Genomic DNA, 113,867 nt, shown 5'->3' with positions numbered 1-113,867 from the left:
GCGCCGACCATGCGCTGCTGCAACGCCATGGCCTGAACGACTTCGAGGCGCTGTGGGCGCTGCAACTGGATGCCGTCGACGAACCCAACACCGGGCGCGGCGGCTGGAGCAGCGTGTTCCGCCTGGAACTCGAGGGCAAGGGCTACTACCTCAAGCGCCAGAGCGACTACCTCACGCGTACCCTGCACCGGCCGTTCGGCGAGCCCACCTTCGCCCGCGAATTCCGCAATATCAGCCGCTACGAAAAGCTCAACATCCCAGCACTGCAGGCAGTGTTCTATGGCGAGCGCAAGCAGGGCGGCCAGCATCGGGCGATCCTGATGACCCGCGCGCTCGACGAGTGGAACGACCTGGAGAGTTTCCTCGGCCAATGGCCGCAACTGCCCGAGCCTCGACGCCAGGGTATTCTCGCGGCCTGTGGCGAGCTCGCGCGTACCCTGCACGGCGCCGGCCAGGTGCATGGTTGTTTCTATCCCAAGCATATTTTCCTGCGCGAACGCCGCGAAGGCTGGCAGGCCCAGCTGATCGACCTGGAAAAGACCCGGCCACTGCTGTTCGGTATGCGTGACCGCCTCAAGGACCTCGAGCCCTTGCTGCGTCGTGCCCGTGCCTGGAGCGAGGCGGACGTGCGCCGCCTGCTCGCCGCCTACCTGGCGCAGCCGGCCGACAGCGCGCTGGTCGGCACCTGGCTGCAACGCCTGACGCAACGCCGTCGTGAAAAAGAGGCCCGCTGATGCGCTTGTCTGAACTGAAGGATGCCGGGCGCAGCCCGAGCCTGCCCTTGAGCGTGACGCTCGAAGATGCTGCCGGCAGTGCCGAGCTGCAGTTGCTCAGCCTGCTGCGCGTACTGCCAGGGCAGCGCTATGTCGGTGCCGGTATCTGGCGCGGCACCCCGGTGCTGGCCAAATTGCTGGTCGGCAGCAGCGCCGCCCGCCATTTCCAGCGTGAGCTGGAGGGCGCGCGCTTGATGGCTGCGCAGGGGTTGACCACGCCCCGACTGCTGGCCGATGGCCTGAAGGATGGCGAGGGTGGCTGGCTGCTGTTCGAGTTCCTTGAAAACGCCGAAAACCTGGGCGACGCCTGGGCCAAGGTCGAGCATCTGCCGATGCTGGCGGACGAGCAGCATGGGGTGCTCGGCGAGGCGCTGACCGCAGTGGCGCAGATGCACGCCAAAGGGCTGTGGCAGGAAGACCTGCACTTGGACAACCTGCTGCGCCACGAGGGCCACCTCTACCTGATCGATGGTGCCGGCATCAAGGCTGAAACGCCGGGCCAGCAACTGTCGCGCCAGCGCGTGCTGGAAAACCTCGGGGTATTGTTCGCCCAGTTGCCCAAGCGCCTGGAACCCTTCATCGAAGAGGCGCTGGTGCATTACCTGCTGGCCAATGGCGAGCATGCGCTGCCGCTCGAAGCCCTGCAGAAGCAGGTCGACAAGGTGCGCAGTTGGCGCTTGAAAGACTACCTGGACAAGGCCGGGCGCGACTGCACGCTGTTCAGCGTCGAGCGCAGCCTCTCGGGCCTGCGTGCGATCCGGCGCGAGGAGGTGTCTGCCCTGGTGCCGGTACTGGAGCAGGCCGATACGCTGATCGAGCAGGGCCACCTGTACAAGACCGGTGGTGCCGCCAGCGTGGCACGTATCGAGGCCGGTGGCCGCACGCTGGTGCTCAAGCGCTACAACATCAAGAACACCGCCCACTGGTTCAAGCGTTTCTGGCGCCCGAGTCGTGCCTGGCATTCCTGGATCGAAGGCCATCGCCTCGAGTTTCTCGATATCGCCACGCCGCGCCCGCTAGCGGTGCTCGAGCAACGGGTGATGGGGTTGCGCAGCACCGCCTACCTGGTGACCGAATACGCCGACGGTCCTGATCTCACGGCATGTTTTTCGCCCTACGTCGAGAATGGCGAAGTGCCTGAAGAACAGGTTCAGGCGTTGGTCAAACTGATGCAGAGGCTGATTGCCGAACGCATCAGCCATGGTGACTTCAAGGGCCACAACCTGTTCTGGCAGAACGGCCAGTGGTCGCTGATCGACCTCGACGCCATGACCCAGCACGCCACTCAGCTCAGCTTCGCTCCTGCCTACGCACGTGACCGTGCGCGCTTGCTGCGCAACTGGCCAAGCAGCAGTGCCTTGCACCAGCGCCTCGATCAGTTGCTGCCTCGGCTCACCGAATAAGCCTGCGGCAGCGTCAGCCAGTCGCTGCTGCGACCGGCCTGGCGCACGCGAAGGCTCCATTGTCTGTCTTGCCAACGCAAGATGGCCGAGGCGGGGCTTTCGCGGTTTTGCCCGGCAAGCAGCAGCCGGTAGTGGTTCTTGAGCAGATGCGCGCGCAGCGGCAGGGCATGGCCACCGGCAAGCAGGTAAAGCCCTTGGTCGCTTTGGTACAACCCGTCGGCATCTTCGTGTTTTTCCCCCGCAGGCACTTCGGCGAGCCGACAGGTGTCGAACAGTGCCTTCAGGTCTGGCAGTCCGTCGTACCACAGCACGGGGGAGTCGACGACCCATTCGCCGTCCTCGCGACGCTTGACCGGGACCTTGGTGTAAGCGTCCGGCTTGCGCGGATCGACCACTCGCCAGCGGTAACCGTCGAACGCGACCTGGTAACTCTGGCCGGCGTTGTCCTTGATGAAGTAGAAGGTCAATCCTGGATAGGGTGAGGGCTGTTCATAGATGCCCTCCTTGTGAATGCCGTCGACTCGGTAGCGAAGCTTGCTGGTATTGACCGCGCTGACCATGGCCGGGGGGAGTGACAGTGGCGGCGTCGGTGGCATGGCTCGAATTGCCCGGCGAAGCACCGTTGAACCGGAGACGCTGTTGATGCCGTCGCTGGCATAGCTGAAGACATCGACCAGCGAGCGCAGCATGCCGATGCGGTCACCTTCGACGTACGCCTTGTGGGTATCGATTATCGAGATCGCGGCACGGGCGAACGACAGCACTGCCAGGGCACGAAGGGGCAGAACCAAGCTGAGCAGGTCGAGGATGACCCACAGCACATGCAGGCTGAAATCGCCCAGCAGCTCCAGTTTCGTATTGGTGGCCGCGTCCACCGCTGAGAGTGCGGCGTGGACCTCGGCCCGATAGCGTGCGTGCTGAAAGTCGCCGGTGATTTCCGGACGGCTTATCCGTGAGCCCAATCCTCCCTTGGACAGCCAGCGTTCGACATTGGCCGGGTTGGCCAACGGCATGCGGTCTTTGACATAGTCACGCAGAGCTGGTTTTTCGCGTAGCGTGCGCAGCATTTGCCGAGCGTTGCGATACTCACGCCAGGCGCGGCGATCCGGGGCATCCGGTGTATAGACCAGAAAGCGCTGCATGCCGGCGTTCTCCGGGGTGACGAGTATGACCCCTTGCACGGTGTGGCCGTCGATCAACAGTTGTCGCACGCTCAGGCGCGTAACCTTCAGTGCCTTGCGCTGCTCGCTGTCGGGATGGTCGAGCACGGTGCTGGTCCACAGATAGCCGCGTTCGAAGGGGTCTTCCAGGTAATGGCCGGCGTATCGCGCCTTGGCCGCCTCGGCGCGCATGCGCGCTCTGCTGATTGCAGCGTAACTGTCGCGTCGCCACTTGGCCGTCGGTGACTCCAGCAGGTGCGTGCGCAGGTAGCGGCTGTAGCTTTCGCCAACGTCCAAGGCACGAACCATCTGCTTGATCTGCGCCGGGGTGATCTCTGTCACAGGGCTGTCGTCCGCGCGGTGTACTCGTGCCGTCAGCCAATAGTCGACGTCAAGCCAGCCGACGTTGAGCATGGCCAACTGATCGAGGCTATAGCTCTGCGATACCAACTCGACGGTGTCGCCGACCTGCGGGCGGCTGGCGGCGGGGATGTAGCCGGTAGTGAGTCCGGGATGGAGGACAGGCCCTCTCTGGCGCGCCATTGTCACGCTGACATGGATCTCACGCGGGTCGGCATCGAATTGATACTGCTGGCGCATGGCTGTACGCAGTTGTTCGCAAGTCCAGGTGCGCAGACCCTCACGGTCGAGGAACTGATCGTGACTGAGAATGCCTGGCGCGGCAGCCTTGTCGATGGCAATCACCAGCTCCTGCATGGTTTGCATGATATGGGTCAGGCCTTGTGCCGACGCGTTCTTGAGCCAGGCGGGGCTGTTTCTCTCCAGCAGCAGGGCATAGCGTGTCTGCAGGGCCGCCCTGCTGTCGGCCAGGGGCAGCAGGTCGGCAGCTGTGTCCAGTTGGCTGGTCAGGGCAGGCCAATCGATTGGCGATGTCTGGGCTGCGTTTTCCCAGACCTGCGTCAGGCTTGCATGTTGGCTATCTATCAGGGCCTGTACCTGCAGCTGCAACGGATCATCGTTGAACCATTCGTAGCGCAGGCGCTCGGCGTTGCGCGCACGCTCTCGCTGTTCATCACCGGCCATCAACCGCAGTAGCGGCCTGCTCTGCTGCAGGTCGTCCAGGCGCTCGCACAGTTCGGTGTGCAGCTCTGCCAGGTCGTCGAACGGCTCGATGCCATGGGAAAGACTGCACAGCAAGGCGTAGTCGCTGGACTCAGCGGGGTCGGGCATGCTGCCCTCGGGGCCGCCTTCGACAATGACGAAGGCGCCGGGCAGGTACTCGCGCCAGTGAGGGGTGCCGATGTCCAGCAGTGGGCGGTAGATTTGTGGGCGCTCGGCAGGAGGCAGGTGCTGGCGTTGCCCGGGCAGCGGCATTTCTATGCTGGTTTTGAGCAGTTCGGCGTGGTTCGAACCGAGGGTGTGGTCATCGACACGCAGGGTGATCTGTGCGAGCAGTTGCGCGCGTAGCAAGCTGACCAGTCGTGCTTTACGACTTTCGCCGGTGACGCCGGTGTCGAGCCAATACTCGGCGAGGTCTGCGAAATACCGCTGGCGTGCCTTGAGCCAGGGCTGCGAGGTTTCAGGCCGGGGCGGCGACGCAAGCAGGTCGCTCAGCTGTTGATCGAAGGCTTGGAAATGTTGCAGGCTCATTAGCTGCGCTCCGTAGTGATGGAGCGGCCAGCTTGGCGTGCCAGGCCTCAGTGGGCGCGTTAGCCGATTACCTCATCGTCTCGACAGGCCGCGCACTCCAAGTAGCGCCGGTATCCCCAGCCCCGCCCAGGACAGCACATCCCAGGCACCATCACCGAGCAGAGCCGCGAACAGCCCTGCAGCGCTCAGGAGGGCGATGGCGGTCGGCCAGGCGAAGATCCGGCGAGTACTTTGCGAGCGGTGGCTCATGTCCGCACCTCGCGGGGCTTGCGCTGCTTGCCCCACCACAGGTACAGGCCACTGAGCAGGACGACGATGGTCAGCACATCCAGTACCGCCCAGAGGATCTGCATTGGCCGTCCGCCATAGTCGCCGAAGTGCAGCGGCTGCGACAGGCCCATGGCGTCCATGTACCAGGGGCGATCGCCAATGGCGGTGACTTGCAGGGTACGGGCATCGATCAGTACCGGCGTCAGCAAGTGGGACGTCAGGTGTGTCGCGCCTTTCATGAACACCGCGTAGTGGTGTTCGCTGGAAAAGCGTGTGCCGGGAAAGGCGATGAAGTCTGCACGCATGCCGGGTGCGGCCTGTTCGGCGATCTGCAGCAACTGCTTGGCAGGCGCGCGTTCGGTGAGTGGCGGGGCATCGCGATAGGGCGCAACCATCGCCGCCAGGCTGTCATTGCGCCAGGCGGCGATGACCAGGTCGGACAGTGCGCTGATCACCCCGGTGACACCGACCACCAGCGCCCAGGTCAGGGTGACAACGCCGATCAGGTTGTGCAGGTCGAGCCAGCGCAGGCGCCGCGATTTATCAGTGCGGACCGTGGCGAACTGCAGGCGGCGCATGAACGGAGCGTAGAGCACCGTGCCCGAGACGATGGCGACGACGAACAGCACGCCCATGGCGGCCAGCAGGAGCTTGCCGGGAAGGCCGGCGAACATGTCCACGTGCAGGCGCAGGATGGTCATCATCAAGCCGCCATTGGCGGCGGGCATGGCCACCGCCTCGCCGGTGCGGGCGTCGAGCATGAAGGTGTGCGAGGCGTTGGGTTCGGTGCCAGCGGTGGCTGCGGTGATCGCCACCACACCGTTGCGCTCGTCATCCTCGAAACCGAAATACTGCATGACCTCGCCGGGGCGGTGTTGCTCGGCCTTGATTACCAGTTGCTGCAGGTCCAGATGCGGCGTGTCGGCAGGCATCTCGCGCAGTTCCGGGGCGTCACCGAGCAGGTGTTCGAGTTCGTGGTGGAAGATCAGCGGCAGGCCGGTCAGGGCGAGCAGCAGCAGGAACAGCGTGCAGATCAGGCTGGTCCAGGTGTGGATCGCCGACCAGCGGCGGATGGTTTGGCTTTTCATCAGGGTTGCAGCCTTTGCAGCTTGTGCTGTTTTTCAGGACGCAATCGCGGGGCAAGCCCGCTCCCACAGGATCGTCGTGTACCTGTAGGAGCGGGCTTGCCCCGCGAGGCGTCACTCAGAACTTGTAGTTGGCGCTGACCACAACGCTACGCTGGTCGCCGTAGTAGCAGTAGTACGAATCGCAGGTCGAAATGTAGTCCTTGTTCAGCAGGTTGGTGGCATTGACCGCCACCGAGGCGCCCTTGAGGCTATTGTCCAGGCGGCCCAGGTCGTAGTGCACCGAAGCGTCGAATACGGTGTAGGCCTTGGCCTTGCCGAGGTAGGTATTGCCCTGGTCACCGTAGGTGTTGCCGGTGTAGCGCGCACCGCCGCCGATGCCGAAGCCGTCGAGTACACCGCTGTGCCAGGTGTAGTCGGCCCACAGCGAGGCTTGCTGGTTGGGCATCAGTTGCAGGCGGTTGCCTTTGTAGATGCCATCCTGTACCTCCGATTTGGCCAGGGTGTAGGCCGCGATCACCTTCAGGTTCTCGGTGACATCGGAGACGGCTTCCAGCTCCAGGCCACGCACTTTCACTTCGCCGGTCTGGCTGGTGACGGTCACGTTGCCGATGTTGTTGGTGACCGAAACGTTTTTCTGCGTCAGGTCGTACACCGCCGCAGTCAAAAGGGTATTGGAGCCCGGTGGCTGGTACTTTATCCCCAGCTCCCACTGCTTGCCTTCGGTCGGCTTGAGACCGTTGGTCGGGTCGATGTCGGCCTTGCTGCTTGGCTGGAACGACTCGGCATAGGACAGATACGGCACGAAGCCCGAATCGAAGACATAGCTGATCGCGGCGTTACCGCTGAATTTCTTGTCGCGCTGGGTGTTGGTGGCATCGCCCTTGTTGAAGAACTTGGTGCCGGTGTGCACCCAGTCCTCGCGTCCACCCAGGGTCAGGCGCCAGTTGTCGAGGGCCATCTGGTCCTGGACGTAGAGGCCTGTCTGGCGGGTCTTCTGGTCGTAGTCGTAGAACGCTGTAGAACGATCCGGGCGGGTGATGGGCAGGCCGTAGGCCGGATTGTTCACGTTGATCGGCGGCGCACTGCCGAAGATGGCCAGATAGTTGTTGTTCATGCGCTGGTGATCCAGGCCGATCAGCAGGGTGTGGCTGATAGCGCCGGTGCTGAAGTCGCCCTGGAAGTTGTTGTCGACAGCGAACTGGCTGATATCTTCGTCGACGTTGGTGGTACCGCGCCCGGTGTTGCCCTGATCGTCCACCACCATCCCGAACCCTGGGTTGTAGCTGTTGACGGTCACGGTCTGGAATGACAGTTCGGATTTGGTGTAGCGCAGGTTCTGGCGGAACTGCCAGACATCGTTGAAGCGATGCTCGAAGGCATAGCCGACGGCGTAGTAGGTGCGGTCGTAGAAGTCGTAGTTCGGATCTCCCAGGTTCTTGTGGTGCGAGATCTTGCCGAACGGCATGTCGATCTTGGTGCCCTGGATCGGGTAGAACTGGCTGGTGACTCCCGTATCGTCGCGGGTGAACTGGCTGAGGAAAGTCAGCGAGGTATCCTCGTCGATGTTCCAGGTCAGGCTTGGGGCGATGTTGTAGCGTTTGTCTTCGATGTGGTCGATCTGCGTGCCGCTGTCGCGGATCACACCGCTGACGCCATAGAGAAACCGGCCTTCATCGTCGATCTTGCCAGTGCTGGCAAAGTTGATCTGGCGATGGTTGTCGCTGCCGTATTGCACTTCGATCTCGTGAGCGGCTTCGGCTTGTGGGCGGCGGCTGACGATGTCCAGCAGGCCGCCGGGCGGGGTCTGGCCGTAGACCGATGACGCCGGGCCGCGCAGCAGGGCGAGGCGGTCGAGGTTCCAGGTTTCCGGTTTTGGGTTGGCGTACACGCCGCGTGGCAGTGGCAGACCGTCGAGGAACTGGGTCGGCTCGAAGCCCCGCACGCGCATCCAGTCGTAGCGAGTATCGCTGCCGAAGCTGGCGGAAACGATACCTGGCATGTACTTCACCGCGTCATCGAGGCTGTGCACGCCGCGGTCGCTCATCTGCTGGCGGGTGGCAACCGAGATCGAGCGCGGGGCCTCGACCAGTGCGGTGTCGGTCTTGGTGCCGGCAGCGGTGCGCTTGGCCAGGTAGCCATCGACCGGGCCCCAGGCGCTTTCGCTGTCGCTGGATGCGTTCACGCTGGTTTCCGGTAGCGCCAGGCTGCCTTCCGGCACGGCGACCAGGCTGTAGCTGCCTGCGCTGCCCTGCTGCAGTTGCAGGCCGGTGCCGCGCAGGGCGGCCTGCAGGGCGCCGATGCCATTGAAGGTGCCACGGACCGGTGCCGAGGTACGTCCGCTGGCCAGGCTCGGGTCCAGGGCCAGGGCGATGCCGGCCTCGCTGGCGATCCGGTTCAAGGTGCCGGCCAGCGGCGCGCTGGGCAGATCGTATGCCCGCACGCTGGACTGCTCGGCAGCCAGCAGCATGGGGCTGACCAGAGGGGTGGCAAGGCCGATGGCCAGGGCCATCAGGCTTGGACGCAGGTAAGACTCGACAGCACGGGACATGCAGTGGCTCCTAGACGGATAAGTACTAACTGCTTCCTTGCCGAGCGAGATTTGGAAAGTGACAGGGGGGTGGAGATTTTTTTGTCTGGGGTTATCACCGATGTGAAGAACGATAGGGTCGGTACTGATTCACCGCGGCCCGACGGTCACCCACCAGGGCGTCCGCCGTTCGATCTTCACCGGCAAGGCCGGCACCAGCGAAGCCAGCGCCAGGTCGGTATCCGTTAGCGGGAAGCTGCCGGTCACGCGCAGGTTGGCGACTTCATCCGACACCCCCAGGTGCCCGCTGCGATAACGACCGAGCTCGGTCACCAGGTCCGCCAGGCGCACGTTGTCCACCACCAGCATGCCCCGGGTCCAGGCGTCGGCACCGGCGCTGACCGGGCCGATCAGGCCGAGGCCGTTGCTGTGCATCAAGACTTGCTGGCCCTCGTTCAGCACTTCTTCGTTGCCCGTGTTGCTCGGTTGCGCAGCTACCTGGGCCTGCAGCACTTCAAGGCGTGTGCCGGCAGTTTCGCGTTTGACCAGGAAGCGCGTGCCCAGCGGACGCAGCCGCCCATCGTCGGTGCGCACCCACAACGGGCGAGGGTCGTCGTGGCCGGTTTCCACGGAGATCTCCCCCTGGTGCAGCACGATCACTCGTTGTTCGCCCTCGTAGTCGATATCGACTGCGGTGTGGGTGGCCAGGCTCAGCAGTGTGCCGTCCTCCAGGCGCAGGGTACGCAGCTCTCCGGTCCCGGTGCGTTGATCAGCCAGCCAGTAGCTGGGTGCCAGCGAAGGGGCGCCGATCCAGGCCAGCAGGCCACCGAGCAGGAGCATCCCGGCCAGCCCGCCACCGAGCTTGCCAACCCGCTGGCGCAGGCCGGCGCGAGACTGCAGCAGGGCGTGGCGGGCGGGACCTGCAGCCGCGCCCACACGTTGGTCGAGCATGCCAAGCTGGAACCAGGCGCGCGCATGTTCCTCGCTGGCGGCGTGCCAGCGCGTGAATTCGTTGCGCTCATCGGCGGTGCCGTCGCCGCCCTCCAGGCAAAGTTTCCACGCAATGGCGGCTTCCAGGACCTTGGCCGAGACCGGCGTATTGCTCACGTCGGCTCCCCGTACAACGCCACGTAGCACTGGCGCATGCCTTGGGCAATGTACTGGCGCACTCGCGACACCGACACACCCAGGCGTTGGGCGATCTCGGCATGGCCCATGCCGTCCAGACGGTTGTATAGAAACGCGGTACGTGCCTTGCTCGACAGTTTGCCCAGCTGGCGGTCGATGGCCTTGAGGTCTTCGAGGATCAGGTGCTGGGTTTCTGGCGAAGGCTGCTCTGCTTCAGGCAGCAGCGACAGCTCGGCAAGGTACGCCTGCTCCAGGGCGGCGCGGCGGAAATGGTCGAACAGCAGCCCCTTGGCCACCGCGACGAGAAACGCGCGGGGTTCGCGAGGCGCGATCAACTGTTCGCGGCCGAGCAGGCGCACGAAGGTGTCCTGGCTGAGGTCTTCGGCGCGCTGGCGGCAAGCCGTGCTGCGCTGCAGCCAGGCCAGCAGCCAGCTGCGGTGGTCGCGGTACAGGCTGCCGACCAGCTCGGCATGTGGGCTGTGCGCAGAGGACAAGGGCGTTCCCCGGGGAAGAATGCGTTATATAACGATAATGATTCGCGATTGTGGCAGAGGAGGGCGGGGGGATGCAATTGACGCTGGTCAGAATGCCTGTGGGCGCGGGTTTATCCGCGAAAAGGCCAGCGCCTGCCTACAGGCCATGGCTGTGCACGGCGCGCCGCCGCCACTGCCTCAGCCGCTGTTCCAGTTGCAGCGGGCTGTCCAGTTGCTGGCGTCGTGCCTGGCTGAACAGGATCAAGGCCAGCTCTGCGGTGACCTGGGCGTCGGCACTGGCATGATGGCGCGCCTGTACCTCAAGGCCGAAGCGTGCCACCCAGTCGTCCAGGCCTGCCTCACGTAGCACGGTGTCGGGGTTGAGCATCGGTGCCAGTTCCGCCACATCGATGAAGACATGTTGCAGGCGATAGCCGAGGGTTTCCTTCAAGGCGCGCCCGAGCATGCCCTGGTCGAACGGCGCGTGAAAGGCCAGTACCGGGCTGTCGCCGATGAACTCCAGCAAGTCCACCAGCGCTTCGGCCGGGTCGCTGCCTGCCGCCAGTGCGCTGGGCCCCAGGCCGTGAATAAGCACGCTGGCGTTGGTCTTCTGTTCGGGACGGTGCAAGGTGCGTTCGAACTGGCGGCCCAGGTCGATACCGCCGTCCTCGATGGCCACGGCACCGATCGACAGCACCTGGTCACGGTTGAGGTTCAGACCACTGGTTTCGAGGTCCAGTACAACCCAGCGCTGCTCGCGCAGAGGCTGCACGCCGTACGCTGCTGGCCCTGGCAGCGCGGCCAGGCGCTGGCGCAGTTCTTCGTCGAGCGCCGGTGCGCTGGAGCGTAGCCAGGCGAACAGCTTCATAGCTGGTACCGCTGCGCCAGGCTGCTTTGCAGGCGCTGGGCCTGGCGCAGCGATTCACGCAGGATGCGGCGGTCCAGATGGTTGAGGCTGTCCGGGTCGACGCGGTTGGAGTAGGCCAGGTTATCGCGACTCTGGCGCTGGTGCTGTTGCATGCGGGTCTGCTGGATGAAGTGATAGGCCTCTTCGAAGGCGGCGCCATCGAGGGCATCGATGACGCCCTTGGCCACCAGCTGGCGCAAGCGTTCCAGTGTGTTGTTGGCACCGATGCCGTTGGCCAGGGCGAGCAGGCGGGCGCCATCGACGAAGGGTGTCAGGCCCTGGACCTTGAGGTCGAGGGTGGCGGCCTTGTCGTTGCCCTGACGGGTCAGCACGAACTCGCGCAGACGCCCGACCGGCGGGCGCTGGCGCAGGGCGTTGTCAGCCATCATGCGCTGGAAGATACGGTTGTCGGCAACCTGGGCGAGGATGCCCTGGCGAAGCACTTCGCAGCCTTGCTCATCGCCCCAGACCACGCGCAGGTCGAAGTAGATGCTCGAACCCAGCAGGTTTTCCGGGCTGGCTTCGCGGATGAAACCGGCAAAGCGCCGCGCCCATTCGGCACGCGACAGGCATAGCTCGGGGTTGCCGGCCATGACATTGCCCTTGCACAGGGTGAAGCCACACTGGGCGAGGTTGTGGTTGATGTACTGCGCCAGTGGCAGCAGGCGCGCGCGAATGGCGTCGGCTTCGGCGCTGTCGCGGGCCTCGAAGAGAATGCCATTGTCCTGGTCGGTGTGCAGCGTCTGCTCGCGGCGTCCCTCGCTGCCGAAGCACAGCCAGCTGAAGGCCACGCCGGGGTCGCCGCGTTCGGCCAGCGCCAGCTCGATCACCCGGCAGACGGTATGGTCGTTGAGCAGGGTAATGATCTGGGTGATCTGCGTCGAGGAAGCACCATGGGCGAGCATGCGCTCGACCAGTTGGCCGATCTCGCCGCGCAATGCCACCAGTACTTCCAGGCGCGGCGCGTGACGGATGGTGCGCGCCAGATGCACCAGGTCGACCCGCTGCAGGGAGAACAGGTCGCGCTCGGACACCACCCCGCACAGGCGACCGTTGTCCACCAGGCAGACATGCGCGATATGCCGTTCGGTCATCGCCATGGCGGCATCGAAGGCGCTGGCCTGGGGGCTGAGGTAGAACGGTGCGACGGTCATGTGCCGGTCGATCGGTGCGCTGAGCTCGGCGCTGGCGTCGGCGACCACCTGACGCAGGTCGCGCAGGGTGAAGATACCGATGGGGAAGCGCTGCTCATCGACGATGGCAATGCTCCCCACCTGTTGTTCGTGCATCGACCGTACGGCGTCGCGCAGCGGCGTGTCGGGCGTGCACACCACCGGATGACGCATGGCCAGCTCGCCCAGCGGTGTATTGAGCGAATACTGCGTGCCCAGGGTTTCCACGGCGCGCTGGCGCACCTGCTGGTTGACCTGGTCGAGCAGGCTGCTGACGCCGCGCAGGGCGAAGTCGCGAAATACGCCGGACAACGAGAACACGCGGATGAACGCCGCCTTGTTCAGTTGCAGGCAGAAGGTGTCTTCGCCGGCCAGGTGTTCGGTGCGCGTGGCCCGTTCGCCAAGCAGTGCGGCCAGGGGGAAGCATTCGCCGCTGGCGATCTCGAAGGTGGTTTCCACACCGGGGCCGGTGACATGTTGGCGTTCGCCCACCACCCGGCCCTGCTTGACGATGTAGAAGTGTTCCACGGGCCCGTCGGCGGGCTTGATGATGCTTTCGCCGCTGGCATAGAAGCGCAGTTGGCACTGCTCCACCAGATAGGCGAGGTGCCCCTGTTCCATCTGATTGAACGGCGGGAAGCGCTGCAGAAACTGCAGCGTGCCCTGGATGTTCTGCAGCACCGCTGTCCTGCCGGCCTGGGTGTAGGCGTCCTTTTTGCTCATGAAGCTGACCGTATCGCTACGCCGAACTATATATATCTATCTATAGGTATCGGCTTTGTTGTTTTCGGCCTCCATGGTCGGCTGGCTGCCCGTGGATGCCCATTGGACGTAAGTCTATCGGTGAGAGTCGCTGTCAAGGATCCGACGAAAGGTGGGTAGGCTACGCCGGTTTTCGCGGTCCTAAACCTAGCACGAGATTTTTTTGACGAGATGACCATGGCTGAGCATGACGAAATACTGAGTGACGCCGAGCGCGAGGCGTTGGCCGTGGTGAGCGCGCCAGTGGCGCCCAGGCCGGTGGTGCTGGTGGTGGACGACAACCCGGTGAACAGCGAGGCCCTGAGCCTGTACCTGAAAAGCCGTGGCATCGACTGCATGATGGCCGATGGTGCGCAGGAGGCGATGTTCAAGTTGCACTACGAACCGCGCATCGCGCTGATGATCACCGATCTGCGCATGGAGCCCAAGGATGGCCTGGAGCTGATTCGGCAGATTCGCGAGTCGGAGCGGGCGGCGTTGTCGATCATCGTGGTGTCGGGCGACACCGATGTGAAGGAGGCGGTGGACGTGATGCACCTGGGGGTGGTGGATTTTCTGCTTAAACCGGTGGATCTGGGGAAATTGCTGGAGTTGGTGAAGCGCGAGTTACGCATCGAATAACCGTGTAACGGCATTCGCGGGTAAACCCGCTCCCACAGGGCCTGCACTGCCTTGAAGGCAGCAGTGGATCTGTGGGAGCGGGTTTACCCGCGAATAGGTCTTACAGCCCGTTACGCGCCTTGAACTCGCGACGGCGGCGATGCAGTACCGGCTCGGTATAGCCGTTCGGCTGCTTCGCACCCTCGACGACCAGCTCGACCGCGGCCTGGAACGCGATGTTGTCATCGAAGTTCGGCGCCATCGGGCGGTACTGGGCGTCGCCGGCGTTCTGCTTGTCGACTACCGCTGCCATGCGCTTGAGGCTTTCCAGCACCTGCTCCTGGGTGACGATGCCATGACGCAGCCAGTTGGCCAGCAACTGGGCGGAAATGCGCAGGGTGGCGCGGTCTTCCATCAGCCCGACGTTATTGATGTCCGGCACCTTCGAGCAGCCCACGCCGTGGTCGATCCAGCGTACGACGTAGCCGAGGATGCCCTGGGCGTTGTTGTCCAGCTCGTTGCGGATCTCGTCGGCAGACCAGTTGGTGTTGGCCGCCAGCGGAATGGTCAGGATGTCGTCCACCGAGGCCGGGGTACGCGAGGCCAGCTCGCGCTGGCGCGCCTGGACGTCGACCTTGTGGTAGTGCAGCGCGTGCAGGGTCGCGGCGGTCGGCGAAGGGACCCAGGCGGTATTGGCGCCGGACAGCGGGTGGGCGATCTTCTGTTCGAGCATCGCCGCCATCAGGTCAGGCATGGCCCACATGCCCTTGCCGATCTGGGCACGGCCTTGCAGGCCAGTCGCCAGGCCGATATCGACGTTGTTGTTTTCGTACGCGCCGATCCACTTCTCGCTCTTCATGGCGCCCTTGCGCACCATGGCGCCGGCTTCCATCGAGGTGTGGATCTCATCGCCAGTGCGGTCGAGGAAACCGGTGTTGATGAACACCACGCGCTCGGCTGCCGACTTGATGCAGGCCTTGAGGTTGACCGTGGTGCGGCGCTCCTCGTCCATGATGCCCACTTTGACGGTGTTGCGCGGCATGCCCAGCAGGTCTTCGACGCGGCTGAAGATCTCGGCGGCGAACGCCACTTCCTCAGGGCCGTGCATCTTCGGCTTGACGATGTACACGCTGCCGCTACGGGTGTTCTTGCGGCTGGTGTTGCCGTTGAGGTTGTGCAGGGCGATAAGGTTGGTGAACAGGGCGTCCTGGATACCTTCGGGAATTTCGTTGCCCTGGGCATCGAGGATCGCCGGGTTGGTCATCAGGTGACCGACGTTACGCACGAACAGCAACGAACGACCGTGCAGGGTTACGCTGCCGCCATTGGGCGCTGCGTACTCGCGGTCGGGGTTCATGGTGCGGGTGAAGGTCTTGCCACCCTTGGTCACGCTTTCGGCCAGGTCGCCCTTCATCAGGCCCAGCCAGTTGCGGTAGACGACGACCTTGTCGTCGGCATCGACGGCGGCGACAGAGTCTTCGCAGTCCATGATGGTGGTCAGTGCCGATTCCATCAGGATGTCTTTCACGCCGGCGGCGTCGGTGCTGCCGACCGGGGTGCTGGCGTCGACCTGGATCTCGAAGTGCAGGCCGTTGTGCTTGAGCAGCACGGCTGTCGGCGCTGCGGCGTCGCCATGGAAACCGATCAGCTGGGCGTCGTCGCGCAGGCCGCTGTTGCTGCCGCCCTTGAGGGCGACGATCAGCTTGCCGGCGTCGATGCGATAGCCGGTGGAATCGACGTGGGAGCCGGCAGCGAGGGGCGCGGCCTCATCGAGGAAGGCGCGGGCGAAGGCGATGACTTTGTCGCCGCGTACCTTGTTGTAGCCCTGGCCTTTTTCGGCGCCGCCTTCTTCGCTGATAGCGTCGGTGCCATACAGTGCGTCATACAGCGAACCCCAGCGGGCGTTGGCGGCGTTCAGGGCGAAGCGCGCGTTCATCACCGGCACCACCAGCTGCGGGCCGGCCATGTGGGCGATTTCTTCGTCGACGTTTTGCGTGGTGGCCTGGAAATCGTCGGCTTGTGGCAGCAGGTAGCCGATTTCCTGGAGGAATGCTTTGTAGGTCGCGGCGTCGTGGGCCTGACCCTGGCGTGCCTGGTGCCAGGCATCGATCTTGGCTTGCAGCTCGTCACGCTTGGCGAGCAGGGCTTTGTTCTTTGGAGCGAGGTCGTTGATGATCTTCTCTGCACCGGCCCAGAACTGCTCGGCGACGATGCCGGTCCCCGCAATGGCTTCGTCGTTGACGAAGTCGTACAGGACCTTGGCGACCTGAAGGCCACCGACTTGAACGTATCCAGTCATTGCTTGCCTCACTCTGCTCAGCTATTTCGCTCTTCTGTATTAAGCCTGTAGCGCTTCTCTAAACACGCGGCCAGTACATGCCCTCGTCATGCAGCCCGAGCGCGGCTGGGTGCAGCCTGCCAGACAGGCTGGCGGGCGATTCGCGTATTTTCACAGGCGCCTTGGCAGACATCCAAACGACGTTTTGTAGTCCGCGCTGGCGCATACTACATGATGCAGTAGGCGGGTGAACATCAGACTAAAAGCGTCGTTGTGCGACCCATTGGTCGCATGGGGTCACGCTGGGAGACAGTATGTTCGCAAAAAACCTGTAGATTGTTCCAGATAAATCTCTAAACGGTACACGATTTGTTGCTTGGTCTGCCCTGCGGCAGGTTGCCGCGCCTTGCCTATACTGATTCGATGCCCTTGTACGAGCAGGTAGAGGAGTGGCCCGTGGATCATCTTGTACTCACCGTGATCGCCCCTGACAAGGCCGGACAGGTCGAACGCATCGCCCAGTGCATCTCCGATCACAGCGGTAACTGGCTGGAAAGCCGCATGTCGCGCATGGCCGGGCAGTTCGCCGGGATCCTGCGGGTGGCGGTGCCGGCGGAAAACTATGACGAGCTGGTCGAGTCACTGCAGAAGCTGGGCGACCATGGCATCCGCGTGCTGATTGCCGAGAGCGGCATCGAACCGTCCTGCACCTGGAAACCGATCGCGATGGAGCTGGTGGGCAATGACCGCCCCGGGATCGTTCGTGATATCACGCGGCTGCTGGCAGAGCAGGGCGTCAATCTCGAGCGCTTGAGTACCGAAGTGCGCCCGGCACCGATGAGCAGCGAGCCACTGTTCCACGCCGATGCCTTGCTGGCATTGCCGCTGACCTTGTCGCTGGATGACCTGCAGCAGAAGCTCGAAAGCCTCGCCGATGACCTGATGGTGGAGTTGAAGCTCAGGCCGGAGGAATAGCGGGTTATCCCGATTTAACGGGGAAGCCCCTGTGGATAACCTGAGGGTACTCCAGGCCAGCCCCGATAGATCGCGGGCTGCAGCGGATTGTGCAAAAAATGTCCATATTTCAGGGGCTTGTGCACAAAGCGCGGGGATCAGGGTGTGGATAACCTCTGGAGACCTTGCTGCAGGCCATGTGATCCGTGGCCTGCATGGATTTGATCGTTTTTTGATCAGGCGCGTTTGCGCAGGCTCAGCCAGGCGTCGACGCTGTAGATCGCCAGGCCCGCCCAGATGAACATGAAGGCGATCAGGGTACTCGAGGACAGGTGCTCGTCGAACAGCAGCACCGCCTGCAGCAGCACCAGGGTCGGCGCCAGGTATTGCAGGAAGCCCAGGGTGGTGTAGGGCAGGTGGCGCGCGGCGGCGTTGAAGCACACCAGCGGCACCAGCGTGACCGGTCCCGCAGCCATCAACCACAACGCTTCGCTGCTGCTGAAGAATGCTAGGTTGGCGCTGTCGGCTTGCGGGTGCAGCAGCAGCCAGCCCAGTGCCAACGGCACCAGCATCCAGGTCTCCACCACCAATCCCGGCAGCGCCGCCACCGGCGCCTGCTTGCGGATCAGGCCATAGAAACCGAACGACAGCGCCAGCCCCAGCGACACCCAGGGCAGACCACCGACCTGCCACACCTGTTGCGCCACCCCCGCTGCGGCCAACCCGACCGCCAGCCATTGCAGGCGGCGCAGGCGTTCGCCCAGCAGAAGCATGCCCAGCAGCACGTTGACCAGTGGGTTGATGTAGTAGCCCAGGCTGGCCTCGAGCATGCGCCCGTTGTTCACGGCCCACACGTAGGTCAGCCAGTTGCCTGCGATCAGTGCGCCGCTCAGGGCAAGGATCGCCAGGCGCCGCGGGTTGTCGCGCAGCTCGCGCCACCAGCCTGGGTGTTTCCATACCAGCAGCAGGAGCGAACCGAACAGTGCCGACCACAGTACCCGGTGGACGATGATCTCCACCGCCGGGACGCTCTGGATGGCTTTGAAGTAGAGGGGGAACAGCCCCCAGATGATGTAGGCGCTGAGGCCCAGGATGTACCCGCGCTGCGGGTTTGCGGCGTGCATGCAGATTCCTTGCTTTGGCAGCTGATATCGCGGCGCCTATTGTAGACAGCGGCGCCTTGCAACTAGAACAATTTGAGTGGCGCTTCATCCAGCGCCGCCATCTGCTCGCGCAGGGCCAGGATCTGGTCGCCCCAGTAGCGCGGCTGGCCGAACCAGGGGAAGCTGCGCGGGAACGCGGGGTCGTCCCAGCGCCTTGCCAGCCAGGCGCTGTGATGCAACTGGCGCAGGGCGCGCAGCGGCTCGATCAGCGCCAGTTGGCGCGGGTCGAAATCGTGGAACTCGTTGTATCCGTCGATCAGTTCGGCCAACTGCGTCAGGCGCTCTTCGCGGCTGCCGGCCAGCATCATCCACAGGTCCTGCACTGCCGGCCCCATGCGGCAGTCGTCGAGATCGACGACGTGGTAGACGTCGTCGCGGTGCATCAGGTTGCCAGCGTGACAGTCGCCATGCAGGCGGATCGCCTCGAAGGGCGTGCGTTGGTAGATATCCTCGACCCGCTTGAGCAGGTCGCGGGCCACGGATTCGAACGCCGGCAGCAACTCGCGCGGGACGAAATCGCCGTCGAGCAGGGTCTTGAGCGAGGCATGGCCAAAGTTGTCCACAGCCAGCGTTTCGCGATGCTCAAAGGGGCGCGTGGCGCCGACGGCATGCAGGCGTCCGAGCAATTGCCCGAGGCGATACAACTGATCGAGGTTGCCAGGTTCGGGCGCATGGCCGCCGCGGCGGGGGAACAAGGTGAAGCGAAAGCCCTGGTGCTCGAACAGGCTGCGACCTTCATGCTGAAGCGGGGCGACGACCGGCACCTCGTGCTCGGCGAGTTCGAAGCTGAAGCTGTGTTCCTCGAGGATGGCTGCATCGCTCCAGCGCCCGGGGCGGTAGAACTTGGCGATCAGCGGTTGTTCACCTTCGATGCCCACCTGATAGACGCGGTTCTCATAACTGTTGAGCGCCAGCACCCGGGCATCGCTGAGAAAGCCCAGGCTTTCGACGGCGTCCAGGACCAGGTCGGGGGTGAGGGTATCGAAGGGGTGGGACATGGGAGCTCCGGCAGGGGAATGCATGCGCGGCATGGTAACGCATTCCATGGCGGCTTCAGGTGCCAACGCTCCCAGCATTCGTGTGGGAGCGGGCTCGTCCCGCGATCGGGCGCGAAGCGGCCGTAAACCAGCCGCTACAATGCTTCAGGCCCATCACGTCGCCTGCCAGGTAGCCGCTTCGGGTGATCGCGGTGCGAGCCCGCTCCAACGCATTGCGCGCTACACCGGCACCCCCAGCAGCACGAACGAAGGATGAAACTGCGCTCGCACCTTGCTGCCTGCCGCGACTGCCTGGTGCTGCAGCCATTGCGGTTCGGCAAAGGCGCACAGCGTCTGTCCGTTCTCCAGCGCCAGCCGCATTTCACTGCTGCCGCCTTCATTGGCCAGTACTTCTTCCACCTGGGCGTGCAGGCAATTGCTCTCGGCGTCCGGCTGATCACCGTCAGCCAGCACTTTCACCCATCCGGCCTTGAGCAGGGCCACCACCGTGCTTCCCAGGGCCAGCTCCAGCCGTTCGGTACTGTCCGGTGTGATCAGCGCATCGATTTCCAGCCCGCTGCCCAGTGCCAGGCTGACCCTGTCGTAACGCCCCTCGCGGCGCAGCCCGCTGATCTGCCCGCGCAACTGATTGCGAGCGCTGGTGCGCAGCATCAGGCGGCCGAGCAGGTCGAGGTCGCTGTGTTCTTCGGTGGATTCGAGGATTTCGCTCTGCAACGCCTGGATGCGCTGATACAGGCGCAAGACCCTTGCGCCCTCCGTCGACAGCTTGGCACCGCCACCGCCACGCCCGCCGGCACTGCGCTCGACCAACGGCTGCGCTGCGAGGTTGTTGAGCTCGTCGATGGCATCCCAGGCGCTCTTGTAGCTGATCCCGGCCGCCTTGGCGGCGCGGGTGATCGAGCCTTGTTCAGCGATGTGCTGCAGCAGGGCGATGCGCTGCGGACGACGGAAGATGTGCTGGGCAAGCAGGGCGGGCAAGGACATTGGGCAGGTTACCGGCGGTGTGATGCGGCGAAAGTGCCTTCGAGACCGAGTCTAGTCAACCCTGCCCAGGCCTGGGCGTGCGTGCCAGGCAGTACACATCGACCCGGCGCGCCCCGGCCTTGCGCAGCAGGCTCGCCAGCGCGCGGGCAGTGGCACCGGTGGTCAGCACGTCGTCGACCAGGGCCACATGGCGCCCGTCGAGCGTGGCGTGCGGTGCGACGGTGAAGGCCTGGCGCAAGTTGCGCCAGCGCGCTTTGGCGTCGAGAGTCTGCTGCGCCGCGGTGTCACGTGGGCGCAGCAGCACGCGCTCGTCGCAGGGGATGTGCAACTGGCTCGATAGCCAGCGTGCGAGCATGGCGGCCTGGTTGAAGCCGCGTTGGCGCAGTCGACGTGCAGCCAGTGGCACGGGCAACAGTTGGTCGGGTTTTGTCAGGCCTTCGTCATAGCGGTGCTGCAGGGCTTGTGCCAGCAGATCTGCCAGCAACCGCCCCAGCGGCCACTGGCTGCGGTGCTTGAAGCGGCTGATCACAGCGTCCAGCGGATACCCGTAATGCCACGGCGCAATGACCCGTTCGAACGGCGGTGGCCTGCGGCTGCACTGCCCACAGGTCAACGCCCGCATCGCCAGGGGCAGCGCACAGCGCGTGCACTGGTCGTCGAGCCACGGCAACTCATGCTCGCAGGCCGGACACAAGGGATATGCCTGTTGCGCAGGCTCATCGCAAAGCAAACAGACCTGTTCAATATTTAGCCAGTTGTAAACCAGTGTTTTTATGTTTGGTTGACAGTGCATGGGCCTTCCCTGACTATGCGAGCTATCCGTGAAGCGCTGCGGGCTTTCCTGTCCCGGCGCCTGTCAGAGCCTAGATAAGGAAACGCCGATGAGCGCCAGCACAAATGCAACAACACGTCACGACTGGTCCCTGGCCGAGGTCAGGGCGCTGTTCGAGCAGCCATTCAACGACCTGTTGTTCCAGGCGCAGACCGTGCATCGCGCGCACTTCGACCCGAACCGCGTGCAGGTCTCGACGCTGCTGTCGATCAAGACCGGTGCCTGCCCCGAAGATTGCAAATATTGTCCGCAGTCCGGCCACTACAACACCGGGCTGGAAAAACAGAAGTTGATGGAAGTGCAGAAGGTGCTGGAAGAGGCTGCCCGGGCCAAGGCCATCGGCTCGACTCGCTTCTGCATGGGCGCCGCGTGGAAGCATCCCTCCGCCAAGGATATGCCCTACGTGCTGGAGATGGTCAAAGGGGTCAAGGCCATGGGCCTGGAAACCTGCATGACCCTCGGCAAGCTCGATCAGGACCAGACCCAGGCACTCGCCCAGGCGGGTCTGGACTACTACAACCACAACCTCGATACCTCGCCGGACTTCTACACCAGCATCATCACCACCCGCACCTACAGCGAGCGCCTGCAGACCCTTGCCTACGTACGTGATGCCGGGATGAAGATCTGCTCCGGCGGCATTCTCGGCATGGGCGAGTCGCTGGACGACCGCGCAGGCCTGCTGATCCAGCTCGCCAACCTGCCCGAGCACCCGGAGTCGGTGCCGATCAACATGCTGGTGAAGGTTGCCGGTACGCCGCTGGCCAACGCAGAAGACGTCGATCCGTTCGATTTCATCCGCATGCTCGCGGTCGCGCGGATCCTCATGCCCAAGTCGCACGTGCGCCTGTCTGCTGGTCGTGAACAGATGAACGAGCAGATGCAGGCCCTGGCCTTCATGGCTGGCGCCAACTCGATCTTCTACGGCGAGAAACTGCTGACCACCGCCAACCCGCAGGCAGACAAGGACATGCAGCTGTTCGCGCGTCTGGGCATCAAGCCCGAAGAGCGTGAGGAGCACGCCGACGAAGTGCACCAGGCGGCCATCGAGCAGGCGCTGGTCGAGCAGCGCAGCAGCGAGATGTTCTACGACGCCGCTTCGGTCTGATCATGGCCTTCGATCTGGCGGCGCGCCTGGCCGAACGGCGCGCCGCGGACCTGTATCGGCGCCGCCCCCTGTTGCAGAGCCCGCAAGGCCCGGAGGTGGTGGTCGATGGGCAGCGTCTGCTGGCGTTCTGCAGCAACGATTATCTCGGGCTGGCCAATCACCCGGAAGTGACCGCCGCCTGGCGTGCCGGTGCCGAGCGCTGGGGTGTCGGTGGCGGTGCCTCGCACCTGGTGGTCGGCCACAGTACTGCGCACCACGATGTCGAAGAGGCCATCGCCGAGTTGACCGGACGCCCGCGTGCGCTGCTGTTCACCACCGGCTACATGGCCAACCTCGGCGCCATCACCGCGCTGGTGGGGCAGGGCGATACGGTGCTGCAGGATCGTCTCAACCATGCCTCGTTGCTCGACGGCGGGCTGCTCAGCGGCGCCCGCTTCAGCCGCTACCTGCACAACGATCCGGCGAGCCTGGCGAGTCGCCTGGATAAAGCGGTCGGTGACACGCTGGTGGTCACCGATGGCGTGTTCAGCATGGACGGTGATCTTGCCGACCTGCCCGCCCTGGCGACGGTGGCGCGTCCACACGGCGCCTGGCTGATGGTCGACGATGCCCATGGTTTCGGCACGCTGGGCACCAATGGTGGCGGTATCGTCGAGCACTTCGGGTTGGGCATCGATCAGGTGCCGGTGCTGATCGGCACGCTCGGCAAGGCCTGCGGTACTGCCGGCGCGTTCGTCGCGGGCAGCGATGACCTGATCGAGGCGCTGGTGCAGTTCGCCCGTCCTTATATCTACACCACCAGTCAGCCGCCGGCACTGGCCTGTGCAACGCTGAAAAGCCTGCAACTGCTGCGTGACGAACGCTGGCGGCGCGAGCACCTTGGCGCGTTGATCCGCCAGTTCCGCCAGGGCGCGCAGCAGATCGGCCTGGCGTTGATGGACAGCCCGACCGCGATCCAGCCGATCCTTGTCGGCGATGCGGCGCGGGCGTTGATGCTGTCGAAGATGCTGCGCGAGCGCGGTCTGCTGGTCACCGCGATCCGCCCACCAACCGTACCGGTCGGCAGTGCGCGCCTGCGCGTAACCTTGAGCGCCGCGCACAGTGAAGCGCAGGTCCAGCTATTGTTGAATGCATTGGCCGAGTGTCATGCACAGCTGGAGTCCGCCGATGCGTAACCGACTGATCCTCTTGCCCGGCTGGGGGCTGGGCACCGCTTCACTGGAACCCCTGGCTGCCAGCCTGCGGTCGCAGGATCCACGCCTGCAGGTCGATCTGGCAGCGTTGCCGGAGCTGCCTGATGCTGACGTCCAGGCCTGGGTCGATCACCTCGACCGCAAGCTGCCGACGGATGTCTGGCTGGGTGGCTGGTCGTTGGGCGGCATGCTTGCCAGCGCCTTGGCGCACAAGCGTGGCGACCATTGCTGTGGCCTGCTGACGCTGGCCAGCAATCCGAGTTTCGTGGCCCGCCACGACTGGGCCCACGGCATGGCCGAAGACACTTTCGGCACCTTCCTCGATGGTTGTCGCAGCCACACGCAGGTCACCCTCAAGCGATTTCGCACGCTGTGCAGCGAGGGTGCGCAGCAACCCCGCACCTTGCTGCGCCAGCTCGGCGTGGGCGTGCCGGACACCGATCCCTTGTACCTGGCCACCGGCCTGCAAGTGTTGGCCAAGCTGGATACCCGCCAGGCGCTCGAGCAGTACGGCGGCCCACAGTTGCACCTGTTCGCAGGTAGCGATGCACTGGTGCCGGCGGATGCGGCCAAGGCGCTCAGCGAGCTGCTGCCGGATGTTGAAGTCGGCCTGGTCGAAGAGAGTTCCCACGCGTTCCTGCTGGAGTACCCACAGGAGCTGGCGGCGGGTATCAAGAGTTTCTTGCATGAGAGTGGTGATGACTGATCTTTCCCGCCCGATCCTGCCCGGCGCCCTGCCGGACAAGCGCCAGGTGGCGGCCTCGTTCTCCCGCGCGGCGGCCAGCTATGACAGCGTCGCTGCCCTGCAGCGCGCGGTGGGTGACGCTTTGCTCGCGCGCTTGCCGGCGTCGATGGCGCCGATCCGCTGGCTCGACCTGGGCAGCGGCACAGGCCATTTCAGTCGCGCCCTGGCTGCGCGCTTCGAGGCTGCCCATGGCGTGGCAGTGGATATCGCCGAAGGCATGTTGAGCCATGCCCGCGAGCAGGGTGGGGCTCATCATCATGTGGCTGGTGATGCCGAGCGCCTGCCGCTGCGCGATGGTGCCTTCGACCTGATGTTCTCCAGCCTGGCAGTGCAGTGGTGCGACCAGTTCTCCAGCGTGCTGGCCGAAGCCCGGCGCGTGTTGCGACCGGGCGGAGTGCTGGCGTTCAGCAGCCTGTGTGTCGGCACGCTGGAGGAGTTGCGTGCCAGCTGGCAGGCAGTGGATGGGCTGGTGCATGTCAATCGTTTCCGGCACTTCGAGGATTACCAGCGCCTCTGCGCCGACAGTGGCCTGACCCTGCTCGGGCTGGAGCGCCTGCCCCACGTACTGCACTACCCGGATGTGCGCAGCCTGACCCACGAACTCAAGGCGCTGGGTGCGCATAACCTGAATCCCGGGCGCCCGTCGGGCCTGACCGGGCGTGCACGCATGCAGGGGCTGCTGCAGGCCTATGAGCAGTTCCGTGACGACCAAGGTCTGCCTGCCACCTATCAGGTGGTCTATGGGGTGTTGCGCAAAGGCGAAGAGGAGTGACATGAGCCAGGCCTATTTCATCGCCGGTACCGACACCGATGTCGGCAAGACCACCATCGCCACCGGGCTGTTGCGTGCAGCACATAACCTTGGGCGTAGCACGCTGGCTGCCAAGCCTGTGGCGTCCGGATGCACGGTCAGCCCCAAGGGGCTGCGCAACAGTGATGCGCTGGCGCTGATCGACGAAAGCTCGATCAAGCTGCCCTATGAGCAGGTCAATCCCTTCGCCTTCGAACCGGCCATCGCCCCGCATGTGGCCGCGCGCGAAGCCGGCGTGGCATTGAGCGTGCCGACACTGCGCGACGCCATGCAGCAGATACTGGCGCACGGCGCCGACTTCACCCTGATCGAGGGGGCGGGTGGCTGGCGGGTGCCGTTGTCCGATCATGCCAACCTGTCCGACCTGGCGGTTGCCTTGAAACTGCCGGTAATCCTGGTGGTGGGGGTGCGCCTGGGTTGCATCAACCATGCGCTGCTCAGTGCCGAGGCCATCGCCCGCGATGGGCTGCAACTGGCGGGCTGGGTGGCCAATATCGTCGATCCACGCACTGCGCGGCTTGAAGAAAACCTGGCAAGCCTCGCCGAGCGCCTGCCGGCGCCATGCCTGGGGCGGGTGCCCTGGCTGAAGCCTGCCGGAGCCGAGGCGGTGGCCGAACATCTGCATCTGGATCTGCTTGACTGACCGCTCGGTGAACATCCGGTTACGAAAAATGCCCTGATTCTATTAGCTGGCACTGGGCTATTAAGGATTTAAACGGGTAATTTTCCTTGCGGACTGTTTTAATTGAGTCCTCTTCCCTCACCCAGTCTTGTGGAGTCCTGATATGGAAATCACCGGCAGCTCTGCTTTCTACGCAGGCCTCGGCGCCATCCAGAACGGGCAGAACCGCGTCGACCAGGCCGCCAGCCAGATCGCCAGCAATGGCGTCGAGCGTGCAGGCGCCAGCCAGTCCACCAGCTATCAGGCAGAGCGCCTGCGGGGTGTAGACCGCAGCCAACAGCAAGACTTGGCCACCAGTACCGTGCAGCTCGCCTTGGGCAAGCACGAAGTCGAACTGGGCGTGAAAGTCGCCAAGGCCTCCGACGAAATGCTCGGTCGGTTCATCGATACCTACGCCTGACTGCATAACCGTCGGCCAAGTACCTGTGGGAGCGGGTTTACCCGCGAATCAACCAAGCCACGCAAGTGTGCCTGGTTTGTTCGCGGGTAAACCCGCTCCCACAGTCGCATTGGGCCGATGAATCAAGCGCTGGCAGAAACGCCATCGTTCGCGACCGAATTGGCACTATCGTCCCTTCTTGACATTGCCCTGAGCTAAACGTAAGTTTCAAACAACTGTTTGACCGAAAGCCGCCAAGAGCTGGTCGGTACCCGCGGTCTCCCCAACGAACTCAGCCCAGAGGTTCATCGCCATGCCTGAATACAAAGCCCCCTTGCGTGATATTCGCTTCGTCCGTGACGAACTGCTCGGCTATGAAGCGCACTATCAGAGCCTGCCGGGTTGCCAGGATGCTACACCGGACATGGTCGATGCGATCCTCGAGGAAGGTGCCAAGTTCTGTGAGCAGGTGCTGGCCCCGCTGAACCGTGTCGGCGACCTGGAAGGCTGCACCTGGAGCGAGTCGGGCGTGAAGACCCCGACCGGCTTCAAGGAAGCCTACAAGCAGTTCGTCGAAGGCGGCTGGCCGAGCCTGGCCCATGACGTAGAGCACGGCGGCCAAGGCCTGCCAGAGTCGCTGGGCCTGACCCTGAGCGAGATGGTCGGCGAGTCGAACTGGTCCTGGGGCATGTACCCAGGCCTGTCCCACGGCGCGATGAACACCATCTCCGAGCACGGGACCCCCGAGCAACAGGAAACTTACCTGACCAAGCTGGTGTCCGGCGAATGGACCGGCACCATGTGCCTGACCGAGCCGCACTGCGGCACCGACCTGGGCATGCTGCGCACCAAGGCCGAGCCGCAGGCCGACGGCAGCTACAAGGTGTCGGGCACCAAGATCTTCATCTCGGCCGGTGAACACGACATGGCCGATAACATCGTCCACATCGTGCTGGCGCGCCTGCCCGATGCCCCGGCCGGCACCAAGGGCATCTCGCTGTTCATCGTGCCCAAGTTCCTGCCGAATGCCGAAGGCGGTGTAGGCGAGCGCAACGGCGTGAGCTGCGGTTCCCTCGAGCACAAGATGGGCATCCACGGTAACGCCACCTGCGTGATGAACTTCGACGCGGCCACCGGCTACCTGATCGGCCCGGCCAACAAGGGCCTGAACTGCATGTTCACCTTCATGAACACCGCGCGCCTGGGGACAGCACTGCAAGGCCTGGCTCACGCCGAAGTGGCTTTCCAGGGTGGCCTGAAATATGCCCGCGATCGTCTGCAGATGCGCTCCCTGACCGGCCCGAAAGCACCGGACAAGGCCGCTGACCCGATCATCGTCCACCCGGACGTTCGCCGCATGCTGCTGACCATGAAAGCCTTCGCCGAAGGCAATCGCGCAATGGTCTACTTCACTGCCAAGCAGGTGGACATCGTCAAGTACAGCCAGGACGAGGAGGAGCGCAAGAAGGCCGATGCACTGCTGGCTTTCCTGACCCCGATCGCCAAGGCATTCATGACCGAAGTCGGTTTCGAGGCCGCCAACCATGGCGTGCAGATCTACGGTGGCCACGGTTTCATTGCCGAGTGGGGCATGGAGCAGAACGTGCGCGACAGCCGCATCTCGATGCTGTACGAAGGCACCACCGGCATCCAGGCTCTCGACCTGTTGGGCCGCAAGGTGCTGATGACCCAGGGCGAGGCGCTCAAGGGCTTCACCAAGATCGTCCACAAGTTCTGCCAAGGTCAGGAAGGCAACGAAGCCACCAAGGAATTCGTCGAGCCGCTGGCTGCGCTGAACAAGGAGTGGGGCGAGCTGACCATGAAGATCGGCATGGCCGCCATGAAAGACCGTGAGGAAGTCGGTGCCGCGTCCGTGGACTACCTGATGTACTCCGGCTACGCGTGCCTGGCCTACTTCTGGGCCGACATCGCCCGCCTGGCTGCCGAGAAGCTGGCGGCCGGCACCGCTGAAGAGGCGTTCTACACTGCCAAGCTGCAGACCGCGCGCTTCTACTTCCAGCGCATCCTGCCGCGTACTCGCACGCACGTGGCGGCCATCCTGTCGGGTGCCAACAACCTGATGGCGATGAAAGAAGAAGACTTCGGTCTGTCGATCTGACCCCCGACGCTGTACGGAAAAACGCCTGCCATTATCGGCAGGCGTTTTTTTTGCCTGCTCTCGTTGCATCCGGTAACGAGAAAACCTCAAGACTCGCCCCCCGCCTGCCGTTAAACCCTTCGTTGTATTCATCTATTCATGTGCGCTGCCGATGAAGTAAGGGCACAATGCCATTATTGATCTGCCGGGTCGGAGATTACCCTTGTTTCGTCTATCCGCTGTTCGCGCCAGCCACTTTCTGCCTTCGATCCTGCTGCTGGTGTCGGGGCTTGCGGCGGCGTATGTCAGGGACCTGAGCGTGTTCTTCACGTCCCTGTTCAACGTATTACCTACCCTGGTGCTGCTGCTCGGCGGTGCCTACTGTGCGGTGTACCGCCGCCAGCGTGAACTGTTCCTGATGGTCACGGTGTACATCGCCTACTTCCTGCTCGATACCCAGACCGATTACTACCGCGATCATGGCAAGGTCCGCGAAGACGCTGCAGTGGTGTTCCACCTCGTGTGCCTGCTGCTGCCAGCACTGTTCGGCCTGTTCGGCGCCTGGCAGGAACGCACCCACCTGGCCCAGGACATGCTTGCCCGCTTCGCCGTGCTGTTCGCGGTTGGCAGCGTGACCCTGGCGCTGGAGCAGAGTTACCCACAGACGTTGCTGACGTGGCTGGCAGAGATCCGCTGGCCGTCGCTGCATGGGCAGTGGATGAGCCTGATCCAGTTGGCCTACCCGTTGTTCCTGGGCGTATTCATCCTGCTGGTGGTGCAGTACCTGCGCGAGCCCCGGCCGTTGCACGCCGCGCAGATCACCGGCCTGGTGGGGATCTTCTGGATGCTGCCGCAGACGTTCATCCTGCCCTTCACCCTGAACATCATGTGCAGCCAGGTGATGCTGATGATCGCCGCAGCCGTCTCCCACGAGGCGTACCAGATGGCGTTTCGCGACGAACTGACCGGCCTTCCTGGCCGCCGCGCGCTGAACGAACGCATGCAGCGCCTGGGCCGCAGTTATGTGATCGCCATGACCGACGTGGATCACTTCAAGAAATTCAACGATACCCATGGCCACGATGTCGGCGACCAAGTGTTGCGCCTGGTCGCCAGCCGCCTGTCGAAGGTGACCGGGGGCGGGCGCGCCTATCGCTATGGCGGTGAGGAGTTCGCCCTGGTATTCGCCGGGCAGACCGCCGAAGAATGCCTGCCGCACCTGGAAGCCGTGCGCGAGATGATCGCTAACTATGCCATCCAGCTGCGCGATCAGAACAGCCGCCCACAGGATGATTCCACCGGGCGCCAGCGCCGTGCAGGTTCGGCGGGCAACACGGTGTCGGTGACTATCAGCATCGGCGTCGCCGAGCGCCTACCGGAGCACCGAAACCCGGAAGAAGTGCTCAAATCCGCTGACCAGGCGCTCTACAGCGCCAAGGCTGCGGGTCGTAACTGCGTCATGCAGCAGGGGCAAACTGCACGGCGCGGGGCAGTTCGCATGGCGTGACTATAGTTGACTATATGGTCGCGTGATGACCCTATGTCTCGTAAAAGTTGTTCGGTTACACTGCTTCCAACCCAGTGTGCGGCCCATGGCGGCCGCCCCCGACTCTGCTAGCGAGAGGTTGTCATGGCCGACTATAAAGCGCCCCTGCGCGATATGCGCTTCGTACTCAATGAAGTCTTCAAGGTTGCCGATCTCTGGTCCCAGTTGCCGGGGCTGGCTGAGGTTGTCGACGCCGAAACTGCCCTGGCCGTGCTGGAAGAGGCAGGCAAGGTCACCAGCAAGAGCATTGCGCCCCTGAGCCGCGCCGCTGATGAAGAAGGCTGCCATTGGGACAATGGCGCGGTCCGCACCCCGGCCGGGTTCATCGAGGCTTACCAGACCTACGCCGAAGGTGGCTGGGTCGGTGTCGGCGGGGATCCGCTGTTTGGTGGCATGGGCATGCCCAAGGCCATCTCGGCCCAGGTCGAGGAAATGGTCAACGCTTCGAGCCTGTCGTTCGGGCTGTATCCGATGCTCACCGCAGGTGCCTGCCTGTCGATCAACGCCCACGCCAGCGAAGCGTTGAAGGAAAAGTATCTGCCGAACATGTACGCCGGCGTCTGGGCCGGCTCCATGTGCCTGACCGAGCCCCATGCCGGCACCGACCTGGGCATCATCCGCACCAAGGCCGAGCCGCAGGCCGACGGCAGCTACAAGGTCAGCGGCACCAAGATCTTCATCACCGGTGGCGAGCACGACCTGACCGAAAACATCATCCACCTGGTGCTGGCCAAGCTGCCGGACGCGCCGGCTGGTCCGAAAGGCATCTCGCTGTTCCTGGTGCCCAAGTTCCTGGTCAACGACGATGGCAGCCTGGGTGCGCGCAACCCGGCCACCTGTGGCTCGATCGAACACAAGATGGGCATCCAGGCTTCGGCCACCTGCGTGATGAACTTCGACGAGGCAATCGGCTATATCGTCGGGGAGCCGAACAAAGGCCTGGCGGCGATGTTCACCATGATGAACTACGAGCGCCTGGGTGTCGGTATCCAGGGCCTGGCGTCGGCCGAGCGCTCCTACCAGAATGCCGTCGAATACGCCCGCGACCGCTTGCAGAGCCGCGCACCGACGGGCCCGCAAGCCAAGGACAAGGTCGCCGACCCGATCATCGTCCACCCCGACGTGCGCCGCATGCTGCTCACCATGAAAGCGCTGATCGAAGGCGGTCGGGCGTTTTCCACCTATGTCGCCATGCAGCTGGACAGCGCCAAGTTCAGCGAAGACGCCGCTACCCGTAAACGCAGCGAGGAACTGGTGGCCTTGCTGACGCCGGTGGCCAAGGCGTTCCTCACCGACCTCGGCCTGGAGTGCACCGTACATGGCCAGCAGGTGTTCGGTGGACACGGCTACATTCGCGAATGGGGCCAGGAGCAGTTGGTGCGCGATGTGCGCATCACGCAGATCTACGAGGGCACCAATGGCATCCAGGCCCTGGACCTGATGGGGCGCAAGGTGGTGGCCAGCGGCGGCGCGTACTACCGTCTGTTCGCTGACGAGATCCGTCAGTTCCTCGGCGCTGCCGACGACGAGTTCACGCGGCCGCTGGGCGCTGCGCTGGATCAGCTCGACGGCTTGACCGAGTGGGTGCTGGAGCAGGCGAAAGGCAACCCCAACGAAATTGGTGCCGCCTCGGTCGAGTACCTGCATGCGTTCGGTTACGTGGCCTATGGCTACATGTGGGCACTGATGGCTCGTGCTGCGCAGGTTGGCGAGGGCGACGAGGCCTTCTATGGTGCGAAGCTTGGGACGGCGCGCTTCTACTTCGCCCGCCTGCTGCCAAGGCTGGATTCGTTGGTGGCATCGGTGAAGGCGGGCAGCGAGTCGTTGTACCTGCTGGATGCCGCGCAATTCTGATCGAGGGGCCGGGGTTTTCGAGTGCAAACAGGACGTTCTGAAAACCTCGGCCTTGTAAGCTTTTTCCTACATTACGTGGTGACTTTTCTCCTCTTTCCTAAGATTGGATCCACGGTTAATCTTTCTTACATGGACGGAGCGCAGGAAGCGCAAAGGACAGAACAGGGACACGTAGGATTTCCCGCCAGGATGGTGGGACGATAAGGATGTCAGGGAAACAGTCTGGAGAACCCCGCCTCGGCGGGGTTTTCTTTGTCTGGCGTTTTTATGCGCCGCGCCCATCCAGTGTCTGCACGCCAGCCTGGCGGGCATCGCTCTCCTCCTCAAGCAGGGTGCGCAGCAACTCCACCGATGCCTGCTGGCGCTGGGCATCGCGAAACACCAGGCCCACCTTGAGCGGGACCCGCGGCTCGCTCAGGGGTTTCCACAGCAGTGCCTGATCGTCTTCGGCCGCTTCCTTGGCCCGCCCCGGAAGGATGGTCGCCAGGGCGGTATTGGCCAGGCTGTCGAGAATCCCCCCCATGTTGTTCATCTCTGCCTGCACCTGCGGCCTGCGCCCGAGGTTGGCCAGTTGGGCCTTCCAGATCTGCCGGATCTGAAATTCCTCCCCCAGCATCAGCAGCGGCAGTTCGGCGGCTTGTCTGATCGAGACCTTCTTGAAGTCTTTCAACTGATGCGTATTGGGGATGACAAGCTGCAGTTCATCTTCGTACAACAACAGCCCGTGCAGCCCTGGCTGACGTGGCGGCAGGTAGCTGATGCCGATATCCAGGCTGCCATTGAGTAGCCGCCGCTCGATTTCCAGCCCTGACAGTTCGTAGATCTGCACGACCAGGTGTGGCTGGGCCTTGCGCAGTTTCTCCAGCAGCCGCGGCACCAGGCTCGGGCGTACGGTCTGCAGCACACCGATGGCCAAGGTACGCAAGGACTGGCCCTTGAACCCCTGCATGGCTTCCTGGGCGCGCTGCAGCCCGTCGAGCAGGGGCAATGCATGGTTGTAGAGGGTGTGCGCGGCTAGGGTTGGCAGCAGGCGTTTGTTGCTGCGCTCGAACAGGTTCAGGTCAAGGCTGTGCTCAAGCTGGCGGATCTGTTGCGACAGTGCCGGTTGCGACAGTGACAGACGCTCTGCAGCCCGCCCCACATGGCCTTCTTCATAGACCGCGACGAAATAACGCAGTTGGCGAAAATCCATAAGAAATACTTATCGAAAAAGCTGAAAAAACGAAATGGCCGCGAAGCGCCGGTACGCCTAGTCTATCGCCGTATTCCGGAGGGCTGAAGCGATCCGCCCGGTTCATTGTTGCCCCGGATGAGAAACACTTTTGATAGGCAAGGCAAAATATCCGACCTCAGGCGAAGACCGGGGCGCCTTGCCGTCCCCGTGATTGCCCTGGAGTCATCATGAACCTGTTCAAGCTGCGTCGTTCGGCTGCGGCCGTTGCCGGGCCCGTGCAGAGCCCGACGCATGAGGCGCAGCCCTCGCAGATGTCCCGCGAGTGGCTGATGCCTGGCCGCGAGCGCGCACCTCAGGTGTTCGTGCGGGGCCAGGGTTCGTGGTTGTGGGATGACCAGGGGCATGCGTACCTGGACTTCACCCAGGGCTGCGCGGTCAACAGCCTCGGGCACAGCCCTGAAGTGCTGGCCAGGGCCCTCGGCAGCCAGGCCCAGGCCCTGATCAATCCGGGCGCGGGCTTTCACAGCTCGGCGCTGCTGGCGTTGGCCGAGCGCCTGTGCCAAAGCACCGGCAGCGACCAGGCGTACCTGCTCAACAGTGGCGCAGAGGCTTGCGAGGGCGCAATCAAGCTTGCGCGCAAATGGGGTCAGCTGCATCGCGGTGGCGCCTATCACATCATCACGGCCAGCCAGGCCTGCCATGGCCGCAGCCTTGGCGCGCTGTCGGCGTCCGACCCGCTGCCGTGCAACCGCTGCGAACCGGGGTTGCCCGGCTTCAGCAAGGTGCCGTTCAACGACCTGGCCGCGCTGCATGCCGAGGTCGACTCGCGCACCGTGGCGATCATGCTCGAGCCGATCCAGGGCGAGGCTGGTGTGATTCCGGCAACACGTGAATACCTGCAGGGTGTCGAAAAGCTCTGTCGCGAGCTGGGCATCCTGTTGATTCTCGACGAAGTGCAGACCGGTATCGGCCGTTGTGGCGCGCTGCTGGCCGAACAGACCTACGGCGTGCGTGCTGACATCCTCACCTTGGGCAAGGGCCTGGGCGGTGGGGTGCCGCTGGCGGCCCTGCTGGCCCGCGGTACGGCCTGCTGCGCCGCGCCGGGCGAGCTGGAGGGCAGCCACCACGGCAACGCCCTGATGAGCGCGGCGGGCCTGGCGGTGCTGGATACCGTGCTGGCGCCGGGTTTTCTCGAGAAGGTGCAGGACAGCGGCCGGCACCTGCGCGAGGGTCTTAGCCGTCTGGCGGGGCGCTACGGGCAGGGCGAGGTGCGGGGCCAGGGTTTGTTATGGGCGTTGCAGTTGCGTGAAGCGCTGGCCCAGGAACTGGTCGAGGCAGCTCTGCACGAAGGCCTGCTGCTCAATGCCCCGCAAGCGGATGTGGTGCGCTTCTCGCCGGCGCTGACCGTTAGCCGGGGCAATATCGACGAAATGCTGCAGCGGTTATCCCGTGCCTTCGCCCGCTTGCATTCCCACCAACAGGTTCGCCGCGAAGCGACGGCCTGACCACCGAATTTCAACGAACCGTCTCGCGTTCCTGCGCATCGCCCTTGGCCAGCTGTATTTGGCCCGGGGCGTTTTTTTTCAGGCGTGATATCAGTGTGGAACCTCCAGCGAAGCGCACTAGTCTGTGTTGAGAACCATCCCAGGAGAGCTTCACATGGACTTCATTCGTATCATCATCGCTATTCTTCTGCCGCCTTTGGGCGTGTTCCTGCAAGTTGGCTTCGGCGGCGCGTTCTGGCTCAACATCCTGCTGACCCTGCTGGGCTACATTCCAGGGATCGTGCATGCGGTGTACATCATCGCCAAGCGCTAACGCATGACGGGGCCGGGCGCGGCCCCCTCAACCCGCCAGCACCCGGCAATAAAACCGCCATTCCTCTTCCAGCGCATGGGCAAGGTTCTGTGCCTTGCGAAAACCATGACGCTCCTCAGGGTAGAAGTGCCCAACCGCTTCGATGCCATTGGCTTTCAGCGCCTCCAGCATGCTGCGGGTCTGTTCCGGCACTACCACCGCATCCAGCTCACCCTGGAAGAAGATCACCGGCGCCTTGATCCGCTCAGCATGCAGTAGCGGTGTGCGTTCCCGGTAGCGCTCGGCATCTTGCTGCGGGTCGCCGATCAGCCAGTCCAGGTAATCGCCTTCGAACTTGTGAGTCGCCTTGCCCAGCGCGATGGGGTCGCTGACGCCATAGAGGCTGGCGCCCGCGCGGAATACGTCGTGGAAGGCCAGGGCGCACAGGGTGGTGTAGCCGCCGGCACTGCCGCCGCGAATGAACGCCTTGTCCGGGTCTATCAAGCCTTGCCCGGCGAGGAAGGCAACGGCGGCGCAGGCGTCCTGCACGTCGATTTCGCCCCAGCGCAGGTGCAATGCCTGGCGATAGGCGCGGCCATAGCCGCTGCTGCCGCGATAGTTGAGGTCGGCGACGGCGAAACCACGCTGGGTCCAGTACTGGATGCGTGCGTCGAGTACCGGGTAGCAGGCCGAGGTCGGGCCTCCGTGGATGAACACCACCAGCGGGGGTTTGTGCTGGCTGTCCATGGCTGGGTAGAAGAATCCATGGGCCAGGGCGTCGCCACTCGGGTAGCGGATGGGCTGTGGATAACTGATGCGCTCGGCTGGCAGTACCTCGCCGCCACCTGCCAGGATCCGACTGCGCTGGCCGTCGCGTGCGATGGCGAGGATTGCCGGTGGGCGCGTGGGTGAGGCGGCGATGGCATAGAGGTGCTGTGCGTCCATCGCCAGGCTGCGAAACCGCGTGTAGTCCTCGGCGAACACTTGCAGGTCTTGGTCTTCGCTGCGAATCGCCAGCTTGCCGAAGCCGTTGTCGAACCAGGTCGCGAGATAGCCTTGCGGGCCCAGGGGCAGCCAGGTGCAGGCGCCCAGTTGCCACGGCGCAGCAGCGTGGTCGGCAGCTTCGGCAGGGATAGCCTGCCAGCCGCCGTCGAACTCGCCCCAGGGCTGCCAGAAGCCGTTGCGGTCGGATAGGCAATACAGCCTGCCGTCAGTGTCGAAGCGAGGCTGTTGCAGGGATTCGTCCTCGCCGGCCACGCAGTGCGTCGGCCCCCAGTGTCCGTCGGCTTGCCGCGCGCGGCTCATCAGGCGGGTGAGGGTCCAGGGCTGCGCCGGGCGATCCCATTCGATCCACGCCAGGCGCTGACCGTCGGGGCTCAGAACAGGGGAGGCGTAGAAGTCGGCACCTTCGACCAGTACCTGGCGCGTGCCTGCTGCCAGCGTCACCAGGCGGTGCTCGACGCATTCGCCATGCCGCTCCTCGACCGCCAGCACCTGGCCGTCATGCCATTGGAGGTCGCCATAGCGGCATTCTGAGGCTGCTGTCAGTGCTTGGGGGTGCGAGCCGTCCAGCGCCTGGCTGTAGACCTGCTGGTCCTTCTCGTTGACGAAGACCACCGCTTCTGGGGCCAGGCAGAAACTGCCGCCGCCGTATTCATAGACCCGGCTGCGCGCGCTGAAACCGTCCGGTGTCAGGCAGTGGGCCTGCTGCTGGCGCCAGTGCCAGATGCGGCAGGCGCCATCGGCGGGGCGGAATTCGTTCCAGAACAGCCCCTGCTCGCCGACCTTGAGTTCGGCGAAGTCGGTGCCGGCGGCCACCGCCTGGGTGGCGCTGAACTCAGCCGCGGGCGATGACACGGGAGTTGCGCTCATTGCGGAAGGTCATCTGTTCGATGTTCATCTGAGCGGTCTGCGCCTCCTCGCGGGCCTTGAGAATGATGCCGTGATCCGGCGACTTGGCGCACACCGGGTCGGCCTTGCTGGCATCGCCAGTGAGCATGAAGGCCTGGCAGCGGCAACCGCCAAAGTCCTTTTCCTTTTCGTCGCACGAACGGCAGGGTTCGGGCATCCAGTCGTAACCGCGAAAGCGGTTGAAGCCGAACGAGTCGTACCAGATATGCCGCAGGTCGTGGTCGCGCACGTTGGGAAACTGCACCGGCAACTGACGCGCGCCATGACAGGGCAGGGCGGTGCCGTCGGGGGTGATGGTCAGGAACAGGCTGCCCCAGCCGTTCATGCAGGCCTTGGGGCGTTCTTCATAGTAGTCGGGGGTGACGAAGATCAGTTTGCACGGATTGCCTTCGGCTTTCAGCCGATCACGGTACTGGTTGGTGATGCGCTCGGCGCGTTCGAGCTGCTCTTTGGTCGGCAGCAAGCCCAGGCGATTGAGGTGCGCCCAGCCGTAGAACTGACAGGTGGCAAGTTCGACGAAGTCGGCTTCGAGGGCGATGCACAGCTCGATGATGCGGTCGATCCGGTCGATGTTGTGCCGGTGGGTGACGAAGTTCAGCACCATCGGATAACCGTGGGCTTTCACCGCACGCGCCATTTCCAGCTTCTGCGCGAAGGCTTTCTTCGAGCCGGCCAGCAGGTTGTTCACCTGTTCGTCGCTGGCCTGGAAGCTGATCTGGATATGGTCCAGACCGGCCTGCTTGAACGCGGCGATCTTCTGCTCGGTGAGGCCGATGCCGGAGGTGATCAGGTTGGTGTAGTAGCCCAGGCGCCGGGCCTCGCCGATCAGCTCGGCGAGGTCCTGGCGCACCAGCGGCTCGCCGCCGGAAAAACCGATCTGCGCCGCGCCCATTTCACGGGCCTGAGCCATCACCTCGAACCACTGTTCGGTGCTCAGCTCCTTGCCCTGGGCGGCGAAGTCCAACGGGTTGGAGCAGTACGGGCACTGCAGCGGGCAGCGGTAGGTCAGCTCGGCCAGCAGCCACAACGGCAGGCCGACCGGCACCTCAGGCGAGGGTGATCCAGTGTTCGGCACGGGCCACCTCCATGAACTGCTCGATGTCCTCGGCCACTTCCGGGATACCGGGGAATTGCTGTTCGAGCTCAGCGATGATCGCCGCGACATCGCGCTGGCCATCGACCAGCCCACCTATCAGGCCAGCACTGTCGTTGAGCTTGATCATGCCTTCGGGGTACAGCAGCACGTGGCCCTTTTGCGCGGGTTCGTACTGGAAGCGGTAGCCGGTGCGCCAGTTCGGCACCAGTGTGCGGTCGAGACTCATAGTGCGATCCCCTTGTGCCAGACCCGTTCGCTTGTGACGCTGTGATAGGGCGGGCGGTTCAGTTCATAGGCCATGCTCATGGCGTCGAGCATGCTCCAGAGGATATCCAGCTTGAACTGCAGGATTTCCAGCATACGCTCCTGCCCTTCGCGCGTGGTGTAGTGCTGCAGGGTGATCGCCAGGCCGTGCTCTACATCGCGTCGGGCCTGGCCCAGGCGGGTGCGGAAGTACTCGTAGCCGGCCGGATCGATCCAGGGATAGTGCTGCGGCCAGCTGTCCAGGCGCGACTGGTGGATCTGCGGGGCGAACAGCTCGGTCAGCGAGCTGCTGGCCGCTTCTTGCCAGGAGGCGCGGCGGGCGAAGTTGACATAGGCGTCGACGGCGAAGCGCACGCCGGGCAGCACCAGCTCCTGCGAACGCAGTTGCTCCGGGTCCAGGCCCACCGCCTGGCCGAGGCGCAGCCAGGCCTCGATGCCGCCGTCCTCGCCGGGGGCGCCGTCGTGGTCGAGCAGGCGCTGGATCCACTCGCGGCGTACTTCGCGGTCCGGGCAATTGGCCAGGATCGCGGCATCCTTCATGGGGATGTTCACCTGGTAGTAGAAGCGGTTGGCCACCCAGCCCTGGATCTGCTCGCGCGTGGCGCGGCCCTGGTACATCGCCACGTGGTAGGGGTGATGGATGTGGTAGTAGGCGCCCTTGGCGCGCAGGGCCTGCTCGAACTCGGCAGGGGACATCGGCAGTGCGTCGCTCATCAGGCCTCCTTACAACTCGATGCTCATGCCATCGTAGGCGACTTCCACGCCCCGGCGCTGGACTTCGGCGCGCTCCGGGGAGTCTTCGTCGAGGATCGGGTTGGTGTTGTTGATGTGGATAAGCACCTTGCGCTGGCGTGGGAAGGCATCGAGCACCTCCAGCATGCCACCGGGGCCGTGCTGGGCCAGGTGGCCCATTTCGCGGCCGGTGCGGGTGCCGACGCCGCGGCGCTGCATTTCATCGTCTTCCCACAGGGTGCCGTCGACCAGCAGGCAGTCGGCGCCGTGCATCATCTGCAGCAGCTTGTCGTCGACCTGACCCAGCCCCGGCGCGTAGAACAGCTTGCCACCAGTGCGCAGGTCCTCTACCAGCAGGCCAAGGTTGTCGCCTGGGTGCGGGTCGAAACGGTGCGGCGAATAGGGTGGCGCCGCGCTGCGCAATGGGAAGGGCGTGAATTGCAGATCAGGGCAGGCGGGGATGACGAAGCTGCCTTGCAGCTCGACGCGATTCCACTGCAGGCCACCGTTCCAGTGGCTGAGCATGGTGAACAGCGGGAAGCCAGTGCTCAGGTCCTGGTGGACCATGTCGGTGCACCAGACCTGGTGCGGGCAGCCTTCGCGCAGGCTGAGCAGGCCGGTGGTGTGGTCGATCTGGCTGTCGAGCAGGACGATCGCGTCGATACCGGTGTCGCGCAGGGCTCGTGCCGGCTGCATCGGTGCAAAGGCCTGGAGCTGGGCGCGGATGTCGGGCGAAGCGTTGCACAGGATCCAGTGCTCACCGTCGTCGGACAGGGCAATGGACGACTGGGTGCGTGCCGTTGCGCGCAGGCTGCCATCGCGAAAGCCCTTGCAGTTGACGCAGTTGCAGTTCCACTGGGGGAAACCGCCACCGGCGGCGGAACCGAGAATCTGGATGTACATGGCTACTGTCTTGCCCCTGGTCCATGAAACGAAAACGCCCCGGCGGGCCGAGGCGTTGCACTGCAGCGCTGCTTAGCGGCTGGCGAAGTACATGGTGACTTCGAAGCCGATGCGCAGGTCGGTGTAAGCGGGTTTGGTCCAGGTGGTCATGGTCGAACTCCTTCCGGATGGTGTGGGTGGATGTCAGCTATCTACTTTGGTGCCGCCTGAGTCAGGAGGTTCCATTGGCTGAGATTGCGCTATCTTACAAGAAAAATTTGTACCGAAAGGTTAATTCTTCGAAAAGCGCCCTTGCAGTACAGGTAACAATCCTCGCCTCAGACAGAGGGAATTTGCTCAAAGCGCGCATCCGGTGCTTCGCTGGTGGCCAGGCATAGCCAGCCGTGCTCGGCGTCCAGAAGGCGTTTCACCAGATCGTCCAGTATTGGCTGGTCTGTCCTGAGAATAGACCTGCGCAGATGGGAAAGGTCTGTCGGCTCTGTAGCCAGATATGTCTGCCAGGCCCATTCGGCGACTTCCGCATTGGCCATCGCCGGCTCCTCGAACTGCGCGGCCAGGGCCCGTACGGCGGCGGGGTCGAACGTGACGCCGTCGGCCAACAGGCTGAGCAGGTGTTCGAGAATCTGGCCGGGCGTTGCCTGTGGCGATTGCACACCGAACAGCAGGCCGCCTTGGCCTTCTATCTGACGAAAGGCGCTGAACACGGCATAGCCCAGTTGCAGTTCGACCCGCAGGCGCTGGTAAACCGGCCCTTGCAGCGCTTGCGCCAGTACCCGACCTGCGCCTTCATCGTGTGCGGGAACCGGGCAGAACAGCAGCAGCGCATGCTCGCTGCCGCCCGTGGGGTGATGCAGCCAGCGTCGGGCCGGCAACGACCGGGAGGCCGGCGGTGGCGCCTCCGGCAACCCCGGTGCATGTGCCAATACCGCGCCGAGGGCCGCTTGCGCTGCGCCATCGAAGCCGATGGCGAGGCCGTGTCGAGGCGCGCTGGCCCAGATCTGCCCAAGCATTGTCAGGTCCAGCAGGCAGGCTGGCTGTGGCTGTATGGTTGCCTCGCGCAGGTGATCTGGCAGTGCCTTGAGCAGTGCCCTGATCGGGATGTGCGCTGGCTCGGCGGGCGCAGGTGTGTTCAGCAAGTGGGGTGCAGGGTGGCGCAGGTGTTCCAAGGCCAGGTCGAGGGTGCGGATTACCGCGCCAGACGTGCCCGCACAGCGCAGTTGCCAGTGTTCGCCAATGAGAGAGAAGTCCAGCTGCAGCGAGGCGCGGCGGGCGCGTTCGAGCAGTGGTTGCAGCGCTTGTGACAGCACTGCGTGAAAGCGCTGGCGCAGGGGCGAGGCGATACGCCAGCGTAGATACAGCGTCGCGAATCCTCGCTCGACCGGCAGGATGTCGCTGACGGTCAGATCATCCGGCAGCGCTGCGCATCCAACCGGGAGGTCGGCGATCAGCAGGGGCTCATCGTGCGGTTGCTGCCATTGGCCCTGCTCACCGCTCGGCAGATCATCGAGCAGTGCCTTGAAGGCTTTCAGTGCCTGGGCATCCAGCGCTTCGAACGGCCGCTGGGCACTGTCCCGACGGGCGAGTTCAAGTGCGCTGGCTGCTTGCTTGCGACTGTGTTGAAGGCGCTCGAACTCGTTGTTGAGCGCTGCGGCGTCCAGGCGCCGCAACGCGCCGAACCAGCCGTGCAGCAGTGCGCGAACCTCGGCTGGCGGGGCGTCCGGCTGCAGTTGCAGGCGGATGTGCCAGAGCAACTGGCCGGCAAAGGCATACAGCGAATCGCTGTGAACCTCCTGGAGCCAGCCGCGTTGGCGCAGGGCATCGAGCCAGCCGCCCGGACGGCTGTCGCTCAGGCAGGCTTGCAGCAGGTCCAGGGCCTGCTCGGCACCTGGCGGAAGGTGCTCGTGGGCGAACAGCAAATCAAGGCCGCCTCTGGAGGCTTCGAGCTCGATCAAGGGGGTATCGAGCAAGGGGGCGGGAGGTGTTTGTGCTTGCATTTCGCCCGCCCTGAACAGGCTGCCGAACTGCCGGCCCAGTGCTTCGAGCTGCATCAGCGATTGCGGCCCGCACAGGCTCAGATGGATCTGCCCTCCGCGATAGAAGCGAGCATGGAAGTCGCCCAGCGCGCGCTGGAAAGCCGGGTCCTGCAACGCCAGGCTGTACCGGTTGCCTGCGTGGAACCCGCTCAAGGGATGATGTGGCGATACGCATTGCAACAGCCTGAACTGGCGTTGCGCCTCGGCATTGCGCGACCAGGCGATGAACTCCGCATGGATCACTTCACGCTCGCGGTGCTGGCGTGCCAGGCTCAGGTCCGGTTCGGCGAGCATCTGGCACAGGCGCTCCAGCGCTGAGCCCAGGGCCGTGGGAGGCACTTCGAAGAAGAAATCGGTGGTGCGTTCGCGGGTACTGGCATTGACCTGGCCGCCGAATGCCTGCACATGCCGCATCAGGCCGTCTTCCAGCGGGAAGCGCGCGGTGCCGAGGAACAGCAGGTGCTCGAGAAAGTGCGCTATGCCCGGCCACCTCGCCGGAGCGTCATGACTGCCGGCATGGACCCTCAAGGCGGCGGCGGCGCGCTTGAGGCGCGGGGCGTGGCGCAGGGTCAGGCGCAGGCCGTTGGGCAGGGTGAGTGTGTTGATAGCGTCGGTCATGGAGCGATGCTAGCGCATTTACGGCGGCCGGGCCGGTGCCATCTGCCACGGTGCCGATTTCGTCGGTGAACCCGCGCCTTTGCCGTCGGCTTCAATCCTGACCGCGGTGAAGATCCCGCCGCAGGTCCGCAAGATACGGAAACGCCTCACGCCCCTTCACGACCCGCTCGTGCTCAAGGTCGGCCAGCAATTGGCATTCCTCGCGTCCGGCCATGGCCAGCAGGCTGCCGTCCGGGCCGATGATGCTGCTCTGCCCGCAATACTGGATCTCACCCTCAGCCCCGCAGTAGTTGGCGTATACCAGATAGCACTGGTTCTCCTGCGCCCGCGAGCGCACCGTCACCTGGCAGACGAAGTCGTAGGGCGTCATGTTCGCGGTCGGCACCAGGATCAGCTCGGCACCCTCAAGCGCCAGGCGCCGGGCGTTCTCGGGGAATTCGATGTCGTAGCAGATCAGCAGCCCCAGCTTCCAGCCATCGAGCTCGACCACCGGAAAGTGGTTGGCGCCCGGGCTGAACATCGAGCGGTCCAGCTCGCCGTACAGGTGGGTCTTGCGGTAGTTGCACAGGCTGCGGCCGTGGGCATCGATCAGTTGCACACTGTTGTGAATCGAGCCGTCCTCGGCCCGCTCCGGGTAGCCATAGACGATGGCGATGCGCTGCGCCTGGGCAATCTCCACCACCGCCATGGCCGACGGTCCGTCTTCAGGTTCGGCCAGGCGCTGCACCGCTTCGGCGCCGATGTTGTAGCCGCTGAGGTACATCTCCGGGCACACCAGCAGTTGCGCGCCCCGCGCTGCCGCCAGTTGTGCCTGGTGCTGCAGGCGTTCTAGATTGCCGGGCACGTCCAGTGGCCTGGGCGCTCCCTGGAACAGGGCGATGCGCATGAGCGCCTCCTCGTCTCAGTCAGGCAGGGCGATCGGGCCGATCTCGTGGAACACGTCGCCCGGCCCGGGATTGTCCGCATGGGTCTTGCCGCCGAAGTGGTTCATGATACCCCACACCGCATTCAGCGACGTCTGCACCGCGCCTTCGACCCAGGCCGGGGTCCAGGACACGTCGTCGCCAGCGATGAAGATGCCGCGCTGCTCGGGGGGCAGGTCCTGTTGCATGAAGTGCGCGTACATGCGCTGGTTGTAGCGGTAGTGACCTGGCAGCGCGCCTTTGAAGGCGCCGAGGAAGTAGGGGTCGGCCTCCCAGGAGATGGTGATCGGGTCGCCGATGATGTGCCCGGCGATGTCGGTTTTCGGGTAGATCTTCTTCAGCGCATCCAGGGCAAGCTGCACGCGTTTCTCGGTCGGATGCGGCAGCATCTTCAGCGCATCGCTCATCCATGCGTACGACAGGCAGATCACTCCCGGCTTGTCGTCGCCGTTGTCGAACAGGTAGGTGCCGCGGGTCAGGCGATCGGTGAGCGTCATGCTCAGCAGGTCGCGGCCGGTCTGCGGATCCTTGTCCTTCCAGAACGGGCGATCGACCATGATGAAGGTCTTCGACGACTGCATGTAGCGGGTGCGGTCCAGGGCCATCCACATCTTCTGCGAGAACAGCGACTCTTCGCAGTCGATCTGGGTGGTCAGCAGCCAGCTCTGGCAGGTGGTGAGCACGGCGGCGTAGTGGCGGGTGTCGCCATAGTTGTCGGTAACCGCCAGGCGGCCATCGCTGGCGCGGGCGATGCGCTTGACCCCGGCCCGCGGCGCGCCGCCGTGCAGCGAGCGAAGACTGGTGCCGGCCGGCCAGTGCGCAGCGCTGTCCGGCACATGCCGCCAGATGCCCTGCGGCACTTGCTCCACACCTCCGACCACCAGGTGCTGGTGATCGTCGCAGTTGGTCATGACCACGCGGAAAATTTCCAGCATCGAGTTGGGGAAGTCCGAATCCCAGCCGCCGGTGCCGAAACCGACCTGGCCGAACACTTCCCGGTGTTGGAAGCTCAGCTTGGCGAAGGCTTTGGAGGTGGCGACGAAATCGTAGAAGGTGCGGTCGTCCCACAGCGGCACCAGGGTATCCCACAGGGCCTTCAGGCGCGGTACGTCGCGCTCGCGGATGGCCTGCTGAATCTCGCCGAAGCGTGCGCCGTCCTCCAGCGCATCGGCCCAGGCTTCGGCGACCTCGTGGAACAGGGCCGGCAGGTCGGCGGCTTTCTCGGCGTAGTAGGTCTGGCCTTCGAGGTCGATCACCGTGCTGCCCGACGCCGGGGTCAGCGGGTTGGGGAAGGGTTTCGTTTCCAGGCCGAGCTTGTCGACATAGTGGTAGAACGCGGTGGACGATACCGGGAAGCGCATGCCGCCCAGCTCGGCGACGATACCGTCGGTGCCGTTGAAGGCCTGCGAGCGCAGGCGCCCGCCGAGCTTCGAGGCTTCGTAGACGACCGGCTTGAGGCCCAGCTTCATCAGCTCGTAGGCCGCCACAAGCCCGGCGATGCCGGCACCGACGATCGCCACTTCTTCGCCATGCCTTTCAGCGGGAATGCTGCCAAGGCCTGCGGGATGCTCGAGCCAGTCATCGAAGGCGAAGGGAAAATCAGGGCCGAAGATGGTGACCGGCGGCTTGCCGTCGACGGGGTGGCGGTTTTTCTTGTTCATCTGATGACCTTGCCAGAGCGGCTGCGCTGAGGGCGGAGCCTGAGTATAGGAAATGCGTGGCGGTCATTTTATGAAGCGTGGCGTTCGTAATTAAGAGCAATAGTGGCGTCGATATGCAGGCTGATATGTCGATATGACGATCAGGGTTCGCATTATGACAAACGCCTATCCAGGCTGCCCGCGATCCACCTTGCTGCTCAGGATGATCGAGGTGGTGGTCTTTTCCACCCCTTCCAGGCTGCCAATCTGGTCGAGCAACTGGTCCAGCTGTTCCGGTGAGTCACTGAGCAGCCAGGCAACGTAGTCGAACTCGCCACTCACCGCGCACAGCTGCTGTACCTGCCCCATCGCCGACAGGCGGCGCACCACTTCGCGCCCTGATCGTGGTTGCACCGTGATGCCGACATAGGCCTGCAGACCACCCCCGACCAGGCGCTGGCCCAGGCGCACGCCGTAGCCGGTGATCACCTTGTGCTTTTCCAGGCGCGCCAGGCGCGACGTGACGGTGGTGCGGGCGATGCCCAGCTGGCGTGCGAGGGTAGCGACGCTTTCGCGGGCGTTGATCTGCAGCAGGGCAATGAGCTGACGATCGATTTCGTCGAGGGCGATGGCGCGGGAGTCCGGCATGACAAATCTCTGCAATGGGTGCGCTAGCCTAGCCAGACCTGGGCTCGGGCGGCAAGATGAGCCGTTCGCACGATGATGGCAAAATGATTAAATCGATTTCACTTCTGTCCTTGAGCGGGTGCGTATTATGATGCGGCACTTGGTATTTGATAATCATTCTCGCTAAAGAATTGACGCCAGAAATCCCCTCTGCCTAGCTGTAGGTGCCACGTGTCCAGCCTGTTCAAGTTCGACGTCGATGCGGCGTTCTGTGTTTCCTTGCGCGATCGGCAGGACAGCCGCGAGCGCTTCATGCGGGAAGTGGGCAGCAGGATTGGCAATCCACTGGTCTTCCACCTCAGGGACAAGGACATCAACCCGATTCGGGGCCACTACGAGTCCCATCGCGCCTTGGCGCTGATGGCCCTGGAGCACGGCTGGCAGCGCATCCTGATTTTCGAGGACGATGCCAAGCCCTACGACTGGCGTGCCACGTCGATCAACTGGATCAACCGCTTCATCGCCACCCGGCCGTTCGAGAGCCTGCACCTGGGCTATACGATGGGCCGCACCTGGCTGACCTGGTTTCCATTCATCGCCCGTGGGCGGGTCAGTGCACCGCATGCGTACATTCTTTCCCAGGAAGGCTGTCGAGTGCTGGTTGCCGCGCCCTACGACGGTAGAACGCTGGACAGCCTGTTCAAGCGACGGATCAAGCAGCACTGCGCCTACCCGATGCTGTTCCGCCGCATCAGCACTGCCGCCTCCCAGGATGCGCGTGTCGCCCGGCATGAGGATGCGCAGTGGCAGCAGAACTGGGGGCGCCACCTGCGCTCGCCGCTGAAGTATTTCTGGAAAACCTTGTTACGCTGGGGCTTTTGATAACGCAGGGGAAACCGGCATTGACCTTCGAACATCTGCTGGAGTGCTGGCGACTGGAAGTCTCCAACAAAAAGAAGCCGGGACGGTTGGTCAGTTTGCTAAGTAACGTCCTGCGTCGGTCGCGCAGGGATAACAAGCTGCGCTTCCTGTTTTCCTACCGTCTGGCTCAGTATCTGGATGGCAGAGGGGGGCTGGCCCGCCGGTATGCCCGTGGCATGCAGCAGCGACTCAATCTGAAGTATGCGGTGGACATCGACATAGGCGCGCAGATCGCGCCCGGATTGCGCATCGCCCATCTGCCAGGCGTTGTCATTACTCGGCATGTACGGATCGGGCGCAATTTCTTCATTCGCCAGAACTGCACGATCGGTATCAAGACCTTGGGGCTGGAGCACTACGCGCTGGAGATCGGCGACAACGTCAGCCTGGGCGCCAACAGTTGCATCATCGCCGACCGCCTGCGCATCGGCGACAACGTGGTGATCGGTGCGATGTCACTGGTCACCCGCGACATTCCCGCCGACACGACGTTCTACAACCCGCGGCAGGCGACGCTGCTGCAGCGCTGACGGTTGCCGTGAGGTTCAGCCGACCGACGCTGCAGGCGAACGATTGCTGCGACTGCCCGACAAAAGCACCATGACTGCCGCCAGCAGCAACACACAGGCATAGGCATTGGTGGTAACGACCAGCCCGACATGCTGGGTGGCGATGCCGGCGGCAACTGCCGGCAGGCTGAAGGCCAGGTAACTCAGCACATAGAACCCGGCCATCAGCCCGCCGCGTTCGTGAGCGTGGGCCAGCGGCACGACCGAGCGCAAGGCGCCGAGAAATCCGCCACCAAAGCCCAGGCCGGCGACTGCGGTACCGAGGAAGAACAGCCAGGCCAGACCGCAGTCCACGCCGATCAGGGTCAGCAGCAGGCCGGTGACCAGTGCCAGGCTGCCGCGGCGCAGGATCACCTGGGCCTCGCTGTTGCGCAGGACGAAGATGCCCAGCGCGCCGCAACTGGTGAGGAGAAAGACCAAGGTGCCGCCGACCAGCGGTGCCTGCAGCCCTGTGACCTGGCGCGCGAGCGTCGGCCCCAGCGACAGGTAGAAGCCCCCCAATGCCCAGAGACTCGCATTCAGCGGTGCGATCCGCCAGAAGGCCCGCCGGGCCTGCGGCGGAATCCGCACCCGTGGCCGCAGCGAGGCCCATGCACCGGGCTGACGGCTGATGCTTTCCGGCAGGCGCGCCAGCACCAACGCGAACAACGCAAAGATCCCCAACAGAACCAGGAACACCCGGTGCAGTGGTTCGCCGGAAAACTGCATCAACGCACTACTGCCCAAAGCGCCAAGGGCCAGGCCCAGCATCGGTGTCACGCTGTTGAGCAGCGGCCCGCGCTCACGGTCGAAATCCAGCAACGCGGCGCCCAGCACACTGGTGGCAAGCCCTGTGGCGCAGCCCTGCAGCAAGCGGGCGACGATCAACGCCTCGACCGATTCTGCACGCAGGAATACCGCCATGGCCAACACCTCCAGTGCCAAGGCGGCTGCTATCACCGGGCGTCGGCCGATGTGATCGGACAGCGAGCCGCACACCAGCAACGTCAGCAGCAAACCGCCCGCGTAGATGCTGAAGACCACACTCAGCAAGGCCGGCGAGAAGCCCCAGGTTTCGCGGTAGAGGGCGTAGAGAGGTGTCGGCGCGCTGGCCGCAGCCGAGAAGGCGATCAGTATCGCCCCCAATAACCACAGGGAGGCAGCGCGAGACAGACCGTTGCGGCGTTCGCGCATGCTTTTGGGTAAGGTATCGCTCATGGTTGCTCTCGCAAAGGCTAAGAGTTAGCTTTTGCAGACGATGAACCTGTTTCGAGATAAAAGCAAACTCTTTGCGTTAAGGTGCATATGGCGATCAATCAGGGCGTGCGTCCAGGCGGGCGTAGTGCGAGGGTCCAGGCCTCGGTCCACAATGCGGTCAATCAGCTGCTGGAGGAGCGCGAGCGTGGCGAACTGACCGTGCCGCTGATCGCTGCCCGCGCCGGAGTAACGCCTTCGACCATCTATCGACGCTGGGGCGACCTCAACGAACTGCTGGGTGACGTTGCGCTGCAGCGCATCCGTCCGGACAGCGGCCCGACCGACACCGGCAGCCTGGCTGGAGATTTGCTCGCCTGGGGCATCCAGTACATGGAAGAGACGTCATCGGTACCCGGCCGCGCCGCGGTGCTCGACTTGCTGGCGGCTGGTGGCGGCTGCTCCGGACGCTGCCTGGAGATTGCCACGGCACAGTTTGGCGCGATTCTCGAACGCGCAGTGGCACGCGGTGAGCCGGTTCCGAGCAATGATCGCGTGGTCGATAGACTGATGGCCCCGCTGGTGTACCGGATTTTGTTTTCCGGTGAGCCGCTGGAAGCGGCGTATGTAGAGGCGTTGGTGGAGGTGACGCTGGAGGGGATTAACGGCTGAGAGTTTAATCGCCGGACATGGCCGCCAAATGCAAAAAAGCCGCGCATTTGCGCGGCTTTGTCGTATCTGGTGGGCCCACACGGACTCGAACCGTGGACCAAAGATGATGAGTTGCCTGGAGACGCTGCAAACCCAGTGAAACCGTGCGTAGCTTGGCGCAGGCATAGTTAGCTGGAAGTAGCGTGTTTACTGGTGTTTAGCGTAATTTGGCGAAATGGGTGGAAGCTGGGCGCTGTACCGCCAGTGTATTGTTTTTTGTACCGCGGAGCGGTCAGGTTTTTCGGCCATGACGTTGTTCTCCTGGTAAAAATGTGATCAAGGTTGTTGCAAGGTGGCGATTACACACCTACGATATTTGCCTTCTCTCACCCGACAGCAAAGGAGGTACATCATGCAACAGTTGATCACCCTTTGCAGGTCGCGCCTGGCTTGATCGCATTCGCCGCTACTCGTTAGCGGTACCGCAACGCCCGGCCTCTGGCCTGCCAATCCGAACATCTTTTTGTTTCAACCCATCAGGATTGGACTATGGGCACTTGTATCCGCAATTTGTCCGACGGCGCTGTATTGGTCGCTGCGGACGACACCTGGATCGAAGGAAAAGCGATCCAACAACTCGAAACCACCGCTCGTCTAGGGGGCATGCACCGGGTGGCCGGTATGCCGGACCTGCATCCGGGGCGTGGCTATCCGGTCGGCGCGGCATTCTTTTCCGTGGGGCGTTTGTACCCGGCGCTGGTCGGCAATGACATCGGCTGTGGCATGGCGCTGTGGCGGACGGACATCCCGACCGCCAAGCTGCATCTGGACAAGGTGGAGAAACGCCTTGGCAACCTCGACCTGCCGCTCGACGAGACGTGGCAGGAGGCCGTCGCCAGCTTCGGTTTGCCTGCCACAGGGCACGAGCGTTCTCTAGGTACCATCGGTGGTGGTAACCACTTCGCTGAGCTGCAGCAACTCGATGAAAACTACGACGATGCGGCCCTGGCAGCCTTGGGCTTCGAGCGCAAACACCTGCTGTTGCTGGTGCACAGCGGCTCGCGTGGATTGGGCGAGGCGATCTTGCGTGAGCAGGTCGACCTGTTCGGTCATCACGGACTGGAGGCGGGCAGCGAGGCTAGCACTCATTACTTGGGCCGGCACGACGGCGCGCTGCGTTTTGCCGAAGCCAACCGTCAATTGATTGCCCGGCGCATGCTAGACCGCTTGCGTGCCGATGGCGATGTACTGCTCGACATCAACCACAACCTGGTGTCCCAAGCGCAGATCGACGGGCTCGATGGTTGGCTGCATCGCAAAGGCGCCACGCCGTCGAATCAGGGGGCGGTGGTGATCCCTGGTTCGCGCGGCGACTACAGCTACTTGGTACAGCCGATCGCCGACGAGCGCAGCCTGTTGTCCCTGGCCCATGGCGCCGGACGCAAATGGATGCGCAGCGAGTGCAAGGACCGCCTCGCCTCGCGCTACAGCGTCGAGCAACTGAGTCGTACGGCACTAGGCAGCCGCGTGATCTGCGCCGACCGGGCGCTGATCTACGAGGAAGCGCCGGAGGCCTACAAGGCTATCGACTCGGTGGTGGGTGCCTTGCGTGAAGCGGGGCTGGTTCGCGTGCTGGCACGACTGAAACCGGTGCTCACCTACAAGACGCGCGGAGGGTGCTGCTGATGATCCTACTGCAACTCTCGGCGGCTCAGGGGCCGGAAGAATGTGCCCTGGCAGTGGCGAAGGCATTGCTCAGGCTGCAGGCCGAAGCGGATGCCCACGCCGTGGCGGTACGGATACTCGAAGAAGAGCCGGGGCCGCGGCGCGGTACCTTGCGCTCGGTGTTGCTGGCACTGGATGGCGAGCAGGCCGAGCGCCTGGCGGATCACTGGACGGGCTCGCTGCAATGGGCGTGCAGCAGTCCGTACCGGCCGGGGCATGCGCGCAAGAACTGGTTCTTTGGTGGCGCACGGTTTGCGCCACCGGCACCGGAATTGACGAGCGAGATCCACTTCGAGACCTTGCGTTCGTCCGGGCCGGGTGGTCAGCATGTCAATACCACTGACTCGGCAGTGCGCGCCACGCATCTGGCCAGCGGCGTCAGCGTCAAGGTGCAGAGCGAGCGTAGCCAGCACGCCAACAAGCGCTTGGCGCTGCTGCTCATTGGTCAACGCCTGGCGCAACAGGCAGAGCAGGTCCACAGCGAACTGCGCGCGGAGCGGCGGTTGTTCCATCACCGCATCGTGCGTGGCAATCCACGTCGGGTGTTTCGTGGCGAGCGCTTCGAGCCGGCTGACGAGTAGATTGTGTGCGAATAGTCGTCGAGCAAAAATCAGGCCTGGCGGCGTAGGCGATGCCGGCCCCACAAAAACGGATGAGGAAAGGACTCGGCTCGCACTCGGGTTTACGAGTTGCAAATGAGCATTCCGTATCTGAGGTGATCCCGCCAAAAACGCAAAAGCCGCGCATTGCGCGGCTTTGTCGTATTTGGTGGGCCCACACGGACTCGAACCGTGGACCAAAGGATTATGAGCCCGACAAAAAATGGCTGTGGTCGTTGTGAAAACCCAGCAATACACTGATTTTATTGAATATGTACGTACATGCGGGTCGGGTTTCGGTTGGCGGTGTGGACGTAATGTGGACGCTTGCAGCTGTACCTGAGTGCACACCTGTTCAAATCGTTGCACAGCGTGCAATGCCCATTCCTTCCCAGCGGCCTGCGCCGTGCTTGCTGTAGCCCTCAGTTGCACCCCCCTGATCCTTTTCACTTTTCTACGAGGCAAAGCGCGTCGGCGGGAGGGGATAAGTGATTTCCCATCTCGATTTTTTTCGCAGCTCCCTGTTTTCCCAAATCGCTTGGCACTGTGTTGGCAGGCTTTTCGCTAGTATTGAAGAAAGCTTATGCTTTGTAAGGCCCCATCGCCTGAAGGCAGATGAACTAAAATCTCCTATGAAAAGGTATGGGAACAACGGAGTGTTACAGTGGAGGAAAATAGGATGTTAAATGTGGGTTTGAGTGTTGAGTGTCTAATATATGGATATTGAAAGCTTTTCGCAGTGTATTGACTATATGCAGGTGAATCAGGTCAAGATGACTGTAGATAAATTTATTCCTGTTGCGTCTGCTCTCAGTGGGGCGCTGATGGGGTTTTACTTGAATTACTTAAGCTCTTCGCGTAAGGAGGGGCGTGCAAGTAAAAATAAACTTATGTGTTGTGGTGAGAATGTCCGTCAGATACAAGGTTCAGTGGTTCAGTTGCTCTTGGAACTTTGTAAGTTGATGGAGTGCGTCGCTTTCAAGAAAAAACCTGCACGTCACAATCTTCCAGGAAGTATCAGTTCTCTCTATTTAAATGAATACTTTTCCGATGTTGCGCATAAGTTTAGTAAGGAGCAAAGGGAGTGGGTGCAGCAGCTACTTACAGAGGTCGAGATTATAAATAAAGCTCTACCCGAGCTTTGGGAGAAAGATGTTTCTTCATTTTATGGTCACTCTTTGGCGCTTCTAAATTTATCAAGTCGAGCTATGACGGCATGGAACAAGTGTGAAAATATAGTTAGAGGTGTGTACTTCGATACCACCAACAAGGATCTTTTGGAGTTAATAGGTGCCACTAATGATCAAGTGTATTGCTATTTTGCATTGGTTGAGAACGCCGAGGTAACGGATGAAAAGCTAGGGCTTAACAAGGTTTAGTGGCGTGCGCTGTTCTTATGGTTGATTTTTGAAAGGGTATAAGGTTATGAGCGGTGAGTGTAAGTTTTATTTGAGACAAAACTTCCTGGGCCCTATGAAATCTCTTGAGGTGAGTGAGGCTGAATATAAATTGCTGGTCAGGTCTAGGAATGTCCTCAGTGCAGCGCTTTCGATTGAGGAAAAGTATGATATGGTTTTAGGTAATTTTATAGACTTTGAGCGTGAAGCTGTGTTGTTAACACTGGATAGTCTGACAGATTTGTCGTTCAACTATAGTAGAGCTTATACAGTTTTGTCGGCCCTAAATAGAAAGGTGGCAAATTTTATATTTTTTGGGAAAAATTACACAGAGTTAATTCCTAGTATGGCTTCTAAGTGTGTTGATGATAAAGCTTACATAATAAAAAGAGTCGAAGATTTGAGGAGTAAGATCTACGATGAAAATTTGGAATATCGGTTTGCTGAGGCTCTTCGAGGCCACATAACTCACTGTGCTGATGCCGTGCACTCGGTGACCAATCCCACTAGATGGACTATGAATGCAGATAAACAAGCAGATAAGCTGGTATTCAATATTGGAGTGCATTCTATAAAAGACAGGCTTCGAGAAAATTCAAGGTTCAAGAAGTCAGTATTAAATGAGATGGGGGATAAAATAGATCTGAAGCAGGTTGCAAGAAAGTACATGGGATGTATTAGCGAGTTGCAAGAGCAGGTCCGTTCTTTTGTTGAGGGCTCGGTGCGTGAGGCTCGGGAAGTTATTCAAAATTACACTGATAGGTATGCAGCGATTAATGATGGTGAAAGTTTTGGGTTGGCTGCATTTTCTCAGAATTCTGCAATCAGCAGACCGCTATCGCTTTCTCTTGAGTGGGATGATGTCAGGATAGAGTTGGAAGAGAGAAATCAGCCTATTCAGAATATAGATAGGAGGTACTTAAGTAGTGATGTGGTTCCAAAATAGATTCTGCTGTCGTTCATTCATCTGTTAGTTGACGCTTTAATTGATTTTTTGAGTGGCGCTCTATTTGGGGCGCTATCAGAGTTTGATGGAATCAATTTTTAACATTAAAACTAATGAGTCGGACGCGGCTTTCATAAAAGTTTCAGCATTACTAGGCGGTGGTGTTAGTCCATGAACGTGCCCTGCCAACTGAGTGTTCATCTCCTGGACCAGGTCCAATAGATCGCACAGAACCTGCAGCACGTTCACCCCTTCAGACCCCAGCCAAGTCTTCGGCGCCTGCAGACGCTGACTGCTTGCCGTAATGCTCTTGCGCATCCCCTCGATCCGCTCCTGCAGGTCACCCCCGATCTCCGCGTTGAGCTTCTGCCCCACTACCAGGTTCAGGTCGCGCCCAGTCGCCTGGTGCAGGTCATCCACCGCGGTCAGGCTCGCGGATCCGCCCGACAGCAGTTTGAGTGCGTCCAGGGCCTCGATCTTCTTCATCCCGCCCACCGTCTCGGTTGAGTGGTCGTCCACGTTCCTGGTGTGGCTCTGGAACTGCTCGCGGTTGGCCAGCGATGCCACTTCGCGCACGATCGCCTTGTCCTGGATCTTTCCGTCCGTCTGGCGCAGCCAGTTGCCGTCCGCGTCCACGCGCTGCTGGCAGGCCTCGCTATGCTGCCAGACCTGGTCCCCTTTCGGTACCCGGGGCAGGCCCAGCCCGTGCGGCAGGATCTGCTAGATGAACGGCTTGTGCGGGAGGCCGTAGGCGTACGACCACGGTCGTGCCTTCCTCGGGGAAGCCGAACATACCCGCCTCCTGGCCGCCCATCGGCGCCGGCAGCGGCAGGCTGGTGAACATCGGCAGCGCTGGGTCCGGCTCACCGTCCGGTAGCAGTACCTGGACGTCGACGCCGAAGCGCGGGCGGAAGTCGTCACACAGCCCGGGCGCCGCCGGCGTATCCGGTACCGCAACCACGCGACCGAAGCGTGGCAGGTGGTAGCCCCCGGTGATTTCGGGGAATTGGCGCTCTACAGCGCGGCGGATTGCGTCTTCCATCGGATGGCCATCTGGTTGCCGGCGAGCGCGACATGGGTCACGCGCTCGCCCTGGTTGATCGTTGCGCCAGGACGCAGCCCGGGCAGGGCTGCAATCATGGCGCTCTGGTTGCCCTGGTGAACGTGCTGAGGGAAAGCACACCAGAAGTACACCAGGGCGCGGTTTTAGCAAGAAGACCGATACGGCAAAGCCGATAAGCGCCAATATGCTGAACCATGAGTTGGCTTACCTTCGAGCGGTATTCAATGAGCTGGAAAGGCTAGGAGAATGGTCTGGCGAGAATCCTTTAACGAAGGTGCGCAAACTGAAATTTGATGAGGCGGAAATGGCTTACCTTGATCGCGATCAAATTTCCACGCTTCTAGAAGCCCTGTCTGACAAGGGGCAGGATGTTCGTTTGATCGCCGAGGTATGTTTATTCACACGGGCGAGCTGGGGCGAGGCTGAAGGTCTGACATTGCGTCAGGTGAGAAACTGCTTGATTCACTACAGTAAAACGAAGTCGAGCAAGAATCGCACCGTTTCAATTTCTGAGAATCTTCAAAGGCGCTTAAGTGATGCCCTGCCATTCACTTCCAGCTACCCGAAATTTCGTGACGTGGTATTGGCAATCAACTTGGAGCTTCCTGAGGGGTGGACTGGCCCCTACAAAACCGAACACCGCCACCCCGTTAACTTGATGCCGTCTTCATGCGCCTGAACTCTCTCGGAGAGCGGTTTTTCAGCGCGCTGTGTGGATGCTGCTCGTTGTAATGTTCGAAAGCGATTGCCAGGTTGCGTAACGCCGTTTCGCGGTTCGGGCGAGGCATGTGGGCCACGTAGTCGCGCTTGATGGTCTTCACGAAGCTCTCGGCCATCCCGTTACTCTGCGGGCTGCGAACCGGCGTCGTGACAGGCTGCAAGTCGATTTGCTGTGCAAAGAGCCGAGTCTGCTCTGCGATATAGGCCGAGCCATTATCGCTCAGCCACTGCACAGGCGTGCCGGGGAGCTGATCACCAGACCGCTTCTCTACGCTTTCCAGCATCAGGTCACGAACATCGTCGCCACTGTAGCCGGTCGGACTGGCCACCCAGCCAATCGCCTCTCGGTCGCAGCAGTCCAGTGCGAAACTCACACTCAGCTTGGCGCTGTCGTCGCAGCGAAATTCAAACCCATCGGAACACCATCGAGTATTACTGGTAGCAACAGCGACGCGACCTTCATGCTTGCGAGCAACACCAGGCTGTTTTACACGACGTGCCAGCAAAGGTCGGTGGTCACGCATCACACGGTAGACCCGCTTCACATTGATCGCAGGCAGTACCAATTGCTCGCGGGAGCAGCGCAGCAAGCCCCACATTCGGCGATAGCCATACGTGGACAGATCCCCAAGATACTCCCGAATTTCAGCAACTACAGCCGTGTCATCCGAATGCCTGGCACGTCGTGCCTTTGGCTGCGCGCCTTGTTTGAGCCGAACCGTTACTGGGAGCGCGACACACCGAGACTTTCGCTGACCAGCTTCACTGGTCGTCCCCCGGCAACAAGGGTGAGTGCGCAATCCATTTTCGCGAACGAGCGATCTCGACGGCCTCTTTGAACACTTCAGCTTCCATGGTCTTTTTGCCAAGCATTCGCTGGAGTACGCGGATTTGCTTCAATGCATCGTTCAGCTCAGAAGCCGGAACAACGGCTTCGCCGGCACTGACTGCCGACAGGCTGCCTTCTTGGTAAAGCTTGCGTCACAGGAAAAGCTGGTTGGCATTTATGCCGTTGCGCCTGGCGACCACCGAAACGCTTTGCCCGGGTTCCAGGCTTTCGCGCACCATGGCCAGCTTCTGCTCGGGGCTCCAGCGCCGCCGGCGCTCCTGGCCAAGCAGTTCGCCGCCACCCTTATCGTTGCTGTTAGTCATAAACATATCCGTTTGCCTACCCCTTATCCTAAGGGGGAAACGGTGTCCTGTCTTTCAAGGGCTCGTTCAAGGGGCAACTGACTCACGTCTTACGGCACACATTTGCCAGTCATTACATGATGAATGGCGGCGATATCCTGACACCCAGCGTGTTTTGGGTCATGCTACGTTGGCTATGACTCAGAAGTATGCCCACTTTAGCCCTGGGCATTTAGCAGAAGTAGTAAATTTGAACCCTATCGCAACCAATGCAAGGAGCATCACGAAGTGACACAGTTTCTCGAGATTGAAGACGCAAAAGGTCGCCACATCATTGTCAACAAAGACTTCATCATTGGCTTGTCGCCATTGACAGGGGAGCTCAATTTCCAGAAGGGTGCAGTCCTCATGGTTCACCGGGGGACTAAGGAGGGGAACTTCGCGAAGGTCGCCTTGAAGCCTCAGGCTTATAAAAAGGTCCGGGAGTTCATCATCCCAACGGCTAAGTAGTCGGGCTTAAAGAGCTCGGGGTGTGGACGTTTTGTGGACGTTTTGTGGACGTTTGCTGCACCTCAGAGAGCCAAGCTCTTCATCTGTAAAACGCGAAAGCCGCGCATCGCGCGGCTTTCTGTTTGGTGGGCCCACACGGACTCGAACCGTGGACCAAAGGATTATGAGTCCTCTGCTCTAACCAACTGAGCTATAGGCCCCAGAGGTCGGCCGGATTATAACGAGGGTTTGCTAAGGGTGCCATCTGAAAGATCCGATAGTGCTATACGAAGAAAGGTGGCGGCGAACTCGTCAGCGGGCAGGGGCAGGCTGACGATGTAGCCCTGGATCTGTTCGCACCCCTCAGCGGCCAGGAAGCGTTGCTGGGCCTGGTTCTCCACGCCTTCGGCGATGATGGTCAACTGCATGCTGCGGCCCAGGGCAATGATGGCGCGGGCGATGGCGGCGTCGTGTGGATCGTCGGGCAGGCCGCGGATGAACGACTGGTCGATCTTGAGGATGTCCAGCGGCAGGCGCTTCAGGTAGCTCAGCGAGGAGTAGCCGGTGCCGAAATCGTCGATCGCCAGTTGCACACCCAGGTGCTTGAGCTGATGCAATATGGCCAGGGCTTCCTCGGCCTGGCTCATGATGAAGTTCTCGGTGATTTCCAGCTGCAGGTCGCCGGCCTTGAGGTGGAAGGTCTTGAGCAGGTGTTCGATACGTCGGGTCAGGCTGGGCTGGCGTAATTGAGCGCCCGCGAGGTTGATCGACAGTGGGCCGAATGCTTGATAGGTGCGCTTCCAGGTGTGCATCTGCCGGCAGGCCTGCTCCAGCACCCAGTCGCCGAGCTGGAGGATGCTGCCGTTCTCTTCGGCCAGGTGAATGAACTGCTCCGGTGGTACTTCCCCGAAGGTCGGGTGGTTCCAGCGGATCAGCGCCTCGGCACCGACCAACCCCTGGGTCTTGAGGCTGAACTTGGGTTGGTAGTACAGGCTCAGTTCGTTGCGTTCGATGGCGCGGCGCAGCTCATGCTCGAGGAAAATACGTTCGCTGGCTTGGGCAGTGAGGTCGAGAGTGTAGCTTTCGACGCGGTTGCGGCCCTTGGCCTTGGAGCGGTACATCGCGGCGTCGGCGTTGCGGATCAATGTGGCGACGTCGGTGCCGTCCTGCGGGTACAGGCTGATACCGATGCTGGCACTGGTGAAGAACTCGTGCTCGCCGGCCTGAACCGGGGCGTGGAAACAGGCCAGCAGCTTGTTGGCGATGGCGCTGGCGTCGCTTGGGCGATGCAGGCCAGGCAAGAGGATGATGAATTCGTCGCCGCCCAGGCGGGCGACGGTGTCGACATCGCGTACCTGCTCTTTCAGGCGTTGGGCGATGCCTTTCAGCAACAGGTCGCCGACCGGGTGGCCGAGGCTGTCGTTGATGTGCTTGAAGCGGTCGAGGTCGAGGAACAGCACGGCGCCCTGGCGGCTGGAGGCCTGGGCGCAGGTGAGGGCAGCCTGCAGGCGGCTCTCGAACAGGGTGCGGTTGGGCAGGCCGGTGAGCGGGTCGTGGTGGGCCTGGTAGTCGAGCTTGGCCTGGGCGTGCTTGAGGCTGGAGATGTCGGCGAACACGGCGACGAAATGGGTGGTCTCGTGTTCGCTGTTGCGTACGGCGCTGATGGTCAGCCAACTGGGGTAGAACTCGCCGTTCTTGCGTCGGTTGCAGATCTCGCCCTGCCAATGCCCTTCGGCGGTGAGCTGATGCCACATGGCGACGTAGAAGGCGCTGTCGTGTTGGCCGGAGGCGAGCAGACGCGGGGTCTGGCCGAGGGCTTCGAGCTCGCTGTAGCCGGTGATCTCGCTGAAGGCGCGATTGACCGCACTGATGCGCTGCTCGGTGTCGGTGATCAGAACGCCCTCGGCGGTGTTCTCGAAGACCGTGGCGGCCAGTTGCAGTTTTTCCTGCATCAGGTGGCGCTCGGTGATGTCGCGGGTGATGGTCAGCATGCAGTCGATGCCGCCGATTGGCAGCGGCCGGGCGGACATTTCGCACAGGCGGATCTGGCCGTCGCTACGGCGGATATGGCAACTGAAATCGCGCGCGAAACCATCGCGCTTGAGCAGTTCGATCAGCCGATCACGTTCGTTGAGGTCGACCCAGATGCCCAGATCAAGGCTGTTGTGGCCAAGGCTTGGGTTGATGTCGTAGCCGGTCAGGCGGCAGAAACCTTCGTTGGCTTCCAGCAGCAGGCCATCGCTCTGGCGCGACAGCAGCAAGCCGTCGGGCGATGCGTGGAAGGCCTTGGCGAACTTCTCTTCGGAAGTCTGCAACTGTTGCTGGGTTTCCTTGAGCTGGCTGATGTCGCGCACGGCAACCACCAGCGCCGGTGTGCCATCCAGGTCGAAGCTTTCAGCGGAGGTGAGGCCTGTGAACAACTCGCCGTTGCTGCGCCGGAAGCTCATTTCCAGGTTGCGGATGCCGCCACGCTGCACGCGTTCGAGGATCGTCGGGCCGGTGCCCGCGACACCCCACAGGCCCAGTTCGGTGGCGGTGCGGCCGATGACCTGGGCCGGGCTCAGGCCGATCTGTTCCTCGAACGCTTCGTTGACCTCCAGCAGGCAGCCATCGCTGTGGCGGGCGATGAGCAGGATGTCGGGGCATTGCTGGAACACTGAGGCGAACTTCTGTTCGGAAAGGCGCAGGGCATCCTCGGTGCGTTTGGTTTCGCTGATGTCGATCATCAGGCCGCGCATCAGAGGCTTGTGGCCGTGCTCGATCATGCTGACGATATTGCGCACCCAGAGGATGTGCCCGTCGGCACGTATTACGCGATAGTCGAGGCTGTGGTCGCGCCCGGCAGCGGTTTCGGCGTCGCAGTAGGCCTGGGCCCAGAGGGCGTCCTCGGGGTGCAGGATACCGCGCCAGAAACCAGGTCTGAGCCATTCCCTCAGCGGATAGCCAAGCAGGCCCTCGGCGTGCGGGGAGACGTAGCTGTAGGTGAAATCGTTGGCGTCGGCTTCCCAGGCGATGGCCGAAAGGCTTTCGATCAGGCTGCGGTAGTGGTATTCGCTGCTGCGCAGCTCTTGCTCCAGGGCGATCCGCCGCGAAATCTCCGAGCTGAGACGCCGGTTGATGCGCAGCATGGCGGCGAGGATCAGCAACACCACGGCCAGTGTCGGCAGGCCATAGACCAGCAGATCGCGCCATAGGCTCCGTTGATCGACGACGTTGCCGACCCAGCGCTGCTGAATGTCGCTGATTTCGGCGCTGCTCAGGTCGGCCATGACTTTGTCGAGAATACCGATGAGGATTTTCTGTTCCCGTGGTGCGGCCATGGCCAGCTGATAGCGGTAGGGCGTCTCGCCACTGACGTACAGGCCATCGAGCTTGAGCTGGCGCAGGCTCCAGATGCTCGAAGCAAGGTCGCCAACCACCGCATCCACTTCGTCAGTAGCCAACGCCTGCAGGGCTGAACTCACATTGGGCAAGGCCACCAGATTGAGGTCCGGGTGGTGGGTGCGCAGCAACTCATGGGGAGCGTAGTTTTCCACGACCGCGATTTTCAGGCCGTACAGGTCTTTGAGGGTGCGTGGCTGAGGGCCGCCCTCGTGGGCGAGGATGACGATGGGGAAATCGAGGTAGGGGCGGGTGAAGGCCAGGTAGGACTGGCGTTCGGGTGTCGACATGATACCCGGGAGCAGGTCGATGCGGTTCTGTCGCGCCTGCTCGAGTACCTGCGACCAATTGCTCGGCTCGATTGGCTGCAGCGAAACGCCCAGGCGTTGCTGGATCAGGGCAATGTAGTCGGCGGCCAATCCCTGGTAGCGACCTTCCTGGTCGCGGAACTCGAATGGCGGCCATGAAGCATCCACGCCCAGACGCAGCTGCGGATGGGCGCTGAGCCAGGCTTTTTCTTCGTCCGTCAGGGTCAGGGCGCCGGCCGTTGTGTTCCAGATCATCAGGAGCAGCAACAGAAGTGCCGGCATCAGGGGCATGGCGACCTCTCTATCAGGGGGCTGATTCGAGTGTAGACGGACGCGGGTGAAGAGTGCCGGTGAATGCGGCAGATTGCCTGCAGCTTTTTGTCGCCCATGAAAAACCCCGGCCTGGGCCGGGGTTCGTCATCACTCGTCGAGGAAGGAGCGCAGATGCTCGCTTCGCGTCGGGTGGCGCAGCTTGCGCAACGCCTTGGCTTCGATCTGACGGATCCGCTCGCGGGTCACGTCGAACTGCTTGCCGACTTCTTCAAGTGTGTGGTCGGTGTTCATGTCGATACCGAAACGCATGCGCAGCACCTTGGCTTCGCGTGCGGTCAGGCCCGAGAGCACGTCACGGGTGGCTTCCTTGAGGCTTTCGACCGTGGCCACGTCGATCGGGGACTGCATGGTGGAGTCCTCGATGAAGTCGCCCAGATGCGAATCTTCGTCGTCGCCGATCGGGGTTTCCATGGAGATCGGCTCTTTGGCGATCTTCAATACCTTGCGGATCTTGTCCTCAGGCATTTCCATGCGCTCACCCAGCTCTTCCGGGGTCGGTTCGCGGCCCATTTCCTGCAGCATCTGCCGGGAAATACGGTTGAGCTTGTTGATCGTCTCGATCATGTGCACCGGAATCCGGATGGTGCGCGCCTGGTCGGCGATCGAACGGGTGATCGCCTGGCGAATCCACCAGGTGGCGTAGGTCGAGAACTTGTAGCCACGACGGTATTCGAACTTGTCCACCGCCTTCATCAGGCCGATGTTGCCTTCCTGGATCAGGTCGAGGAACTGCAGGCCGCGGTTGGTGTACTTCTTGGCGATGGAGATCACCAAACGCAAGTTCGCCTCGACCATTTCCTTCTTGGCGCGACGGGCTTTCGCCTCGCCGATCGACATGCGACGGTTGATCTCTTTGATTTCTGCGACGGTCAGGCCGGTCTCGGTCTCAAGGTCGATCAGCTTCTGCTGGCAGGCGACGATCGCGGCGTCCTTCTCACCCAGGGCAGCGGCCCACTTGGTGCTGCGCTTGGCGAGGTCACCGCTCCAGGTCTGGTCGGTCTCGTTGCTCGGGAACAGGCGCAGGAAGTCGGCACGCGGCATGCGGGCATCACGTACGCACAGTTGCATGATCGCACGCTCCTGCTGACGCAGGCGGTCAAGGGCACCGCGCACACGCTCGACGAGTACGTCGAACTGCTTGGGCACCAGCTTGATCGGCATGAACAGATCGGCCAGGGCCTGGAGCGCCGCAACGCTTTCCTTGCCACTGCGACCATGTTTCTTCAGGACCTTGTTGGTGGCCTGGAGCTGGTCGGAGACGGCACCGAAACGCTGACGCGCAACTTCTGGATCGGGGCCGCTTTCGCCCTCTTCCTCGCTGTCGTCGCTGTTTTCGTCACCTTCTTCTTCGTCTTCCGACTCTTCCTTCGCCGCTGCAGTCTTGGCGCCTGGGATCGGTACTTCTTCGGTAGGCGCGGCGATGTTGTCGTCAGGGTCGATATAACCGCTGAGGACATCCGACAGGCGGCCGCCTTCGGTCGTTACACGGTCGTACTCGCCGAGAATGTGATCGACGGTGCCCGGGAAGTGAGCGATGGCGCCCATGACTTCGCGGATACCTTCCTCGATGCGCTTGGCGATTTCGATCTCGCCTTCGCGGGTCAGGAGCTCGACGGTACCCATTTCACGCATGTACATGCGTACCGGGTCGGTCGTGCGGCCGATATCGGTTTCAACGGCCGCCAACGCTGCGGCGGCTTCTTCGGCTGCGGCTTCGTCGGTGTCGGCTTCCGCCAACAACAGGGCATCCGCATCCGGAGCACTCTCGAATACGTTGATCCCCATGTCGTTGATCATGCGGATGATGTCTTCCACCTGTTCCGGATCTGAAATATCCTCAGGCAGGTGGTCGTTGACCTCCGCGTAAGTCAGGTAGCCCTGCTCACGACCGCGGGTGATCAACTCTTTGATACGAGATTGCTGTTGCGCTTTTCCGGACATAACACCCTATCCACTGAAGGTCTTGGCGGGCAAAAAACAAGCCGAGGATTATACCCGAGCATGGACCTCACGCGCCAGATGAGGTCGGGGTTTGTGCGGGAACATTCCTGCTGAGCAGGGCAAGCAACTGGGATTTTTCCTCGGTGCTCAACTCACTTTGACGTGCTTTCCTGAGCAGATGTTCCAAGCTTCGCTCGCGCTGGCGGGCTGACAAGCTAGTTATAGTGTCGAAAAACTGTTGTTCAAGGTTATCGGCATCGATCAGCCATTCCTTCTCTGCCAGCGCCCGCAACAGACGCCCCTGTTCGGTGCCGTGCCAGCGTGCGATCAGCTGCATGGAGCTTAGCCCAGGATTCTTCTGCACGGCTTCGATCAGGGCCACCAGCAACTGGCTGTAAAGATGTTCTTCGTCGGCGAAATGGCTCGCGTCCTCGACCTTTCCGGCCAGCAGCGGATGGTGCAGCAATGTGCGCAAGGCCGCGAGCGCCGGGGGTTCGACCGGTGCCGGCGTGCGTGGAGGCGCTTCGTCGCGCTGCCAGCCCTTGCCGCCCTTGCGGTTCTTGTCCCAGGGCTTGCCATTGCCATCCCAGGGCTTCTTGCCCCCCCCTTTGTTGGGTGTCCAGGGGCGTTGCTCCTGCTGGACGGGAGCGTAGTCGTGGTGCTGTTCGCTGAAGTCCGGCGTGTAGCTGGCCATGGCATCGTAGTCATAGCCTGGATCGTAGTCCGGTACGCTGGGCGCGGGCGCTTTCTGTGCCAACTGCTCCATTTGTTGGACATCAAGACCAGTAATTTCCTTCAAGCGATTGCGCATTAACTGACGCAGATTGGCGCCCGGAATCTTTTCGATCAACGGTGCAGCCAAGGTCGCCATGTGGGCCTTGCCTTCCAGCGAGCGTGGGTCGGCTTCGCTGCCCAGTTGCTCGAAGAAATAGTCGGCGAGCGGTTGGGCGTGCTGATGGATGCGGGCCTGGAAGGCGTCGGTGCCTTCGGCGCGGACCAGCGTATCCGGATCTTCCCCTTCGGGCAGGAACAGGAAGCGCGCACGCCTGCCATCCTGCAGGTTCGGCAGCGTGGCCTCCAGTGCACGCCAGGCCGCCTTGCGCCCGGCCTGGTCGCCGTCGAAGCAGAACAGCACATGGGGCACCACGCGGAACAGGCGCTTGAGGTGCTCTTCGCTGGTCGCGGTGCCTAGAGTAGCCACAGCATTGCGCAGGCCTTGCTGGGCGAGGGCGATCACATCCATGTAGCCCTCGACCACGATGATTTCGTCGAGGTTGCGGTTGTGCTTGCGTGCCTCGAACAGCCCGTACAGCTCCTGGCCCTTGTGGAATACCGGGGTTTCCGGGGAGTTCAGGTACTTGGGCTTGTCATCGCCCAGCACGCGCCCGCCGAAGGCGATCACCCGGCCACGGCTGTCGCGGATCGGGAACATGACCCGGTCGCGGAAGCGATCGTAGCGCTTGCCGGTCTCGGCATTCTCGATCAGCAGGCCGGCGTCGATCATCACCTTCTGTTGCAGGGTGTCGGCGCCCAGGTGCTTGAACAGGTTGTCCCAGCCCGGCGGGGCGAAACCCAGGCCGAAATCACGGGCAATTTCGCCGGACAGGCCGCGGCCCTTCAGGTATTCGACCGCTGCCTTGCGTGTCGGATGGTTGCGCAGCGCCTGGCGATAGAACTCGGCAGCTGCTTCGAGCAGCGGGTACAGCGGAGAGTCGGTGGGCTGGCGCGGCTTTTGTCCGCGTCGTCCCTCTTCGCGCGGCACTTCCATGCCTGCGGCGCGGGCCAGTTCCTCGACTGCCTGGGGGAAATCCAGGTTGTCGTGGTCCATGATGAAGCCCAGGGCGTTGCCCCCGGCGCCACAGCCGAAGCAGTAGTAGAACTGCTTGTCGGGGCTGACAGTGAAGGACGGCGTCTTTTCCTTGTGGAACGGGCAGCAGGCCGAATGGTTCTTGCCGGTCTTCTTCAGCTGGATGCGCGAACTCACCACGTCGACAATGTCGGTGCGGTTGAGGAGGTCGTCGATGAAACTCTGGGGAATCAGCCCGGCCATGGCAGTCTCGTTATCTGGCTACTGGCAAGTCTAATCGCTGGAGAGAGCAACAAGGGAGATGCGTGTCGGCCTATCACCTGCCGCATCGGGCATTCTGGTGAGGCGTATGAATTCTGCCCATGGGCGAGTGCCGGGGCCTCCAAGGCACATGGCCAAGGGTGTGAAGCGACAACTGCCATTAGCCCGGCACGAGGCCGGGCTGGGCAGAAGCTTTGCGTAGAACGTCTGTATTAGTACAGACGAACGGCGCGGCGCTGTTCGCGCTGAACTTTCTTGGCGTGACGCTTAACAGCGGCAGCAGCTTTGCGCTTACGCTCAGCGGTCGGCTTCTCGTAAAACTCGCGGCTACGAACTTCAGCCAGTACACCGGCTTTTTCGCAGGAGCGCTTGAAACGACGCAGAGCTACGTCGAAGGGTTCGTTCTCTTTAACTTTGACGGCTGGCATCCAGGGCTACCTTAATTCATTACCGGGGTAGACGTGCTCCTGGCAAAACAAAGGTGTGCTGGAGAACGTCGGTTTTCAAGGGTTGCGGATGTTAACCCTTAGCGGGGAGGAATGCAAAGCCTCTGATCGAAAACCGCTGGTCGGCACTCTGTACGGGGACTAGAATGCGCGGCTTCGAATTCAGCCTCCACAAGGCACGGACCCATGCTAGTACTGGGATTGGAAACATCCTGCGACGAAACTGGCGTCGCATTATACGACAGTGAGCGCGGCCTGCTGGCCGATGCGCTGTTCAGCCAGATCGACCTGCACCGCGTCTACGGCGGCGTTGTGCCCGAGCTCGCCTCGCGCGATCACGTCAAGCGCATGCTGCCGTTGATCCGCGAAGTGCTGGATGAAGCTGGCTGCGTCGCTGCCGACATCGATGCCATCGCCTACACCGCCGGCCCTGGTCTGGTCGGTGCACTGCTGGTTGGCGCTTCCTGTGCACAGGCGCTGGCGTTCGCCTGGGATATTCCGGCGATCGGCGTTCACCACATGGAGGGCCACCTGCTGGCGCCGATGCTCGAGGAGCAGCCGCCGCAGTTCCCGTTCGTCGCCTTGCTGGTATCCGGTGGTCACACTCAACTGGTGCAGGTCGATGGCATCGGCCAGTACGCGCTTCTGGGCGAGAGCCTGGATGACGCGGCGGGCGAGGCCTTCGACAAGACGGCCAAGCTGATTGGTCTGAATTATCCCGGCGGACCCGAGATCGCGCGTCTGGCCGAACAGGGTACGCCCGGGCGCTTCGTGTTCCCGCGGCCGATGACCGACCGTCCGGGGCTCGAGTTCAGCTTCAGCGGTCTCAAGACCTTCGCCCTGAATACCTGGCAGCAGTGCCGCAATGCGGGTGACGACAGCGAGCAAACCCGTTGCGACCTGTCGCTGGCATTCCAGCAGGCGGTGGTGGAGACTCTGACCATCAAGTGCAAGCGTGCCCTCAAGCAGACCGGTCTCAAGCGCCTGGTCATCGCCGGAGGTGTGAGCGCCAACAAGGCGCTGCGGGCATCGCTCGAGGACATGCTCGCGAGCATCAAGGGCAATGTGTACTACGCACGTCCGAAGTTCTGCACCGACAACGGCGCGATGATCGCCTACGCCGGCTGCCAGCGCCTGTTGGCCGGACAGCAGCAGGATCTGGCGATCAGCGTGCAGGCGCGTTGGCCGATGGAGCAATTGCCGCCGCTGTGAGGCTGCGTTTTCCCCGCGAGTGATTCAGAAATGTCGTTCGCGGCCGGCAAACAGGTCGCGCAGATTGCTGCGGTGTCGCCAGACTATAAGTACTGTCAGCACCGTCATTGGCAGTAGCGCGGCCGGCTCGCGCCAGGCCAGCAGCGGCAGGGTCAGAGGCGTGGCTATCAAGGCCGCCAGCGAGCTGGTACGGGTGAGGTAGAAGGTCAGCAACCAGGCGCCGATTGCCAGCAGCGCGGCGGGAAAGTACAGCCCCATGAGCATGCCCGCCGCAGTGGCTACGCCCTTGCCGCCCTGGAAACGGAAGTACAGCGGAAACAGGTGGCCGATCACCGCGCACAGACCTATCCAGGCCTGGGCCTGCAGGCTCAGGCCTGCAAGTCCGGCCAGCAGCACTGGCAGCAAACCCTTGCACAGGTCGCCGAGCAGGGTGAGGATGGCCAGCTTGCGGCCTGCCAGGCGCAGCATGTTGGTCGCGCCGGCGTTGCCCGAACCACTGGAGCGAGGGTCGGGGTTGCCACTGAGGCGGCTCAGGACAATGGCGAAGGACAGCGAGCCGAGCAGGTAGGCGAGCAGCGCCAATAACCAAAACATGCTAACTATTCCGGGCGGGGACGCCCTGATTCTAACGGCGCCAGTCGCCCTTGTCGTCTGTGGAGAGAAGTGCTTGGACAGAGTGTTCATCGAGGGACTGGAAGTCGATACCGTCATCGGTGCCTATGACTGGGAGCGGGATATTCGCCAGTGCCTGCGCCTGGACCTGAGTTTCGCCTGGGACAACCGCCCGGCGGCGGCCGGTGACGACCTCAACCTGGCGTTGGACTACGCCAGTGTCTCGGCCCGTATCCAGGCCTTTGCCGAGCAGTCGCGCTTCGAGCTGGTGGAAACCTTCGCCGAGCGTCTGGCGGCGACCTTGATGGAAGAGTTCGGCATCGTGTGGATGCGGTTGAAGCTGACCAAGCCCGGTGCCGTTCCTGCGGCCCGGGGTGGCGTGGGCGTGGAGATCGAGCGCGGATGTCTCTGAGCACGGTTTACCTGGGGCTGGGCAGCAACATCGACCGCGAGCGCCACCTGTGCGCCGGGCTTGATGCGCTGGCCGGCATCCTTCAGGACATGCGCTGTTCGGCGGTGTTCGAGAGCCAGGCGGTAGGGATCAAGAGCGGGCCTTTCTTCAACCTGGTGGTGAGCGGGCAGACCGCGCTGCCGCTACTGGAGCTGGATCGCCGGCTCAAGTTCATCGAGGCGGAAAACGGCCGCTATGCCCCGGATCGCAAGGGTTTGCCGCTGGATATCGATGTGCTGATGTTCGATGAGCTGCACGGTACTTTCGACGGGCTTGTACTGCCGCGCGCCGAAATCCTGAAAAACGCGTTCGTGCTCTGGCCGCTGTCGTTGCTCGCGCCCGATCTGGTGCATCCTGGAGCAGGTAAATCCATGGCCGAGTTGTGGCAGCAGGCGAATATCCAGCAGGAGCTGGCGCCAGTGCCGTTCGAGTGGCGTGGGTTGCAACTGACGCAGCCATTTTAGCCACGACTGCGTTGTCCAGAATCTGAAGGCCGTTTCCATGTCGCGGCCTTTTCTCACCTGGCGGTGGCGGTTTGCCGCTGCGACTTGCGCCGCGATCGCCGGCAAAGCCGGTGCCATCCACCGCTGCTCCACAAGGATCAGGCTCGCTGCGCAAGGTCAGCCTTTGTAGCGTGTCAACACCTGCAAGCGCTCTGCCTTCAGTGCCTCTCCCAATGCCTGTCCGCTCAAACCCTGTGCAACCAGCGGTTTCACATCGACGTCTCGTGCCGCCGACGCCGCGCCGCGCAGGTAGGCGGCCTGTGGATAACGCTCTGCTTGCCGCGCAAGTGCCTCCATCTCGCAGGCGGCGATGAAGTCTTCGAAACGCTGCGGCCTGCGATACACGTCGAACTTCTGCAGAAGCTCCAGCAATGCCGCCGCTTCCAGCTCCATTGCGCGATGCGCCAGAGGCAGGCACTCACCAACCAGCAGTGCCAGTTCCTGGCATTCACGCGGCGCCTTGAAGCGCTGGTTTACAGCTTTCAGTTGTGAGGTGTCCCGAACGCCTTGCAGAAGGCAGGCCCAACGCACGTGCAGTGGCTGCCGATGCTCTGCCGCCTGTTGCAGCGGGGCGAGTGCCTGCGGGCTGGGGTCGAGCTCCGGCATCAGTTGTTGCAGCGCGTCGCAGTCGCGCAGCACTTCGATGAACACCTGTGGCTGCGCTTCCATCAGCGCACGCTCGATCTCTTTCCAGCTCCGTTCGGCAGTCAGTGCCTGCAGTTCGCCGCTGGTGCTGATCTGGCGCATGAGTTCAAGGGTTTCATCGGCGACGTGAAAGCCCAGCGGCGCATAGCGCGCGGCAAAGCGGGCAACCCGCAGCACACGCAAAGGATCTTCGGCGAATGCCGGAGAAACATGGCGAAGAATGCGTTTATCCAGATCGACTTTGCCACGGTAGGGATCATGCAGATTGCCTTGGTCATCCTCGGCCATCGCATTGATGGTCAGATCGCGGCGTATCAGATCTTCCTCGAGAGTGACTTCGGGGCTGGCGTGAAAGGTGAATCCGCCATAGCCGCGACCGCTCTTGCGCTCGGTGCGCGCCAGGGCGTATTCCTCGCCGGTTTTCGGGTGGATGAAGACGGGGAAATCCGCGCCTACCGGGCGAAAGCCCAGGGCCTGCATTTCTTCGACCGTGGCGCCGACTACCAACCAGTCGATATCGCTGACCGGGCGCCCGAGCAGGCGGTCGCGAACCGCGCCGCCAACTTTATAGATGTGCATGTACAACCTCCGTGACTGCCGACAGCATACCTTGTCGGCAGTCACGAGGTCTCAGAGGTGGTGGATGACGGCGAGATCCATGCGGCCGTAGTCGCCTGGTTCTCCATGCTCGCCACGGGGCGGCATATGGTGGGTTTTCACCACCTGGTCGCCCTGCACGGTCTCCAGGTGGATGTCGAAGCCCCACAGGCGGTGCAGGTGCTTGAGCACTTCCTCGGTGGAGTCGCCCAGCGGTTTGCGGTTGTGCTGCTGGTGGCGCAGGGTGAGCGAACGGTCGCCACGGCGGTCGATGCTCCAGATCTGTACGTTGGGCTCGCGGTTGCCCAGGTTGTACTGCGCCGCCAGTTGTTCGCGGATGACGCGATAACCCGCCTCGTCGTGGATGGCCGGTACCAGCAGGTCGTCGCGTTGGTCGTCGTCGAGGATGCTGAACAGTTTGAGGTCGCGGATCACCTTGGGGGAAAGGTACTGAAGGATGAAGCTCTCGTCCTTGAAGCTGCTCATGGCGAACTTGATGGTCGACAGCCAGTCGCTGCCGGCGATTTCCGGGAACCAGCGGCGATCCTCTTCCGTTGGGTGCTCGCACATCCGGCGGATGTCCGTGTACATGGCAAAGCCCAGGGCATAGGGGTTGATGCCGCTGTAGTAGGGGCTGTCGAAGCCGGGCTGGAACACCACGCTGGTGTGCGATTGCAGGAACTCCATCATGAAGCCGTCGGTGACCAGGCCTTCGTCGTACAGGTCGTTCATCAGGGTGTAGTGCCAGAAGGTTGCCCAGCCTTCGTTCATCACCTGGGTCTGGCGTTGCGGATAGAAGTACTGCGCGATCTTGCGCACTATCCTTACCACCTCACGCTGCCAGGGTTCGAGCAGCGGCGCGTGTTTTTCGATGAAGTACAGGATGTTTTCCTGGGGTTCGGCAGGGAAGCGCGCGTCGTCCTTGTCGCTGCCCTTGTCGGCGCCCTTCGGGATGGTGCGCCACAGGTCGTTGATCTGCCGCTGCAGGTGTTCCTCGCGCTCCTTCTGGCGCCGGCGCTCTTCCTCGGCGGAGATGGGGTAGGGCCGCTTGTAGCGGTCGACGCCGTAGTTCATCAGGGCATGGCAGGAGTCGATGAGGTCCTCCACCGCGTCGATGCCATGGCGTTCCTCGCACTGGGCGATGTACTGCTTGGCGAATACCAGGTAATCGATGATCGAGCTGGCGTCGGTCCAGGTGCGGAATAGGTAGTTGCCCTTGAAGAAGCTGTTGTGCCCGTAGCAGGCGTGGGCGATCACCAGCGCCTGCATGCAGATGGTGTTTTCTTCCATCAGGTAGGCGATGCAGGGGTCGGAGTTGATGACGATCTCGTAGGCCAGGCCCATCTGCCCGCGGCTGTAGGACTTCTCGGTGCTGAGGAATTGTTTGCCGTAGGACCAATGGTGATAGCCCAGCGGCATGCCCACCGAGGCGTAGGCATCCATCATCTGCTCGGCAGTGATCACCTCGATCTGGTTGGGGTAGGTATCCAGCGCATAGCGCGCGGCCAGGCGGCTGATTTCCCGGTCGTAGGTCTGGATCAGCTCGAAGGTCCATTCCGAGCCGGTGGAAATGGGTTGGCGTCTCTGTGCTCTGGCGGTCATGTGGCTAACCTGCGCTGGAAGAGTTCACGGAAGACCGGGTAGATGTCACCGGCCGAGACCAACTGTTGCTGGGCGAAGGTGTCGGGAAACGCCTCGCCGATACGTTCGTACTCGTACCACAGTGCCTGATGCTCGCGGGGGGTGATCTCGACATAAGTGTAGTACTGCACGTGCGGCATGATCTGCTTGGTCAGGATATCGCGGCAGATTGGGGAGTCGTCGTTCCAGTTGTCGCCATCCGACGCCTGTGCGGCATAGATGTTCCAGTCGCTGGCCGGATAACGCTCGGCCATGATCTCCTGCATCATTTTCAGGGCGCTGGAGACGATGGTGCCGCCGGTCTCGCGCGAGTAGAAGAACTCTTCTTCATCCACTTCGCGGGCGCTGGTGTGATGGCGGATGAACACCACCTCGATGCGTTCGTAGTTCCGCTTGAGGAACAGGTACAGCAGGATGAAGAAGCGCTTGGCGATATCCTTGGTGGCCTGGGTCATGGAGCCGGAGACGTCCATCAGGCAGAACATCACCGCCTTGGAACTGGGGTTGGGCTGCTTGACCAGCAGGTTGTATTTCAGGTCGAAGGTGTCGAGGAATGGCAGGCGGTTGATGCGTGCCTTGAGACGCACGATCTCGGCTTCGACTTCCTGGATGTCGGTGAAGTTATCGGGTTCCTCGACTTTCAGCCGCTCCAGTTCCTTTTGCGCAGCGCGCAGCAGGCCGCGGCTGCTGCCGGTCAGGGCGATGCGCCGGGCATGGGCCGAGCGCAGTGTACGCACGATGTTGATGCGCGACGGATTGCCCTCGTTGGCGATACCTGCGCGTACGGTCTTGAAGGTGTCGGCACCGGTCAGGTGACGCTTGACCAGGTTGGGCAGCTCCAGGTCCTCGAACATGAACTCGAGGAATTCTTCCTGAGTGATCTGGAAGACGAATTCGTCCATGCCCTCGCCGGAATTACCGGCCTTGCCGCGTCCGCCACCGCCACCACCGCCTTGCGGACGGGCGATATGTTCGCCTGCGGTGAATTCCTTGTTGCCCGGATGAACGATGGTCTGCTTGCCGCCACGGCCGTGGTGCAGCACCGGTTCGTCGATATCGCGCCCGGGAATGCTGATCTGCTCACCATGCTCCATGTCCATGATGGAGCGGCGGCTCACCGCCTCTTCGACGGCCTTCTTGATGTGCTCACGGTACCGGCGCAGAAAGCGCTGGCGGTTGACCGTGCTCTTGTTCTTGCCGTTCAGGCGTCGGTCGATTACGTAGCTCATGGGGCCTCCGCTAAGAGCAGCTGCAAGCGTCAAGCTGCGAGACACAGCAGCCACCAGCACTGCAAGCCAAGGCGCAGACCTGACGGTCGCGCCGTACAGCTTGCAGCCTGTGGCTGACAGCTTGTCGCTTTATTGCGATTTCCTGACCCGCAGGTACCATTCCGACAGCAGGCGGACCTGTTTGTCGGTGTAGCCACGTTCCACCATCCGCGTGACGAAGTCGTTGTGTTTCTGTTGGTCTTCCTTGCTTGCCTTGGCGTTGAAACTGATGACTGGCAGCAGGTCTTCGGTGTTGGAGAACATTTTCTTCTCGATCACCACCCGCAGCTTCTCGTAGCTCAGCCAGCTTGGGTTCTTGCCGTTGTTGTTGGCGCGGGCACGCAGCACGAAGTTGACGATTTCGTTGCGGAAGTCCTTCGGATTGCTGATGCCGGCCGGTTTTTCGATTTTCTCCAGTTCTTCGTTGAGGGCGATCCGGTTGAGAATTTCGCCGGTTTCCGGGTCGCGGTATTCCTGGTCCTGAATCCAGAAGTCTGCGTACAGCACATAACGGTCGAAGATGTTCTGGCCGTATTCGCTGTAGGACTCCAGGTAGGCGGTCTGGATTTCCTTGCCGATGAACTCGATATAGCGCGGTGCCAGGTATTCCTTGAGGTAGCGCAGGTAGCGTTCGCGCACCTCGGCCGGGAATTGCTCCTGTTCGATCTGCTGCTCGAGCACATAAAGCAGGTGCACCGGGTTGGCCGCGACTTCGTGCGGGTCGAAGTTGAACACTTTGGAGAGGATCTTGAAGGCGAAGCGGGTCGACAGGCCGTTCATGCCTTCGTCGACGCCAGCGGCATCACGATACTCCTGGATCGACTTGGCCTTTGGATCGGTATCCTTGAGGTTTTCGCCGTCATATACCCGCATTTTCGAGTAGATGTTCGAGTTTTCCGGCTCTTTCAGCCGTGAGAGCACGGTGAACTGGGCGAGCATCTTGAGGGTGTCGGGCGCGCAGTGGGCCTTTGACAGCGAGCTGTTGACCAACAGCTTGTCGTAGATCTTGATTTCGTCGCTGACCCGCAAGCAGTAGGGCACCTTGACGATATAGATCCGGTCGATGAACGCCTCGTTGTTCTTGTTGTTGCGGAAGGTGTGCCACTCAGACTCGTTGGAGTGGGCCAGCAGGATGCCCGAATAGGGAATCGCCCCCAGGCCCTCGGTGCTGTTGTAGTTGCCTTCCTGGGTGGCGGTGAGCAAGGGGTGCAGGACCTTGATCGGCGCCTTGAACATCTCCACGAACTCCATCAGGCCCTGGTTGGCCCGGCACAGAGCGCCCGAGTAGCTGTAGGCGTCGGCGTCGTTCTGCGGGAATTCCTCGAGCTTGCGGATATCCACCTTGCCGACCAGTGCAGAAATGTCCTGGTTGTTCTCGTCGCCGGGTTCGGTCTTGGCGATAGCGATCTGGTTGAGGATCGATGGGTACAGCTTGACCACCCGGAACTTGCTGATATCGCCGCCATATTCCTGAAGACGCTTGGTCGCCCAGGGCGACATGATGGTGTTCAGGTAACGCCGCGAGATACCGTACTCCTCTTCGAGGATGGCGCCGTCCTCGGTGGCGTTGAACAGGCCCAGTGGCGACTCGAATACGGGCGAATCCTTGATGGCGTAGAACGGCACTTTCTCCATCAGCTGCTTGAGTTTCTCGGCCAGGGACGATTTGCCGCCCCCTACCGGGCCCAGTAGATAGAGGATTTGCTTCTTCTCTTCCAGACCTTGGGCGGCGTGGCGGAAGTATGAAACGATCTGGTCGATGCACTCTTCCATGCCGTGGAAGTCGGCAAAGGCCGGATACCGGCGGATCACCTTGTTGGAGAAGATCCGCGACAGTCTGGAGTTGCTCGAGGTGTCGATCAGTTCCGGCTCACCGATGGCCAGCAACAGCCGTTCAGCGGCCGATGCGTAGGCACTGCGATCCTCTTTGCACAGCTCGAGGTACTCCTGCAGCGAGAGTTCTTCCTGGCGCGTTGACTCGAAACGTTGTTGGAAGTGGCTAAAAATGCTCATGACGTCACCTCGCTCGATACGTGGAGACGACGCCGGATCAGTCAGCTGATGCTGGCATGCAAGCGGCTTTCACCGATTGCTGTTTACCCCCCAGAACACCTTGGAACGCTACCGATGACCCGCACGCCGGTGTACCGGCTCTCCCCTTTTTTGGATGGCCTGCGCTTAAGGATAGTTGGTAATACGCAAGGTCAAGGGCGAGGGGCCGAGAAGTTGCTTCCGACCGTTCGTCAGGTAAGGCGCAAGCCCGCAGGTGACGCGGGCTTGAGGGGAAATGAAAAAAATTATTCGGCGTCGCCCTGGGCGGTTTCGGCCGGATAGGTAGCGCGCCACAGCTCGAAGCCGCCGTCGACGCTGTAGACCTCGGAGAAGCCCTGGCCCACCAGGTAGGCGGCGGCACTCTGGCTGGAGTTACCGTGATAGCAGACCACCAGCGTCGGCGCGTCGAGGTCGGCGTTGCGGATGAAGTCGGCCACCGAATGGTTATCCAGATGGCGGGCGCCGGTGATATGGCCGGCAGCGAAGGCCTGGGGATCGCGAATGTCGACCACCACCGCACCTTGTGCACGCAAGGCCAGGGCCTGTTCCGGAGGGATGCGCTTGAATTCGCTCATGGGTACGTTTTCCTTCAGGTTCGGTCGTTGATTCTAGTGGGTTCCGGTGCCGTACGTACGGTGCCTTCGTCGGTGCAGTCGCAGCGGTGGTATTGACCGCTGTCCAGGTTGTACAGGGTCATGGCGCCGCCCCATACGCAACCGGTATCCAGGGCGATGACGCCCGGCTCTTCGACGTTGCCTTCGAGGGCGGCCCAATGGCCGAAAATGATCTTCACGTGGCGCGAGCGACGGTCCTTGTGGGCGTACCAGGGCTTGTAGCCCTTGGGGGCGCTGTCCAGGCCTTCCTTGCTCTTGAGGTCGAGCTTGCCGTCGGTGGTGCAGAAACGCATGCGGGTGAAATAGTTGGTGATGACACGCAGGCGCTCGACGCCGCTGAGGTTCTTGCTCCACTTGTTCGGTTCATTGCCATACATGCCGTCGAGGTAGAGCTTGAGGCGGTTGTCGTCGCGCAGCACCTCCTCCACCTCTGCTGCCAGCTCCAGGGCCTTGCCCAGTGTCCACTGGGGCGGGATGCCAGCGTGAGCCATGGCGATACCCCGGGCCTCGTCATAGTGCAGCAGCTTCTGGCGGCGCAGCCAGTCGAGCAACTGATCGGCGTCTGGTGCCTCGATGATCTCGCGCAGGGTGTCACTTTTCTTCAGGCGCTCGATGTTATGCCAGGCTGCGAGCAGGTGCAGGTCATGGTTGCCGAGCACGCAGACCAGCGACTCGCGCATCGCATACAGGTAGCGCAGGGTTTCGAGCGATTCCGGGCCACGGTTGACCAGGTCGCCCACCAGCCACAGGCGATCGACCTTGGGATCGAAGTTGACGCGTTCGAGCAAGCACTTGAGCGGTTGCAGGCAGCCTTGCAGGTCGCCGACGGCGTAGGTGGCCATCAGTGCAGAGCTCCAGGCACAGCCAGGCGGAACGGCGCGATCTCGGCGTCGAAGCGCGTACCGTCTTCGGCGAACATCTGATAGCTGCCTTGCATGGTACCGACGCGAGTGCTGATGACTGCGCCACTGCTGTAGGTATAGCTCTGCCCGGGGTCGATGGTCGGTTGTTGGCCAATGACGCCATCGCCGCGCACTTCTTCGACGGCGCCGTCACCGTTTGTGATCAGCCAGTGGCGCGCCCTCAGCTTGGCCTTGAGCGTGCCGTTGTTCGACACCGTGATGGTGTAGGCGAAGGCGAAACGGTTGTTCTCGGGGTCGGATTGCTCTTTGAGGAAGCGGGTCACGACGCTGACGTCGATCTGGTAGCGGGGGTCGGACATGCAAGGGCCTTGGGCGAACGGGAGCATTAACGCGATTGTCGCAGTCTAGGCCATTGAGAGGGGGAAGGGCCAGCGGTGGGCGCTGTCATCGGTGTGGGGTACTTCGCGGGTAAACCCGCCCCCATGAGAGGTGCGGGTTGCCCGCGAAGGGGCAGGAAGGGCCGAGTCAGCCTTGCTGCAGTGCCAGTTGATCAGCCAGGCGCACGAAGGCCGCCAGGTCCAGCTGTTCAGGGCGCAGGCTGCCATCGACGCCAGCCGCCTCGATGGCCTGGCTGTCGAGCAGCCCCTTGAGTGTGTTGCGCAGTGTCTTGCGGCGCTGGTTGAACGCTTCGCGCACCACGCGCTCAAGCAGTGCCGGGTCTTTGGCCGGGTGCGGCAGCACTTCGTGCGGCACCAGGCGGACGATGGCCGAATCCACTTTCGGTGGCGGATTGAACGCACCAGGGCCGACGTTGAACAGGTGTTCCACGCGGCAGTGGTATTGCACCATGATCGACAGGCGCCCCCAGTCCCCGCCGCCTGGGCCTGCGGCCATGCGCTCGACCACTTCTTTCTGCAGCATGAAATGCATGTCGCGGATCAGTCCGGCGTGAGCCAGCAGGTGGAAGATCAGTGGCGTGGAGATGTTGTAGGGCAGGTTGCCGACGACTTTCAGGCTGCGCGGCGGCACGCCCAGGGTGTTGAAATCGAACTTCAGCGCATCGCCTTGATGCAGGCGGAAATTGTCGCGGTCGGCGAACTTGTGCTGGAGGATGGGCACCAGGTCCTTGTCCAGCTCGACCACGTCGAGTTGTGCGCCGCTGCCCAGCAGGCCCTCGGTCAGGGCGCCTTGGCCCGGGCCGATTTCCAGCAGGTGCTCGCCGGCCTTGGCGTTGATCGCCCGCAGGATGCGGTCGATGATGCCGGCGTCGTGCAGGAAGTTCTGGCCGAAGCGCTTGCGCGCCCGGTGTTGGTAGTGCTCGTTCATGGTCGGTTCTCGGCCATCTGGTAGGCGGTTTCCAGGGCGACGCGCAGGCTGCCGGTGTCGACCTTGCCGCTACCGGCCAGGTCCAGGGCAGTGCCATGATCGACCGAGGTACGGATGATCGGCAGGCCCAGCGTCACGTTGACTGCGGCGCCGAAGCCCTTGTACTTGAGTACGGGCAGGCCTTGGTCGTGGTACATCGCCAGCACTGCGTCGCAGTGCTCCAGATATTTGGGGGTAAACAGGGTATCGGCCGGCAATGGACCGCGCAGGTCCATGCCCTCGGCGCGCAGGCGCTCGAGCGCGGGCTCGATGATGTCGATTTCTTCGCGGCCAAGGTGGCCGCCTTCGCCGGCATGCGGGTTGAGGCCGCAGACCAGGATGCGTGGTTGGGTGATGCCGAACTTGTCGCGCAGGTCGGCATGCAGGATGCGGGTGACGCGCTCCAGGCGTTCGGCGGTGATGGCGTCGGCGATATCGCGCAGCGGCAGGTGCGTGGTGACCAGCGCCACACGCAGCCCGTGGGTGGCGAGCATCATCACCACCTGGGCCGTCTGGGTGAGGTCGGCGAGGAACTCGGTATGCCCGGAGAAGGCGATACCGCTCTCGTTGATCACGCCCTTGTGCACCGGGGCGGTGATCATCCCCGCGAAGTCACCGTCCAGGCAGCCTTGGCCCGCGCGGGTCAGGGTCTGCAGGACGAAAGCCGCGTTGCGTGAGTCCAGTTGGCCGGCAGTCACAGGCGTTGCCAGCGGCGTGTCCCACACGTAGAGGCTGCCTGCGGGGGCCGGTTGGTCTGGCCAGGCATCCGGCGACACCGACAGCAGCGCAACCGCCAGCCCCAGCTGCGCGGCCCGCTCGGCGAGCAGGTCACGGCTGGTGATGGCGATCAGGGGGTGCGGCTGAGGTTCTGCGGCGAGCAGCAGGCACAGGTCCGGACCTATGCCGGCCGGCTCGCCGGGGGTGACGGCGAAGCGCAGGGGCTTCACTGGGTCGCCTGGTCGGCGCCAGGCAGCTTGATCTCAACGTAGGCTTCGTCGCGGATCTGGCGCAGCCAGGTCTGCAGCTCTTCGTCGTATTTACGGTTGCGCAGTACGTTCAGCGCCTGCTGCTCGCGGGCCTGTTCGGTGCTGTCGGTAGCGCGACGACCGAGTACTTCCAGCACATGCCAGCCGTACTGGGTGCGGAACGGCTTGGTTACGACGCCTTGCTCGGCGTTGGCCATCTGCTCGCGGAATTCCGGTACCAGGCTGTTCGGGTCGACCCAGTTCAGGTCGCCGCCGTTGAGTGCGGAACCTGGATCTTCCGAGAAGCTTTTCGCCAGTTGGGCGAAGTCTTCGCCATTCTTGATGCGATCGTACAGGCGTTCAGCCAGTTGCTCGGTCGCCGCATCGCTGCGGATCTCGCTGGGCTTGATCAGGATGTGACGCACGTGGACTTCGTCGCGCAGTACGCTTTCGCTGCCGCCGCGCTTCTCCTCGAGCTTGAGGATGATGAAGCCGTTGGGGATGCGAATCGGCTGGGTGATGTCACCGATGGCCATGCTGCTGAGCATCTTGGCGAAGTCAGGTGGCAGTTGGCCGGCCTTGCGCCAGCCCATTTCGCCGCCTTCCAGGGCGTTTTCGCTGGCCGAGCGGGCGATGGCCAGTTGACCGAAGTCGGCGCCCTGGCGCAGTTGCTGGTAGACCTCGCCAGCCTGGCGTGCCGCGGCCTGGATAGCGTCCGAATTGGCGCTCTCCGGGGTCGGGATCAGGATGTTGGCCAGGCGGTATTCTTCCGACATCTGCATCTTGCCCAGGTCGGAGTTGAGGAAGTTCTTCACTTCCTGCTCGGACACCTGGATGCGCTCGGCCACGCGACGCTGGCGAACGCGGCTGATGATCATCTCGCGCTTGACCTGATCACGGGCGTCCTCGAACGACAGACCATCGTGAGCGAGGGCAGCACGGAACTGATCCAGCGACATGCCGTTGCGCTGCGCGATGGTGCCGATGGCCTGGTTGAGTTCTTCGTCGGTGATACGAATGCCCGAGCGCTCGCCGATCTGCAGTTGCAGGTTCTCGACGATCAGGCGTTCCAGCACCTGCTGTTCCAGGGCGCCGGCAGGCGGCACACCACCGCCGCGCTTGGCGATGGTCTGCTGCACTTCGTGTACGCGCTGGTCCAGCTGGCTTTGCATGACCACGTCGTTATCGACGATGGCCACCACGCGGTCCAGGGGTTGCGGCGCGGCATGCACCGCACCGCTCAGCATTACGGCGCCCAGCATCAGCGGGCGCAGACGATCAATAAGCTTGCTCTTCACGGGTACGGTAACCTTGAATGCCTTGGTCCAGGAACGATTCGACCTTGTTGCCCACGACGCCGCCGAGGCCTTTGAGGACGATCTGCAGGAATACGCCGTGGTCGCCTTTCTCGTTTGCCGGCAGGGCCTGGCTGAAGTCGTCGGTGTCGAGCCAGTAACGATTGATCAGGCGCAGCTTCCAGCAGCAGCTGTCGTACTCGAAACCGCCCATCGCTTCGAGGGTGCGGTTGCGGTTGTAGTCGTGCTGCCAGCGGGCAATGACGCTCCATTGCGGCACGATCGGCCAGATGACCGAGAAGTCGTGCTGCTGGATCTTGTAGTAATCCTTGATGTAGTTCGGATCGCCCGGCGTGCCGTAGTCACCGCCGCCGACCTTCCAGGTGCCGGTAAGCGAGTCGTACGAAATGGTGTCGTTGCGGTAGCGATAACCGAGGTTGACCACCTTGTTCGGGTTGTCTTCAGGCTGGTAGTGGAACATCGCGCTGCCCGAACGGGTGCTGCGGCTGTCCGGATCCCAGTTGAAGTCCGAATCGAAGCGCCAGTCGCGGTTGAAGGCGTAGCGGTACACCAACGCATACGGCGAGACGTTGGAGCTGGCATCGTCGCGAGTGCGGTAGTTGATGCCTGGCAGTTGCACCTTGCGGTCTTCGAAGTAGTAGGCCTGGCCAATGCTGAAGCTTTGGCGCTCGAAGCCGTTTTCCTCGATCCAGCGAGTGGTCACGCCCAGCGAAAGCTTGTTCTCGTCGCCGATGCGGTCGACACCGCTGAAGCGGTTGTCGCGGAACAGCGAGTCGTAGCTGAACAGGGTTTCAGCTGTGTCGAACAGCGGGATGTCCTTCTGATCTTCGTTCGGGACGTAGAGGTAGAACAGCCGTGGTTCGAGCGTCTGACGGTAGTTCTTGCCGAACATCGAAGTGTTGCGGTCGAAGTACAGGCCACTGTCGACGCTGAAGATCGGGATGCTGCGGTTGATCGAGCTATGGTAGCTACCGAAGGCCGGGTCGGCTGAGTCCGTAGCAGCGTCGGCCTTGCCTCTGCCGTCGAGGTCGAGGTCGTAGCTGGTGTAGGCGTACTTGAGCTTGGGGGTGACATAGCCATAGGTCGCCTGCATCGGGAGGCTCATAGCCGGCGAAATATTGAGGCGATTACCGTTAGCCCGCGCGATCCCGCGAACGTTGTAGTCTAGACGCCGACCGTCGGGGCCTGCGGTCAGGTCCAGTTGACCGTCCTTGTTGAATACCCGGTCATTCTTCAGGTCACGCTCGAAGCGGACAGCTTCGGTCTCGTAATCGAAGTTCAGGCCGGCCGGGTGATAAGGCAGCATGCCGTTCAGGGTGATCTGCGGCAGACGGTCGTACGGCGTAATCTGCGAGATGGTCGCCAATTCGTAGGCATGCAGGTTCAACCGGGCGGTATAGCTGTCACCCCGGTAGCTGATCGCGCCTTGCTGGTTGATGAAGTCGCGCTTCTGCACGCCGATCTGGTCGGTCTCGAGGTCCTGGAAGTAGAACGGGTCGCTGATGTCGGTGTAGTCCACCTCGGTCATGATCCGGTCGTCCAGGCCGCCCTTGTGCTGCCAGTTGACCATCCAGCGTTCTTTCTTGTAGTCCGTCTGCAGCTTGCGGTCATCGTCCTCGTCGTTGAGGTACGCGCCGCCGAACTGACCTTCGCTCGACTTGGTCAGGTAGCGGAATTCGCCTTCCATCAACAAGCCGCGCTTGGCCATGTAGCGCGGATACAGGGTGGCGTCGTAGTTCGGCGCCAGGTTGAAGTAGTACGGCGTGACCAGCATGAAGCCGGTGTCGCTGCTGGTGCTGAATGACGGCGGCAGGAAGCCGGACTGGCGACGGTCGTCGATCGGGAAGTAGATGTACGGTGTGTAGAACACCGGAATATCCTTGACCCGAAGGGTGACGTTGGTGCCGGTACCGAAGCCGGTGGCCGGGTTCAGGGTGATGTTGTTGCCTTTGAGCTGCCATGCGTTGCTGCCCGGCTCACAGGTGGTATAGGTACCGTCCTTGAGGCGGATGATGGCGTTTTCGGCACGCTTGGCGTACAGGGCCGAGCCGCGGATGTGCGACTTGTGCATCACGTATTCGGCGTTGTCGACCTTGGCTTCGCCAGTATCGAGCTGGACTTCGGCCTGGTCGCCCACCACCAGCGTACCGTTGTCGCGAATCTTGACGTTGCCCTTGAGCTCGCCGCGGTTCTCGGTCTGGTAGAGGTTGGCTTCGTCGGCTTCGGCCTGCATGCTGCCCTGGCGCATGACCACGTCACCGGCCAGGGTAGCGATCTGCTGCTCCTGCTGGTACTTGGAGACCTTGGCGTTGAGGTAGGTCGGCGACTCGTCCTTGGGCGTGGAGTCGTTCATGCCCGGACGGGTCGGCTCGATGTACGCGCCGCCGCAATACGGGCCGGTCTCGGCCAGTTGCGCAGCGGTGAGCTTCTCGCGGGGTACCCAGTCCAGATGGCTGTAGTCTTCGCTGCGCGATTTCAGCGCGCGGCCCTTGCTCTCGGTGACCAGCACCGGCTTGGGCTCGGCACTGCCAGCCGCCTCGGCGGTCTGGGCCTCGGTGCCGCCACTGAGCGCGGCGCCATCGTGCACAGGGCGCGGCGGCAGAGTGCTGGCAGCGGTCTTGGGCTTGCAGTCCCAACCACCGGCGGCGGACACTTGGCAGTCGAACTGCTCGGCAGCCACCACGTACGATGTGGCCAGAGGTTGCAGGGCCAGCAGACCGCCAGTCACCAGCAATGGAAACTTTCTACGAAACGCGGGGGATTTCAATGCCATCTTATTAGTCCGGGCTTCCTGCGTGCCATCTGCCCGCGTGTGGGGCCGCACGCCTCTCGATGGTCTGAAAAAGATGCTGGATAATAAAGCATGACCCGCTTGACGGCTAGGGGCCGTCGGAGACCCTTGTAATGCCTGATCATGATGTACGCCTGCAACAGCTGACTGTGTGGCTCGAACAACAGCTTCAGAATCTTTTCCGCGAAAACGCCTGGGGCGACGTGCCTGCGGGCAACCTGACCGCCGCCAGCAGCGACGCGAGCTTTCGCCGCTACTTCCGCTGGGAGGGCGGCGGACACAGTTTCGTGATCATGGATGCGCCACCGCCGCAGGAAAATTGCGCACCTTTCGTCGCCATCGACCACTTGCTGGCCAGCGCGGGTATCAACGTGCCGGTGATCCATGCCCAGGACCTGGAGCGCGGCTTCCTGCTGTTGAGCGACCTGGGGCGCAAGACATATCTGGAAATCATCGGCGACGACAATGCCGATGCGCTGTTTGCCGATGCCATCGACGCGCTGCTGGCCCAGCAACAACTGCCGATGCAAGCGCCGCTGCCGAGCTACGACACCGCCTTGCTGCGCCGTGAGCTTGAGCTGTTTCCCGAGTGGTATGTCGGGCGTGAACTGAAACTGAGCTTCACCGACGCGCAGCAAGCCAGCTGGCAGCGCATCAGCCAGCAACTGATCGACAGCGCCCTGGCCCAGCCCAAGGTCCTGGTGCACCGCGACTACATGCCGCGCAACCTCATGCACAGCGCCCCCAACCCGGGCGTGCTGGACTTCCAGGACGCCGTCTATGGCCCGGTGACCTACGACATCACTTGCCTGTTCAAGGATGCCTTCCTCAGTTGGCCGCAAGCACGTGTCGATGGCTGGTTGCGTAGCTACTGGGACAAGGCGCAGGCCGCAGGGATTCCGGTACAGCCTGAGTTCGAGGAGTTCCAGCGTGCCAGCGACCTGATGGGCGTACAGCGCCATCTCAAGGTGATCGGCATCTTCGCCCGCATCTGTCACCGCGATGGCAAACCGCGCTACCTCACCGACGTGCCGCGTTTCTTTGCCTATATAGATGAAGTGATCGCCCGTCGCCCTGAGCTGGCCGAGCTCGGTCAACTGATCGGCGAACTCAAGACCGGGGCACACCCATGAAAGCGATGATCCTGGCGGCAGGCAAGGGCGAGCGCATGCGCCCGCTGACCTTGCACACCCCCAAGCCCCTGGTGCCTGCGGCGGGCAAGCCGCTGATCGAGTACCACCTCGAAGCCTTGGCCAGGGCGGGGGTGAGCGATGTGGTGATCAACCATGCCTGGCTCGGGCAGCAGATCGAGGATCACCTGGGCGATGGCAGCCGCTTCGGTCTGAGCATCAGCTATTCGCCCGAGGGCGAACCGCTGGAGACCGGCGGCGGTATCTTCAAGGCGCTGCCGCTGCTGGGGGATGCACCGTTCCTGCTGGTCAACGGTGACGTCTGGACCGATTACGACTTCAAGCGCCTGTGCCAACCGCTTCAGGGCCTTGCGCACCTGGTGCTGGTGGACAATCCAGGGCATCACGGGCGTGGCGACTTCCGTCTCGACGGCACGCACGTCGTCGATGGCGACGACGCTCCCGGCACCCTGACGTTCAGTGGCCTGTCGGTGCTCGACCCGAAGCTGTTCGAAGGCTGCCAGCCCGGCGCCTTCAAGCTCGCGCCGCTGCTGCGCCAGGCAATGGCGGCCGGGCAGGTGACAGGTGAGCATTATCCTGGGCAGTGGATTGACGTCGGCACTCTCGAGCGCCTGGCCGAGGTCGAGCGCCTGATCGGCGAGCGTGCCTGACATGTGGTGGCCGAGCACAGTGATTGGTGCCGGAGCCGGTTTTGCCGTGGCCAGCATTCCTGGCGCCTTGCTGGGCGCCTTGCTGGGACAGGCCATGGACCGGCGTCTGCGCTTGCAGGGATGGGATGATGTGCGCGAGCGCCTGGGTGGGCGTCCGGCCTTGCGCGACGAAGAGTTGCTGTTCGTGCTGTTGGGGCGTCTGGCCAAGAGTGATGGGCGAGTCGCAGAGGGGCATATCTATCAGGCACGTCAGGAAATGACCCGCCTGGACCTTGCAGAGCCCGCCCGCTTGCGGGCGATCGCTGCGTTCAACCGCGGCAAGTCGGGCAAGGACCGCCTGGGGCAGTACCTGCGCCGTATCGGCCAGCAGCCCCACGGCGCCGAAGGTACGCTGCGGGCGTGCTGGCGCATGGTCTGGGCCGATGGCAAGGCGGGGCGGCACGAGCGTGAGCTGTTGCTGGACTGGGGCCAGCAATTGGGCATGAGCCGTAACCAGGTGCAGGCCTTGTCCCAGGAGTACGAACCGAGCCGTTCTGCGGTCGAGGGCGGGGCGATGACCTATGCCGCGGCACTGCGACTGCTGGGCGTCGAGGTCGATACCGACGGTGATCGGATCAAGCAGGCCTATCGCCGACTGGTCAGCCGGCATCACCCGGACAAGCTGGTCGGTAATGGTGCGAGCGAGGCCCGGGTGCGTGAAGCGACCGAGCGCACGCGTGAGTTGCATCAGGCTTATGCCCTGATTCGCAAGCGGCGGGGGATTTGAGGGGCAGGGTGCGGTGGTGAATTCGTCGCGGGCAAGTCGCAGCGGCGAACCGCTGCTCCCACAGGGGGCAACACACCCAGCCCCTTACTGCGCTTCCTGCGGCATCAACCATCCCCGCACCCGACGGAACAGCTGCTCTTGCTCCGCTGCCCTGGCACCCGGCATGGCAATCAGCGACAGCTGCCGATACTGGCTGTCCTTCTCGCGCTTGCTGGCTTGCAGGCGCAGCTTGGCGGCGTTCTGATCGCGGGTGCGGGTCATGACGTAGATGTCGGCGGTGGGCACTTTGAGCGTCGGCACCAGGCTTTCCAGGTCGTGCTCGACCCGTGCCGGTGTCTGCGCCGAGATCAGTGCCAGCTTCTGCACCTGTGGTGGCTGTTTCTCGCTCACATAGCGCGCCGCCCAGTACGCACCGCTGCCATGGCCGATCAAGACGATGCTGTGGGCATTCTGCTGCTGGGCGAAAGCCACGGCAGCGTCGAGGCGGGCGAAGATGCGGGTGGCGTCGGCCGAGTCGTTCTGCTCGTCGGCCTGCACGGCGTCGGTGCCCTGCGCGGTATCGGCATCGGCCGCCGTGGCCTGGGCGACATTGGCGTTGGCGTCGTCCGGCGTATCCTTGGCCGGGGCACTGGTGCCCTTGCCTTCTACCTTGTCGGGCTGGGCGGCGGGTGTGTCGGTGGCGCGTGCCTGCGGGCTGTCGGCCAGCAGATCCGGCAGGCTGAGGCTCAGGCTGTGCCAGCCGACATCGGGAAACTTTTTGCGCAGCGGGCCGACGGCATTGGGCCAGTCGGCGGTTTCGCCGGCACCGGGCACGATGATCACGGCGCCTTTCGGGGCGCTGTCGTTGGCCGGTTTCCACAGCGCCAGAAAGTTTTCGCCGTCGGCCTGCAGGGTCTTCTGCTCGGCCTTGGGCACCAGGCGTTCCAGAGCCTGGGCGTCTTCCTGGCTGCGTTCGGCCAGGGGCGCGCGCACGGCAGTGGTTTCAGCCGGCGCGGCAGGTTTGTCGGGGTCGGCGGCATGGGCCGCGAGCGGTAGGACCGAGGCCAGGCAGAACATGGCCAGCGTCGTGCGATAAAGTATGAACATGGATCAACCCAAGGCCAGAATGATACCGGCAGCCTAATAGTATTTGCCCGCGACGGCCACGCAGATGGCCGTCATTGCCAAGACGAGCGTATCGATGAAGCGAATGCGTTGCCTGTTGGTTATCGGCTGGTTGTGCCTGCCCTTGATCGCCCTTGCCAAAGCCCCGGCACCCCCGTCGGTGGTGCTCGAGCCTGCGCAGCAGCAATGGCTCGACAGCCATCGCAGCCTGCGCGTGGGCCTGGTGCTGCAAGCACCCTATGCTCAGTTCGACCGGCGCCTGCAGCAGTTGTACGGAGCCAACGTCGAGCTGGTGAGCTGGCTGGGGCGGGCTCTGAATCTGGACCTGACCTGGCGAAACTTCCCAGACCAGGCTGCCTTGGAGCATGCGTTGCAGGCTGGCGAGATCGATTTTGCCCCAGGCCTCGCTCAAACCCCGGCAAGCCTGCGCCTGTGGCTGTTCAGCGACCCTTACATGCGTGTGCCGCAGTTGTTGGTTGGCCTACGCAGTGGTGCGCTGGCGGTCGACTTGGAGCAGCTTGGCGCCAGCGACCGGGTGGCCGTGCGCATGCCTGGCAGCCTGGCCGATTACCTGCGTGGCAACTTCGCCAATCTCAACCTGCAGGGCGTGCCCAATGAGCGCGAGGCGCTGCAGTTGGTGCTGGGTGCGCAAGCCAGCTACGCCGTGCTCGACGAGGCGCAGCTCAGTCGCCTCTCGCGCGAGAGCGAATTCGGCGACCTGGTGGTCGTGGGCGATATTGGCCTGCCGCAGTTGCTGCGTATCGGCTCGCGCCGCGATTGGCCGCTGCTGGCCGACGTGCTGGAGCGCGGTCTGCAGGCGATGCCTGCCAAGGAACTGGAGCAGTTGCACCAGCGTTGGTTGCAACCGAAGTACCCGCGCCTGAGCGACTCGGCGGGGTTCTGGCAGAACCTTGCGTTGTTGTTCGGCTTGTTGCTGCTCTGCGCGCTGGCCACCCTGGCGATGCAGCGTCGCCAGCAGCGCCGACTCGAGCGGAGCCTGCTGAGCGTGCGCGAGAGCCTGCTCGAACGCCAGGCCCGTGAAGAGGCACTGCGGCTGAGCCAGTTTTCCATCGACCAGAGCACCGTCGGCATCCTCTGGGTGCATTGGGACAGCCACGTGCGCTACGCCAATCATGCTGCCGAGCGCATGCTCGGCCATGGTGAGGGCGAACTGCTCGAGCGACCGCTGATCGATATCGAGCCGAGCCTGCACATGGACCGCTGGCTGGAGTTGTGGAAGCGTGCGCGCACGGGCGACAGTGGGGCACAAGCGTTCGAGACCCTGTGCCGTCGTGCCGATGGCAGCTTGCTGCCGGTGGAGCTGTCACTGAGCTTTCTGCGTTTTCGTGATGCCGAATACCTGGTGGTGTTCATCACCGATGTCACCGAGCGCCGCCGCGCCCTGGCGGCCCTGCGCGAGAGCGAGGCGCGGCTCAAGGGTATCGCGGGCAACGTGCCGGGCCTGGTCTTTCGCCTGGAGCGTGATCCTGCCGAGGGCGAGCCGGAGTTTCCCTATGTCAGTGAGGGCAGCGAGGCGCTGGTCGGCTATGCCCCCGCCCAGATCCAGCAGGCGGACATGGGGCTGCGCAATCTGGTCCACCCCGATGACCGCGCCGACTATCACCGGGTCCAGGACCTGGCGCTGGCCAATGACCGCGACTGGTCCTGGCAGGGCCGCATTCTCACCCGCGAAGGTCTGCAGCGCTGGGCCGACATCAAGGCCAGCGCCCGGCGTCAGGCCGATGGCCGGGTGGTGTGGGACGGCATTGTCTGGGATATCACCCAGAGCAAACGGGTCGAGCTGGAACTGGCGCGCTCCCAGGAGCAACTGCGTGAGTTGTCGGCGCACCTGGAGAGTGTGCGTGAGGAGGAGAAGGCGCGGATCGCCCGTGAAGTGCACGATGAGCTCGGGCAGATGCTCACTGTGCTCAAGTTGGAAGTTTCGATGTGCGAGCTGGCTTTCGCCGAGCTCGACCCGGGGCTCAACGAGCGGCTTACCAGCATGAAGCGCCTGATCGCCCAGTTGTTCCAGCTGGTGCGCGATGTGGCCACGGCGTTGCGTCCGCCGATCCTCGATGCCGGGATCGCCTCGGCCATCGAATGGCAGGCCCGGCGCTTCGAGGCGCGCACGCAGATTCCCTGCCTGGTGCAGGTGCCGGATAATCTGCCAGCATTGAGCGATGCCAAGGCCACTGGACTGTTCCGCATCCTGCAGGAGGCGCTGACCAATGTCATGCGCCATGCCAGGGCGCACACGGTGCAAATCGAGCTCAAGCATGAAAATGACTGGCTACGCATGACGGTGATCGACGACGGTGCCGGCTTCAGCCCCGCTCAGTCACGGCCCACCTCGTTCGGCCTGGTCGGCGTGCGTGAGCGGGTGCTGATGCTGGGCGGCAGCGTGATCCTGGAAAGCGAGCCGGGCGAGGGCACCAGCCTGAGCGTGGCCATCCCTCTTTATTAGGAGAAACACCTTGATTCGAGTGTTGGTGGCTGAAGACCACACCATCGTCCGCGAGGGCATCAAGCAATTGATCGGCCTGGCCAAGGACATGCTGGTAGCGGGCGAGGCCGGCAATGGCGAGCAGTTGCTCGAAACGCTGCGCCATACCCCCTGCGAGGTGGTGCTGCTGGATATCTCGATGCCGGGCGTCAACGGCCTGGAGGCGATTCCGCGGATCCGCGCGCTGAACAGTCCGCCAGCCATCCTGGTGCTGTCGATGCACGATGAAGCACAGATGGCAGCACGCGCGCTCAAGGCGGGGGCGGCTGGCTATGCGACCAAGGATAGCGACCCGGCGCTGCTGCTGACCGCGATCCGCCGCGTCGCCGGTGGTGGTCGCTACATCGACCCGGTGCTGGCCGACCGCATGGTCTTCGAGGTGGGCCTGACCGAGACCCGGCCGCTGCACACACTGCTGTCGGAGCGGGAGTTCTCGGTGTTCGAACGCCTGGCCCAGGGGGCCAACGTCAACGACATCGCCCAGCAGTTGGCGCTGTCGAGCAAGACCATCAGTACCCACAAGGCGCGGTTGATGCAGAAGCTCAAGGTCAATTCGCTGGCCGAACTGGTGAAGTACGCCATGGAGCACAAGCTGGTCTGATTGCGACATGCATCTGTGGGAGCGGGCTTGCCCGCGAAAGGTCCCTGCCTGTCGATCTCTGTGTCTGTGTCGACCTCTTCGCGGGCAAGCCCGCTCCCACAGGGTTGGAGGTGTCGGGATGAGGAGTATTCCAATCGCGTCATCCTTGTAGGGCAATCCCTACAACAACTCTTCCATCTGGATGATGGCATTCTCTCAGCACCCCCGATTTCCGGGGCTTTGCCGTTCTTCTAGTCTTTTGCCTACGCAGTCATTCCAACAAGAAGGTGCAGGGCATGAGCGAGGCGAATTCGAACGAGACGCTGGTCAGCTTCCGTGGTGTGCAGAAGAGCTACGACGGCGAATCGCTGATCGTCAAGGACCTCAACCTCGACATCCGCAAGGGCGAGTTCCTCACCCTGCTTGGCCCTTCCGGTTCGGGCAAGACCACCAGCCTGATGATGCTGGCCGGTTTCGAGACCCCCACCGCCGGTGAGATCCAGCTGGCCGGGCGCTCGATCAACAACGTGCCACCGCACAAGCGCGACATCGGCATGGTGTTCCAGAACTATGCGCTGTTCCCGCACATGACCGTGGCCGAGAACCTGGCTTTCCCCCTGAGTGTGCGCAACCTGAGCAAGACCGACATCAGCGAGCGGGTCAAGCGTGTGCTCAACATGGTCCAGCTCGACAGCTTCGCCAAGCGCTACCCCGGTCAGCTTTCCGGCGGTCAGCAGCAGCGTGTGGCGCTGGCGCGAGCGCTGGTGTTCGAGCCGCAACTGGTGTTGATGGACGAGCCGCTCGGGGCGCTCGACAAGCAGTTGCGCGAACACATGCAGATGGAGATCAAGCATATCCACCAGCGCCTGGGCGTGACCGTGGTCTATGTCACCCACGACCAGGGCGAGGCGCTGACCATGTCCGACCGCGTGGCGGTGTTCCACCAGGGCGAGATCCAGCAGATCGCCGACCCGCGCACCCTCTACGAAGAGCCCGCCAACACTTTCGTCGCCAACTTCATCGGCGAGAACAACCGCATCAACGGCACTCTGCTGGCGCGCAACGGCGAGCGCTGCCAGGTGCAACTGGCACGTGGCGAGAAGGTCGAGGCGCTGGCAGTGAACGTCGGCCAGGCCGGCGAGCCGGTGACCCTGTCGATCCGCCCGGAGCGCGTGCGGCTCAACGGCCACAGCGAGCACTGCGTCAACCGTTTCTCCGGCCGCGTGGCCGAGTTCATCTACCTGGGCGACCACGTGCGGGTGCGCCTGGAAGTCTGCGGCAAGGCCGACTTCTTCGTGAAGCAGCCAATCGCCGAGCTCGACCCGGCCCTGGCCGTGGGCGATGTGGTACCGCTTGGCTGGCAGGTGGAGCACGCCCGTGCGCTCGACCCGATTGCCGAAGCCCACTGATCGATTGCTTCACCAACCCTGTACTGTGGAGAGAATAATAATGCGCAAGCAGTTGAAACTGACCGCCCTGGCCCTGGGGCTGTTTACCGCGGGGCAGGCCCTGGCCGCGGACCTCACCGTGGTGTCGTTCGGCGGTGCCAACAAGGCGGCCCAGGTCAAGGCGTTCTACGAGCCGTGGGAAAAGGCCGGCAAGGGCAAGATCGTCGCCGGGGAGTACAACGGCGAGATGGCCAAGGTCAAAGCCATGGTCGATACCAAGAGCGTGTCGTGGGACCTGGTCGAGGTGGAGTCGCCAGAGCTGGAGCGCGGTTGCCAGGAAGGCCTGTTCGAGGAACTCGACCCCGCGCCGTTCGGCAACGCGGCCGACTACGTACCCGGTGCGATCCAGGGCTGCGGCGTAGGCTTCTTCGTGTGGTCCACGGTGCTGGCCTACAACGCTGACAAGCTCCAGACCGCGCCCACCAGTTGGGCCGATTTCTGGGACACCAAGAAATTCCCCGGCAAGCGTGGCCTGCGCAAGGGTGCCAAGTACACCTTGGAATTCGCCCTGATGGCCGACGGCGTAGCGCCCAAAGATGTGTACTCGGTGCTGCAGACCAAAGCCGGTGTAGACCGAGCCTTCAAGAAGCTCGACGAGCTCAAGCCGAACATCCAGTGGTGGGAAGCCGGCGCCCAGCCGCCGCAGTACCTGGCCTCGGGTGACGTGGTCATGAGCTCGGCCTACAACGGCCGGATCGCTGCGGTACAGAAGGACAGCAACCTGAAAGTGGTGTGGAACGGCGGGATCTACGACTTCGACGCCTGGGCCATTCCGAAGGGTGCGAAGAACGTGGAAGAGGCGAAGAAGTTCATCGCCTATACCGTGCAACCGGCACAGCAGAAGATCTACTCCGAGAACATCGCCTACGGCCCTGCCAACTCCAAGGCCATCGAACTGCTGTCGGACGATGTGAAGAAGGACATGCCGACCACGCCCGAGAACATCGCCAACCAGGTGCAGATCGACGTGGCCTTCTGGGCCGACAACAGCGAGCAGTTGGAGCAGCGCTTCAACGCCTGGGCTGCGAAGAAGTAACGCGCCTCAAAGGAGCGCCGGGGTTTGACCGGCGCTCCCTCGTTTTCTGTGTTTTTCGGAGTTCGCCATGGCCATTGCAGTGCCCCTGAATGAAGGCGCAGGTCCAAGTCTCAAACAGCGCCTCAAGCGCGCCGAACGGGTCAACCGCTGGAAGGCCCAGGCGTTGATCGCGCCGCTGGCGCTGTTCCTGCTGCTGGTGTTCCTCGTGCCGATCGCCGCACTGTTGTACAAGAGCGTCGAAAACCCTGAGGTGGTAGCAGGCCTTCCGCGCACCGTCGACGCCGTGTTGCAGTGGGATGGCAAGAGCCTGCCCGACGAGGCGGTGTACAAGGCCCTCAGCGAGGACCTGGCCGAATCGCGCAAGAACCAGACCCTGGGAGAGCTTTCCAAGCGCCTGAACATGGAGCTGGCCGGCTACCGCAGCCTGCTGTCCAAGACAGCACGTGCACTGCCGTTCAAGACCGAACCGGCTTCCTATAAAGACGCCCTGCAAACCCTTGATGAGCGCTGGGGCGACCCGGCCTACTGGCAGGCAATTCGCCGTAACACCAGTGAGGTGACACCTTTCTATCTGCTGGCCTCGCTGGATCACCGCATCGATGATCTGGGCGAACTGGCCAAGACCACCCCTGACCAGGCCATTTATCTGGACATTTTTGCCCGCACCCTGTGGATGGGGGTGGTGATCACCGTGATCTGCCTGGTGCTGGCCTATCCGCTCGCCTACCTGCTGGCCAACCTGCCGACCCGGCAGAGCAACCTGTTGATGATCCTGGTGTTGTTGCCGTTCTGGACTTCGATCCTGGTGCGGGTGGCGGCGTGGATCGTGCTGTTGCAGTCTGGCGGCCTGATCAACAGCGCGCTGATGGCCATTGGCATCATCGATCAGCCGCTGGAGCTGGTGTTCAACCGCACCGGGGTCTACATCTCCATGGTGCACATCCTGCTGCCGTTCATGATCCTGCCGTTGTACAGCGTGATGAAGGGTATTTCGCCCAGCTACATGCGTGCGGCGATCTCGCTGGGCTGTCATCCGTTTGCCAGCTTCTGGCGGGTGTACTTCCCGCAGACTTACGCCGGTGTCGGCGCCGGCTGCCTATTGGTGTTCATCCTTGCCATCGGCTACTACATCACCCCGGCCCTGCTGGGCAGCCCGAACGACCAGATGGTCAGTTACTTCGTCGCCTTCTATACCAACACCAGCATCAACTGGGGCATGGCCACGGCCCTGGGCGGGTTGCTGTTGCTGGCAACCGTGCTGCTGTACCTGATCTATAGCTGGCTGGTCGGTGCCAGCCGCCTGCGCCTGAGCTGAGGAGCCTTGTCATGCTGAGCCCTTACATGTCGCCCGTGGAGCGGGTCTGGTTCTACAGCCTGCGCATTCTCTGCGGCCTGATCCTGTTGTTCCTGGTCTTGCCGGTGCTGGTGATCATTCCGCTGTCGTTCAACAGCGGCAGCTTCCTGGTGTACCCGCTGCAGGGCTTTTCGCTGCAGTGGTATCAGGACTTCTTCGCCTCTGCCGAGTGGATGCGCGCGCTGAAGAACAGCATCATCGTCGCTCCGGCGGCCACGGTACTGGCCATGGTGTTCGGCACCCTGGCCGCGATCGGCCTGACCCGCGGCGACTTCCCCGGCAAGTCGCTGGTGATGGCGCTGGTGATTTCGCCGATGGTGGTGCCGGTGGTGATCATCGGTGTGGCCAGCTACTTGTTCTTCGCGCCGCTGGGGATGGGTAACAGCTTCATTTCGTTGATCCTGGTGCACGCGGTGCTGGGCGTGCCGTTCGTGATCATCACCGTGTCGGCGACCCTGCAGGGGTTCAACTACAACCTGGTGCGCGCCGCGGCCAGCCTCGGCGCCTCGCCCTTGCTGACCTTCCGTCGGGTGACCTTGCCGCTGATTGCGCCGGGCGTGATTTCCGGAGCGCTGTTCGCCTTTGCCACGTCCTTCGATGAGGTGGTGGTGACGCTGTTCCTCGCTGGCCCCGAGCAGGCCACCTTGCCGCGGCAGATGTTCAGTGGCATTCGCGAGAACCTCAGCCCGACCATTGCGGCGGCGGCCACGTTGCTGATTGCGTTTTCGGTAATCCTGCTGCTGACCCTGGAGTGGTTGCGCGGACGCAGCGAGAAGTTGCGGACCCAGCAGCCGACCTGATCCTGCGGCAGCTGCACCGGCCTCATCGCGGGGCAAGCCCGCTCCCACAGTTGCCCCGCCGTTCATGAGGGCAGCGCTGTACTGGTAGGGGCGGGCTTGCCCCGCGATGAGGCCGGTACAGACAACCCCGGTTCCGTGCACCGTTCGACACCAATTGATACCAATCAGCCCCCGTCCACTTCCCTGAGTTACAATGCGCGCCACCGTGATTTCCACCACATAGGTGCGCCATGCAGCCCTACGCTATTGCCCCCTCCATTCTTTCCGCCGATTTCGCCCGTCTGGGCGAGGACGTCGACAAGGTTCTGGCCGCCGGGGCCGACATCGTCCACTTCGATGTCATGGACAACCACTACGTGCCCAACCTGACCATCGGTCCGATGGTCTGCACGGCACTGCGCAAGTACGGCGTGACCGCGCCGATCGATGTGCACCTGATGGTCAGCCCGGTCGACCGCATCATCGGCGACTTCATCGAGGCCGGCGCTACCTACATCACCTTCCACCCGGAAGCGTCGCAACACATCGACCGTTCACTGCAACTGATCAAGGACGGCGGCTGCAAGGCCGGCCTGGTATTCAACCCGGCCACCAGCCTGGACGCACTGAAATACGTGATGGACAAGGTCGACATGGTCCTGCTGATGAGCGTCAACCCCGGCTTCGGCGGGCAGAAGTTCATCCCAGGCACCCTCGACAAGCTGCGCGAAGCCCGCGCGCTGATCGATGCCAGCGGGCGCGATATCCGCCTGGAGATCGATGGCGGCGTCAACGTCGGCAACATCCGTGAAATCGCCGCTGCCGGCGCCGACACCTTCGTTGCCGGCTCGGCGATCTTCAACGCCCCGGACTACCAGGAAGTGATCGCCAAGATGCGCGCCGAACTGGCCCAGGCCCGCCCATGAGTGGCTTCGAGCAGCTGTTCCCCGGGACGCTGCCCAGGCTGGTGATGTTCGATCTGGACGGTACGTTGATCGATTCGGTACCGGACCTGGCCGCCGCCGTGGACCGCATGCTGCTCGAACTGGGGCGCCCGGCCGCAGGGCTGGATGCCGTGCGCCAGTGGGTGGGCAACGGTGCCGAGGTGCTGGTGCGCCGCGCCCTGGCCGGCGGCATCGAGCACGATGCCGTCGATGCGCAACTGGCTGAGCGTGCGCTGGCACTGTTCATGGAAGCTTATGGCGAAAGCCATGAGCTGACCGTGGTCTACCCAGGCGTGCGCGACACCTTGCGCTGGTTGCGCAAGCAGGGCGTGGAGATGGCGCTGATCACCAACAAGCCCGAACGCTTTGTCGGGCCGTTGCTGGACCAGATGAAGATCGGTCGCTATTTCCGCTGGATCATCGGTGGCGACACCCTGCCACAGAAGAAACCCGACCCGGCGGCGTTGCTGTTCGTCATGAAGATGGCCGGCATCGCGCCCGAGCAGTCGCTGTTCGTCGGCGATTCGCGCAGTGACGTGCAGGCGGCCAGGGCGGCGGGGGTCAAGAGCGTCGGCCTGACCTACGGCTACAACCACGGTCGGCCGATCGACGAGGAGTCGCCGAGCCTGGTACTCGACGATCTGCGCCTGCTGTTGCCCGGTTGCTTAGTCACCGACACTGGGATAACGTGGGCGGACCTTCAAGCCTCCCAAGACAGAGACTCCACTGTGGGTGTTACCGGCAAATTCTGGATGAAAGTCATCAAGGCCCTGGCCCGTTGGCGCTGGCGCGCCTGACTCCCGCTCGCCGGCGCCTGCCGGCCCGTCCGCTTGCCCGAACCCATTGCTGCTTGCCACGAGGCTACCCATGACCCGCGAAGAATTCCTGCGCCTGGCCGCTGCCGGCTACAACCGCATTCCCCTGGCCTGTGAAACCCTGGCCGACTTCGATACGCCGCTGTCGATCTACCTGAAGCTTGCCGACCAGGCCAACTCTTATCTGCTCGAGTCCGTGCAGGGCGGGGAGAAGTGGGGGCGCTATTCGATGATCGGCCTGCCTTCGCGCACGGTGATGCGCGTGCACGGCTACCGGGTGAGCATCCTGCACGATGGCGTCGAGGTAGAGAGCCACGAGGTCGAGGATCCACTGGCATTCGTCGAGTCGTTCAAGGACCGCTACAAGGTCGCCGACATTCCTGGACTGCCGCGCTTCAATGGTGGCCTGGTCGGCTATTTCGGCTATGACTGCGTGCGCTATGTCGAGAAGCGCCTGGGCGCCTGCCCGAACCCGGATCCGCTGGGGGTGCCGGACATTCTGCTGATGGTCTCCGACGCCGTGGTGGTGTTCGACAACCTGGCCGGCAAGATGCACGCGATCGTGCTGGTCGACCCGTCCGAAGCGCAGGCGTTCGAGCAGGGCAAGGCGCGTCTGGATGGCTTGCTCGACAAGCTGCGCCAGCCAATCACCCCGCGTCGGGGGCTGGACCTCAGCGGGCCGATGGCCGCTGAGCCTGAATTCCGCTCCAGCTACACCCGGGACGACTACGAGAATGCGGTCGGGCGGATCAAGGAATACATCCTCGCTGGCGACTGCATGCAGGTCGTGCCGTCGCAGCGCATGTCCATCGACTTCAAGGCTGCGCCCATCGACCTGTACCGGGCGCTGCGCTGCTTCAACCCGACCCCCTACATGTACTTCTTCAACTTCGGCGACTTCCATGTGGTCGGCAGCTCGCCGGAAGTGCTGGTGCGGGTCGAGGATAATCTGGTCACCGTACGTCCGATCGCCGGCACCCGCCCGCGCGGCGCCAACGAAGAGGCCGACCGTGCGCTGGAAGACGACCTGCTGTCGGACGACAAGGAAATCGCCGAGCACCTGATGCTGATCGACCTGGGGCGCAACGATGTGGGGCGTGTGTCGTCCACGGGCAGCGTGCGCCTGACCGAGAAAATGGTGATCGAGCGTTATTCGAACGTCATGCATATCGTCTCGAACGTCACCGGCGAGTTGGCCGAGGGGCTGACGGCGATGGACGCACTGCGTGCGATCCTGCCGGCCGGCACCTTGTCGGGCGCGCCGAAGATCCGGGCGATGGAGATCATCGACGAGCTGGAGCCGGTCAAGCGGGGTGTCTATGGTGGTGCAGTGGGTTACTTTGCCTGGAACGGCAACATGGACACCGCCATTGCCATCCGTACTGCGGTGATCAAGGACGGCGAACTGCACGTGCAGGCCGGTGGCGGCATCGTGGCCGACTCGGTACCGGCACTGGAGTGGGAAGAGACCATCAACAAGCGTCGGGCGATGTTCCGTGCCGTGGCGCTGGCCGAGCAGACGCCGCGCGGCTGATGGATGAAAAAACGGCGCTCTGATGAGCGCCGTTTTTTTGGTGGTGTGAGTGGGCTGCTGCGCAGCCCATCGCGGGGCCAGCCCGCTCCTACAGGTTCACTGCAATTTCTGTAGGAGCGGGCTGGCACCGCGACGGGTTAACCCTCAAAAGTCCAGGCTCACCGCCAGACTGACTCCCTGCTGACGCAGCTCATCACTCTTGCGCCAGTTGTAATTGCCCCGCAGGTTCACCCCCGGCACCAGTTCATGGCTGAGGCCCAGGCTCGCGCGGGTCAGGTTGCTGTGCGGCGTGTAGCCGGCGAGGGTGAAGTCGTTGCCCGGCAGGGTGGTCAGGTGCATGGTCAGGTCCTGGCGGTCATCCTCGAACTCGTGCTCGCGCGCGACCTCAGCGAACAACCGCGTGCTCGGCAGCACTTGCACACTGCCCAGCAGTCCTGCACCCAGGCGGCGGGATTTGCGGTCCTGGTCGTCGAAAGCCAGGGCCGTGGAGCGTCCGCTCTTCTCGTCATAGCCATCGACCTTGACTCGCGCATAGTCAGCGCTGATGAACGGCGCCAATTGCCAGCTGCTCGCGTCGGCGGCCAGGTTGTAGCCCAGTCGCCCGCTGATGGCCCAGGCCTCGCCATCGGTATCGCCTTTTTCGGTACGCTCGCTGGCACCCAGGGCGAAGCTGCGTTTGAGATCGCTGTAGTCCAGCTGCCCGGCAGTCAGCGTCGCATCGGCCCACCAGCGGTTCTCGCGGAACTGGGCGAAGGCACTGGCCAGGTAGCTGTCGAGCTTGTAGTCCGAGTCCTGTTGGCCTGCCTCCAGTTTCTGTCTGTAGACGCCGGCTGCCAGGCCGACGCGCCACGCATCATCGAGCCGGTAGCTGCCGCCGAGGGTCAGGTTGTAACCGCGGCCATCGCCACTTGCCGAACTGCGCTGGCTGCCGAAGTCCAGATCCTGGGCGCCAGTGGCGACGAAGGCTTGCCACTGACCAACTGCCTGCCAGGGTGTCTGCCACTGGTTGCGCAGCTCATCCTGATGGGCGCGCAGGCTGGCGTGGGCCATTTCCGGAAGCAGCGTCAGTTCCCAAGGGGCGGCGAGGATGGAGTAGGCGTAGTCGGCGATCAGTTGCTGGCCAGCGATGGTTGGGTGTACCGAGTCGTTGAACAGCAGCCGGGTTGGGTCGGGGTTGGTGCCGTTGGCGCCATAGACCGGGTTTTGCACGCAGCTGTCGCCGCTGTAGCAAGTGCCGACCAGGTTCTGGTCTGCGGCCAGGCCGAACTCCGCCGGGCTGCGCAGCGCTTCGCCGAGCAGGGTGGGGATGTTCAGCGGGATGATTTCAGCGTCGATCTGGCGCAATTGGTTCAGTAGCGACTGGTTGAATACGCCCGAGAGCTGCGACAGCGGGCCCTGCTGCGGCGTACCGCTGAAATTCGGGGTCTGCCCCAGGTCGGGCAGCAGCCACACCATGATGTAGCGCGCTCCGCCCTGCTGCAGGGCCTGGGCACTGGCGGCCAGCCGGGCGCCAGCGGCGGCGGCATCGGCGGGGCTGTTGACCTGCCCCTGCAGGAAGTCATTACCGCCACCGGTGACGTAGTAGAGCGCATTCGGGTCGGCTCGCAAGCCGTTGGCCAGGTAGCCGGGGCGCTCACGCAGGACGAGACCTGCGCCAGGGCGCCCGGGTGGAATGACCGCCTCGGAGGTGTCGGTGATCGAGTCGAGGATCTGCTGTGTCGTGTAGCCGCCGACGGCCCAGTTGTTGCCGTCGGGGCGACCTTGCACAAGATTGACCAGCGAGGTGGATGGGCCCAGTTCCGTGTCGGAAAAGCCCAGCTTCCCGCCAAGGATCATGGGCGATACCGGGGCATAGTTGCCGTTCGCATCGCGATTGGTGAAGCGCATGCCTGGCGTGCCACCGGTGAGGTCAGGGAACTGCCCTGCATCGCTCAGGCTGTCGCCGAATACGATCAGCGAAGAGTACGGCGAGGGCGCCGCCATGGCCTGGCTGCAGGCGAGGGTGAGCAGGCACAGGGCCGTGCGCAGGAAAGGTGGCTGTCGCATGTGGAAGTTCCTTTTCATTGTTTTTATGGAGACAAGCCCGAAGACCTTAGCAAAAAAGCGCGCAGTCCGTTCGTTCCCCAGTATTTGCGGCGTATTGCGCCTGTCGTCGCGGTAGGCTACTGTGCCGGGACGTATGAGCGAGAACTACCCCGTGTTGATCGTCAGCAAACTCCTGATGCGCGTTATCAAGGCTCACGCCCGTTGGCGTTGGCGCGCCTGACTCTTTCTCCTGCCGGTCCTGTCCGGCCCGCCCCCGTTTGCCCTCCTGTCGTTCCATCTTCGCTGTCGCGGTAGAGCCGCGCCCATGGTCGAGGCAGGAAGGTTCGAAAGCACAGTCAGTAGATTCAAGAGGTTGAGCCCAGATGTTACTGATGATCGACAATTACGACTCCTTCACCTACAACGTCGTCCAGTACCTCGGCGAGTTGGGTGCCGAGGTCAAGGTCATTCGCAACGACGAACTGACCATCGCCCAGATCGAAGCCCTCAACCCGGAGCGCATCGTCGTCTCGCCCGGCCCTTGCACGCCCAGCGAGGCAGGCGTTTCCATCGAGGCCATCCTGCACTTTGCCGGCAAGCTGCCGATCCTCGGTGTGTGCCTGGGCCACCAGTCCATCGGCCAGGCGTATGGCGGTGATGTGGTGCGGGCCCGCCAGGTCATGCATGGCAAGACCAGCCCGGTGTTCCACCGCGACCTGGGTGTGTTCGCCGGCCTGAACAACCCGTTGACCGTGACCCGCTACCATTCTCTGGTGGTCAAGCGCGAAACCCTGCCGGACTGCCTCGAAGTCACCGCCTGGACTGCCCATGCAGACGGTTCGGTCGACGAGATCATGGGCCTGCGCCACAAGACCTTGAACATCGAAGGGGTGCAGTTCCACCCCGAGTCCATCCTCACCGAGCAGGGCCACGAGCTGTTCGCCAACTTCCTCAAGCAGACCGGCGGCCGCCGCTAAGGATCGATCATGGATATCAAGAGCGCGCTGAGCCGCATCGTCGGCCACCTGGACCTGTCCACAGACGAAATGCGCGATGTCATGCGTCAGATCATGACCGGACAATGCACCGAGGCGCAGATCGGCGCCTTTCTGATGGGCATGCGCATGAAGAGCGAGAGCATCGACGAGATCGTCGGCGCCGTTTCGGTCATGCGTGAGCTGGCCGACAAGGTCGAGCTCAAGAGCCTCGACGGCGTGGTCGACATCGTCGGCACTGGCGGCGACGGGGCCAACATCTTCAACGTTTCCACGGCTTCGGCCTTCGTGCTCGCCGCGGCCGGTTGCCCGGTGGCCAAGCACGGCAACCGCGCGGTGTCCGGCAAGAGCGGCAGCGCCGACCTGCTGGAGGCGGCCGGTATCTACCTGAACCTTACGCCAGTGCAGGTGGCCCGCTGCATCGATAGCCTGGGGATCGGTTTCATGTTCGCCCAGACCCACCACAGTGCAATGAAGCATGCTGCCGGCCCGCGCCGCGACCTGGGCCTGCGTACGCTCTTCAACATGCTCGGCCCGCTTACGAATCCGGCCGGTGTGAAGCACCAGGTGGTTGGTGTATTCACCCAGGCCCTGTGCCGCCCTCTCGCCGAAGTGTTGCAGCGCCTGGGCAGCAAGCATGTGCTGGTGGTGCACTCCAAGGATGGCCTGGACGAATTCAGCCTGGCCGCGCCGACCTTCGTCGCGGAATTGAAGAACGGTGAGATCACCGAATACTGGGTCGAACCGGAAGACCTTGGCATGAAGAGCCAGAGCCTGCATGGCCTGGCGGTCGAGGACCCACAGGCTTCGCTGGCGCTGATTCGTGACGCCCTGGGCCGACGCAAGACCGAAAACGGCCAGAAAGCTGCCGAAATGATCGTGCTCAACGCTGGCGCCGCGCTGTATGCCGCCGACCATGCGATGAGCCTGAAGTCGGGCGTCGAACTCGCCCACGATGTGCTGCACACCGGCCTTGCCTGGGAAAAACTCCAGGAGCTGGGCGCCTTTACCGCGGTATTCAAGCAGGAGAACGGAGCATGAGCGTACCGACGGTGCTGGAAAGGATCATTGCCCGCAAGTTTCAGGAAGTGGCCGAGCGCAGCGCGCGCGTAAGCCTCGCCGAACTGGAGCGTCTGGCCAAGGGCGCCGATGCTCCCCGCGGCTTCGCCAACGCCTTGATCGAACAGGCCAAGCGCAAGCAGCCTGCGGTCATCGCTGAGATCAAGAGGGCCTCGCCGAGCAAGGGCGTGATCCGCGAGCACTTCGTGCCTGCCGAAATCGCGGTGAGCTACGAGAAGGGCGGCGCCACCTGCCTGTCGGTACTCACCGACGTGGATTACTTCCAGGGCGCTGACGAGTATCTGCAACAGGCCCGTGCTGCCGTGTCGTTGCCGGTGATCCGCAAGGACTTCATGGTCGATCCCTACCAGATCGTCGAAGCCCGCGCCCTGGGCGCCGACTGCGTGCTGCTGATCGTCTCGGCACTGGACGATGTGAAGATGGCCGAGCTGGCCGCCACCGCCAAGGATGTCGGTCTCGACGTGCTGGTGGAGGTACACGATGGCGATGAGCTCGAGCGTGCGCTGAAAACCCTCGACACGCCGCTGGTGGGGGTCAACAACCGCAATCTGCACACCTTCGAGGTCAGCCTGGACACCACCCTCGACTTGCTGCCGCGCATTCCGCGTGACCGCCTGGCGGTCACCGAGAGCGGTATCCTCAACCGCGCCGACGTGGAGCTGATGGAAATCAACGAGGTGTATTCGTTCCTGGTGGGCGAAGCCTTCATGCGCGCCGAGCAGCCGGGGTTGGAGCTGCAGAGGCTGTTCTTCCCGGATCAGGTGAAGAAGACTGTTCAGCCTCTGGACTGATCAAAAAACGAAGCCGGCTTGATGCCGGCTTTTTTGTATGACTGTTCTGGCCCTTTCGTGGGCCAGTGAACCAGATTTCCAAGGTGGATCAATGACCGATCAACCCCTGGCCCTCACCGTCGAACAGGGCCTGCATGCCGAACAGGAGCTGCTCGCCGCCGTCTGCCGTGGCGAGCGTGAGTCCGGCGTGCTGTTCTGGCGCCCCACCGATCATGCTCTGGTCATGCCGCGACGAATGAGTCGTCTCGACAACTTCGAAGCCGCCTGTGCCGAGCTGGCGATCGCTGGCTGGCCGGTGTTGCTGCGTGAAACCGGTGGAGAGCCGGTGCCGCAGTCCCATTCGACGGTGAACGTGGCGCTGGTCTACGTCGCACCGCGCAGCGAAGGTGACCACGGGCGTATCGAGAACGCTTACGAGCGCCTGTGCCTGCCGCTGTGCGATGTCTTGCGCGAATGGGGGGGTGTGGCGTCGGTCGGGGAGATCGACGGTGCGTTCTGCGATGGTCGCTACAACGTCAATCTCAACGGCCGCAAGCTGGTCGGCACTGCCCAGCGCTGGCGCCAGGGGCTGGGCGGCAAGCGCCCGGTGGTGCTGGTGCATGGCGCGCTGCTGCTGGAAAACGAGCGCGAGTCGATGGTGGCGGCGGTCAACCGCTTCAACGACTGCTGTGGGCTTGAGCAACGTTGCCGCGCCGACAGCCATATTGCCTTGCATGAAGTGGTGCCCGCAGCCCCTTGGTTCGAACGGCTGTCCCAAGCCTACGCCGAGGTGATCGCGGCGCTGCCCAAGGATTAACGGGTGCCGTAGACCACCATGGTCTTGCCCTTGACCTGCACCAGGCTACGTTCTTCAAGATCCTTGAGCACCCGGCCGACCATCTCGCGCGAACAGCCGACGATCCGCCCGATCTCCTGACGGGTGATCTTGATCTGCATGCCGTCGGGGTGGGTCATGGCATCTGGCTGCTTGCACAGGTCGAGCAGACAACGGGCGACGCGGCCGGTGACGTCGAAGAAGGCCAGGTCTCCGACCTTGCGCGTAGTGTTGCGCAGGCGCTGGGCCATCTGGCTGCCAAGGGCGTAGAGAATGTCCGGATCGTGACGGGCCAGCTCGCGGAACTTGTCGTAGCTGATCTCGGCCACTTCGCACTCGGTCTTGGCCCGTACCCAGGCGCTGCGCTGCTGTTCGGGGCCCGCTGGTTCGAACAACCCCAGTTCACCGAAGAAGTCACCATTGTTGAGGTAGGCGATGATCATCTCATGACCTTCGTCGTCCTCGATCAGGATGGTCACCGATCCCTTGACGATGAACGACAGCGTCTCGGCCCGGTCGCCGACGCAGATGATGTTGCTCTTGGCGGCATAGCGGCGGCGTTGGCAGTGCACCAGCAGCTTGTCGATATTCTTGATCTTGGCAGGGAGTGCTGAGGCTACCATCACGAAAATCCTGTTCGAGCGACGCAGAGGCATTTTTGTAGGAGGTTTCTGACGGCGGGCGCCAGTGATTTGGCGTCAGCTTATCAGACACTTCGGCTTTATCGGCATGAAACCCCAACGTCTTGAGCTTTTCCGACAGCGCTACAAGGTCTAAGCTGACGACCTTTTACGAAATCAGGAGTCCGGATAGATGAAGGCACGCATCCAGTGGGCCGGTGAGGCCATGTTCCTCGGTGAGTCGGGGAGTGGGCATGTCGTGGTCATGGACGGTCCTCCCGAGGCTGGCGGTCGTAACCTGGGCGTACGCCCGATGGAGATGCTGCTGCTCGGCCTGGGTGGCTGCAGCAGTTTCGATGTGGTCAGCATCCTGAAGAAATCCCGACAGGCGGTGGAAAGCTGCGAAGCTTTTCTGGAGGCTGAGCGCGCCAGCGAAGATCCGAAGGTATTCACCAAAATCCACCTGAACTTCGTGGTCAAGGGCCGTGGCCTCAAAGAGGCGCAGGTCAAGCGAGCGGTTGAGCTGTCGGCCGAGAAGTATTGCTCGGCATCGATCATGCTCGATCGTGCGGGTGTGGAGATCACCCATGGCTACGAGATCGTAGAGCTGGGTTGAAGTGGTGGGGCCGCCTGGCGGCCCCTTTTCAGTCGCGCAGGGCCGGTAACGCGTCGAGCAACCATTGCGGCAGCTTTGCCCGCAACGACTGGCTCAGGTGCTCGCGGCGTTTCTGGTAAGCCAACCCAAGGCCGATCACGCCAAGCCCGATCAGTGTGATCACTACCGGGAACAGCAACGACTCGGCGAACACGTCATACGACAGGTAGCCCAGGTACGCCGCCACGCCCATGGCGCCGAATACCATGAACATCGGTCGGCGCAGCAGCACTGCACATCCCATCAGGCCAAGGTTGATCAGACAATAGAGCGCCTTGCCCAGCTCACTGTCGCTGTTCATCGAAGTCAACCCGCCCCAGAATGCCAGAAGCCCTGCCAGATAGCCCCAGTAGGCGTAATCGCGGCGCGTGCGACCATCGACAGCCAGGAACACGGCCAGCAACAGCAGGCCGAACCACACCGAGACCTTCTGGCGCTGCTCCCAACTGAACACTTCGCCGTAGAACCATTCGCTGAGGTCCATGGACATGAACCACAAGGCCACGGCAATTGGCATCACGATGAAGGGGAAAGGCACCAGGCGCAGCATCGCCAGCCCGGCGACGACGGTTGCCGCTTCCATCAGCAGCCAACCGCCCTGTACGTAGGTGTAGTACTGGTGGTAGTCGAACTGCAGGTCATCCAGCGGCCACCAGCCGAGCAGGCGCTCGATGGCGAACACCACCAACGGCACGATGCTCACGGCCACCGCTGCGAGAACGCCAGCAGCAATGGCCTGTCCACGGCGCTGGAGTGACAGGGCGAACAGGGTAAGCGCGGCGATATAGAGGAGGGCGGCGGTCAGCAGTGCTGTATCACCAATGCGCATCCAGGCTTCGGTGAGCAACCAGCCCATGGCGGCCATGATCAGCAGGGCGCCGAAGTAGAAAGCGACATGGGCCAGCTGGAACCGGCCCTGTTGTTGCGGTTGCTGGCGCAGGAACTCGAGCAGCGCTCGATCCTGTCCTGGCTGGAGAATGCCGGCGCTTACGGCGCTGGCCAGGTCCTTGGCATCGAAGCGCTCGGTCATCGGCTCGTCCTAGATTCGGTAGGTGCTCTTGGTCATCACCTTGGCCAGCAGGCTCATGCCGAAACGCACCGGGGCAGGGAAGCGGTAGCCGCCTGCTTCCAGTGCGGATTCGGCGTGTTGCTCTTCATCGACGCGCATCTGCTCGAGAATGGCGCGGGATTTTTCGTCTTCCTCGGGGATCTGTTCGAGGTGCTCGTCCAGGTGCTTGCAGACCTGATGCTCGGTGGCGGCGACGAAACCCAGGCTGACCTTGTCGCTGACCAGGCCGGCGAGGGCACCGATGCCGAACGACATGCCATAGAACAACGGGTTGAGCACACTCGGATGACTGCCCAGTTGGCGGATGCGCTGTTCGCACCAGGCCAGGTGGTCGATCTCTTCCTCAGCGGCATGCTCCATGGCCTTGCGTACCTGCGGCAGCTTGGCGGTCAGTGCCTGGCCTTGGTAGAGCGCCTGGGCGCAGACTTCACCGGTATGGTTGATGCGCATCAGGCCGGCGATATGGCGGGTCTGGGACTCGTCCAGCTCGGCGTCAGGCTGGATGATCGCGGGCGAGGGACGGGAAGGTTGGCCGCTGAAGGGCAGCAAGGTGCGCATGGCGGTGTCAGCCTGCAGCAACAAGCGGTCGAGCGGCGAATAGTGACGTTCGGTAGCCATCGGGCACCTCCACTAAAGTGATGCCCGACAGTTTAACTCAATCATGCCGGATGGGCTTGCCTTGGGTCAGCCCGGTGGCCAGTTCATCTGACGCTGGCCGAGCACGTGCATGTGGATGTGATAGACCGTCTGCCCACCCTTGGGGTTGCAATTCATGACCACGCGGAAACCTTCCTCGCAGCCCTGTTCGACGGCCAGGCGCTGGGCGGTGAACAGGATGTGGCCAGCCAGTGCCTTGTCCTCTTCAGTCAGGTGGTTGAGGGTCGGGATGTGCTTTTTCGGGATGACCAGAAAATGTACCGGCGCCGCAGGGGCGATATCCTTGAAGGCCAGGATCTGGTCATCTTCGTAGATGATATCCGCCGGGATTTCCCGGTTGATGATCTTGAGGAATAGATCGTCCACGTCACTTGCTCCTTGGTGAGGGTCGAAGCGCAGTGTACTCAGCGAAGCGCTGCTCGGACAGAGGTTACTCGGCGCCGATCGGGCAGTAGCGACGATGGATCACGCCCGCCAGCTTGCGGCTCACCCAGCGCGGCAGAAGGCGCGGGGCGAAGGCCAGCCAGCGATTGCGTCGGCCCGGCATGATCAGGGCGCGGTTCTTGTCCAGCGCGCGCACTGTGTACAGCGCCACTTCTTCGGCACTCAGGCAGCGCGAACTGCCCTCCAGCCTTGGGATGTGTCGTTTTGCCGAGCGGATCGGGCCCGGGCACAACACCGACACCTTGATCCCGGTACGACGCAGTTCTTCGCGCAGGGCTTCCGAGAAACTCAGTACATAGGCCTTGCTGGCGCTGTAGCAGGCCATCCACGGACCTGGCGCGGCGCTGGCCAGTGAGGCTACGTTGAGGATCTGGCCGCCACCGTGCACCGCCATCAGGTTGCCGATCGCGTGGCACAGGCGGGTCAGGGCGAGGATATTGACCTCCAGCAGGTCTTGTTCGTCGGCCCACTCATGGGCCAGGAAGGGCCCGTAGGTGCGCTGGCCGGCACAGTTGACCAGCAGGTCGATGCGCCGCTCGCCCTCTTCCAGCTCAAGTACGAATCCCGACAGGCGCAAAGGCTGGCTGAGGTCGCAGGCGCGCAGCAGAACCTCGACACCGAAGCGCTGGGTCAGCTCGATCGCGATCGGTTCGAGGGTCTCACGATGGCGTGCCACCAGGATCAGGTTGCGCCCGCGCCGCGCCAGGGCCTCCGCCAGGGCCAGGCCCAGGCCGCTGGAAGCTCCGGTGATCATGGCGTAACGGGTCATGCAAGGCTCCTGGGGGCGGAAGAGGGCGCCTAGTGTACAGCTTGGCCGGGGCGGTTGTGGTCTTTTGCAGGGGCTTCAGCGCGCCAGTTCAGCGCTGCGAAGCTGGGCTGCCTGGTATTCGTCACGCAGGCGCTCGATCAGCGCTGCCGTATCGGGCAGGTCATGGATACCGCCCGCGCCCTGGCCAGCCGACCACACGGTTTTCCAGGCCTTGGCTTCTTCATCCAGCGGTTTGAGCTTGACCTCGCCCGGATTGTGCTTGAGCGCGGCCATGTCGTAGCCGGCCTGCTCCAGGCTCTGGCGCAGAAAGCTGGCCGGCACACCCGACACCGCTGGGGTGTGGACGATGTCGGCAGCATGGGCATCGAGGAGCATTTTTTTGTAGGCGTCCTGGGCTTGGCTCTCGCGGGTGGCGATGAAGCGTGTGCCCATGTATGCGAGATCGGCGCCCAGCAGACGTGCCGCGAGAATTTCGTGACCGTGGTTGATGCAACCGGCCAACAGCAGGGTCTTGTCGAAGAATTGGCGGATCTCCGCGACCAGGGCGAACGGGCTCCAAGTCCCGGCATGACCGCCGGCGCCCGCAGCCACGGCGATCAGGCCATCGACGCCGGCTTCGGCGGCTTTCTCGGCGTGACGACGGGTGGTGACATCGTGGAACACCAGGCCGCCATAACCGTGCACCGCGTCTACCACCTCCTTCACCGCGCCCAGGCTGGTGATCACGATGGGAACCTGGTGCTCCACGCACAGGGCGAGATCGGCCTGCAGGCGCGGGTTGCTCGGGTGCACGATGAGGTTGACGGCATAAGGCGCGGGCGCATGCAACTGTGCCAGGCCCGCCTCGATCTCCTCCAGCCAGGCCTTGAAGCCAGCACTGTCGCGCTGGTTCAACGCCGGAAAGCTGCCCACCACACCGTTGGCGCAGCAAGCCAGGACCAGCTGCGGGTTGGAAATCAGGAACATCGGCGCGGCAACCACAGGCAGTCGCAGACGGTGTTCAAGTGTTGCGGGCAGGGACATGGCAAGGCTCCTTTGCTCAGGGGGGTATGCTCAGAACGGTTTGACCGCCACCAGAATTACGATGGCCAGTAGGATCAATACCGGTACTTCGTTGAACCAGCGGTAGTACACATGGCTGCGGGTGTTCTGTCCGGCGGCGAAGCGTTTGCGTTGTGCGCCGCATACGTGATGGTAGCCGGTCAGCAGGATCACCAGGGTCAGCTTGGCGTGCAGCCAGCCCTGGCTCAGCCAGCCGGGCGTGAGGTAGAGCATCCAGATACCGAACACGTAGGTGGCGATCATTGCCGGGTTCATGATGCCGCGGTACAGCTTGCGCTCCATGATGACGAAGCGTTCCTGGCTGATGCTGTCCTGGCTCTGGGCGTGGTAGACGAACAGGCGCGGCAGGTAGAACAGACCGGCGAACCAGCAGACCACGCTGACGATATGCAGCGCCTTGATCCAGAGATAGAGCATGGGGGAGTTCCTTCAGGTTTTCACGGTGGTCAGATAGTAGTGGTCCGGCGCTACGAAGGGGTACCCAAGAGTTGTTACAGGCGTCACGTAACCCTATTATCGTGCGCTTTCCAGTGGTCTCGTTGATGAGGGGCAAGCGTTATGATCAAGGTCGGTATCGTCGGCGGCACGGGTTACACCGGTGTCGAACTGTTGCGCCTACTGGCACAGCACCCACAGGCCGAGGTAGCGGTCATCACATCGCGCTCCGAGGCGGGTGTCGCGGTGGCCGACATGTACCCGAACCTGCGCGGCCACTATGACGGTTTGCAGTTCAGCGTCCCGGACAGCAAGACGCTCGGCGCCTGTGACGTGGTGTTCTTCGCCACACCGCATGGCGTTGCCCATGCCCTGGCCGGTGAGTTGCTGGCTGCCGGGACCAAAGTCATCGACCTGTCTGCCGACTTCCGTCTGCAGGACGCCGTCGAGTGGGGCAAGTGGTACGGCCAGCCGCATGGCGCGCCGGAACTGCTCAAGGATGCCGTTTACGGCCTGCCTGAAGTGAACCGCGAGAAGATCCGCCAGGCGCGCCTGATCGCCGTGCCGGGTTGCTACCCGACCGCGACCCAGCTTGGTTTCCTGCCACTGCTCGAAGCGGGTCTGGCCGATCCGTCGCGCCTGATTGCCGACTGCAAGTCCGGTGTTAGTGGCGCAGGCCGCGGTGCTGCAGTGGGCTCGCTGTTCTGCGAGGCCGGCGAAAGCATGAAGGCCTATGCAGTCAAAGGGCACCGCCACCTGCCGGAAATCAGCCAGGGCCTACGCCTGGCAGCGGGCAAGGATATCGGTCTGACCTTCGTGCCTCACCTGACTCCGATGATTCGCGGTATTCATGCCACCCTCTACGCGAATGTTGTCGACACCTCGGTCGACCTGCAGGCGCTGTTCGAGAAACGCTATGCGAACGAGCCGTTCGTCGACGTGATGCCGGCCGGTAGCCACCCTGAGACCCGCAGCGTGCGTGGCGCCAACGTCTGCCGTATCGCCGTCCATCGCCCGCAGGGTGGTGATCTGGTGGTGGTGCTGTCGGTGATCGACAACCTGGTCAAGGGCGCGTCCGGCCAGGCGGTGCAGAACCTGAACATCCTGTTCGGGCTGGATGAGCGCATGGGCCTGTCCCACGCTGGCCTGCTGCCTTAATCGTAAAGCAGGTGAATAGGCCCGCCTCGTGCGGGCCTTTTCGTTTGTGTCGACCAAAGCCGCACAATTCTTGACCAATTTTCTCGGAGAAGCGGATAATGCGCGTCATCGAGTTTTATGGCGGCTTACGCCGGGAGAACCAACATGAGCGTTGAAACCTTCACCCCCACCGCTTTGGAGTTTACCCAAGGGGCTGCGCACAAGGTGAAGACCCTGGTATCCGAAGAAGGCAATGATCGCCTCAAGCTGCGTGTGTTCGTCACAGGCGGCGGCTGCTCGGGTTTCCAGTACGGCTTCACCTTCGATGAGGACGTTGCCGAGGATGACACCATTGTCGAGCGCGAAGGCGTTTCGCTGGTCGTTGACCCGATGAGCTTCCAGTATCTGGCGGGCGCCGAAGTGGACTACCAGGAAGGCCTGGAAGGCTCGCGCTTCGTGATCAAGAACCCGAACGCCGCTACCACCTGCGGGTGCGGTTCGTCGTTTTCGATCTGAGTCGCGCTTGAACGAAAACGCCGCGCAATTGCGCGGCGTTTTCGTTTCTGTCGTTCAGGCTGGGTAGATCGCACCCAGTACTCGTAGCCCTCTGGCAGCCGTGACACTTGGGCGGTTAGCCGGGATGCCTTCGAGGCAGCAATGAGCCAGCCATGCGAATGCCATTGCCTCGACCCAGTCCGGATCGACACCTTGGGCGCTGGTGATGGTCACTTTCGCGGCAGGCAGCAAGGCGGCCAGCCGGTTCATCAGGGTGCCATTGCGCGCGCCACCGCCGCAGACCATCAGGGCCTCGGTATCCTGCTGGGCATTGCGCAAGGCATCGGTGATGCTGCGTGCAGTCAGCTCCAGCAGCGTGGCCTGAACGTCTTCGTCGCGGTAGTGCGGCAACGTTGCCAGGTGGGCATCGAGCCAGGGCAGGTTGAATACCTCGCGCCCGGTGCTCTTGGGGCCGTTGCCGGCAAAGAACGGGTCGCTCAGCAGTGCCGCCAGCAATTGGTCCTGCACCTTGCCACTCGCCGCCCATGCGCCATCGGCGTCGAAGGTCTGGCCGCGCTTGCGCTCGATCCATGCATCCAGCAGCACATTGCCCGGGCCGCAGTCGAAGCCATGTACCGGAGTGTCCTGGGCAATTAGGCTCAGGTTGCTGAAGCCGCCGACGTTGAGTACGGCCAGGCGCTGTCCCAGATGGCCGAACAGCGCTTCGTGGAAGGCCGGGACCAGCGGTGCGCCCTGGCCACCTGCAGCCACGTCGCGTCGACGGAAATCACCTACCACGCAGATGCCGGTCAATTCGGCGAGCAAGGCAGGATTGCCGATCTGCACGGTGAAGCCTCGGGCCGGTTCGTGGCGGATGGTCTGGCCGTGGCTGCCGATGGCGCGGATGGCGCTGGGCTCGAGTTTCTGCTCGGCCAGCAATTGCCGGGTGCCTTCTGCAGCAAGGCCAGCCCAGCGGTTCTCTGCCAGCGCTGCCCGTGCGATCTCGTCAGGGCCGCTGGCGCAGAGGCTCAGCAGGTCCTGGCGAAGGTCGGAGGGCATGGGCAGGTAGCGGGTGGCGAGCAACCGGGGCTGCTCGCGTTGTTCGATCAGGGCAATGTCCAGGCCGTCAAGGCTGGTGCCGGACATCACCCCCAGGTAGAACGCCATGAATCAGCGCTTGTTGGCGGCGAGCAGCGTGGCCTTTTCCTGATCCATGCGAGCGATCAGGGGTTGGCTTTGCTGCATGAAGCGCTGGCGCTCGGCTTTGGCGATCGGATCGGCCATCGGCACCTTCTGGCTCAGCGGGTCGACATGGACGCCGTTGACCTGGAACTCGTAGTGTAGGTGTGGGCCAGTGGAGAGACCGGTGGTGCCGATATAGCCGATGATCTGGCCCTGCTTGACGTTGCTGCCGGTCTTGATGCCTTTGGCGAAGCCCTGCATGTGGCCATACAGGGTCTTGTAGGTGTTGCCGTGGGCGATGATGACGGTGTTGCCGTAGCCGCCCCGGCGGCCGGCCAGCTCGATGCGGCCATCACCGGCTGCCTTGATTGGCGTGCCGCGAGGCGCTGCATAGTCGACACCCTTGTGGGCGCGAATCTTGTTCAGGATCGGGTGCTTGCGTCCGGCGGAGAAGCGCGAGCTGATGCGGGCGAAGTCTACCGGTGTGCGGATGAACGCCTTGCGCAGGCTGTTGCCGTCAGCGGTGTAGTAGCTGGTATTGCCCTGTTTGTTGGTGTAGCGCACGGCGGTGTAGGTCTTGCCGCGATTGGTGAAACGCGCCGAGAGGATGTTGCCGGTGCCGATCACCTTGCCATCCATGACCTTCTGTTCGTAGACCACGTCGAATTCGTCGCCAGGGCGGATGTCCTGGGCGAAGTCGATGTCGTAGCCCAGCACGCGGGCCATATCCATGGTCAGGCTGTGGGAAAGGCCGGCACGTTGGGCCGAGGCCGAGAGCGAACTCTTGATGACGCCATGGGCGTAGGCGGTTCGCACCAGGGGCTTGGTGATTTCGCGCTCGAACGCGTAACCCTTGTCGGTCTTGTTCAGGCGGATGCTTTCGAGGTTGCTGACCTGGCTGTGCAAGCTGGCCAGTTGGCCGTCCTTGTCCAGCTCGAACTGCAGCACCTGGCCGTGTTTAAGCTGGCTGAACTGCTTGGCTTGCTTGTCGCTGGCCAGCACGTCATGCACGACGTTGGCAGGCAGGCCCACTTTGGCGAACAGCGTGGAGAGGGTGTCGCCACGGGCGACCACGACTTCGCGATGGCCGGGAGCCTTGTCTTGCGCCTTTTCCTGTGCGACGGGTTGCGGTTGCTCGGCGGCCTGTTCTGTAGCGGGTTCATCCCCTTCGATCTGGGCGAAGGGCGAGCCGGTGGATTCGGTGGACTGCACCAGCGGTGCGGCCTTGGATTCGTCCTTGAGTTGCTCGGCCGGGGTTTCGAGCTCGAGGCTGAGGGTGGTCTTCTTCGCTTCTACGTCGCTGGAGGGAAATACCAGCAAGGCCAGGCTGAGCAGGGCGGCGATGCCGCTGGCGGCCAACAGATGGCTTTTCGGATAAAGCGGGGGCGCTTTAGGCGTGTCGTTGGTCATAGATAAGGTGACTTTGAAAAAGTGAATGAAAAAGGTGACTGAATACGCTGAAAAAGATGAATGACATGATGAAGATGAAATAACTGTATAAAATATAACCAAATCCATTTTCGCGCAAGGGCGCGTAGACGCCGCAAGGCGCCTCTCGGGTCACATTCCTTTGCGAAACTTGTATTTGACGGCCGATCTTGTATGGTTGGTCCCCTTTGAATCTGAGCCTTGCGGGTCTGTCTATGAAGTCGGTTGAAGAGCAGCTGGCGCTTATCAAGCGCGGTGCAGAAGAGGTGTTGGTCGAGTCGGAACTGGTGGAGAAGCTCAAGCGCGGCCAGCCGCTGCGTATCAAGGCTGGCTTCGACCCAACGGCTCCTGATCTGCATCTGGGCCATACCGTACTGATCAACAAGCTGCGGCAGTTCCAGGAGCTGGGGCACCAGGTGATCTTCCTGATCGGTGACTTCACCGGCATGATCGGTGACCCGAGCGGCAAAAGTGCCACGCGCCCGCCGCTGACCCGTGAGCAGGTTCTGGACAACGCCGAAACCTATAAACAGCAAGTGTTCAAGATTCTCGACCCGGCCAAGACCGAGGTGGCGTTCAACTCCACCTGGATGGATACGCTGACCCCGGCCGACTTCATTCGCCTGGCGTCCCAGTACACCGTCGCGCGCATGCTCGAACGTGACGACTTCGACAAGCGCTACACCAGCCAGCAGCCGATCGCCATCCATGAGTTCCTCTATCCGCTGGTGCAGGGTTACGACTCGGTTGCGCTCAAGGCTGATGTCGAGCTGGGTGGTACCGACCAGAAGTTCAACCTGTTGATGGGGCGTGAGCTGCAGCGCGCCTATGGTCAGGAAGCTCAGAACATCGTGACCATGCCGTTGCTGGAAGGGCTCGATGGCGTGAAGAAGATGTCCAAGTCGCTGGGCAATTATGTGGGTATCCAGGAAGCGCCTGGCGTGATGTACAGCAAGTTGGTGTCGATTCCGGATACGCTGATGTGGCGTTACTTCGAGCTGCTGAGCTTCCGCTCGATGGAGGAAATCGATCAGTTTCGTGCCGATGTCGAGAAGGGCGCGAACCCTCGTGACATCAAGATCAAGCTGGCCGAAGAGATCGTGGCGCGTTTCCATGGTGAAGAGGCTGCGGCGAACGCTCACCGCGCTGCCGGCAACCGCATGAAGGATGGCGAGCTGCCGGAAGATCTTCCGGAGATCGAGGTGGTTGCGGCTGAGGCCCTGCCGATCGCGGCGGTGCTCAATCGTGCGGGCCTGGTGAAGAACTCGGCACAGGCACGTGATCTGCTAGGCAGTGGTGCGGTCAAGGTTGATGGTGCAGTCATCGACAAGGACTTCATGTTTGCGCTGGGTGCTACCCATGTGTGCCAGGCGGGCAAGAAGTCGTTTGGACGGGTTACGCTGAAGGCTGAGTGATCGCCTGATGGTGTAGCTCTATATAAACCGGGGAGGCCGACAGGCCTCCCCGCTGTGTTTTCAGTGATCTGAAAGATTCTTGAAATAAAAGGTTGACGGCCTCTCAGATCCCCTTATAATGCGCCCCACTTCCGCAGCAAACGGAACGCAAAACTCC

At 62.8% G+C, this 113,867-nt stretch carries 100 protein-coding genes, 1 tRNA gene and 3 pseudogenes (1 of these 104 running past the window's edge); 48 read left to right on the top strand and 56 right to left on the bottom strand.

Annotated elements, in window-relative coordinates:
- On the top strand, positions 1-734 hold the 3' portion of the coding sequence (locus F6X62_RS00780) for a lipopolysaccharide kinase InaA family protein (protein WP_153772426.1). Its footprint begins 19 nt before the window's first position; only the last 734 of its 753 coding nucleotides appear in the window; its start codon lies off the left edge, out of view; it ends in the stop codon at positions 732-734.
- Positions 734-2,176: a lipopolysaccharide kinase InaA family protein gene (locus tag F6X62_RS00775; RefSeq protein WP_153772425.1), complete on the top strand. Its 1,443-nt coding sequence runs from the start codon at positions 734-736 to the stop codon at positions 2,174-2,176. Before F6X62_RS00780 ends, F6X62_RS00775 begins: the two co-directional genes overlap by 1 nt.
- On the opposite strand, the gene F6X62_RS00770 is transcribed toward F6X62_RS00775, so the two are convergent.
- The 8 genes from F6X62_RS00770 to F6X62_RS00740 form a co-directional block, all read right to left on the bottom strand.
- Positions 2,149-4,947: a dermonecrotic toxin domain-containing protein gene (locus tag F6X62_RS00770; RefSeq protein ID WP_153772424.1), complete on the bottom strand. Its 2,799-nt coding sequence runs from the start codon at positions 4,945-4,947 to the stop codon at positions 2,149-2,151. The genes F6X62_RS00775 and F6X62_RS00770 overlap by 28 nt on opposite strands.
- A gap of 72 nt (positions 4,948-5,019) precedes the next feature.
- Positions 5,020-5,196, bottom strand: a complete 177-nt coding sequence (locus F6X62_RS25150) for a hypothetical protein (RefSeq protein WP_177339330.1) — start codon at positions 5,194-5,196, stop codon at positions 5,020-5,022.
- Positions 5,193-6,305 (bottom strand): PepSY domain-containing protein, encoded by a 1,113-nt coding sequence (locus F6X62_RS00765; protein WP_153772423.1) that lies wholly within the window; start codon positions 6,303-6,305, stop codon positions 5,193-5,195. The genes F6X62_RS25150 and F6X62_RS00765 overlap by 4 nt, the downstream gene beginning before the upstream one ends.
- A 115-nt stretch (positions 6,306-6,420) precedes the next feature.
- Positions 6,421-8,853, bottom strand: coding sequence for a TonB-dependent siderophore receptor (locus tag F6X62_RS00760; RefSeq protein ID WP_153772422.1), 2,433 nt, complete (start codon positions 8,851-8,853; stop codon positions 6,421-6,423).
- A gap of 129 nt (positions 8,854-8,982) precedes the next feature.
- Entirely contained in the window at positions 8,983-9,939 is a 957-nt protein-coding gene (locus tag F6X62_RS00755; RefSeq protein ID WP_153772421.1) for a FecR domain-containing protein, read from the bottom strand.
- Positions 9,936-10,454, bottom strand: a complete 519-nt coding sequence (locus tag F6X62_RS00750; protein ID WP_153772420.1) for an RNA polymerase sigma factor — start codon at positions 10,452-10,454, stop codon at positions 9,936-9,938. Before F6X62_RS00750 ends, F6X62_RS00755 begins: the two co-directional genes overlap by 4 nt.
- 136 nt (positions 10,455-10,590) lie before the next feature.
- On the bottom strand, positions 10,591-11,301 hold the full coding sequence (locus F6X62_RS00745) for a PolC-type DNA polymerase III (RefSeq protein WP_153772419.1): 711 nt from the start codon (positions 11,299-11,301) through the stop codon (positions 10,591-10,593).
- Complete coding sequence (locus tag F6X62_RS00740) at positions 11,298-13,235, bottom strand: putative nucleotidyltransferase substrate binding domain-containing protein (RefSeq protein WP_054892178.1); 1,938 nt, start codon at positions 13,233-13,235, stop codon at positions 11,298-11,300. Before F6X62_RS00740 ends, F6X62_RS00745 begins: the two co-directional genes overlap by 4 nt.
- 216 nt (positions 13,236-13,451) lie before the next feature.
- Between F6X62_RS00740 and F6X62_RS00735 the strand changes: the two genes are divergently transcribed.
- The gene (locus F6X62_RS00735) at positions 13,452-13,895 is read left to right on the top strand and encodes a response regulator (protein WP_153772418.1); all 444 of its coding nucleotides are present in this window, start codon (positions 13,452-13,454) and stop codon (positions 13,893-13,895) included.
- A gap of 100 nt (positions 13,896-13,995) precedes the next feature.
- Here F6X62_RS00735 and F6X62_RS00730 read toward each other — a convergent pair whose 3' ends face one another.
- Entirely contained in the window at positions 13,996-16,173 is a 2,178-nt protein-coding gene (locus F6X62_RS00730; RefSeq protein WP_153772417.1) for a malate synthase G, read from the bottom strand.
- A gap of 435 nt (positions 16,174-16,608) precedes the next feature.
- Here F6X62_RS00730 and F6X62_RS00725 point away from each other — a divergent pair, with 435 nt between their 5' ends.
- Complete coding sequence (locus F6X62_RS00725; protein WP_112897161.1) at positions 16,609-17,127, top strand: glycine cleavage system protein R; 519 nt, start codon at positions 16,609-16,611, stop codon at positions 17,125-17,127.
- A 215-nt stretch (positions 17,128-17,342) separates the two neighbouring features.
- Here F6X62_RS00725 and rarD read toward each other — a convergent pair whose 3' ends face one another.
- The 4 genes from rarD to F6X62_RS00705 form a co-directional block, all read right to left on the bottom strand.
- On the bottom strand, positions 17,343-18,230 hold the full coding sequence (gene rarD, locus F6X62_RS00720) for an EamA family transporter RarD (protein ID WP_151925274.1): 888 nt from the start codon (positions 18,228-18,230) through the stop codon (positions 17,343-17,345).
- 62 nt (positions 18,231-18,292) lie between these two features.
- Complete coding sequence (locus F6X62_RS00715; RefSeq protein ID WP_125930945.1) at positions 18,293-19,267, bottom strand: serine/threonine protein kinase; 975 nt, start codon at positions 19,265-19,267, stop codon at positions 18,293-18,295.
- Positions 19,268-19,486: 219 nt separating this feature from the next.
- Entirely contained in the window at positions 19,487-20,251 is a 765-nt protein-coding gene (locus F6X62_RS00710; protein WP_153772416.1) for a TOBE domain-containing protein, read from the bottom strand.
- 55 nt (positions 20,252-20,306) lie between these two features.
- The gene (locus tag F6X62_RS00705; protein ID WP_153772415.1) at positions 20,307-21,044 is read right to left on the bottom strand and encodes a ComF family protein; all 738 of its coding nucleotides are present in this window, start codon (positions 21,042-21,044) and stop codon (positions 20,307-20,309) included.
- Positions 21,045-21,132: 88 nt separating this feature from the next.
- Here F6X62_RS00705 and bioB point away from each other — a divergent pair, with 88 nt between their 5' ends.
- From bioB to F6X62_RS00660, 9 genes are all read left to right on the top strand, one after another.
- Complete coding sequence (gene bioB, locus F6X62_RS00700; protein WP_153772414.1) at positions 21,133-22,191, top strand: biotin synthase BioB; 1,059 nt, start codon at positions 21,133-21,135, stop codon at positions 22,189-22,191.
- A gap of 2 nt (positions 22,192-22,193) precedes the next feature.
- Complete coding sequence (gene bioF, locus F6X62_RS00695) at positions 22,194-23,366, top strand: 8-amino-7-oxononanoate synthase (RefSeq protein WP_153772413.1); 1,173 nt, start codon at positions 22,194-22,196, stop codon at positions 23,364-23,366.
- Positions 23,359-24,090, top strand: coding sequence for an alpha/beta fold hydrolase (locus F6X62_RS00690; protein WP_153772412.1), 732 nt, complete (start codon positions 23,359-23,361; stop codon positions 24,088-24,090). Before bioF ends, F6X62_RS00690 begins: the two co-directional genes overlap by 8 nt.
- The gene (bioC, locus tag F6X62_RS00685) at positions 24,083-24,901 is read left to right on the top strand and encodes a malonyl-ACP O-methyltransferase BioC (protein WP_153772411.1); all 819 of its coding nucleotides are present in this window, start codon (positions 24,083-24,085) and stop codon (positions 24,899-24,901) included. Before F6X62_RS00690 ends, bioC begins: the two co-directional genes overlap by 8 nt.
- A 1-nt stretch (position 24,902) precedes the next feature.
- Complete coding sequence (bioD, locus tag F6X62_RS00680; protein WP_153772410.1) at positions 24,903-25,583, top strand: dethiobiotin synthase; 681 nt, start codon at positions 24,903-24,905, stop codon at positions 25,581-25,583.
- 142 nt (positions 25,584-25,725) lie between these two features.
- A complete protein-coding gene (locus tag F6X62_RS00675; protein ID WP_063542348.1) occupies positions 25,726-26,022 on the top strand; it encodes a hypothetical protein in 297 nt (98 codons plus the stop codon).
- 292 nt (positions 26,023-26,314) lie between these two features.
- Positions 26,315-28,120, top strand: a complete 1,806-nt coding sequence (locus F6X62_RS00670) for a phenylacyl-CoA dehydrogenase (protein ID WP_054892191.1) — start codon at positions 26,315-26,317, stop codon at positions 28,118-28,120.
- Between the two features lie 202 nt (positions 28,121-28,322).
- Positions 28,323-29,606, top strand: a complete 1,284-nt coding sequence (locus F6X62_RS00665; RefSeq protein ID WP_153772409.1) for a diguanylate cyclase — start codon at positions 28,323-28,325, stop codon at positions 29,604-29,606.
- Between the two features lie 123 nt (positions 29,607-29,729).
- On the top strand, positions 29,730-31,499 hold the full coding sequence (locus tag F6X62_RS00660; RefSeq protein WP_063542352.1) for an acyl-CoA dehydrogenase C-terminal domain-containing protein: 1,770 nt from the start codon (positions 29,730-29,732) through the stop codon (positions 31,497-31,499).
- Positions 31,500-31,764: 265 nt separating this feature from the next.
- Here F6X62_RS00660 and F6X62_RS00655 read toward each other — a convergent pair whose 3' ends face one another.
- Complete coding sequence (locus F6X62_RS00655; RefSeq protein WP_153772408.1) at positions 31,765-32,691, bottom strand: LysR family transcriptional regulator; 927 nt, start codon at positions 32,689-32,691, stop codon at positions 31,765-31,767.
- 209 nt (positions 32,692-32,900) lie between these two features.
- On the opposite strand from F6X62_RS00655, the gene F6X62_RS00650 reads away from it, so the two are divergent.
- Together F6X62_RS00650 and F6X62_RS00645 are read left to right on the top strand one after the other, a co-directional pair.
- Entirely contained in the window at positions 32,901-34,178 is a 1,278-nt protein-coding gene (locus tag F6X62_RS00650; RefSeq protein ID WP_153772407.1) for an aspartate aminotransferase family protein, read from the top strand.
- 154 nt (positions 34,179-34,332) lie between these two features.
- Positions 34,333-34,491, top strand: coding sequence for a YqaE/Pmp3 family membrane protein (locus F6X62_RS00645; RefSeq protein ID WP_003177654.1), 159 nt, complete (start codon positions 34,333-34,335; stop codon positions 34,489-34,491).
- Between the two features lie 27 nt (positions 34,492-34,518).
- On the opposite strand, the gene F6X62_RS00640 is transcribed toward F6X62_RS00645, so the two are convergent.
- The 10 genes from F6X62_RS00640 to F6X62_RS00595 all read right to left on the bottom strand — a co-directional run bounded on the left by F6X62_RS00640 (position 34,519) and on the right by F6X62_RS00595 (position 45,238).
- On the bottom strand, positions 34,519-36,342 hold the full coding sequence (locus tag F6X62_RS00640) for a S9 family peptidase (protein ID WP_153772406.1): 1,824 nt from the start codon (positions 36,340-36,342) through the stop codon (positions 34,519-34,521).
- Entirely contained in the window at positions 36,308-37,456 is a 1,149-nt protein-coding gene (gene pqqE / locus F6X62_RS00635) for a pyrroloquinoline quinone biosynthesis protein PqqE (RefSeq protein WP_153772405.1), read from the bottom strand. The genes F6X62_RS00640 and pqqE overlap by 35 nt, the downstream gene beginning before the upstream one ends.
- Positions 37,428-37,703, bottom strand: a complete 276-nt coding sequence (gene pqqD / locus F6X62_RS00630; protein WP_054892198.1) for a pyrroloquinoline quinone biosynthesis peptide chaperone PqqD — start codon at positions 37,701-37,703, stop codon at positions 37,428-37,430. The genes pqqE and pqqD overlap by 29 nt, the downstream gene beginning before the upstream one ends.
- Positions 37,700-38,455 carry a pyrroloquinoline-quinone synthase PqqC gene (gene pqqC, locus F6X62_RS00625; protein ID WP_054892199.1) on the bottom strand — a complete coding sequence of 252 codons (756 nt, stop codon included), beginning with the start codon at positions 38,453-38,455 and terminating at the stop codon, positions 37,700-37,702. The genes pqqD and pqqC overlap by 4 nt, the downstream gene beginning before the upstream one ends.
- Before the next feature lie 9 nt (positions 38,456-38,464).
- On the bottom strand, positions 38,465-39,376 hold the full coding sequence (gene pqqB / locus F6X62_RS00620; RefSeq protein WP_153772404.1) for a pyrroloquinoline quinone biosynthesis protein PqqB: 912 nt from the start codon (positions 39,374-39,376) through the stop codon (positions 38,465-38,467).
- Between the two features lie 72 nt (positions 39,377-39,448).
- A complete protein-coding gene (pqqA, locus tag F6X62_RS00615) occupies positions 39,449-39,526 on the bottom strand; it encodes a pyrroloquinoline quinone precursor peptide PqqA (protein ID WP_081255326.1) in 78 nt (25 codons plus the stop codon).
- Between the two features lie 167 nt (positions 39,527-39,693).
- Positions 39,694-42,027 carry a pyrroloquinoline quinone biosynthesis protein PqqF gene (gene pqqF, locus F6X62_RS00610; protein WP_153772403.1) on the bottom strand — a complete coding sequence of 778 codons (2,334 nt, stop codon included), beginning with the start codon at positions 42,025-42,027 and terminating at the stop codon, positions 39,694-39,696.
- A gap of 91 nt (positions 42,028-42,118) precedes the next feature.
- Complete coding sequence (locus F6X62_RS00605) at positions 42,119-42,913, bottom strand: carbon-nitrogen hydrolase family protein (RefSeq protein WP_054892202.1); 795 nt, start codon at positions 42,911-42,913, stop codon at positions 42,119-42,121.
- Between the two features lie 15 nt (positions 42,914-42,928).
- Positions 42,929-44,611 carry an NAD(P)/FAD-dependent oxidoreductase gene (locus F6X62_RS00600; protein ID WP_153772402.1) on the bottom strand — a complete coding sequence of 561 codons (1,683 nt, stop codon included), beginning with the start codon at positions 44,609-44,611 and terminating at the stop codon, positions 42,929-42,931.
- Between the two features lie 165 nt (positions 44,612-44,776).
- The gene (locus tag F6X62_RS00595; RefSeq protein WP_054892204.1) at positions 44,777-45,238 is read right to left on the bottom strand and encodes an Lrp/AsnC family transcriptional regulator; all 462 of its coding nucleotides are present in this window, start codon (positions 45,236-45,238) and stop codon (positions 44,777-44,779) included.
- A 210-nt stretch (positions 45,239-45,448) separates the two neighbouring features.
- Here F6X62_RS00595 and F6X62_RS00590 point away from each other — a divergent pair, with 210 nt between their 5' ends.
- Together F6X62_RS00590 and F6X62_RS00585 are read left to right on the top strand one after the other, a co-directional pair.
- Positions 45,449-46,099 carry a hypothetical protein gene (locus F6X62_RS00590; RefSeq protein WP_226938331.1) on the top strand — a complete coding sequence of 217 codons (651 nt, stop codon included), beginning with the start codon at positions 45,449-45,451 and terminating at the stop codon, positions 46,097-46,099.
- A 20-nt stretch (positions 46,100-46,119) separates the two neighbouring features.
- On the top strand, positions 46,120-46,668 hold the full coding sequence (locus F6X62_RS00585) for a serine acetyltransferase (protein ID WP_153772512.1): 549 nt from the start codon (positions 46,120-46,122) through the stop codon (positions 46,666-46,668).
- 15 nt (positions 46,669-46,683) lie between these two features.
- On the opposite strand, the gene F6X62_RS00580 is transcribed toward F6X62_RS00585, so the two are convergent.
- On the bottom strand, positions 46,684-47,904 hold the full coding sequence (locus F6X62_RS00580; RefSeq protein WP_239502730.1) for an MFS transporter: 1,221 nt from the start codon (positions 47,902-47,904) through the stop codon (positions 46,684-46,686).
- A gap of 87 nt (positions 47,905-47,991) precedes the next feature.
- Between F6X62_RS00580 and F6X62_RS00575 the strand changes: the two genes are divergently transcribed.
- From F6X62_RS00575 to F6X62_RS00555, 5 genes are all read left to right on the top strand, one after another.
- Positions 47,992-48,552, top strand: a complete 561-nt coding sequence (locus F6X62_RS00575; protein ID WP_153772401.1) for a TetR/AcrR family transcriptional regulator — start codon at positions 47,992-47,994, stop codon at positions 48,550-48,552.
- A 528-nt stretch (positions 48,553-49,080) separates the two neighbouring features.
- Entirely contained in the window at positions 49,081-50,217 is a 1,137-nt protein-coding gene (locus F6X62_RS00570; RefSeq protein ID WP_153772400.1) for an RNA ligase RtcB family protein, read from the top strand.
- A complete protein-coding gene (gene prfH, locus F6X62_RS00565; RefSeq protein WP_153772399.1) occupies positions 50,217-50,837 on the top strand; it encodes a peptide chain release factor H in 621 nt (206 codons plus the stop codon). The genes F6X62_RS00570 and prfH overlap by 1 nt, the downstream gene beginning before the upstream one ends.
- Before the next feature lie 734 nt (positions 50,838-51,571).
- Positions 51,572-52,234 (top strand): hypothetical protein, encoded by a 663-nt coding sequence (locus F6X62_RS00560; RefSeq protein WP_153772398.1) that lies wholly within the window; start codon positions 51,572-51,574, stop codon positions 52,232-52,234.
- A 46-nt stretch (positions 52,235-52,280) separates the two neighbouring features.
- Entirely contained in the window at positions 52,281-53,198 is a 918-nt protein-coding gene (locus tag F6X62_RS00555; RefSeq protein ID WP_153772397.1) for a hypothetical protein, read from the top strand.
- Between the two features lie 75 nt (positions 53,199-53,273).
- On the opposite strand, the pseudogene F6X62_RS00550 reads toward F6X62_RS00555, so the two are convergent.
- Together F6X62_RS00550 and F6X62_RS25315 are read right to left on the bottom strand one after the other, a co-directional pair.
- Positions 53,274-54,240: pseudogene (locus F6X62_RS00550) on the bottom strand (hypothetical protein).
- Complete coding sequence (locus F6X62_RS25315; RefSeq protein ID WP_256673841.1) at positions 54,213-54,338, bottom strand: hypothetical protein; 126 nt, start codon at positions 54,336-54,338, stop codon at positions 54,213-54,215. Before F6X62_RS25315 ends, F6X62_RS00550 begins: the two are co-directional and overlap by 28 nt.
- Before the next feature lie 107 nt (positions 54,339-54,445).
- Between F6X62_RS25315 and F6X62_RS00540 the strand changes: the two genes are divergently transcribed.
- Positions 54,446-54,940 (top strand): hypothetical protein, encoded by a 495-nt coding sequence (locus F6X62_RS00540; RefSeq protein ID WP_153772395.1) that lies wholly within the window; start codon positions 54,446-54,448, stop codon positions 54,938-54,940.
- Here F6X62_RS00540 and F6X62_RS00535 read toward each other — a convergent pair.
- Positions 54,912-56,133 (bottom strand): annotated as a pseudogene (locus F6X62_RS00535) (IS3 family transposase). The gene F6X62_RS00540 and the pseudogene F6X62_RS00535 sit on opposite strands and share 29 nt — an antisense overlap.
- 68 nt (positions 56,134-56,201) lie before the next feature.
- Here F6X62_RS00535 and F6X62_RS25310 point away from each other — a divergent pair.
- Both F6X62_RS25310 and F6X62_RS00530 read left to right on the top strand, forming a co-directional pair.
- A pseudogene (locus tag F6X62_RS25310) lies at positions 56,202-56,404 on the top strand (tyrosine-type recombinase/integrase); the annotation flags it as partial.
- Entirely contained in the window at positions 56,401-56,622 is a 222-nt protein-coding gene (locus F6X62_RS00530) for a hypothetical protein (RefSeq protein ID WP_153772394.1), read from the top strand. The pseudogene F6X62_RS25310 and the gene F6X62_RS00530, both read left to right, overlap by 4 nt.
- A 123-nt stretch (positions 56,623-56,745) precedes the next feature.
- Here the strand turns inward: F6X62_RS00530 and F6X62_RS00525 are convergent.
- The 5 genes from F6X62_RS00525 to rpsU all read right to left on the bottom strand — a co-directional run bounded on the left by F6X62_RS00525 (position 56,746) and on the right by rpsU (position 65,060).
- Positions 56,746-56,822: transfer RNA gene (locus F6X62_RS00525), tRNA-Ile, on the bottom strand.
- Between the two features lie 15 nt (positions 56,823-56,837).
- The gene (locus F6X62_RS00520; RefSeq protein ID WP_153772393.1) at positions 56,838-60,581 is read right to left on the bottom strand and encodes a bifunctional diguanylate cyclase/phosphodiesterase; all 3,744 of its coding nucleotides are present in this window, start codon (positions 60,579-60,581) and stop codon (positions 56,838-56,840) included.
- A 129-nt stretch (positions 60,582-60,710) separates the two neighbouring features.
- The gene (gene rpoD / locus F6X62_RS00515; RefSeq protein ID WP_054892208.1) at positions 60,711-62,564 is read right to left on the bottom strand and encodes an RNA polymerase sigma factor RpoD; all 1,854 of its coding nucleotides are present in this window, start codon (positions 62,562-62,564) and stop codon (positions 60,711-60,713) included.
- Positions 62,565-62,631: 67 nt separating this feature from the next.
- Positions 62,632-64,614, bottom strand: a complete 1,983-nt coding sequence (dnaG, locus tag F6X62_RS00510) for a DNA primase (protein ID WP_153772392.1) — start codon at positions 64,612-64,614, stop codon at positions 62,632-62,634.
- Positions 64,615-64,844: 230 nt separating this feature from the next.
- On the bottom strand, positions 64,845-65,060 hold the full coding sequence (gene rpsU / locus F6X62_RS00505) for a 30S ribosomal protein S21 (RefSeq protein ID WP_003255575.1): 216 nt from the start codon (positions 65,058-65,060) through the stop codon (positions 64,845-64,847).
- Between the two features lie 204 nt (positions 65,061-65,264).
- Between rpsU and tsaD the strand changes: the two genes are divergently transcribed.
- Complete coding sequence (gene tsaD / locus F6X62_RS00500) at positions 65,265-66,290, top strand: tRNA (adenosine(37)-N6)-threonylcarbamoyltransferase complex transferase subunit TsaD (RefSeq protein WP_054892210.1); 1,026 nt, start codon at positions 65,265-65,267, stop codon at positions 66,288-66,290.
- 24 nt (positions 66,291-66,314) lie between these two features.
- Here tsaD and plsY read toward each other — a convergent pair whose 3' ends face one another.
- On the bottom strand, positions 66,315-66,884 hold the full coding sequence (gene plsY / locus F6X62_RS00495; protein ID WP_054892211.1) for a glycerol-3-phosphate 1-O-acyltransferase PlsY: 570 nt from the start codon (positions 66,882-66,884) through the stop codon (positions 66,315-66,317).
- 73 nt (positions 66,885-66,957) lie between these two features.
- Between plsY and folB the strand changes: the two genes are divergently transcribed.
- Together folB and folK are read left to right on the top strand one after the other, a co-directional pair.
- Positions 66,958-67,314: a dihydroneopterin aldolase gene (gene folB, locus F6X62_RS00490; protein ID WP_054892212.1), complete on the top strand. Its 357-nt coding sequence runs from the start codon at positions 66,958-66,960 to the stop codon at positions 67,312-67,314.
- Positions 67,305-67,817 (top strand): 2-amino-4-hydroxy-6-hydroxymethyldihydropteridine diphosphokinase, encoded by a 513-nt coding sequence (gene folK, locus F6X62_RS00485; RefSeq protein ID WP_153772391.1) that lies wholly within the window; start codon positions 67,305-67,307, stop codon positions 67,815-67,817. Before folB ends, folK begins: the two co-directional genes overlap by 10 nt.
- A 156-nt stretch (positions 67,818-67,973) precedes the next feature.
- Here folK and F6X62_RS00480 read toward each other — a convergent pair whose 3' ends face one another.
- From F6X62_RS00480 to F6X62_RS00430, 11 genes are all read right to left on the bottom strand, one after another.
- Positions 67,974-69,080, bottom strand: a complete 1,107-nt coding sequence (locus F6X62_RS00480) for a multifunctional CCA addition/repair protein (protein ID WP_153772390.1) — start codon at positions 69,078-69,080, stop codon at positions 67,974-67,976.
- Positions 69,081-69,131: 51 nt separating this feature from the next.
- Entirely contained in the window at positions 69,132-70,700 is a 1,569-nt protein-coding gene (locus tag F6X62_RS00475) for a SpoVR family protein (protein ID WP_125930925.1), read from the bottom strand.
- The gene (locus F6X62_RS00470) at positions 70,697-71,968 is read right to left on the bottom strand and encodes a YeaH/YhbH family protein (protein ID WP_054892216.1); all 1,272 of its coding nucleotides are present in this window, start codon (positions 71,966-71,968) and stop codon (positions 70,697-70,699) included. Before F6X62_RS00470 ends, F6X62_RS00475 begins: the two co-directional genes overlap by 4 nt.
- A 129-nt stretch (positions 71,969-72,097) precedes the next feature.
- A complete protein-coding gene (locus tag F6X62_RS00465) occupies positions 72,098-74,020 on the bottom strand; it encodes a PrkA family serine protein kinase (protein WP_054892217.1) in 1,923 nt (640 codons plus the stop codon).
- Positions 74,021-74,304: 284 nt separating this feature from the next.
- Positions 74,305-74,634 (bottom strand): thiosulfate sulfurtransferase GlpE, encoded by a 330-nt coding sequence (glpE, locus tag F6X62_RS00460; protein ID WP_063542416.1) that lies wholly within the window; start codon positions 74,632-74,634, stop codon positions 74,305-74,307.
- 14 nt (positions 74,635-74,648) lie between these two features.
- Complete coding sequence (locus F6X62_RS00455; protein ID WP_153772389.1) at positions 74,649-75,515, bottom strand: symmetrical bis(5'-nucleosyl)-tetraphosphatase; 867 nt, start codon at positions 75,513-75,515, stop codon at positions 74,649-74,651.
- The gene (gene apaG / locus F6X62_RS00450; protein WP_054892220.1) at positions 75,515-75,895 is read right to left on the bottom strand and encodes a Co2+/Mg2+ efflux protein ApaG; all 381 of its coding nucleotides are present in this window, start codon (positions 75,893-75,895) and stop codon (positions 75,515-75,517) included. Before apaG ends, F6X62_RS00455 begins: the two co-directional genes overlap by 1 nt.
- Positions 75,896-76,061: 166 nt before the next feature.
- Entirely contained in the window at positions 76,062-76,862 is an 801-nt protein-coding gene (gene rsmA / locus F6X62_RS00445) for a 16S rRNA (adenine(1518)-N(6)/adenine(1519)-N(6))-dimethyltransferase RsmA (protein ID WP_063542418.1), read from the bottom strand.
- Entirely contained in the window at positions 76,859-77,848 is a 990-nt protein-coding gene (gene pdxA, locus F6X62_RS00440; protein ID WP_153772388.1) for a 4-hydroxythreonine-4-phosphate dehydrogenase PdxA, read from the bottom strand. Before pdxA ends, rsmA begins: the two co-directional genes overlap by 4 nt.
- A complete protein-coding gene (gene surA / locus F6X62_RS00435; protein WP_153772387.1) occupies positions 77,845-79,164 on the bottom strand; it encodes a peptidylprolyl isomerase SurA in 1,320 nt (439 codons plus the stop codon). The genes pdxA and surA overlap by 4 nt, the downstream gene beginning before the upstream one ends.
- A complete protein-coding gene (locus F6X62_RS00430; protein ID WP_125930923.1) occupies positions 79,145-81,955 on the bottom strand; it encodes an LPS-assembly protein LptD in 2,811 nt (936 codons plus the stop codon). The genes surA and F6X62_RS00430 overlap by 20 nt, the downstream gene beginning before the upstream one ends.
- Positions 81,956-82,086: 131 nt before the next feature.
- Here F6X62_RS00430 and F6X62_RS00425 point away from each other — a divergent pair, with 131 nt between their 5' ends.
- Genes F6X62_RS00425 through F6X62_RS00415 form a run of 3 tightly spaced genes read left to right on the top strand, consistent with a single transcriptional unit; the run spans position 82,087 to position 84,540 of the window.
- On the top strand, positions 82,087-83,106 hold the full coding sequence (locus tag F6X62_RS00425) for an aminoglycoside phosphotransferase family protein (RefSeq protein WP_153772386.1): 1,020 nt from the start codon (positions 82,087-82,089) through the stop codon (positions 83,104-83,106).
- The gene (gene murU / locus F6X62_RS00420; RefSeq protein WP_125930921.1) at positions 83,103-83,774 is read left to right on the top strand and encodes an N-acetylmuramate alpha-1-phosphate uridylyltransferase MurU; all 672 of its coding nucleotides are present in this window, start codon (positions 83,103-83,105) and stop codon (positions 83,772-83,774) included. The genes F6X62_RS00425 and murU overlap by 4 nt, the downstream gene beginning before the upstream one ends.
- 1 nt (position 83,775) lies before the next feature.
- Positions 83,776-84,540, top strand: coding sequence for a TerB family tellurite resistance protein (locus F6X62_RS00415; RefSeq protein WP_153772511.1), 765 nt, complete (start codon positions 83,776-83,778; stop codon positions 84,538-84,540).
- A gap of 84 nt (positions 84,541-84,624) precedes the next feature.
- Here F6X62_RS00415 and F6X62_RS00410 read toward each other — a convergent pair whose 3' ends face one another.
- On the bottom strand, positions 84,625-85,626 hold the full coding sequence (locus F6X62_RS00410) for an alpha/beta hydrolase family protein (RefSeq protein ID WP_153772385.1): 1,002 nt from the start codon (positions 85,624-85,626) through the stop codon (positions 84,625-84,627).
- A 94-nt stretch (positions 85,627-85,720) separates the two neighbouring features.
- Between F6X62_RS00410 and F6X62_RS00405 the strand changes: the two genes are divergently transcribed.
- The 9 genes from F6X62_RS00405 to trpE all read left to right on the top strand — a co-directional run bounded on the left by F6X62_RS00405 (position 85,721) and on the right by trpE (position 96,637).
- A complete protein-coding gene (locus F6X62_RS00405; RefSeq protein ID WP_153772384.1) occupies positions 85,721-88,108 on the top strand; it encodes a PAS domain S-box protein in 2,388 nt (795 codons plus the stop codon).
- 10 nt (positions 88,109-88,118) lie between these two features.
- Entirely contained in the window at positions 88,119-88,748 is a 630-nt protein-coding gene (locus F6X62_RS00400; protein WP_054892229.1) for a response regulator transcription factor, read from the top strand.
- 275 nt (positions 88,749-89,023) lie between these two features.
- On the top strand, positions 89,024-90,136 hold the full coding sequence (locus F6X62_RS00395; RefSeq protein WP_065864570.1) for an ABC transporter ATP-binding protein: 1,113 nt from the start codon (positions 89,024-89,026) through the stop codon (positions 90,134-90,136).
- Positions 90,137-90,176: 40 nt separating this feature from the next.
- On the top strand, positions 90,177-91,211 hold the full coding sequence (locus tag F6X62_RS00390) for an ABC transporter substrate-binding protein (protein ID WP_054892231.1): 1,035 nt from the start codon (positions 90,177-90,179) through the stop codon (positions 91,209-91,211).
- A gap of 67 nt (positions 91,212-91,278) precedes the next feature.
- Positions 91,279-92,526: an ABC transporter permease gene (locus F6X62_RS00385; protein ID WP_063542436.1), complete on the top strand. Its 1,248-nt coding sequence runs from the start codon at positions 91,279-91,281 to the stop codon at positions 92,524-92,526.
- Positions 92,527-92,537: 11 nt separating this feature from the next.
- Entirely contained in the window at positions 92,538-93,365 is an 828-nt protein-coding gene (locus tag F6X62_RS00380; protein ID WP_153772383.1) for an ABC transporter permease, read from the top strand.
- A 230-nt stretch (positions 93,366-93,595) separates the two neighbouring features.
- Positions 93,596-94,270, top strand: a complete 675-nt coding sequence (gene rpe / locus F6X62_RS00375; RefSeq protein WP_054892234.1) for a ribulose-phosphate 3-epimerase — start codon at positions 93,596-93,598, stop codon at positions 94,268-94,270.
- The gene (locus F6X62_RS00370) at positions 94,267-95,085 is read left to right on the top strand and encodes a phosphoglycolate phosphatase (RefSeq protein ID WP_063542440.1); all 819 of its coding nucleotides are present in this window, start codon (positions 94,267-94,269) and stop codon (positions 95,083-95,085) included. Before rpe ends, F6X62_RS00370 begins: the two co-directional genes overlap by 4 nt.
- A gap of 70 nt (positions 95,086-95,155) precedes the next feature.
- A complete protein-coding gene (gene trpE / locus F6X62_RS00365) occupies positions 95,156-96,637 on the top strand; it encodes an anthranilate synthase component I (RefSeq protein ID WP_153772382.1) in 1,482 nt (493 codons plus the stop codon).
- Between the two features lie 144 nt (positions 96,638-96,781).
- Here trpE and estP read toward each other — a convergent pair whose 3' ends face one another.
- On the bottom strand, positions 96,782-98,683 hold the full coding sequence (gene estP, locus F6X62_RS00360) for an esterase EstP (protein WP_153772381.1): 1,902 nt from the start codon (positions 98,681-98,683) through the stop codon (positions 96,782-96,784).
- A gap of 362 nt (positions 98,684-99,045) precedes the next feature.
- Here estP and F6X62_RS00355 point away from each other — a divergent pair, with 362 nt between their 5' ends.
- From F6X62_RS00355 to F6X62_RS00340, 4 genes are all read left to right on the top strand, one after another.
- A complete protein-coding gene (locus tag F6X62_RS00355; protein ID WP_054892238.1) occupies positions 99,046-99,639 on the top strand; it encodes an aminodeoxychorismate/anthranilate synthase component II in 594 nt (197 codons plus the stop codon).
- Between the two features lie 9 nt (positions 99,640-99,648).
- On the top strand, positions 99,649-100,698 hold the full coding sequence (trpD, locus tag F6X62_RS00350) for an anthranilate phosphoribosyltransferase (protein ID WP_054892239.1): 1,050 nt from the start codon (positions 99,649-99,651) through the stop codon (positions 100,696-100,698).
- Positions 100,695-101,528, top strand: coding sequence for an indole-3-glycerol phosphate synthase TrpC (gene trpC / locus F6X62_RS00345; RefSeq protein WP_153772380.1), 834 nt, complete (start codon positions 100,695-100,697; stop codon positions 101,526-101,528). Before trpD ends, trpC begins: the two co-directional genes overlap by 4 nt.
- Positions 101,529-101,619: 91 nt before the next feature.
- Positions 101,620-102,324 carry a lipoate--protein ligase family protein gene (locus tag F6X62_RS00340; protein ID WP_153772379.1) on the top strand — a complete coding sequence of 235 codons (705 nt, stop codon included), beginning with the start codon at positions 101,620-101,622 and terminating at the stop codon, positions 102,322-102,324.
- Here the strand turns inward: F6X62_RS00340 and crp are convergent.
- Entirely contained in the window at positions 102,321-102,965 is a 645-nt protein-coding gene (crp, locus tag F6X62_RS00335) for a cAMP-activated global transcriptional regulator CRP (protein ID WP_153772378.1), read from the bottom strand. The genes F6X62_RS00340 and crp overlap by 4 nt on opposite strands.
- A 190-nt stretch (positions 102,966-103,155) precedes the next feature.
- Between crp and F6X62_RS00330 the strand changes: the two genes are divergently transcribed.
- Positions 103,156-103,578: an OsmC family protein gene (locus tag F6X62_RS00330; RefSeq protein ID WP_028689009.1), complete on the top strand. Its 423-nt coding sequence runs from the start codon at positions 103,156-103,158 to the stop codon at positions 103,576-103,578.
- A 28-nt stretch (positions 103,579-103,606) separates the two neighbouring features.
- On the opposite strand, the gene F6X62_RS00325 is transcribed toward F6X62_RS00330, so the two are convergent.
- The 6 genes from F6X62_RS00325 to hemJ all read right to left on the bottom strand — a co-directional run bounded on the left by F6X62_RS00325 (position 103,607) and on the right by hemJ (position 108,035).
- Positions 103,607-104,647: a DUF2157 domain-containing protein gene (locus F6X62_RS00325; RefSeq protein ID WP_153772377.1), complete on the bottom strand. Its 1,041-nt coding sequence runs from the start codon at positions 104,645-104,647 to the stop codon at positions 103,607-103,609.
- 9 nt (positions 104,648-104,656) lie between these two features.
- A complete protein-coding gene (gene coq7, locus F6X62_RS00320; RefSeq protein WP_112897195.1) occupies positions 104,657-105,304 on the bottom strand; it encodes a 2-polyprenyl-3-methyl-6-methoxy-1,4-benzoquinone monooxygenase in 648 nt (215 codons plus the stop codon).
- Positions 105,305-105,370: 66 nt separating this feature from the next.
- On the bottom strand, positions 105,371-105,709 hold the full coding sequence (locus tag F6X62_RS00315; RefSeq protein ID WP_151925239.1) for a histidine triad nucleotide-binding protein: 339 nt from the start codon (positions 105,707-105,709) through the stop codon (positions 105,371-105,373).
- 64 nt (positions 105,710-105,773) lie between these two features.
- Positions 105,774-106,556 carry an SDR family oxidoreductase gene (locus F6X62_RS00310; protein WP_153772376.1) on the bottom strand — a complete coding sequence of 261 codons (783 nt, stop codon included), beginning with the start codon at positions 106,554-106,556 and terminating at the stop codon, positions 105,774-105,776.
- A 75-nt stretch (positions 106,557-106,631) separates the two neighbouring features.
- Positions 106,632-107,579: a nitronate monooxygenase family protein gene (locus tag F6X62_RS00305; protein ID WP_054892248.1), complete on the bottom strand. Its 948-nt coding sequence runs from the start codon at positions 107,577-107,579 to the stop codon at positions 106,632-106,634.
- Between the two features lie 30 nt (positions 107,580-107,609).
- Entirely contained in the window at positions 107,610-108,035 is a 426-nt protein-coding gene (gene hemJ / locus F6X62_RS00300) for a protoporphyrinogen oxidase HemJ (protein WP_153772375.1), read from the bottom strand.
- Positions 108,036-108,176: 141 nt separating this feature from the next.
- On the opposite strand from hemJ, the gene argC reads away from it, so the two are divergent.
- Positions 108,177-109,211, top strand: coding sequence for an N-acetyl-gamma-glutamyl-phosphate reductase (gene argC, locus F6X62_RS00295; protein WP_063542462.1), 1,035 nt, complete (start codon positions 108,177-108,179; stop codon positions 109,209-109,211).
- A gap of 144 nt (positions 109,212-109,355) precedes the next feature.
- Complete coding sequence (gene erpA / locus F6X62_RS00290) at positions 109,356-109,706, top strand: iron-sulfur cluster insertion protein ErpA (RefSeq protein WP_029615063.1); 351 nt, start codon at positions 109,356-109,358, stop codon at positions 109,704-109,706.
- 54 nt (positions 109,707-109,760) lie between these two features.
- Here erpA and F6X62_RS00285 read toward each other — a convergent pair whose 3' ends face one another.
- Positions 109,761-110,852, bottom strand: coding sequence for an anhydro-N-acetylmuramic acid kinase (locus tag F6X62_RS00285; protein ID WP_153772374.1), 1,092 nt, complete (start codon positions 110,850-110,852; stop codon positions 109,761-109,763).
- A gap of 3 nt (positions 110,853-110,855) precedes the next feature.
- Entirely contained in the window at positions 110,856-112,277 is a 1,422-nt protein-coding gene (locus F6X62_RS00280) for a peptidoglycan DD-metalloendopeptidase family protein (protein WP_063542466.1), read from the bottom strand.
- Between the two features lie 233 nt (positions 112,278-112,510).
- On the opposite strand from F6X62_RS00280, the gene tyrS reads away from it, so the two are divergent.
- Positions 112,511-113,710, top strand: coding sequence for a tyrosine--tRNA ligase (gene tyrS / locus F6X62_RS00270; protein ID WP_063542468.1), 1,200 nt, complete (start codon positions 112,511-112,513; stop codon positions 113,708-113,710).
- Positions 113,711-113,867: the final 157 nt, after the last annotated feature.

Source organism: Pseudomonas sp. MNR3A (genome assembly GCF_009650575.1).
In the GTDB taxonomy this organism is placed as follows: domain Bacteria; phylum Pseudomonadota; class Gammaproteobacteria; order Pseudomonadales; family Pseudomonadaceae; genus Aquipseudomonas; species Aquipseudomonas machongensis.
This window is presented reverse-complemented; position numbering and strand designations above follow the sequence as displayed.

Coding starts and splice junctions, on each gene's coding strand:
- F6X62_RS00580 (WP_239502730.1), bottom strand. CDS start 47,904: ATGAGCGATACCTTACCCAAAAGCATGCGCGAACGCCGCAACGGTCTG.
- F6X62_RS00520 (WP_153772393.1), bottom strand. CDS start 60,581: ATGCCCCTGATGCCGGCACTTCTGTTGCTGCTCCTGATGATCTGGAAC.
- F6X62_RS00285 (WP_153772374.1), bottom strand. CDS start 110,852: ATGGCGTTCTACCTGGGGGTGATGTCCGGCACCAGCCTTGACGGCCTG.
- F6X62_RS00325 (WP_153772377.1), bottom strand. CDS start 104,647: ATGACCGAGCGCTTCGATGCCAAGGACCTGGCCAGCGCCGTAAGCGCC.
- tsaD (WP_054892210.1), top strand. CDS start 65,265: ATGCTAGTACTGGGATTGGAAACATCCTGCGACGAAACTGGCGTCGCA.
- F6X62_RS00470 (WP_054892216.1), bottom strand. CDS start 71,968: ATGAGCTACGTAATCGACCGACGCCTGAACGGCAAGAACAAGAGCACG.
- F6X62_RS00715 (WP_125930945.1), bottom strand. CDS start 19,267: ATGTCCCACCCCTTCGATACCCTCACCCCCGACCTGGTCCTGGACGCC.
- F6X62_RS00405 (WP_153772384.1), top strand. CDS start 85,721: ATGAAGCGAATGCGTTGCCTGTTGGTTATCGGCTGGTTGTGCCTGCCC.
- F6X62_RS00595 (WP_054892204.1), bottom strand. CDS start 45,238: ATGCCGGACTCCCGCGCCATCGCCCTCGACGAAATCGATCGTCAGCTC.
- apaG (WP_054892220.1), bottom strand. CDS start 75,895: ATGTCCGACCCCCGCTACCAGATCGACGTCAGCGTCGTGACCCGCTTC.
- tyrS (WP_063542468.1), top strand. CDS start 112,511: ATGAAGTCGGTTGAAGAGCAGCTGGCGCTTATCAAGCGCGGTGCAGAA.
- F6X62_RS00390 (WP_054892231.1), top strand. CDS start 90,177: ATGCGCAAGCAGTTGAAACTGACCGCCCTGGCCCTGGGGCTGTTTACC.
- crp (WP_153772378.1), bottom strand. CDS start 102,965: ATGGTAGCCTCAGCACTCCCTGCCAAGATCAAGAATATCGACAAGCTG.
- murU (WP_125930921.1), top strand. CDS start 83,103: ATGAAAGCGATGATCCTGGCGGCAGGCAAGGGCGAGCGCATGCGCCCG.
- F6X62_RS00540 (WP_153772395.1), top strand. CDS start 54,446: ATGCTGAACCATGAGTTGGCTTACCTTCGAGCGGTATTCAATGAGCTG.
- F6X62_RS00280 (WP_063542466.1), bottom strand. CDS start 112,277: ATGACCAACGACACGCCTAAAGCGCCCCCGCTTTATCCGAAAAGCCAT.
- F6X62_RS00475 (WP_125930925.1), bottom strand. CDS start 70,700: ATGACCGCCAGAGCACAGAGACGCCAACCCATTTCCACCGGCTCGGAA.
- F6X62_RS00560 (WP_153772398.1), top strand. CDS start 51,572: ATGGATATTGAAAGCTTTTCGCAGTGTATTGACTATATGCAGGTGAAT.
- F6X62_RS00735 (WP_153772418.1), top strand. CDS start 13,452: ATGGCTGAGCATGACGAAATACTGAGTGACGCCGAGCGCGAGGCGTTG.
- F6X62_RS00330 (WP_028689009.1), top strand. CDS start 103,156: ATGAAGGCACGCATCCAGTGGGCCGGTGAGGCCATGTTCCTCGGTGAG.
- rpsU (WP_003255575.1), bottom strand. CDS start 65,060: ATGCCAGCCGTCAAAGTTAAAGAGAACGAACCCTTCGACGTAGCTCTG.
- coq7 (WP_112897195.1), bottom strand. CDS start 105,304: ATGGCTACCGAACGTCACTATTCGCCGCTCGACCGCTTGTTGCTGCAG.
- F6X62_RS00310 (WP_153772376.1), bottom strand. CDS start 106,556: ATGACCCGTTACGCCATGATCACCGGAGCTTCCAGCGGCCTGGGCCTG.
- argC (WP_063542462.1), top strand. CDS start 108,177: ATGATCAAGGTCGGTATCGTCGGCGGCACGGGTTACACCGGTGTCGAA.
- bioB (WP_153772414.1), top strand. CDS start 21,133: ATGAGCGCCAGCACAAATGCAACAACACGTCACGACTGGTCCCTGGCC.
- pqqA (WP_081255326.1), bottom strand. CDS start 39,526: ATGACCACCTGGACCAAACCCGCTTACACCGACCTGCGCATCGGCTTC.
- F6X62_RS00710 (WP_153772416.1), bottom strand. CDS start 20,251: ATGTCCTTGCCCGCCCTGCTTGCCCAGCACATCTTCCGTCGTCCGCAG.
- erpA (WP_029615063.1), top strand. CDS start 109,356: ATGAGCGTTGAAACCTTCACCCCCACCGCTTTGGAGTTTACCCAAGGG.
- F6X62_RS00340 (WP_153772379.1), top strand. CDS start 101,620: ATGACCGATCAACCCCTGGCCCTCACCGTCGAACAGGGCCTGCATGCC.
- F6X62_RS00570 (WP_153772400.1), top strand. CDS start 49,081: ATGGGCACTTGTATCCGCAATTTGTCCGACGGCGCTGTATTGGTCGCT.
- F6X62_RS00675 (WP_063542348.1), top strand. CDS start 25,726: ATGGAAATCACCGGCAGCTCTGCTTTCTACGCAGGCCTCGGCGCCATC.
- folK (WP_153772391.1), top strand. CDS start 67,305: ATGTCTCTGAGCACGGTTTACCTGGGGCTGGGCAGCAACATCGACCGC.
- F6X62_RS00660 (WP_063542352.1), top strand. CDS start 29,730: ATGGCCGACTATAAAGCGCCCCTGCGCGATATGCGCTTCGTACTCAAT.
- F6X62_RS00305 (WP_054892248.1), bottom strand. CDS start 107,579: ATGTCCCTGCCCGCAACACTTGAACACCGTCTGCGACTGCCTGTGGTT.
- F6X62_RS00640 (WP_153772406.1), bottom strand. CDS start 36,342: ATGAGCGCAACTCCCGTGTCATCGCCCGCGGCTGAGTTCAGCGCCACC.
- pqqB (WP_153772404.1), bottom strand. CDS start 39,376: ATGTACATCCAGATTCTCGGTTCCGCCGCCGGTGGCGGTTTCCCCCAG.
- F6X62_RS00760 (WP_153772422.1), bottom strand. CDS start 8,853: ATGTCCCGTGCTGTCGAGTCTTACCTGCGTCCAAGCCTGATGGCCCTG.
- F6X62_RS00425 (WP_153772386.1), top strand. CDS start 82,087: ATGCCTGATCATGATGTACGCCTGCAACAGCTGACTGTGTGGCTCGAA.
- rsmA (WP_063542418.1), bottom strand. CDS start 76,862: ATGAACGAGCACTACCAACACCGGGCGCGCAAGCGCTTCGGCCAGAAC.
- F6X62_RS00555 (WP_153772397.1), top strand. CDS start 52,281: ATGAGCGGTGAGTGTAAGTTTTATTTGAGACAAAACTTCCTGGGCCCT.
- trpC (WP_153772380.1), top strand. CDS start 100,695: ATGAGCGTACCGACGGTGCTGGAAAGGATCATTGCCCGCAAGTTTCAG.
- F6X62_RS00380 (WP_153772383.1), top strand. CDS start 92,538: ATGCTGAGCCCTTACATGTCGCCCGTGGAGCGGGTCTGGTTCTACAGC.
- F6X62_RS00655 (WP_153772408.1), bottom strand. CDS start 32,691: ATGGATTTTCGCCAACTGCGTTATTTCGTCGCGGTCTATGAAGAAGGC.
- F6X62_RS00480 (WP_153772390.1), bottom strand. CDS start 69,080: ATGCACATCTATAAAGTTGGCGGCGCGGTTCGCGACCGCCTGCTCGGG.
- pqqD (WP_054892198.1), bottom strand. CDS start 37,703: ATGAGTCTCGACCGCACACTGGTGCCGAACTGGCGCACCGGCTACCGC.
- trpD (WP_054892239.1), top strand. CDS start 99,649: ATGGATATCAAGAGCGCGCTGAGCCGCATCGTCGGCCACCTGGACCTG.
- F6X62_RS00645 (WP_003177654.1), top strand. CDS start 34,333: ATGGACTTCATTCGTATCATCATCGCTATTCTTCTGCCGCCTTTGGGC.
- F6X62_RS25150 (WP_177339330.1), bottom strand. CDS start 5,196: ATGAGCCACCGCTCGCAAAGTACTCGCCGGATCTTCGCCTGGCCGACC.
- F6X62_RS00765 (WP_153772423.1), bottom strand. CDS start 6,305: ATGAAAAGCCAAACCATCCGCCGCTGGTCGGCGATCCACACCTGGACC.
- F6X62_RS00650 (WP_153772407.1), top strand. CDS start 32,901: ATGAACCTGTTCAAGCTGCGTCGTTCGGCTGCGGCCGTTGCCGGGCCC.
- F6X62_RS00370 (WP_063542440.1), top strand. CDS start 94,267: ATGAGTGGCTTCGAGCAGCTGTTCCCCGGGACGCTGCCCAGGCTGGTG.
- F6X62_RS00775 (WP_153772425.1), top strand. CDS start 734: ATGCGCTTGTCTGAACTGAAGGATGCCGGGCGCAGCCCGAGCCTGCCC.
- trpE (WP_153772382.1), top strand. CDS start 95,156: ATGACCCGCGAAGAATTCCTGCGCCTGGCCGCTGCCGGCTACAACCGC.
- prfH (WP_153772399.1), top strand. CDS start 50,217: ATGATCCTACTGCAACTCTCGGCGGCTCAGGGGCCGGAAGAATGTGCC.
- F6X62_RS00730 (WP_153772417.1), bottom strand. CDS start 16,173: ATGACTGGATACGTTCAAGTCGGTGGCCTTCAGGTCGCCAAGGTCCTG.
- bioC (WP_153772411.1), top strand. CDS start 24,083: ATGACTGATCTTTCCCGCCCGATCCTGCCCGGCGCCCTGCCGGACAAG.
- F6X62_RS00575 (WP_153772401.1), top strand. CDS start 47,992: ATGGCGATCAATCAGGGCGTGCGTCCAGGCGGGCGTAGTGCGAGGGTC.
- F6X62_RS00465 (WP_054892217.1), bottom strand. CDS start 74,020: ATGAGCATTTTTAGCCACTTCCAACAACGTTTCGAGTCAACGCGCCAG.
- rpoD (WP_054892208.1), bottom strand. CDS start 62,564: ATGTCCGGAAAAGCGCAACAGCAATCTCGTATCAAAGAGTTGATCACC.
- F6X62_RS00745 (WP_153772419.1), bottom strand. CDS start 11,301: ATGAAGCTGTTCGCCTGGCTACGCTCCAGCGCACCGGCGCTCGACGAA.
- F6X62_RS00770 (WP_153772424.1), bottom strand. CDS start 4,947: ATGAGCCTGCAACATTTCCAAGCCTTCGATCAACAGCTGAGCGACCTG.
- F6X62_RS00605 (WP_054892202.1), bottom strand. CDS start 42,913: ATGCGCATCGCCCTGTTCCAGGGAGCGCCCAGGCCACTGGACGTGCCC.
- estP (WP_153772381.1), bottom strand. CDS start 98,683: ATGCGACAGCCACCTTTCCTGCGCACGGCCCTGTGCCTGCTCACCCTC.
- rpe (WP_054892234.1), top strand. CDS start 93,596: ATGCAGCCCTACGCTATTGCCCCCTCCATTCTTTCCGCCGATTTCGCC.
- bioF (WP_153772413.1), top strand. CDS start 22,194: ATGGCCTTCGATCTGGCGGCGCGCCTGGCCGAACGGCGCGCCGCGGAC.
- rarD (WP_151925274.1), bottom strand. CDS start 18,230: ATGCACGCCGCAAACCCGCAGCGCGGGTACATCCTGGGCCTCAGCGCC.
- F6X62_RS25315 (WP_256673841.1), bottom strand. CDS start 54,338: ATGATTGCAGCCCTGCCCGGGCTGCGTCCTGGCGCAACGATCAACCAG.
- F6X62_RS00410 (WP_153772385.1), bottom strand. CDS start 85,626: ATGTTCATACTTTATCGCACGACGCTGGCCATGTTCTGCCTGGCCTCG.
- F6X62_RS00690 (WP_153772412.1), top strand. CDS start 23,359: ATGCGTAACCGACTGATCCTCTTGCCCGGCTGGGGGCTGGGCACCGCT.
- F6X62_RS00355 (WP_054892238.1), top strand. CDS start 99,046: ATGTTACTGATGATCGACAATTACGACTCCTTCACCTACAACGTCGTC.
- hemJ (WP_153772375.1), bottom strand. CDS start 108,035: ATGCTCTATCTCTGGATCAAGGCGCTGCATATCGTCAGCGTGGTCTGC.
- F6X62_RS00415 (WP_153772511.1), top strand. CDS start 83,776: ATGTGGTGGCCGAGCACAGTGATTGGTGCCGGAGCCGGTTTTGCCGTG.
- F6X62_RS00600 (WP_153772402.1), bottom strand. CDS start 44,611: ATGAACAAGAAAAACCGCCACCCCGTCGACGGCAAGCCGCCGGTCACC.
- bioD (WP_153772410.1), top strand. CDS start 24,903: ATGAGCCAGGCCTATTTCATCGCCGGTACCGACACCGATGTCGGCAAG.
- F6X62_RS00385 (WP_063542436.1), top strand. CDS start 91,279: ATGGCCATTGCAGTGCCCCTGAATGAAGGCGCAGGTCCAAGTCTCAAA.
- F6X62_RS00670 (WP_054892191.1), top strand. CDS start 26,315: ATGCCTGAATACAAAGCCCCCTTGCGTGATATTCGCTTCGTCCGTGAC.
- F6X62_RS00740 (WP_054892178.1), bottom strand. CDS start 13,235: ATGAGCAAAAAGGACGCCTACACCCAGGCCGGCAGGACAGCGGTGCTG.
- pqqF (WP_153772403.1), bottom strand. CDS start 42,027: ATGACCGACGCTATCAACACACTCACCCTGCCCAACGGCCTGCGCCTG.
- F6X62_RS00430 (WP_125930923.1), bottom strand. CDS start 81,955: ATGGCATTGAAATCCCCCGCGTTTCGTAGAAAGTTTCCATTGCTGGTG.
- plsY (WP_054892211.1), bottom strand. CDS start 66,884: ATGTTTTGGTTATTGGCGCTGCTCGCCTACCTGCTCGGCTCGCTGTCC.
- F6X62_RS00395 (WP_065864570.1), top strand. CDS start 89,024: ATGAGCGAGGCGAATTCGAACGAGACGCTGGTCAGCTTCCGTGGTGTG.
- F6X62_RS00455 (WP_153772389.1), bottom strand. CDS start 75,515: ATGGCCACCTACGCCGTCGGCGACCTGCAAGGCTGCCTGCAACCGCTC.
- glpE (WP_063542416.1), bottom strand. CDS start 74,634: ATGAGCGAATTCAAGCGCATCCCTCCGGAACAGGCCCTGGCCTTGCGT.
- dnaG (WP_153772392.1), bottom strand. CDS start 64,614: ATGGCCGGGCTGATTCCCCAGAGTTTCATCGACGACCTCCTCAACCGC.
- pqqC (WP_054892199.1), bottom strand. CDS start 38,455: ATGAGCGACGCACTGCCGATGTCCCCTGCCGAGTTCGAGCAGGCCCTG.
- F6X62_RS00705 (WP_153772415.1), bottom strand. CDS start 21,044: ATGCACTGTCAACCAAACATAAAAACACTGGTTTACAACTGGCTAAAT.